The organism is Kribbella sp. NBC_00889 (assembly GCF_045207705.1).
Lineage (GTDB): Bacteria > Actinomycetota > Actinomycetes > Propionibacteriales > Kribbellaceae > Kribbella.
In genome coordinates this window covers 5,558,335-5,670,532 of the sequence record NZ_CP108783.1, presented here as the reverse complement: position 1 = coordinate 5,670,532, position 112,198 = coordinate 5,558,335, and the positions used below count along the sequence as shown (strand labels likewise).

The window sequence follows — 112,198 nt, the reverse complement described above, 5'->3', positions numbered from 1 at the left end:
AACCGGGGCAGAAGGCAACGATCAGCATCCCGGTCACCGGACTGGTGCCCTGGAAGGCATACGCCTACACCGTCGACCTCACCACGTCCGACGGCAACAAGGTCTCCGCCAAGGGCACTACCGCGTTCGATCCGATCGTGCCCTCGGCAACCACTCCGGTCAGCTCGATCAACCTGGCGACCGACGCCAGTTGGCTCGCGTTCACCCGCCCATGGGGTGGCGCCGCCGACCTGTCCGGCTCGGCCAACTTCCAGTACGACGCCACCGGGCTGACCGTCAACGCGGCCGTCACCGACGACGTGTTCGCGCAGACCGAGACCGCGCCGAACCTGTGGCGGGGTGACGGCCTGCAGTTCGCGATCAGCAACGGCCTGCCCGGCGAGAACGCGACCGCCACCGAGATCGGCGCCGCCCTCCTGCCGACCGGACCGGCCGTCTACAGCTTCGGCACCTCGGACGGCAGTCCGGCGGGGACCACACCGGGCGCCACCGCCGCGATCACGCGCGCCGACGGCGTCACGTCGTACCGGGTGAAGGTGCCGTGGGCGGCGCTCGGGTTCCAGGCCGCGCCGGCCGGCCCGATCGCGATGTCCCTTGCCCTGAACGAGAACGACGGCGCCGGGCGGGCCGGTGCGCTGCAGTGGGCGAGCGGCATCGTCACCGGCAAGACCACCACCTTGTTCCTCCCGGGAACGTTCACCAGCTAGCAGAAGGAGTAACTGTGCAGACCACACGACGGAGGACGGGAACGGTCGCCGCGCTGGTGATCACCACCTGCCTCGCGGCCACCGCCTGCTCGTCATCGGGATCCGGGAGCGCTGCAGACAGCGGCGACGGCACGGTCACGATCACGGTCGGGCAGAAGCCGACGCCCGACCAGGCTGCCGCACTGAAGACGTGGACAGACCGGGTCGCCGAGTTCGAGAAGGCGAACCCGGACATCAAGATCGAGGGCTCGGAGTACGGGTACGACGTTCAGACCTTCCAGGCCGACCTGGCCGCGGGGACGCTGCCGACCGTGGTCGCGATCCCGTACACCGACGTGCAGGGTCTGATCGAACGCAAGCAACTCGCCGAGATCACCGACGTGGTGAAGGCGTCGCCCATCGGCAGCAAGATCAACCCTGAGGTGCTGAAGACGGTCCAGGACTCCAGCGGCAAGATCTTCGGGTTGCCGGTGCAGGCGTACACGATGAGCCTCAACTACAACCGCGCGCTGTTCAAGCAGGCCGGGCTCGACCCGGACAAGCCGCCGGCCACCTGGGCCGAGGTGCGGACGGACGCGAAGGCGATCGCGGACAAGACCGGCAAGGCCGGCTACTCGATGATGACCACCGGCAACACCGGCGGCTGGGTCCTCACTGCGATGACCTACACGTACGGCGGGACGATCGAGAAGGTGGACGGCGGCAAGGCCTCGGCCGCCTTCAACGACGCACCGATGAAGAACGCGTTGACCGCCCTGCAGGAGATGCGCTGGACCGACAACTCGATGGGCAGCAACTTCCTGTTCAACCAGAAGCAGCTGCAGCAGGAGTTCGCCGGCGGCAAGGTCGGAATGTACATCGGTGCGCCGGGCGACTACCGCGACGAGGTCACCACGATGGGCGGCAAGGGTGAGGACATCGGCGTCGCGCCACTGCCGCTGGACTCGCCGGACGGCGGCACGCTGACCGGTGGCGCCGTACAGATGTTCAACCCGAAGGCGTCGAAGGCGCAGGTCGAGGCCGCGGTGAAGTGGGCGGAGTTCTTCTGGCTGGAGAAGTTCACCGACCAAGACCATGCCGTCACCGACGCGAAGACCGCGAACGCGGACAAGCAGTACTCCGTCGGGCTGCCGATGCTGTGGCTGTTCGACGACGCGTCGCAACAGCAGTACAACGCCTGGATCAAGCCGTACGTGAACACGGTCCAGGCGAACTTCACGCCGTACACGAGCAAGGCGGCGTCGCTGAAGCTGATGATCGAGCCGCCGGTGGCCGGACAGAAGGTGTACGCCAGCCTCGACTCCGTCGTACAGACCGTGCTGACCAAGAAGGACACCGACATCGGCAAGCTGCTCGGCGACTCGTCGAAGACAGTCGACGGGCTGCTGACCAACCCGTGAGAGGACGTACGACGAAGTGGGTCCGGCACGGCGGGATCAGTACCTTGGTGTTCCTGATCCCGACGTTGCTGGTCTTCGGGTTGTTCTCCTGGTGGCCGATCGCCCGGGGCCTGGTCCTCGCGTTCCAGCAGACGAACCTGATCACTCCGGCGGAGTGGGTCGGCTTCGACAACTTCCGTAAGGTGCTCGCCGACCCACTGCTGTTCACCGCTGTCCGCAACACGGCCTGGTTCGCACTGCTGGCGTTGGTGTTCGGCTATCCCGCGCCGCTCGCACTCGCGGTCTTCGTTCGCGAACTGCGTCGCGGCCGGGCGTTGTTCTCGGTGCTCGCCTACCTGCCGGTGGTGCTTCCGCCGGTGGTGGCGATCCTGCTCTGGCGGGTGTTCTACGACGCGAGCGACGAGGGCCTGTTCAACACGCTGGCCCGGGGCATCGGTCTCGGTCCGTTCCAGTGGTTGCAGGACGCCCACTGGGCCATGCCCAGCATCGTGCTGGAGGCCACCTGGGCCAACGCCGGGGCGACGATGATCATCTACCTGGCCGCCTTGTCCGGCGTACGCGCGGATCTCTACGAGGCGGCCGAGATCGACGGGGCCTCGATCTGGCGGCGGGTGGTGCACGTGACCTTGCCACAGTTGCGGACGATCCTGCTGATCACGTTGCTGCTGCAGATCATCGGGACCTTCCAGGTGTTCACCGAGCCGTTCCTGTTCACCGGCGGCGGGCCGGCGAACGCGACGACGACGATCCTGCTGCTGCTGTACAACTACGCCTTCATCAACGGCGACTACGGCGAGGCGACGGCGTTGTCGGTCCTGCTGGCGATCTTCCTCGGCCTGCTGTCGCTGCTGTACTTCCGGCTGACACGGCGCTGGAGCACGACATGAGCGCCCGGGGCGAGGACCGCGGTCTGATCTCCGCGGCGGACCGGCGCCGTCCGCTCGTGCGCTGGACGTTCGGCAGCGGTCAGGTGCTGATCCTGGTCCTGCTCGCACTGGCCGGCCTCGGGCCGATCCTGTGGCTGGCCAAAGCGGCCATCTCGCAGCCTCACGACCTCGCGTCGAACCCACTCGGTCTGTGGTCCGGGCACCCGCAGTGGCAGAACATCGAGACGGCCTGGTCCCGCCTCCGGGTCGGTCCCGCGCTGATCAACACGGTCTGGATCGCCCTCGGCAACTGGGCGGTGTCGGTGCTGGTGGCAACGACCGGCGGCTATGCGCTGGCGATCCTGCGGCCGAGGTACGCCAAGATCATCGACGGAGCCTTGCTGGCAACGCTGTTCATCCCCGGCGTCATCTCGCTGGTGCCGCTCTACCTGACGGTGATCGACGTGCCGATCGTCGGCGGGACGTTGATCAACACCTACTGGGCGATCTGGCTGCCGGCCGGTGCGAGTGCGTTCAACGTGATCATCACCGGACGGTTCTTCGCGCAACTGCCGGCCGAACTGTTCGAGGCGGCCAGGATCGATGGCGTCGGCAACTTCCGGATGTTCACCTCGCTGGTGCTGCCGCTGTCCGGGCCGATCATCGGCGTGGTGTCGCTGCTGTCGATCATCGCTGCCTGGCGCGAGTACCTCTGGCCGAAGCTGGTCCTGCCGGACCGGACCAAGCAGCCGTTGTCGGTGATGCTGCCGTCGATCCGCGACAACGTGCAGATCAACCTGTTCATGGCCGGACTGCTGATCTCGGTGGTGCTGCCGATCATCATCTTCCTGCTCTTCCAGCGCTACTTCCTCCGCGGGGCCGGTCTGGCCGGCGGGATCAAGGGCTGACCATCAACCTCGAAGGAGAACGCGTGACGGTGACCCGGGTGCTCGTGACGGGGGCGAGCGGCATGATCGGTCATGCCGTCGTCGGCGATCTGGTTGCCCAAGGCATCTTTGTGACCGCGCTGGACCGGATCGAGCCGGACGGACTGCCGGCCGATCGGATGGTGATCGGGGACGCCCGCGACCCGGCTGCGGTCGACGAGGCGATGGCCGATGCGGATGCGGTGATCCACCTGGCCGGACTGGCCTCGCCGGGTCACGGTACGCCGTTCGAGGTCTTCGGCGGCAACACCCGTGCGACCTTCGTCGTGCTCGAGGCGGCCGGCCGGCGAGGGATACGGCGGGTTGCGCTGAGCAGCAGCTACTCGATCACCGGGTTGCCGTTCGCGGCCGGGATCCGGCACCCGGCGTACCTGCCGGTGGACGAGAACCTGCCGGTGCAGATCGAGGACCCGTACGGGCTGTCCAAGCAGGTCGACGAGGCGACCGCGGTGATGATGACGCGGCGGCACGGTCTGACGGTGGTCGCGCTGCGCCTGCCGTTCGTCGCCGACGACCGACGTCGGCGCGATCGGCTCGCGGCGACCACGGCCGACCCGCTCTACGGATCAGCCGAGCTCTGGGCGTACCTCGATCTCCGCGACGCCGCCCGGGCCTTGCGGTTGGCCCTCACCGCGCCGGTGTCCGGGTTCCACGCCGTACTGGTTGCCGCCCCGCAGACGTTGGCGCCGTACCCGACCGACGAACTGCTGGCGCGGTACCACCCGACGGTTTCGGTCCGGCGGGCACTGCTCGGACGCGCGGTACCGATGGACCTGTCCCGGGCTCGCGACCTGCTCGGGTTCACCGCGGAGCATCAGGTCGAGCTCGACCTCCGGCCGCTCCCCGTCGACTTCACCCGGGCCGCCGGGTAGCGAAAGGACAGCCATGCCTTTGTTCGACAAGCCACTGCCGGAGTTGCGCGAGTATCGCCCGGAGCGCAGCGAGCCGGCCGACTTCGACCTGTTCTGGCGGGACACCTTGGCCAAGGCCGAGACCGATCCGCTCGAGCCGGCGTTCGTCCGGTACGACGCCGGGCTGTCGACCGTGGATGTGTGGGACATCCGGTTCACCGGGTTCGGTGGGCATCGGATCGCGGGGTGGTTCCTGGCGCCGCGTGACGTGGCCGGACCGCTGCCGACGGTGGTGCAGTACCTCGGGTACCAGGGTGGGCGGAACTGGCCGATCGACTGGCTCGTGTACCCGGCCGCCGGGTACGCCGTACTCGTGATGGACACGCGGGGCCAGGGGACCGACACCGCCGATCCCGATCCAGGGGCGAACCCGCAGGTGCCCGGATTCCTCACCCGCGGACTCGTCGACCGGGACTCCTACTATTACCGGCGCGTGTTCACCGACGCGGTCCGCGCGGTGGACGCGGCGCGGAGTCACCCGATCGCCGACCCGGCCCGGATGGTCGTCGCCGGCGGCAGTCAAGGGGGCGGGATCGCGCAGGCAGTGGCCGGGCTGCGGACGGACGTCGCCGCGGCGTTGATCGACGCACCGTTCCTGACGCACTTCCGGCGGGCGGCCGAGATGGTGGACAAGACGGGGTACGGCGAGATCGCCGACTACCTCGCCCGTCGGCGGGTGCCGCCCGAGGACGTGTTCGGCGTACTCGACTACTTCGACGGGCTGAACCTCGCGGCTCGGGCGACGGCTCCGGCGCGGTACTCGGTCGCGTTGATGGACGCGGTCTGCCCGCCGTCGACGGTGTTCGCGGCGTACAACCACTACCGCGGCCCGGCGGAGATCGACGTCTGGCCGTTCAACGGTCATGAAGGCGGCGCTCAGGTGCAGCGGATGCGGCAGCTGCGATGGCTGGGGGAGACGCTGTAGCTTGCGGGCGCCCGGGGGCGACCCTATTGTCGACGTATGAAGAGTTCTGCAGATGTGCAGGGCAGCACGGCGATCGACGCCTGCACCGTCCGGGTCGTCGACCCGGAGCGGGTGGCGAGCGTCAATGCCAGGATGCCGGGGGAGGACGACATCGTCGACACCGCCGATGTCTTCAGCCTGCTCGGCGATCCGCGCCGGCTGAAGCTGCTGGTCGCGCTGCTCGACGGCGAACTGTGCGTCTGCGACCTCGCCGCGGTGACCGGGCTGAGCGAGTCCGCGACCTCGCACGCGCTCCGGCTGCTGCGCGCCCACCGCGTGGTCGCCGTACGGCGGGACGGCCGGATGGCGTACTACCGCCTGGACGACGCACACGTGCGGATGCTGGTCGACCTGGCCGTCGCGCACACCGAGCACACCGACGCGATCCACCCGGAGAGGTCCGGCGCATGACGGCCGAGGCACACGGCCACGGCCACGGGCACGGTGTAAGCACAGAAGCGGACCGGAAGCTGCTCAGCGGCGCGCTCGCGCTGATCGTCGGCTTCATGGTGGCCGAGGTCCTGGTTGGGCTCGCGGCCGGATCGCTGGCCCTGATCACCGACGCGGCGCACATGCTCACCGACGCGATCGCGATCGTGCTCGCGCTGATCGCGATCCGGCTCGCCGCCCGTCCGCCGGCCGGTGGGTTCACGTACGGCTTCAAGCGGGTCGAGATCCTGTCCGCCCAGGCGAACGGGATCACGCTGCTCCTGCTGGCGGCGTACTTCGTTTATGAAGCGGTCAGCCGGATGATCGATCCGCCCGAGGTGAAGGGCGGGCTGGTCCTGATCACCGGCGTCGTCGGCATCGTGGTCAACCTGCTGGCCGCCTACCTGATCAGCAAGGCGAACCGCTCCAGCCTGAACGTCGAGGGTGCGTTCCAGCACATCCTCAACGACCTCTTCGCCTTCATCGCGACGGCCATCGCGGGTCTTGTCGTCCTGCTCACCGGCTTCGCCCGCGCCGACGCGATCGCCGCGCTGGTGGTGGCCGCGCTGATGCTGAAGGCGGGCATCTCGCTGGTCCGCGACTCGGGCCGGATCTTCCTCGAGGCCGCGCCGGCCCGGATCGACCCGCAGGCCCTCGGCGCGGAGCTGTGCGCGGTCGAAGGTGTGGTCGAGGTGCACGACCTGCACGTCTGGGAAATCACGTCCGGTGAGCCGGCCGCCTCCGCGCACATCCTGGTCGCCCAAGGGCTCGACTGCCACCAGATCCGGGTCAAGGTCGAGGCGCTACTGGCCGAGCGGCATCAGCTGACGCACTCGACCCTGCAGGTAGACCATGCCTCCGGCAACGACCGCGACGCCCACTGCAGCGATGCCCACGGCACCGTGCACCGCTCGGTCACAGCCGCTGGGACAGGACCTGACCCGGCCATTCCCAGTCATTGACCGGTACGGAGAACTCCACGTCCCGGACGAATCCCTGCTTCTCGTAGTACCGAACCAGTGCGCCGTCCCCGCCCGCGAAGCAGTCCACCCGGATCAGCCCGACACCGGCCTCCCGCGCCAGCATCCGCGCGTGGTCGAGCAGTTCAGCACCGATGCCACGGCCCGCGGAGGCCCGATCGGTCACCAAGAGCCGGACGTACAGCTCCGGCTCGTCCACAGTTGGCACATACGACATCGCCGGCCCGACCGCGAGCGCCCCGACCACCCGGCCGTCCGCCTCGGCCACCCACAGCCCGTCGTCGGCGAACCCGGTGATCTGCGCGACCCGGCGCGGATTGGTCGAATGCGCCTCCGTGCCCCACTGATCCGTCCGTCCCTGGGCGACCAGCCACTCGGTCGCCCCGTCGAGCAGCGCCAGCACCGCCGGTACTTCGTCCCGCCCCGCGCGGCGGATGGTGATCTGCACGAAACTCAGAATAGTTCGGGGCACGATGTCGAAACCGCTCCACCGGCCTCTACCTCAGGTTGTAGAGAGGAGCTCATCATGAGCGACAACAGCCAGAAGCTGGACAAGACCTTCACCGCACTGCTGCAGAAGAGCCCGGCCAAGGGCGGCTGGACCTACCTGCAGATGCCCGGCTCGGCGGAGTACTTCGGCACCCGCGGGCTGGTCAAGGTCCGCGGCACGATGGACGGCCACCCGTTCGAGAGCTCGTTCATGGCGCTCGGCGACGGCACCCACAAGCTGCCGGTCAAGGGCGACCTGCGGGACCGGCTGGGCAAGGAACCGGGCGACGAGATCACCGTTCACCTGCAGGAACGCCTCGGCTGAACCGGTTAGGCCCGGGCGCGTGACCGGGGCCACAGTCCGGTTGAGACCGTGGTCACGGGCGGTCATGTCCTGAGTAAGGACTCTGTGAAGAATCAGTCCTGACGGGCCGCACGGGTGTGGATCATCCGGCGCCGGACCGTAAGTTCGGTGCGGGTGGTCAGTCGAAGTCAGGAGTGAACGAAGTGCAACGGGGCTCACGGGGTACGCCGTCGGCGTGCCCGAAACCAACTGTGCCGGGGTCGTCGTGACGACACTGAACAAGATTCTCGCCATCGCCGGGACCGTGCTGGTCCTCGGCGGGCTGGCGCTCGGCTTCCGGTCGGTCTCGGCCGGTGGCACGGACTGCGGTTCGGCCTTCCAGCCGGCCGGTGGGGTCACTCCGATGGCGTGCGACGGTGCCCTGAACAGCGCGGGCACCCTGGTCACGATCGTGCTCAGCGCCGGCGTGCTGTGCCTGATCGCGGCGGTCACGGTCCGGGTTGTCCTCGCCAGGGTCGTCCGCGCCAAGGTGAACGCCTGAATTCAGGTGCAGGCAGCAGATGGTCGCGACAGACTGCGGCAGTGACTGTCGAAGCATTCCGGTTGGATGTGCCGGAGACCGAACTGGCGGAGCTGCGCGCTCGGCTGGACCTGGTCCGGTGGCCGGACCAGTTACCTGGCACCGGCTGGGAGTACGGCGTACCGCTGGCTCATCTGCAGGAACTGGTCGAGTACTGGCGGCATGAGTACGACTGGCGCCGGGCCGAGGCGCGGCTCAACGAGTGGCCGCAGTACACCACCACGATCGACGGCACGAACGTGCACTTCGCCCACCTCCGCTCCCCGGAGCCGGACGCGACACCGCTGATCATCACCCACGGCTGGCCAGGTTCGATCGTCGAGTTCACCGAGATCGCCGGGCCGTTGTCCGACCCGCGCGCGTACGGCGGTGACCCCGCGGACGCGTTCCACCTGGTCATCCCGAGCATCCCGGGCTTCGGGCTGTCGGGTCCGACCCGGGAGACCGGCTGGGAACTGCTCCGGGTCGCCAACGCGTGGTCGGTCCTGATGTCCCGGCTCGGCTACGACCGGTACGGCGTACAGGGTGGCGACTGGGGTGGCGGGATCTCGCGGGAGCTCGGGCGGATCCACGCCGACGAGGTGATCGGCGTACACCTCAATCTCATCCCTGGTGGCGGCGCGACCTCCGAGCCGACGCCGGCGGAACTGGAGCCGCTCGACGCCGCCGAGCGCGAACGCACCTGGGCGTCGTGGCGACGCTTCCAGCACTGGACGAAGGAACTGCAGGGCTACGCCGACCTGCAGATGACGCGACCGCAGACGGTCGCCTACGCGCTGACCGACTCACCGGTGGGGCAGCTGGCCTGGATCGTGGAGAAGTTCGAGGCGTGGTCCGACCCCGCGAGCACGATCGACCGCGACCTCCTACTGACCAACGTGATGCTCTACTGGCTCACCCGTACGGCGGGATCGTCCGGCCGGATCTACTACGAACGGGCCCACGCGCCGTACTGGGGTCAGCCGGCCGAGCCGTCCACCACCCCGACCGCCCTGCTCGACCTGGCGTACGACAACTTCATCCCGCTCCGGCACAAGGTCGCCCGCACCGACAACGTGGTCCGCTGGACCAGTCATCCGCACGGCGGCCACTTCGCCGCGCTCGAACAGCCGGACGTCCTGGTGGCCGACATCCGGGCCTTCTTCCGGTCGCTGGGTTGAGCCGAACTATGTTTACCGCATGAGTTTCACCGGTTTCCCGGCGGCGGCGCTGGACTTCTACGACGACCTCGAGATGGACAACAGCAAGACCTACTGGACGGCGCACAAGCAGGTCTACGAGGAGTCGGTGAAAGCACCGATGACCGCCTTGCTCGCGGAGCTCGAGCCGGAGTTCGGTCCGGCGAAGCTGTTCCGGCCGTACCGCGATGTCCGGTTCGCGCGGGACAAGTCGCCGTACAAGACGCACCAAGGTGCGTTCATCGACGTGGCTCCGTCGACCGGTTGGTACGTCCAGGTGGCGGCGCCGGGTGTGCGGGTCGCGGCCGGCTTCTACGAGGCAAGCTCGGAACGGCTGGCCAGGGTCCGGGCCGCGATCGACGACGACCGGCGCGGCAAGCAGCTCGAGAAGCTGCTGGCCAAACTGACCGCGACCGGTTGGACGGTCGGCGGCGACAAGCTGAAGACGAGCCCGCGCGGCTACGACCCGGAGCACCCCCGGATCGACCTGCTCCGGCACAAGTCCCTGACGGTCAGCAAGTCCTACGGGTTCGAGCCGGTCATCCACACGCCGGAGCTGGCGGCGCTGATCCGCGCGGACTGGAAGGCGACCAGATCGCTGCTCACCTGGCTGTCGGACAACTCCTGAGTGCACCGGTCGCCGGAGCGTCAGGCGTCGTACTCCTTGAGCGCCTTGGCCAGGATGTCGCGGGTCTGGTTCGGCGGCGGAGCCGCGACGCACAGGGCTTCCATCGTGCCCGTGTAGGTGTCGAGATCCTCGGGCTTGTCCAGGTACAGCGCACTGGTCAGGTGCTCGATGTAGACGATGTCCGGCAGGTCCTGCTCCGGGAACCGGAGGATGCTGTACGCGCCACCGGTCGCGGGGTGGCCGCCTGAGCCGAACTCCACCACCTGGAGCGTGACGTTCGGCATGTAGCTCGCCTCGAGCAGATACTCCAGCTGCGCCTGCATCGCCTTCTTCCCGCCGATCGGTCGGCGCAGCACGGACTCGTCGATCACGGCCCACAAACGCACCGGGTCGGGCCGGGTGAGGACCTGCTGACGGTTCACCCGCAGCGAGACGCGGCGCTCGATCTCCTCGGCCGGGATCAGGCCGCGGCCGAGCTGCACGACGGCACGCACGTACTCCGGCGTCTGCAGCAGGCCTGGCACGAACTGGAGCTCGTAACTACGGATCAGCTGGGCGACGGCTTCGAGATCGAGGTAGGAGTGGAACCAGCTGGGCAGCACATCGCCGAACCGGTGCCACCAGCCCGGGTTGTTCGCATCGCGGGCCAGTGCCAGCAGTCGCTCGCGCTCCTCGCTGTCGTCCAACCCGTAGAGACTGAGGAGGTCGCTGACGTCGCGTTCCTTGAAGCCGACGCGGCCCAGCTCCATCCGGCTGACCTTCGACTCCGACGACCGGATCTCCCACCCGGCGTCAGACCGGCTGATCCCCGCTGCGTCCCGCATCCGCCGCAGATGCGCTCCGAGGATGATTCGAAGCGCGGTCGGTCCGCTGTGTGCGCCCGACTTTGTCACACCCACCTCCACGCCCCAGCAGCTCTCACCAGCGACAACTCGCCCGCAGGTGCACATCATCGCACGCTGGCGACGCAATCTGCCGGAGTTCTTACATAAGGCCCGCCGATCCGGCGGAGTCCATCACGCAGAGTAGCGCCTGTCTGGTGACCAACTAGAATTTTGTCAGGACAAAGTTGGCGCCGAATCGTCGACGAACGCCGTTCGAAGCGTGCTGATCGAGGTGCCGACAGGCGGGCGAAGGGCCGATTTGGGTATCGAATCGGAAAACGTGCGGATGCACGTGCATCGGGCGCTTGCATTCGCAGCGTGCCGACGCCATGATTGATTCATGCACAGAAGGTGAGCTGGATCTCGCGAATCGTGACCTCGCGTGATGCAGCAGGCCGGTCCTACAGGCCGCCAACGGCCCCCCCGTTGGCATGACTGGTTGGGGAACCCGAGTCGATGAACGACGACGACAGTGAGGCAGCCGAGTACACCGCCGACATCGCCGGTGGCCGCGCGCCCGACGAGCTGACGGAGCGGGAGATCCAGGCACTGGTCGCGCGTTGCCCTGAGCAACAGCGCTGGGCCTTCGAGGGCTGGCTGCGCGGCGTGCGCCATCTCGACGGCGACCCGATCGTGAGCCTGGCCCCATGAACACCGAGCGAGCAGCAGGAGGACGGAAGATGGTGCGGATCTGGCTGGGCGACCACCTGATCGCCGAGTACACCGCGGAGCCGGACCGCGCCTCGCGGTACCAGCGCGTGATGACGCCGAAGTTCACCGGATTGCGAATCACCGTTGACAATGCGGCCGGCGGCGCGGCCTCCGAGCTGCCGCGCAGCGAGCAGCTCTGGCCGCTCACCGTTCAGTAGGCCCACCGCCCCGAACAGCACCGAAGGCCGGCTCCTCACCGAGGGGCCGGCTTTCGTCGTTCTCTGAGGTCGTACGCCGCTTGTGCGGATCGAGGGCTCTTTTGGATTACGTCGACGCGCGAAGGCGGCTCAGATCGCCGCACAGCGTCGTACGCGGACTCTCCGCAAACAGGAAGAGGCCCCTTCGTCACTCGCCTGGCGAAGGGGCCTCTGCTTCCGTGTGACGGTTAGACGAGGTCGTCGAACTCACCGTCGTGAACGCCGCCGAGGAATGCCTCGATCTCGGCCTTCGTGAACACGAGCGCCGGGCCATCGGTGTGGCGCGAGTTCCGCATCGCCACCCCACCACCCTGGAGCTTCGCCACCTCTACGCAGTTGCCGTTCGGGCCACTCCGCTGGCTCTTCCGCCAGATCAGCTCGCTGTTCGCGTCGCCGGGCATGCCGTTGTAGACAGCAGTCATCAGCTGCACCTTCCGTACGTCCTTGGCATATGCACGTGCATTTGGCCTTGCATTTGCATCGTACACCGTCCGTGCTCGGGTGTCCGCCCCCTTACGTCCTGTGATCGTGTCGCCGTCAAACACCCGTTGGGACCCTGTTTCGGTCGCGATCGGTGACCGAATGCCGCGCCGTGGCGGTGGCGTAGCGGAAGTGAGTGGTGGTGGCGCAGTAGTACTGAGTGGCAGTGGCTCAGCAGTAGGCGCAGTAGTAGTGGTGCGCGCCGACTGATGCGTGCGCCTCGGTGCGGCCCGGCCCCGAGGTGGACGTGGCGCCGGGCGGCTGGGTTTGTCCGGACGTAGCCGTGATCCGAAAAGCCTTCTCTTATTGACGAATCAAGGAGTCGGGGCGATTTCCGGATCAAGACGGGCGCAGCGCCGATCCGGCGTTCCGGCAGGTCCGCACCTGTCCTACGATGGCAAGCACAATTCCCCCGACACGAAGGCTGCGCCGATGGCGACTCCCGACGGTCCGGATTCGAATCCGGGCTTCGACACTTCCCAACCGACCATCGCTCGCGTCTACGACGCTCTGCTCGGTGGCAAGGACAACTTCGCTGCCGACCGCGAAGGCGCGGCTCTGTACCTGAAGTACGTTCCGGACGCCGGTCGTTGCGCGATCGAGAACCGCGAGGCCCTGGTCAAGGGCGTTCACTACCTCGTCCGCGAGGCGGGGATCGACCAGTTCCTCGACATCGGCAGCGGCCTACCGACGCAGAAGAACACCCACGAGGCGGCCCAGGAGATCAATCCGAACGCGCGGGTCGCGTACGTCGACAACGACCCGATCGTGCTGGCGCACGGCCGAGCGTTGCTGGCGACCAACAACAGCACGATCGTGGTCACCGCCGACCTGCGTGATCCGCAGAGCATCCTGGGCAACGAGGAAATCAAGACGCACCTGGACTTCAGCCGTCCGATGGCGCTGATGATCGTCGGGATCCACATGCACTTCCACGATGACGAGAAGCCCGACGAGTGGGTGCGCACCATCATGGACATGCTCGCCCCCGGCAGCTACCTGTTCATCACCGACTTCGTCGACACCGGTGAGCCGCTGCAGAAGGGGATGGAGCGGGCCGGCCTGGAGAGCCTCGGCAACGGGTGGATCCGGACCCCGGAGCGGATCGAGCAGCACTTCCTCGGGATGCCGCTCGTGCCGCCGGGCGTCGACTTCCTGGCCCGGTGGTTCCCGGAGGACCCCGACGGAGACGTGCCGGCCGTGGAGGACCTGGAGCCGTACCAGCGGATCCTGATGGCAGGCCTGGCCAAGAAGGCCTGACCGGTCACTGCGAGACGGAGGCGCGCATCCCACGGGATGCGCGCCTTTCGCATGTATGCATGCGATCGCGGTCGGTGGGGTACCGAGTTCTCGCAGGCATGACCGTGGTTCAGCGAAGTGCCACGCCGTGACGACAGTCGCGAGGTCATACCCATGACGAGCACCACTGCTGTTGACCGGGCCGCCCGGGAGGCGGCCACCCGGAACCTGATGGAACGCCGGGACGCCAGCACCGACGAAGTCGAGCGGCAGCGGCTGCTCGAAGAGGTCGTCGAACTCAACCTCGAAATGGCCCAGGGGATCGCGCGCCGGTTTCGCGGCCGCGGCGCCGAGGCCGACGACCTGGAACAGGTCGCGTATCTGGGGTTGGTGAAAGCCGCCCATCACTACCGGCTCGACGCGGACACACCGTTCATCGGGTTCGCGGTCCCGACCATCCGGGGCGAGGTGAAGCGGTACTTCCGCGACTGTGCCTGGACCGTACGGATCCCGCGCCGGCTACAAGAGATGCAAGGCACGATCGCTGCCAAGCTTCCGTTGCTCGAGCAGAAGCTCAACCGGGAGCCGACGCCGGCCGAGATCGCCGAACACCTCGCGGTCGAGGTCGACGAGGTCGAGCAGGCGCTGGCCGCAAAGGGCTGTTTCAATGTGATGTCGCTGGATCGGCCTGCCGACGCGGACGCGGAGCTGACTCTGGCCGACGTCGTCGCGGATGAAGAGGACGGCAGCATCGACCAACTGGAAGCGGTCGAGATGCTGCAGCCGGTTCTCTCGGATCTCGGCGAGCGCGAGCGGCGGATCCTGCAGTTGCGGTTCGTCGAGGGCTGGACCCAGTCCGAGATCGGCCGCGACATCGGCGTCAGCCAGATGCAGGTGTCCCGGGTCCTGCGCAAGATCCTCGACGACCTGCGCGGCAAACTCACCCCGCTCCCTGCCGCTGCCTAGCTCTTTGCCAGCGGCAACCTCAGATCGGCGTGCCCTGGTGGCAACACAGCCACCAGGTGCCGCCGGTCGGGCGCGCCAGCTGGAGCTCCGCCGACCCTTGCGGCTGGGGCCCGCAACAGACTCAACTCGGCAGCTGTCAGTCGTTCGTTCCACCGGCCTGGTTCGACTCGCCTGTCGTTGGTTGTTACCCAGGGTGCGGAGTGACTGCACAATGGGAGAGAGCAAGGGGATGGAGTCGTTGGTCTTGGCGTTCCGGATGATTCGAACGGTGCCCGCGGATGCGGTCGCCATCGTGCGTGCGTACCCGCCGATGGTGATCTGCTTCGCGGCCGCACTGACCGGGACGGCGTTGGTCTTCGACGTCTTCTATCTGGTCGCGAGCCCCGGACTGACTCTCGCGCTGGTCTATACGGTGCCGGTGCTGGCCGGGTTGATCGCCGGGCTGGTGGCCGCGGCCGACGACGTCGGGCTGGAACGACGTGTCCTGCTGCGGACCGTCGGCCTTGCTGTTGCCCTCGGCATCACCAACTCGATCCTGGTGGCGATGCTCGCGGCGATGCGCCGGACCGATCCGTCGAACTGGGGAGCCGGTGGGCAGTCGGTGCTGTTCGCCGGCGGCACGGTTCTCGCGGTGGCCTTGTCGATCGTTGCCACTCACAAGCTGATCGATGCGCTGGGCATCGAGATGCGGACCAAGTTGCGGCGCCGTCGCCCGGTCCGGATCCCGATCGCTGCGGTTGCGGTGGCGGCGCCCCGGGTGAGTAAGGAGTCGGCCGCTCGCGCCAAGCCTGTGCATGCACCGCCACCCCCTCCCCCTGACGACGAGGAGACCATTGAGGTCTTCGTCCCACCACCGCCGCGTGTGGTCGACCTCGACGAGGCCCGCCCGGTCTCCTCCGCACCGATCTCCAGCGGTCACGCCGACCGGCTCACCCCGCCTCCACGGCGCACGGTGTCCCGCCGTACGAACAAACCGGGCAGACGCCCGGGCACCTGACCGACGCGGCGGTCGGGGAGATCGCCCGGGCTGACACACTGGGAGGGCTTCTCGGGAGGTGCCTGTGTGGGATCTGGTGATCGTCGGAGCCGGACCGGCGGGAGCGTCGGCCGCGCTGGGGGCTCTCGCGGCTGATCCCAGTCTGTCGGTGCTGATGCTCGACCGGCATGACTTCCCGCGGGACAAGGCGTGCGGGGACGGCATCGCGCCGCACGTCCTCGATCTGTTGGCCGATGTCGGCGTGACCGGGCTTCTCGACGACTGGACCCCGGTCGGACGGTTTGTCCTGACCAAGGGAGACGTCGGGGTCGACCGGATCATGGCCCGGCCGAACTGGGTGGTGCCGCGGACCGTGTTCGACCAGCGTCTGGCGGAGGCGGCGCAGGCCGCCGGTGCGCAGCTTGTGCGCCGGCGGGTGCGGGGGCTGCAGCGCAACGGCGCGTCGATCACCGTCGACGGTGAGTTGCATGGCCGCTTCGTCGTCGGCGCGGATGGCGCCCACTCCGTCGTACGGCGGGAGCTCGGGGTGGCGCCGGGGCCGGTGGCGCTGGCGATCCGGGGGTACGCGCCGACACCGGCCGGGCGGGCAGCCAGTCAGGTGATCGCCTACGGTCCGGGGCGGCAGCCGTCGTACGCCTGGTCTTTCGATCGTGGCGACGGGTGGTCGAACGTCGGGTACGGCGAGCAGCTCACCCCCGCACGACCACGGCCGACTCGCGCGGATCTGACCGCCCAGCTGGAGAAACTGTTGCCGGGGGCAACCGAGGAGGGAACGTCATGGTGGGGTCATCACCTGCCCTTGGCGGGCCGGTCGTGGCGCCCGCAGCCCGGTCCGGTGATGCTCGCCGGTGACGCGGCCGGGCTGATCAACCCGATGACGGGCGAGGGCATCTACTACGCGGTCGCGACCGGGCTGCTCGCGGGTCGTGCGGTCGCCGAGGCCCTGAGGTCCGGCACTGCCGACGCGGGTACGACGTACCGCCGGGAAGCCGGTCGACTCCTCGGGCGTCACCTCCGGCACACCGCGCTGACGGCGCAGCTCAGTCGGTCGGGACACGTGCTCGACGCGGGGATCCGCGCGGCGGCGGCCGATCAGCGGATCTTCGACGATCTCGTTGAGCTGGGACTGGCCGACGGGTTGATCACGCGTCCGCTGCTGCTGGCCTTGCTGCGACCGCGGCGCGCTGGCTCGCGGTGAGGCGGCCGGGTGTGGGGATCGCCTGGTAGGTGCCGGGCGTGGGCTGGTCCAGGACGACCGGGTCGGTGTATTCGGCGTACTTGGTCGCATTGCCCAGCGCCTCGGTGAGGCGCTCCGGCGGCCAGTCGAGTGCCGCGGCGAGTTGGTCGGCGGTCAGTGGGCGACCGGCATGCAGCAGGGCGGCGAGTGCGGTCAGCGCGTCGTCGATGAGGTCGAACGTCGGGCCGCCGGACATGTCCTCGCCGAGCCGGCGGAAGAAGTCGGCCATGTGCGTCAGGCGTTCGCCGGCCGGGGAGTCGGGGCCGAGCAGCGCGGCGCCTTCGGTGGCGGTCTCGGCCCAGTTCAGGTTGGTGCGCGCACTCACCTTCCACGCCTGCAGCCAGACGTCGTCGGCGATGACGTAATGCTGCAGGCGGCGCTCGGGGTCTGGTTCGCGATGCACCATGCCGACCTGTTCGAGATAGCCGACCGCAGTGGAGATCGACGCCGGGCTGACGCGTAGTTCGCGGACGAGGTCGGCGGCGGTCAGGCTGCGGGAGTCGGCCGTGTAGAGCCGGGCCAGGACGCGCGATGCCATCCTCGGTAGGCCGCCTTCGACCATCATCGTGGCGAACCGTTCGACGAAGCCTCGCACCTGCTCGTCGCCATCCGGCTGGAGCTCGGCGTGATTGGTTCCGTTGTCCTGGCGGCGGCGGGCTCGGGACGCGGTGGAGTAGTGCGCGTGGTCGGCTCGGTAGCCGCGGGCGCCGCCGTTGCGGGCGACCTCGCGACTGACGGTCGACGTCGGCCTGTCCAGTTGCCGCGCGATCTCGGCGTACCCGAGTCCTGCCGCCAGTCCGGCGGCGATCTCGCGTCGGTCGTCGTGGGTCAGTCTGCCTCCGGGCATCGGTCCTCCGTGGTGCGTTCGACGTCAGCTCATTGCAACGCCGCTCTGATCGAGGTTGCGTTCTGCGGCAGCCTCATTGCACAGACTGCCATATTTCCTTGAGGTTTTCAGCCAGCCGACTAGGGATCGCGTTGTACGCCGGTGTGGGGTCGACGTAGCTTTCAGGAATTCCTGAAGGAGGTGGGCGATGGTTCTGGCGGTCGACGGGCTGCGGATGCGCTACGGCGACACCGAGGTTCTGCACGACGTTTCGTTCCGGGCCCAACACGGCGAGGTCGTCGCCCTGCTCGGCCCGAACGGTGCGGGCAAGAGCACCACGATCGAGATCCTGGAGGGCTTCCGGCTGCGCTCGGCCGGGACTGTCGAGGTGCTCGGTGTCGACCCGGCCGCCGGCGACGAGCGTTGGCGGTCGCGGCTCGGCATCGTGCTGCAGTCGTGGCGCGACCACGGGAATTGGCGGGTCCGTGAGCTTTTGCACCACCTCGGCGCGTTCTACGCGCCGTACGCCACCACCAGGATCGGCCGTCCGTGGGACACCGATGAGCTGCTCGCCGCAGTCGGCCTCGGTACGCAGGCGGAGCAGAAGATCAAGACCTTGTCCGGCGGTCAGCGGCGCCGGCTCGACGTCGCGATCGGGATCGTCGGACGGCCGGAGGTGCTGTTTCTGGATGAGCCGACGGCTGGCTTCGACCCGGAGGCGCGGTACGAGTTCCATGACCTGGTCCGGCGTCTCGCGGCCGAGCACGAGACCGCGATTCTGCTTACCACCCACGACCTCGACGAGGCGAGCAAACTGGCGCACCGGATCCTCATCCTGACCGGCGGCCGGATCGTCGCGGCCGGCACCACCGGCGAGCTGACCGCGCTGATCGCGGGCGAAGACGAGGTGCGTTGGAGCATCGACAGACAACACTTCCGCAAGACCACGCCCGACTCGACCGGCTTCGTCCGCGACCTCTTCACGCAGTACGGCGCCTCCGTCCGCGATCTCGAAGTACGACGGGCGTCGCTCGAGGACACGTATCTCGCGCTCGTCCGCGGACAGGAGGTGGCGTTGTGAGCCCTCGGACGGCCGCGGTCCGGGCCGGGTGGCGGCGTGGACGAATCGAGTTGCGGCAGTCGTTCACCAACGGGCCCGAGTTGTTCAGTCACTTCCTCTGGCCGGTGCTGATGCTCGTCGCCCTGTTCTTCCTGCGGCATCGGGACTTCGGCTCGACCGGATTGCTGCTCGGTACGTTCGCACTGCCGAGCATCCTCGGGACGAACGCGGCGATGGGGATGGTCAGCATGAGCCAGCAGCTCACTGCGGATCGCGAGGACGGCACGCTGCTGCGCGCCAAGGCGACGCCGAACGGCATGCTCGGCTATCTCGTCGGCAAGGTCGTCTCGGTGGCCGGCGGGCTGCTCGCCGACCTGGCGATCCTGCTCATCCCGGGGTTGCTGATTGTCGACGGTCTCGCGCTCGGATCCTTCGGCGGTTGGTTCACGCTGCTCTGGGTGCTGGTGCTCGGGATGGTCGCGACGCTGCCGATCGGCGCGGTCCTCGGATCCGTGTTCACCACCGCGCGGTCGCAGGGGCTGCTCCAGTTGCCGGTGCTCGGTCTGATCGCGATCTCCGGCATCTTCTATCCGATCACTGCCTTGCCCGGCTGGCTGGAGTCGATCGGGCAGGTGTTCCCGATCTACTGGATGGGACTCGGTATGCGGTCCGCGTTGCTCCCGGACAGCACAGTCGTGGTCGAGATCAGCGACTCCTGGCGTCACCTGGAGACAGTCGGCGTACTCGGGGTGTGGGCCGTCGCCGGGTTGCTGGTCGCACCCGTCGTACTGCGCCGGATGGCTCGGCGGGAGTCCGGCTCCAAGGTCGCCGAGCGGCGGGAACGGGCGCTGCGCCGGGTGGCTTGAAAGCGTTTTGAAAGGTCGGTGGCCCCGGCCCGCTCCTAGCGTCGATCCGACAGCAGGCGGGCTGACACGAGGGGTCACGCATGGACTGGGACATCAACGTCGACGCGGTCGCGAACGTGCTGCAGACCACCGGCGAGAAGGCATCCGGATACGAGGCGGTGGCGAAGGGCTACGCCGACTACGCGGAACGGTCGGTCCGGCAGGCTCAGGCGACACTCGTCGGTCAGGCGGTTGCCGACGTACTGGCGTTCTACCAGGACGCCTGGCAGGACATCGTCGATCAGACCAACGCCTCCCTCACCGGGGCCAAGGACGCCACCATCGCGTACGTGAACGGCCAGGAAGAGATGGCCCTGAACGCGCAGCGGAACGCCACCGACGCACCGGGCAAGCGCCGCGCCGCCGAGTCCCGGGCGAACGCGGAGAAGGCCTCCCGCCAGCGCCACAACATCGAGTGAGGCGGCCGTGTTCAATCCCGACGGAGTGCCGGACTTCTTCCCCGGTACCAGTCCCGACGTCCTGGCCTTCACCGGCGCCGAACTGAAGAAGGTCGGCGGCCAGATCAGGTCCACCGGGTACGACGTGAACAGCTCGTTCGAAGGGCTGTCCACCTGCTACCAGGCCCCCGAGGCGGAGACGCTGATCACCTCGCTGCGGCCGGCGTACATCCTCGCCTACGACTTCGGCAGCGATGTCGAGGCGATGGGCGGGATCATCGAGCAGTTCGGCTACGACATGAAGGAGCCGTACGACCGGCTGCAGGACCTGATCGAACGGGCCCGCGGCTTCATCGTGAAGTGCCAGCAGGCCGAGGCGAACGGCGACGACTGGCAGGGCTGGGAGAACTGGGTCCAGGAGGAGAACTCCTACCACGAGGGCACCGCCAAGCTGCTGCAGCAGATGATGGACATCCAGGTCGTCGCCGCGAACAAGATCGAGGCACTGATCGGCGGCCTCGGCTGGTGGCCGGAAACGCTCGATCGCAAAGTTCCCGGCCAGGGCCGCGTGTTCCGCGTCGAAACGGATCCGGAGCCGCCGCCGTGGGGTACGCCGGAGGTGTACGACGCGCCGTGGATCGTGGATGTCGCCGACGTCGCGCTTGGCGTCGTCGACGGCCTGACCACACTCCTCGGACTTCAGTGGGCGCTGCGCGAATCCGGCTGGGACTGGGGGAAGGACAACTTCGAGAAGCTGTTCGGGCACGCGCCGTCGGACATGCACCAGATGTTCGACGCCTGGGAGGGCGTCGCCGACGACATCATGATGCTGGCCAACAAGGTTCCCGGCGTCGGGCAGTTGCTGCCCGAGGGCATGAGCGAGGACCTCGACCAGCGCTGGGACGACACGATCGACACCATCGGCGACGACTGGTCGAACGGCAACCAGGCCGCGTCGATCATGGGCGCCGTCGGCCTGATCCCGATCGGCCCGGGCAAGCTGGCCGGCGTCGCCTCGAAACTCGGCAAGCTGGGCAAGCTGGCCGACAAGGTCCCGCCGGTCCGGGTCGCCGCGCACACGGCCGACAACTTCCTCAGCCTGCGGAACAAGCTCCGCAGTACGGTGATCGAGGGTGGCTTGAAGGTCCCGGCTGTCGGCGCCGTCCTGAAGGGCTACTCGCACATCCCTCTCCTCGGCGAATCAGTCCGCCTGGAACGCGGCGTACCCCTCACCCGCGGCCCGAAGGTCGACGTCCCGTCCGGCGTCGACCTCCCGCGCGAGTCCGTTCCCGTCGGTGCGGGGCACGGTCCGGCGGATTCGGTGCACGTGCCCGGCGACTCCGTACACATCCCCGGCGACTCGATCGACGTCCCTGGCAGCACCATCAACGCGCCCGGTCAGACGGTCAACACCCCCGGCTCCACGCCAGGCAGCACCACGCCGGGCAGTACGACCCCGGGCATTACGACGCCGGGCAGTACGACGCCCGGAAGCACCACGGGTCCGGGCAACACGGTGGACCCCGGCCACACCCGTCCCGGCGACCCGATCGACCCGATCGACCCCGGAACCATAGTCCCGCCGATCATCCCCAACACCCCAGGCAGCCTCGCCACCCCAGGAACTCCCGGTACGCCTGGCACTGCCGGCACGTCGGGTACTCCCGGTACGCCGGGCACCGTTGGCACGTCGGGTACTCCTGGTACGCCCGGCAGCACCGGGACACCTGGCAGCAGCGGCACTCCTGGCAGCTCGGGTCTTACGGGGACACCGGGGAGCACGCACACGCCTGGGAGCACTGGCCAGCCGGGTCACACGACGCGTCCGGGTGACGGCAGCACCGGTGAACCCGGTCGCCCCGAGCCAACGGACCGCCGTACCAAGCGGGACGACGACGACCCCACGCAGCACCAGCCAACCCGCGGCGACAAGCCGGACCACACCGAACTCCCCGACCCCAACAAGCACCTGGAAGGCCCCGAGCCTCATCCGACGCGCACCGGCCCGGAGCCGCACCCCACCCGGTCCGGCCCGGACTCCAACGAACCCACTCCGACTCGCCCCAACGAACCAACCCCGACCCCGACCCACCGCGACGCCGACCCCGTCGTCGCCCCGATCCAGCCGCTCATCCCACCCCACACGCCTGGCGCCCCAGGCGACCCGGGCCGCGGCCTCGACCACGCCGCCACCCGCGCAACCCGAGGCGATCGCCCGGCTCCGGGTGAGCGCCCGACCCCAACTCCGGGCGACCGCCGGACCCCGGGTGACCGCCCGACCCCAACCCTTGGCGACCGCCCGACTCCGGGTGAGCGCCCGACGCCAACCCCAGGGGAACGACAGGGGCCTGGCGAGCGTCCTGCTCGGCCTGGTGAGCGGTCTATTGCGGATGAGCTTGATCCCGCGCGCGTGAGTGGTGACCGGGTCGGTGGAGATCGCGTTGAAGGCCATCGCGTCGAAGGTGAGGGACTGGATCACCCGAATGCGCAGCACAGCAGTGACCACGAGCCCGTCCGGAAGAGCGGACCAGCGCTCCCCGAGAAGGTTGCTGAGGGCAAGCATGGGGATGGGGGCGGCGACGGGGACGACCTGATTTCGCGGCGGTTGCGGGGAGAGGATGGGCCGGCGCATGTGCCGGACGACGACGCTGGGCCGGTGCGGCATCCGGATGATCAGCGGCCGGTGGATCCTGAGTGGGATCGGCTGGATTCGGGTGGGCGGATGGCCCAGGCAACCGCTGAGATCTCGCGTGGTGCGCGGACCTTCGCGTCCGAGGCGGAGGCCACGGCGTGGGGACGGCGGCACTGGGGTGAATCCGTCCGCGACCTTGACCCGCGGAAGGCGGACGTGGTCGAGCGATTCACCCGCGGCGGCGACAACGTGCACGGGTCGTACAAGCAGGTCGGCGACCACTTGCGCGGCATCGAGCACCGTCCCGAGCTCGATCCGCTGATCGACGAGTTCGACGACGTACTCAACGGGCGCCGGGTCCCGGAGGATGTAGTGGTCCGCCGCGTCACCGACATCGACCACTTCGACGGACCGATCGACCAACTGGTCAACAAGACGTTCCGCGACCCGTCGTTCCTCTCGACGTCGCTGGGTGAGGCGATCCCGTCCAGCCGGCCCGGGATCATCCACCTGAAGGTCCCGAAGGGCACGCCGGCGCTGTACACCGGCCACCATTCGGCCCACGGCGAGGGCGAGCGCGAGCTGGTCCTGGGCCGCGGTCTGACGATCAAGTTCACCCGCGTCTTCCCGCACGACGGCAAGATCCACCTCTTCGCCGAGGTCGTCCCCGACGTTCGTCACGTCGACACCCCGGACGTACGTCGTACGCCGCAGGACTTCGGCGAGGGCGTCCCGGACACTGCTCACTTCGATGCTCCGGACGTACGGCGTACTCCGCAGGACTACGGCTTCGCGCCGGGCGATGCGCGGCGTACGGCGGATCCCGACGTACTCTCGCGGACCGCGCACGAGGCGGAGGAGTTCGGACGGACCGTTCCGGAGAGGTTCCACGAGTCGGTGAAGCTGATGACGCAGAGCACGTTCGGGGCGGTGAACCGGGCGTTGTATTCCGGGCACGACCTGAGCGATCTGCGCCGGGTGATGAACACCGACGGGAACAGCGGCCTGACCGAGGAAGCGATCCGGGTGGCGGAGGACGTCGACACGGTGGTGAAGAGCGCACCCGACGCCGTGGATCCACGGACGGTGTGGCGGGGCATGCGGCTGCCGCGGCACCTGCCGCACAGCGAGTTGATGAACTGGGTGCGGGAGACGTTCAAGGTCGGTGAGAACACCGACTTCGAGGGGTTCCAGTTCACGTCGACGGACCCGGCGGTCGCATCGGACTTCGCGCACGAGAACAACCGGACCGGGGTCGTCCTCGAGGTGCAGACGCGCAAGGGCGCTCCGAGCGGGAAGTTGAGCGGACTGCGGAACTCCGAGTCCGAGTACATCCAGCCGCGCAACGTTCGCTACCGGACTGTCGGGATCAGCGACAACGTCTCTTTCGACCAGCGGTTCCTGACCGCCGACGGTAAGCCGCGCGTACGTCGCGAGATCGTCATCCACATGGTCGACGTCGATGACTTCCCCGCCGTACCGCACCCGCACCTCGACCACCTCCCACCCCCCAACCCCACCCACCGAATCGAAGACCCCGACCCCACAGACCACCCCCACACACCCGACCCGGACGCGACCCAGCGCATCCCGCGCGAGCAGCTGCGGGAGCACGACGGTGCGCGGGGCTCGGATCGCGCTGCGGGTGAGCGCGGTGGTGCACCGGCCCCGGACCGGGGGTCGCAGGAGCTGGGTGAGCGTGGTGGTGGACCGGATCCGGCCCGCGGTGCACGTGAGCGGTTGCCGGAGCGCGGGGGTGCGCCAGATTCGGACGCGACTCAGCGGGTTCCGCGGGAGCGGGTGCGGGAGCAGGACGGGACTCCGGATCCAGAGGTGACGCAGCGGGTTCCGCGGGCTAGTAGTCCGAACCCGTGGGGGCGTCGTACGGATGCGCCCGACCAGCCCGGACGGGGCAGGGGTTCTGACGATTCCGATGCGCCGGGACAAGCGCCCGGGCACTCAAGGCATGGGCAGCAGCCCGGCCACGGGCAGCCCACGCACCGCGGCCACGGGCAGCACCCCACGCAAGGCCAGCCGGGGCAGCGGGCTGGGGCGGGCCGTGAGGATCAGGGTGGGGCGGACGCTTGGCGGCGGCGCGAGGCTGACCTTTACCGGAATCAGCCGGGCGAGGTCGATGGCACCGATCCGGTGCCGAACCAGCCTTCGAGTCGCACCAGCCAGGAGCCTGATCCGAGCAACATCGGCACCTACAGTCCGCAGTGGAAGGACATGGTCGACCCGCAGCGGATCTCGTACGACGTCCCGCAGGAGCGTGGGCGTCCGCCGCGGGCGCGGGTGCAGCCGGGCGATCCGATCTTCGACAAGTTCGGTCCGAAGGAACACCAGTGGGAGCAGAAACTCGACCTCCAGCCACCACCGGCGTACGGCGAACCCGGCGTACACCGAGGTGATCGCGACCGCGCCCGCTACAACCCGTACGACCCCGGTCAGGTCCACCAGCAGAACCTGACGAACGCGGCCGGTGCGGTCCCGTTGCACACCGTGCCGCGGTGGAAGAACCTGCTCAATCCGAACTACGACAAGCAGTGGGTCGAGTTCATGTTCAACTGCTCGGCCGTGATGCGGGCCACCGTCGACCTGCTCCAGGGCCGGGCGGTCCGGCTGGCCGACGGTGACTTCCGGAGGGCGCCCTCGCCTCATCAGGGCACGCCGGGTACGCCGATCCCCGGCGACTACGACGACAGCTACGAGTGGATGGGCGTCCGCGGTCCGGGGCACCGGATGGACTTCCAGCCGCTGCCCGGGCATCCGAACTCGGCCGCGGACCTGACCGATTTCACCCGCAGGGCGTATCAGTCGGTCGAGGACGGACTCCGCGGCCGCCCGCCCGGCACGGTCGCGGCGATCTGCATCGGGTGGGCCGACGGCGGCGGCCACTGGTTCGCGGCGTACGTCGACCGCAACGGAGACATCCGCGCGATCGACACGCAACCGGCGCCGGACGCGATCGACGAACCGTGGCCGCACGTGTACGAGACCGAGCTGAACCGGCTGGAGTTCACCATCCGCGAGCCGAACGGCGATTGGGAAGGCGGCTCGTCCGCGGACCCGGAGTCCACGTGGTAACCGGGACCGGCAGAACAGGAGACCTCTGATGTCGAACGCAGTCGCAGAAGCGAGGACAGTACTGGCGGCCTGGCTGGCGCAGCACTCGGTCGCGCCGGACACCTGGACACCGGAGGCCCTGCAGGGCTGGCACACGTCACACGCCGAGGAGTGGATCGTGTTCACGCCACCCGGCACCGCGAACCGCCTCTTCCTGGTTGCCAATGGCAATGTGTTCTCGTTCGCACCGAGCGAACTCTCGCTGGCCAACGCGGTTGTCGCGGCCCGCGGCGACCGACGGGAGGACGACCGATGAGCGGATTCCTCGACTACATCGCCGGCGCCGACCTGGTCACCGAGAAGGCTGTCGTGCTCATGCAGGACCGAGCAGTCGTCGGCCTGTCGACCTGGCTCCTCGACGCTGCGCTGGCAGCCGAGAAGGCCAACCGCGAACTGCAGTTCGTCACCCCTCCCACCTCGCGCGTGACCCACGCGGTCCGGACCCAACTCCTGGCCGGCGGCTCGCGATGGGTGGTCCAAGCGGACAGTCCGTACGACGGTCTGACCGGCGTACCGCTGACCTGGGACGGCGAACTGTTCGTGCCGGCCGGGGAGGTGGGCAAGCCCCGGCCGAGTCAGCACTGGCTGGCACCGCCGGACGATATCCATGCGAACCTGCAGATCGTCGCGCGAGTCCGGCACGCCGCGGTCGAGTCGGCGGTCGTTGGTGGTGCCACGGAGTTCTTGTTCCGCGAGTTGGCCGGCGGGCCACCTGCAGGTTGGGGGACCGAGGAACCTGTCAGTCAGCCCTGGGACACCCGGGAGGTCACCCGCTTCTGCCGCCGCTGGGCGCCGCGCAGCACTCTGCTGACGGTGGCAGGTGAAGGCCTGGCCAGCGGGGTGATCGACATCGACGTCCGTCCGGCCGGATTGGAGGAGACGGCAACGATCGCGATCGGCTACCAGGGCATGGAGACGCCGTTGCCCGAGGCCCTCTTCCCGGCGGTTCGCGAACTGGCGGAGCGGTTCGAGGTGGTCTCGATGTTCATGCTGGGGGTCGGCGGTTCCGCGGATGCTTGCCTGCTGCCACGATTCACCGGTGTCGCCGATCCGGTCGGGCTGGTGATCGGTCAGGACGGCCGGGCCGCGATGGGTCCGGAGGCGGCGAAGGCCGTCGAGGCCGGGGTGGCGACGTCGATCGGTCACGACACCGCGCTGTGGTTCCCGATCGGCACCGGTTACTGTGCGCCCGACTGGGAGACGTTCTCCACGATCATGCGCCGGATCACGATCGCGACCGCGCACCATTCCGGCAAGCCGTCCACGCAGAAGGTCGAGTTCACCATGCCCAACTGAAGGGCGTCTGAGATCGTCGGAGTATGGGCGATCTCATGGATGTGTGGGCAGTCGACCGGCCCGGGCCGATCGATCAGGGTCCGTTGCAGCGAGTACGTCGTACCGTCCCCGTACCTGGACCGGGGGAGGTGCTGATCCGGGTCGAGGTGTGCGGCATCTGCCGGACCGACCTGCATCTGTGTGAAGGCGACCTCGAGCCGCGCAGACCGGGAGTCGTGCCGGGCCACCAGGTCGTCGGCGCCGTGGTCGATCGCGGCACCGGTGCCGACCGATTCGCCGTCGGCGACCGTGCCGGGATCGCCTGGCTGCGGCGTACGTGCGGATCGTGCGAGTTCTGCCGGTCGGGTTCGGAGAACCTGTGCCCGCGGTCGTCGTACACGGGCTGGGACGCGGACGGCGGCTTCGCCGAGTACGCCGTCGTCCCGCAGGACTACGCCTACGCGCTACCGGCGGATCGCCCGGCGGTGGAGCTGGCGCCGTTCCTCTGCGCGGGGATCATCGGTTACCGCTCGTTGCTGCGGGCGAACCTGCCACCCGGTGGCCGCCTCGGGATCTACGGGTTCGGGTCCAGCGCCCACCTCACCGCGCAGCTCGCGATCGCGCATGGCGCCGAGCTGTACGTGATGACTCGTGGGTCGCAGAACAAGGAGCTCGCCCGCTCGCTGGGTGCCGTGTTCGCCGGCGACGCCACTGACCGACCGCCTGTCCCGCTGGACTCGGCCATCGTGTTCGCCCCGGCCGGTGACGTGGTGCCGTACGCCCTCGAAGCGCTCAAACCGGGAGGCACTGTCGCGGTCGCCGGGATCCATCTCAGCGACGTACCGGTGCTCAACTACGAGCGGTATCTCTTCCACGAGCGCGATCTACGCAGCGTCACGTCCAACACCCGTCGCGATGGTGAGGAGATGTTCCGTCTGGTCTCGCGGCTGCCGGTCCGTGCACATACCACCGAGGTCCCGTTCGGCGCGGTCGACCGGGCGCTGTCCGACGTCGCGCACGGCCGTGCCGTGGGGTCGCTGGTGACCGTCCTGCCCGGTTGAACCGGACCGGCCTGTTGAGCGTTAGAACTAAGTGAAGATTGATCCGGGGGCGGGGTCCGGACTTCAGGCTGGACGGCTAGCTGCGTTAGGTTTGATCAAATCTTACCGAACGCCCAGGGAGTGTGAGCGCCGTATGCGGGATCTGACCAGGCAGGCATGGTCGGACCGTACGGCTGTTCCCTGCACACCGCGAGACGGGCAGTGCTGAGCAAGGTACTCGGCGCGGTAGGTGTGATCCTGCTGATCGCCGGGGTCGTTTTCGCCGTCCGTCCGGTCCACGTGGACGGCTCCAACTGCGGTTCGGTCTTCCAGCCGGGCAGTGGAGTCACGCCGATGCAGTGCGACGCGCGGCTCAAGTCCCGCAGCGACCTGGTCATCGGCTTCGGCTCCGGCGGCATCGCCGTCCTGCTGGCCGGCTTCGCGGTCGCCGCCGTCCGCGACCGCCGCGCCCGCGTCATCTCCTGACCTCCTGCCGGCGTCAGCTGCGGACGATCGTGCCGAGGACGTCGTTGAAGGCCTCGGTCGAGGACGGGTGGGTGTAGATCGACTCGCGCAGTTCGGTCGCGGTGATCCGGTGCCGCATCGCCAGCGCGACGGTGTTGATCAACTCCTGCGCGTCGACGCTGAGCAGGGCTGCACCGAGAATCTCGTCCGACGCCGCGTCGATGACGAACTTCATCACCCCGCGCGTCTCCTCGACGATGTACGCGCGCGGCATCGCCACGATGTCGGCCACCCGCTGCATCCCGATCCTGACCCGATGACCGGCCGCACGAGCCGCCTTCTCGGTCAGCCCGACGGTCGCCAGCGGCGGGGACATGAACAACGTCTGCGGTACGGCGATCCGATCGGCAGTGGACCGTTGCCCGGAGCCGAGGAGTTGGTCGAGCACGATCCGGCTGTCGTCGAGTGAGATGTAGGTGAACTGCGGTCCACCGTTGACGTCGCCCAGTGCGAAGATGTGCGACTGGCTGGTCCGAAGGTGCTCGTCGACCTCGATCGCACCGCCGTCCGTCGTCTTCACACCGGCGTTCTCGAGCCGCAGTTCGGCGGTCGCCGGCGTACGGCCGGTCGCCGCCAGGATCGCGTCCACCGTGAGGCTGTGCTCACGGCCGTCCTTGCGGTAGACGACCGTGTCCTCACCGCGGATCTCCAGCACTTCGGCTCCGGTGACCACCTCCACGCCGTCGCCGGCCAGAATCTCGGCGGCGGCGGCCGCGATGTCGTCGTCTTCGCGGCCCAGGATGCGCGGAGATGCCTCGAGCACGGTCACCGCGGCCCCGAACCGCCGGTAGATCGACGCGAACTCGATGCCCAGGTAGCCACCGCCGATCACAGCCAGCCGGCCGGGCAGGTGGGTGGTGTGGATCAGGTCCACGTTCGTCACGGTCCGCGGGCTCTCGCGCAGACCGGGGATACCCGGGATGACCGGCTCCGAACCGGTGTTCACCAGGATCGTCTCGCCGACCACCCGGACCTCGCCGGATCCGTTGCTGACAGCAACGGTATGCGCGTCGACGAAGTGGGCCGTGCCGGTCAGTACGGTGATCCACTCGGCGCCGTTGAGCGCATCGTAGTTCCCGGCCCGGAACGTGGAGGTGAGCGCCTGCACCTCGCCGATCGCGTGCTCGAACCATTCCTGCGGCGAGTCGTCCGGCCGGCGTCGGCCGGAGTGGTGCACCAGCGCCTTGGTCGGAACGCAGCCGACGTTCGGGCACGTCCCGCCGTACATCTGGTTCGAGCGTTCGATCAGGATCACCCGGCGGCCGGCCCGACCGAGCGCGGCGGCGGCGACCTTGCCGCCCTTGCCGAATCCGATCACGACGACATCGGCCCACAGGGTGTTCTCCACAGCAGCAGTCATAGCTTGAGTCTCACGGGTAGTGTTGAGACAGAACAGCCGTTTCAGCTCACTTTTCTGCGCAGATGTCTCATGGATGCCATCAGTTATGTGATCGGGCTCGCCCGGCTCCGGGCGAGCGTGGACAAACGCTGCCTGCTGGCCGGTGCGACCGAGATGAAGGTCCCCGCGTACGGCGATGCCGAGGCGGCCTTCCACTTCGTCCTGGGCGGCGAGTGCGTCCTGGAGTTGCCGGACCGGCAGGTTCCGCTGCGCGCTGGTGACGCCGTGCTGCTGGCCGGCAGCCCGCCGCATCTGATCCGAACGGCCGGGCCAGGCCCGGTTCGCTCCTCGGTCGAGACTCCCGGGACCGCCTTCGACACGATCCACAGTCCGTCCGGGCGGGCGGTGACGGACATCTTCTGCGGTCACTACTCGGTCGGGTCGGGTTCCGGCGTACTGCTGCTCCGGAGCCTGCCGGACCCGTTGGTCGTCTCGTTCGACGCCGCCGACGAGTCCGTCCGGACCCTCGCCGCACTGCTGCGGGCGGAAGCGCTCGCCGACGGCGCGGGTACGGCGGCCGTCGTCGACGCAGTGTGTGCCGCGCTGCTCGCCATGATGCTGCGTCGCGGTGACCTGCCCGGCGTCGCGCCCTGGACCGCCGTCGCCGACCGGCGGATCGCCACCGCCATCGCTGCCGCCCTCGACGATCCCGGCGCCGACTGGACGCTCGACCGCCTGGCCGCGACCGCCTCGATGTCAAGGGCAACTTTCGTCCGGCACTTCGGCAAGCACACGCGGACGACGGTCGCTGCGTTCGTCACCAGCCTGCGGATGATGGTGGCCGCCGACCTGCTGACCGACCCCGAGCTGACGGTCGCCGCCGTCGCCGGCCGGGTCGGCTACCACTCCGAGTCGGCCTTCACCCGGGCCTTCCGGGAGGCCACCGGTGTCACGCCCGGGCGCTACCGGCGTACTCAGATCGCACGGCAGGGTTGACCTTCACACTGTGTCAAGCCGGAAGGTGGGGGCATGTTCACCATCGGAGACTTCGCGGCATTCGGGCAGGTATCGCCCCGGATGCTTCGGCACTACGACGCGATCGGGCTGCTCCGGCCGGCCGTGGTCGATGCGGTCAGCGGGTATCGCTACTACTCGGCCGACCAGTTCAGCCGGCTGAACCGGATCATCGCACTGAAGGATCTCGGGTTCAGCCTCCAGCAGGTCCAGGAGATCGTCGACGCCAAGCTGAGCGCCGAGGAACTCCGCGGCATGCTGCGGCTGCGCCAGGCGCAGCTGGAGGCCGACCTGGCGCGCGGTACGTCGCAACTCGTCAGTGTCGAGGCGAGGCTCCGCCTGATCGAGAAGGAAGGTCACATGCCTACCGACGACGTTGTCCTGAAACACATCCCAGCGACCCAGGTCGCCGAACTGTCCGCCATGTTGGCGAGCTACGACGGTGCGGACATCGGTCCCGTCCTCCAGCCCTTGTTCGGCCAGCTGTTCGAGCGCCTCTGTGCGGCCGGTGTCAACCCGTGCGGTTCGCCGGTCGCGTACTACGAGGACGCCGAGCACGAGAAGATCCTGGTCCATGCGGCCGTCCCCGTCGACGCCGGCGCCACCGGCGCCGACGTCCAGATCGTGGAACTCCCCGAGCTCGTACAGGCCGCGACCATCGTGCACCAGGGCGACATGATGGACGCTGAACGCAGCACCCAGACGCTGGCCCGCTGGATCGAGGACAACGGGTACCGCAGCCATGGCTACGCCCGCGAGGTCACGCTCCAGTTCGACCCGGAGAACCCGGCGAACTGGGTGCACGAGTTCCAGATCCCGGTCACAAAGCCGAGCTGATCGTCGCGAACGAGTGCGGCGGCAGGGTGACCCGCAGGCCGCGGGGCTCCGGTTCCACTCTGAGCGGAGCCGGAGCCACCGCCTGCGGGTCACTCGGCGTGTTGTGGTCCTGCGGTTTCGATGCCGTGAGCAACCGTCCTGCCGGGTTCCGGATCTCGCCACCCCGCAGATCCAGTACGACGTCCAGCGGCGCAACGGGATCCAGGTTGCTGACCGAGATCAGTGCCTGCCCGTCCTTGACACTCGCCGACACCGACAGCAGCTCCATCGTCTTCCCGTCCAGCTCGTACGGCGCCGGCCGCTCGACCACATGGACCGGGACCGACACCGCATCCTGATGACCCTTGTTCATCTCGAACACGTGGTACGTCGGGGTGCGGACCAGTCCACCGTCGTCGTCGGTGAGCAGCATCGCCTGCAACACGTTCACGGTCTGCGCGATGTTTGCCATCGTCAACCGATCGGCGTGCCGATGGAACACGTCGAAATGCAGGCTCGCGACCAGCGCATCGCGCATCGCGTTCTGCTGGTACAGGAATCCGGGATTCGTGCCCGGCTCGACGTCCCACCAGGTGCCCCACTCGTCCAGCACCAGGCCGATCGCCCGGTCGGGGTCGTAGGCGTCCATCACCGCCTTGTGGCCGCGGATGACCCGCTCGATGTCCTGCGCCTTGATGATCGTGCGGTAGTAGTCCTCGGCATCGAACTCGGTCGCGCTGCCCTTGCTGTCCCAGGTCCCGGCGACCGTGTAGTAGTGGATCGAGACGGCCTGGAAGATGTTTCGCGGCGTGCGACCACAGCCGAGGCAGCTCACGGCCTTCATCAACGCCTCGGTCCAAGCCAGGTCGTCGTTGGAGGCACCCGCCGCGATCCGGTAGAGCTTGTTGTCGCCATGGTCCCGGCAGAACGTGGCGTAGCGGCGGGCGAGATCGGCGTACGCCTCGGCGCGCTGGTTGCCGCCGCATCCCCAGGCCTCGTTGCCGATACCCCAGAACGGAACCTTCCACGGCTCGTCGCGGCCGTTGGCCTTGCGCTGCCTGACCATCGGGCTGTCACCGTCGCGGGTGAGGTACTCGACCCACTCACTCATCTCCTGGACGGTCCCGCTCCCGACGTTGCCGTTCACGTACGCATCGGCACCGAGCAGTTCGCACAGCGCCATGAACTCGTGGGTGCCGAAGTGGTTGCTCTCTTCAACATTTCCCCAATGGGTGTTGATCATCGACGGACGGTCGGCCTTAGGCCCGATGCCGTCCTTCCAGTGGTACTCGTCCGCGAAACAGCCGCCCGGCCAGCGCAGGTTGGGGATGTCCAGCGCTCGCAGCGCCTCGACGACGTCCAGCCGGATGCCGCCCTCGTTCGGCAGGTCCGAGTCCTCGCCGACGTAGAAGCCACCGTAGATGCAGCGGCCGAGATGCTCCGCGAAGTGCCCGTACAGATGCCGGCTGATGGCCGGACCGGGGACGTCGAGATCGATCACGACGCGCGCTGCTGATGCAGTCGACATGACTCAGCTCCTTGGTCTTTTACAGTTGTCGCCATGAAGAAGGCATCCACCGTGGTGACGATGGCCGACGTGGCGCGGTCCGCGGGGGTGTCCACGATGACGGTCTCGAACGTGATCAACGGCCGGCCGCGGGTCGGTGCCGCGACCCGGGAGAGGGTCCTGGCCTCGATCAACGAGCTCGGCTACCAGGTCAATCTGGCCGCCCGGCACCTGCGCGCCGGCCGCACCGGCGTGGTCGGCCTCGCGGTTCCGGAACTCGAGCGCCCGTACTTCGGTCAACTGGCGGGCCGGCTCGCGGATCGCTTCGAGGCGCAGGGCCTGCGGATCGTGATGGAACGGACCGGCGCCAGCCGCGAGGGCGAGATGGACGCGGTCGCGTTCTCCCGGCTCCGGATGTACGACGGCCTGATCCTCAGTGTGGTCGACATCGACCCGGCCGAACTGGCGCAGATCCGCACCGACGCGCCAGTGGTGATGATCGGTGAGCGGGCGCTGCCGTCGGGGTTCGACCACGTGATGATGGACAACATCGACGGGGCCCGGCAGGCGACCGCGCACCTGCTCGCCACCGGTGCCCGCCGCGTCGCGATGCTCGGTGGCGATCCGGCCGGTTCGGCGAACATGCCGTCCCTGCGTGCCGAGGGCTACGCGCTCGCGCACACCCAGGCCGGCGTACCGATGGATCCGGACCTGACCGTCCGGTGCCAGTTCCGCCTTCAGGACGGGTACGACGAGGTCCGGCGACTGCTCGAGCGGGGGATCGGCTTCGATGCCGTGTTCGCACTCACCGATCTCGTCGCGATCGGCGCCTTGCGCGCGCTGGCCGACGCCGGGCTGCGGGTGCCGGACGAGGTCCAGGTGGTCGGCTTCGACGACATCGACGAAGCGCCGTACCTGGTCCCGTCGTTGTCCACCGTCAACCCGGGGCACGAGGAGATGGCCGACGCGATCACCGCGCTGCTGCTCGCCCAGCTCAACGGCGGCCCGACCCGCGACCCGCAGGAACTGATCGTGCCGGCGCACCTGATCGGGCGCGGCACCACCAAACCCATCGCCTAGCAGCACGTGGACCTCCTGTCTCTACAGGAGGTATATCGATAAACGGCCCGCTGGGCAAGACGAGGGCACGTCCTGCCCAGCGGATCAGCTCACTCCGTCAGCAACTTCTCGATCTCCGCCAGTTGCTCCTCGCGGAGCGGACCGAACGACATCGCGGCCGCGTTCTCCTCGGCCTGTGCGACGGTGCGGAAACCAGGAATCGGGACGGTCCGCGCGCTCCGCGCCCACAGCCACGCGAGCGCACCCTGTGCCAGCGTCCGGCCGTCGCTTTCCAGTACGTCCCGGATCGCCGACACCTTGTCCCACCACTCCGGAGCCGGTACGCCGCCCTTGTCGAAGAAGCGCAGCCACGACGGCGGCAGCGTGCGGATGTCCGCGCCGGTGGCCGGCCGATCCGCGGCGCGGCGGCCGAGGATGCCCATGCCCAACGGCGTCCGGTTGATGCTGGCGAGATCGGCCCGTTCGCAGAGCGCGAAGAAGTCCGACGCATCGTGCAGGACACTCGCCTCGTGCTGCACCGCCGAGCAGTGCTCGCCCTCGGCGAAGAGCTCCGCGCTGTGCAGCGTGTCAGTGCTCCAGGCGTAGCTGCGGATCAGTCCTTCGCGGACCAGGTCCTCGCACGCCTCCCGCAACGGCAGCGCGATCTCGTCGCTGGTGTCGAAGTGCAACTGGTACAAGTCGATGTGGTCGGTGCCGAGCCGGTCGAGCGACGCCCGGACAGCCTTGTGCAGGTACTCGACCGAGCCGTCCTGATGGTGCATGACTCGCGTCGACTCGTCGAAGGTGTTGCCCCACTTGGTCGCGATCACGACCTCCCCCCGCCGCCCCTCGAGAGCCTTGCCGAGCACTCGCTCGCTGTGACCCGCGCCGTACACATCGGCGGTGTCGAAGAACGTCACGCCGAGGTCGATCGCCCGCCGGATCGCGCGCACCGACTCCTCGTCGTCCACTTCACCCCAGCCCAGCGGGTCGCCGGCCGGATTGCTGAACGGACCGCCGATCGCCCAGCACCCGAACCCGACCGGGCTGACCTCGATCCCTACTCGTCCCAACGTGCGCATCTCCATGACACCGACCCAACCAAGGATCGCTTCATCGGTCCAATGAATCTTTTCCACACTGTTGATGCGAATGGTGCATGGATCAGGAGCCGGTCGCGCGGGCGGCCAGCGCGTGGTTCATCGCGACGAACTGGGGCTCGATGGTGCCGGAGAGCATGGAGCGGGTGAAGGGGACGGCCGCGCCGCGGAACGTCTCCTGCTGGATCAGCCGGGTGTGGCCGTCGGGCAGCGCCTCGAGGCGGAACGAGTGCTCACCGTCGAAGATGCCGCCGAAGCCGACCTTGCCGATCCAGCGCAGTTCCTTGCCCGGCTCGACCACGAGCAGCTTGGGCGAGAAGGTGAGCTCCTTGCCGTCGGTGTCGCGCAGGACGTTGGTGATGGTCCCGCCGGCCGTCAGCTCACCGGTGGAGGACACGATGAACGGGTTCCACTCCGGGTACGCCTGCCGGTCCGCGAGCACCTTCCAGACCTGCTCCGGTGGCGCGGCGATGTCGAGCTCGGTGTGCAGCACGAACGGCCGGACGATCGTGTAGACGGTGTACCCGGCGAACAGGACGACAAGGGTGCCGAGGGCAACCAGGATCTTGCGGCGCTTCTTCATGACTTCTCCGGATCAGGTCCGAGGGTGCTGTGCACCAGCTCCCTCACGTAGGCGGAATCGATCGGCTCACCCGTGACGAGGAGCCGGTAGTACAGCGGCCCGACCAGCTGGTCGACCAATACGGCGGGAGAGGCGTGCCCAGGGACGAGACCGTCCGCCTGGGCCCGCCCGATGATCGCGGTGACAGCCGCGTGCCGCTCACCCCAAAGGGCACGGACACTCTCACCGACCCGCGGCTCCCGAGCCGCGGCCGCGGCCAGATCGGCGATCAGGGTCGTCGGTACGGCGCTCAGCGTCGTGGCGATGCCCGTCACCAGCTCGGTGAGGTCGCGGCGCGGGTCGCCGCTCGGCTCGAACGGCACGGCAGCGCGTAGGCCGGTGATCATCGCGATCACCAGTTCGGCCTTGGACGGCCAGCGGCGGTAGAGCGTCGTCTTCGCCACGCCGGCCCGGTCCGCGACCCGGTCGACCGACAGACCGTCGTACCCACCGGCTCGCATCTCGGCCATGGCGGCCTCGAGCACGCGTGCCTCGACGCCGGCGTCCCTCGGTCGTCCTCTCACCATTTCTCTATTTTCGCTACTGCGGTATCGAAAAACAAGGCTGACATCGATTGTCAGTGATTGATGGCAGCGTCGGGCGAGTGATCAGATCGCACAGACTGCTGCTGCCCGCAGCCTTCATCACGTCCCTGGGGAACAACATCCAACTGATCGGCGCCGCGCTGCTGCTCGTCCAGGCGCAGGGGTCGATGCTCGACGTCGGCTGGCTGTTCATCGCCGTCGCCGTGCCGCAGGCGGTGTTGTCGCCGTACTTCGGCCGGCTGGCGGATCGGCTCGACCGGCGGTTGCTGTGGATCGGCTGCGACGTCGTCAGCGCGGTCGCGGCGCTGGGTCTGCCGATCGGGCTGGCCGTCGGCGCGCCGCAGCAGGCCGTCGTCTACGCGAGCAACTTCGCGCTGGCCGTGGTGGCCGCGCTGTTCATGCCGGTGAGCGCCGCGTTGGTGCGGGAGCGAGTGCCGGCGCCGGAGTTGCGCCGCTTCAACGGGCACTACGAGATCGCGTTGCAGAGCGGGATGTTGCTGTCGGCATCGGTCGGCGGATTCGCCTTGCAGTACTTCGGTTCCACGCCGCTGTTCGTGTTCAACGGGATCACGTTCGTTGCCTCGGCGCTGCTTGTTGTTGCCGTCGGCGCCCGTCGCCGGCGGTCGGGGGCGTCGGTCGAGGCGCCGTCGGTGACCAAGCGAGTGGTGGCCAGGTTGCCGGTCGGAGCGCTGGCGTTGCTCTACGGTCAGGGGCTGGTGGTGGTGACGGTGTTCAACGCGCTGCTGCCCGTCCTGATTGTCGGTGAGTGGCATCGCGGTGCGGCTGTGGTCGGTGTCGTGGACGCCCTCGGGGGTGCCGGGTTCCTGCTCGCCGCGATGGCCTACCGGCGTTCCGTCGTACGGCTGGGTGATCTGCGGGTCGCGCTGATCGGGTTCGTCGGGTGCAACGCGTTGCTTGTGCTGCAGCCGCTGTTCGGTGTTGGTGCGCTGATGGGACTCGTGCTCCTCGGCGCGTTCGTGTTCGGCCAGGCCAGGATCGCGACGCGTCTGCTGCTGATGACGTCGGTGGACGAGTCCCAGGTCGGGCGCGCGTTCGGTGTCGCCAACGGCTACGGTCTGGCCACGACGGTCGTCGTCATGCTGGTCACGTCCGCGATCACGGACCGCACCGGCACGCACTACGGCTTCGCGGCGCTCGCGGGCATCAGCCTCGCCGCCGCGGTGCTCGCCGTCGTCTGGATCCGCAGGGCGAGCCGCCGGGCCGAATCTGACAGAACTTATATAAGTGCTGTTACGATCTAGGGCATGGACGATCCGACCGAACAGAGTCAGTGGCGTGGCCTGTACCAGTTGCAGGCCCGGATGGATGCCGAGATCGCGCGCATCTACACCGAGCGGCAGATCAAGGGCCTGAAGCCGACGTACGTGATGGAGCTGCTGCGGCTGCAGGCCAAGGGGCCGATGACGATCACCGAGCTGGCCGAGTCGGTCGGCCGTACGCATTCGGCCCTCAGCCAGAAGGTGTCCGCGATGCGCACCGCGGGTCTGGTGCGAACCGTGCCGGGGACCGATGCTCGCAGCAAGAAGGTCACGCTGACCGCCAAGTCCAAGGCCATCGTCGAGCTGCTCGCGGCCGAGTGGCGGGCGACGGAGGCGGCGATCACCGAGCTGGAGGCGGAGATCCCGTATCCGATGACGCAGGTGGTCCGTGACGTCGAGGAGGCGCTGGCGCGGAAGAGCTTCCGCGACCGGATCGCGGAGAAGCTGCAGGGATTCGAGGGCGATCCCTCGCCGAAGCAATGATGCGGGCGTTCATCGACCTGCGCCCGCTGCGGGTCTCGCCGGCGTTCCGGCGGCTCTGGGCCGGGCAGATGCTGTCCGCCTTCGGCGGGCAGTTGGCCTTCGTCGCGGTGATGTTCCAGGTGTGGGACGAGACCTCGAGTGCGGCGTGGACTGGTGCGGTCGGGTTGTCGAAGGCCCTGCCGTTGATCCTGCTCGGGCTGTTCGCAGGTGCGGCGGTCGACCGGTTCGAGCGGCGGCGGTTCTACCTGATCACCACGACTGGGCAGCTCGTCACGGCGGGCCTGATGGCGAGTCAGTTGATCATCGGTTCGGTGCCTGTCGGCGTACTGCTCGGGCTGGTGGCCGCGCAAGCGGCGTTCGGCGCCGCGAGCGGGCCGGTGGCGCGGACCGTGCTGCCACAGTTGCTGCCGCGCGAGTTGCTCTCCAGCGGCATCGCGCTGAACCGGATCGCCTTCCAGGGGCCGATGTTGATCGGGCCCGCAGTGGGCGGCCTCGTGGTGAGTGCCTGGGGGACCGGGGCCTGCTACCTGATCGACTGTCTCAGCTTCATCGCCGCCTTGTACGGCGTACTCGGTCTGCCGAGACTGCGGGTCGCGGCGGTGGCTCGGGCGGGGTTGCGGGGTGTGCGGGACGGGTTGGCGTTCCTGGTGTCGACGCCGGTGATCCGTGGAGCGTTGATCACTGATCTCGCGGCCACGGTTCTCGCGATGCCGGTCAGCCTGTTCCCGGTGATCAACGCGGAGCGGTTCGGCAACGATCCGCGGACGCTCGGGCTGTTCCTGACCGCGATCGCGGTCGGTGGCGTGGCGGCATCGGTACTGTCCGGTGTCTTCACCCGGCTGCCGCGGCACGGCGTGGTGATGCTGGTCGCCTCCGCCGCCTGGGGGATCGCCCTGCTGCTGTTCGCGTTCGCGCCGACGGCCTGGCTCGCGTTGGTCTTCCTCGCCCTGGCCGGTGCCGCCGACACGGTGTCTGTCGTCTCGCGCAGCACGATCATCCAGTTGCACACGCCGAACGAATTGCTCGGTCGCGTCACCGCTGCGGAACAAATAGTCGGTCAGGCGGGGCCGGACCTGGGCAACCTCCGCGGCGGTGTGGTCGCCCAGTTGACGTCACCGGTGGCCTCGCTCGCGTCCGGCGCCATCCTCTGTGTCGTCGCGGTCGCGGCGGTGGCCGCCAGTACTCCGGGCCTCCGGCAACCGGCGCCCGAGGAGCAACTGGCGCCCGAGGAGCACCTGGCCGACTAGGCCGGCGGGGTGAGCGCGACGGTGCGGAAGCCGGCGTTGCCCATCGACGACTCCGGGGTGTTCGACGAGCGGGCCGAGTTGCGGTAGCGGTTGCAGTACGAGTCGTGGCACAGGTACGAGCCGCCGCGCATCACCCGGGCGGCGCCGAGGGATGGGCCGCGCGGGTCCTCGCCGGGGGTGAACTTGTAGTACCGCGGGCCGAACCAGTCCGCGCACCACTCCCACACGTTCCCGACCGTCTGCCACAGGCCGTAGCCGTTCGGCGTGAAGGTGCGGACCGGCGCGGTCGTCAGGTAGCCGTCCTCGAGATCGTTGCGCTCCGGGAACACGCCCTGCCAGATGTTGCAGCGCCACTCCCCGTCAGGCCCGATCAGCTCGTCGCCCCACGGGTACCGGGCGCCCTCGAGTCCGCCGCGGGACGCGTACTCCCACTCGGCCTCCGACGGCAGCCGCCGCCCGGCCCACGAGCAGTACGCGACCGCGTCGTTCCAGCTCACGTGGACGACCGGGTGGTCGTCGAGCCCGTCCAGATCCGACAACGACCCGCCCGGATGACGCCAGTCGGCGCCGCGCACCCCAGCCCACCACGGCGTACCCGAGGCCGGACCCATGAACTCCGCCGGCTCGGTCTTCAAGGCCAGATGGAACACCGCTGAGAAGCCGAACGTCTCGGCTTCCGTCCGGTACCCGGTCGCCTCGACGAAGCGCTCGAAGTCCTGGTTGGTCACGCTCGTCGCATCGATGCTGAACGGCTGGAGCTGCACCTGGTGGACAGGCACCTCGCCATCACCGGTGTTGCCGTCGCCGGTCCCGTCACCCATCGCGAACTCGCCACCCGCCAGCGCCACCTGCTCGACCTCATGCCGCCCTGGCTCGGCGGCCGGTACGGGAGGCGGCGCCGAGATCCCCACCACCGGGCGGGACGGCGCACAACAGGACGGATGTTCCTCGCTCATACCAGCCAGGATAGGTTTAGCGCCCTTCTCGCAGTCAGCCCAGGCTGGGCGGACCCTGCTCGATGCGGCGCAGGACCGGGTCAAGGCGGTAGAAGTCGGTGCCGCCGAGGAGCTGGCGCTCGTCCCACCAGGTCGCACCGGCCTCGGCCAGCGGCTCGATCAGCGCGCGTGACCGCGCTGGGTCCGCCGGGCTGATCCCGCCGACGATGACGTCGTACGGCGTGGTCGCGCCGGCGCCCTGGTCGCGGAGAAACGCCATCAGCTCGCGCACCTCCTCGACCGGCGGAGCCTCGCCGTGGTTGGCGCTGCGGAACAGCGGTACGGCGCCGTCCCAGCGGGCGGCGCGGCGCATCGGAGCCTTGCGCGGCCAGTACCCGGCGAGCCAGACCGGCGGCCGCGGCGTCTGAACCGTTGCCGGGAGCAACGTGACCTCATCGACCCGGTAGTGCTCGCCTTGGTGGTTCACAGTCTCGCCGGACCAGTACCGGGCGAGTACGTCGAGGCCCTCGTCGAGTCGCGCGGCCAGCACCTTCGGATCGGTCTCGTCGCCGAAGCTGCCGAACTCGTCGTCGATCGGCCCGCCGAGGCCGGCGCCGAAGATGACTCGGCCGCCGCTCATCCCGTCGAGGGTCGCGACCTGCCGCGCCAGCTGTTCCGGCCGTCGCCGCGCGATCGGCGTCACCAGCGGACCGAGCTTGATCCGCGACGTCGCCAGCGCGGCCGCGGTCAGCAGCATCCACGGGTCCCCGAAGGGCTGACCTTTCCGCCGTTCCTTGCTGTGGACGACGTGGTCCCAGAGGAAGAGTCCGTCCCAGCCGGCCTCCTCGGCCGCGGCGGCCACCCGCGCGACCGTGTGGGCGTCGGCGAAGTCGCCGAAGTTCGGAATGTTGATCGAGAAGCGCACTATCGCATCCTCACTCATCGAGTCGTAGTTCGACGAACGGAATAGTGTCGCCGGGCAGCAGGTACGTCTCCACTTCGACGAATCCGTGCGCCTTGGCGAACCGCAGCCCGTCCTCGTTGCTGGCCAGGATGTGCGTCTCGATGCCGTCACTGACCAGCTCACGGGCGCGCTGCAGGCAGCGCTGATAGATCGCCTCGCCGAACCCACGCCGTCGGTACGCCGGGAGTACTCGGGCGATCACAGTCGCGGCAGCCGTCTCCTCCGACGGTGGTCGCACGGTCGAGTTGCCCACCAGCAGATCGCCGTCGTACGCGACCTCGAGCACGTGTCGCGTCACCCGGCCCCGCACGTCGTCGACCGACAGCGGCGCCGTCGGGATGATCTCGTTGTGCACCCGCTGCCAGTCCAGCAACGTGTCATCGTCACTCACCGACACGATCCGCAGCTCAGCCATCGCCCCAGCGTAGTAGCGTCCCTCTCGTGCGCATCTTGTTCGTGGGGAACAGCTTCACGTCGCGGAACAACCTGCCCGGACTGCTGAAGGGCCTGGCCGGGGCGCGAGGGATCGATATCCAGCACAAACTGATCTCCGCCGGTGGTGCGTCGTTGCGGCAGCATCTGAACGCCGGAAAGGCGCTCGAGGCGATCGCCGGTGGGTCGTTCGACACCGTCGTACTGCAGGAGCAGAGCACGTTGCCGGTCAAGAGTCCGGCGCGGATGCGGGACAGCGTGCGGGACTTCGACGCGGCGATCAAGAAAGCCGGTGCGCGGACCGCGCTCTACCTGACGTGGGCCCGGCGGAACGCTCCCGAAGCGCAGGAGGCGCTGACTTCGGCGTACGCCGGAAGTGCGGTGGAGCTCGGTGCGACCCTCGTCCCGGTCGGCATGGTGTGGGAACGCTTCCTCAGCACCCACGACGAACCCGCCCTGCACGACGCGGACAACAGTCACCCCGCGCTCGCCGGGAGCTACCTCGCGGCCTGCGTGTTTCTCATCGCCCTGCTGAACGAGGACCCGGTGGGCGTCGACGTACCGGTGAAGGGTCTCGACGCGGACACCGCCGCGCTTCTTCGCCAATCCGCCTGGGACATCTGCGAGTCCCTTGCCGGCTGACTACTGAGGAATGGAGTCCGGCATGCCCGTCCCCGCCGTCGTCCCCCGGTTCCGGGGTGACGCGAAGATCGAGTGGACCGACCACGAGTACCGCGAACCGGGTGCCGGTGAGTTGCGGCTGCGGATCGCCGCGAACGCCATCTGTGGCACCGACCGGCACGAGTACTACGACGGCAGCCCGATCGTCCCCGGCCACGAGGCCGCCGGCATCGTCGCCGACGCCGGTCCCGGGACGACGACCGCGCCGGGCACCCGGGGCGTCGTCTACCTGATGGACTTCTGCGGCGAGTGCCGCAGCTGCCGGGTCGGCGCGACCAACCAGTGCTTCGCCAAGCGCGGCGACGTCGGCCAGAACACCGACGGCGGCTACGGCCCGTACGCCGTCGTGCACGAGAGCAACTTCTTCCCGATCGGCGACGAGCTCGACCTGCCGACCGCGACCATGCTGCTCGACGTGATGGGTACCAGTTCGCACGCGCTCGGCCGGGCCCAGCTGATCCGCCCCGACATCGAGAGCATCTTCGTCGCGGGAGCCGGCCCGATCGGTCTCGGCCTGCTGGTGATGGCGAAGGTCCGGTTCGGCACCGACTTCCCGGTGTTCGTCTCCGACGTCAGCAACTGGCGGCGCACGTTCGCCGAGAGCCTCGGTGCGGTCAGCTTCGCGGCGGACGACCGGGACGGCATCATCGCCGCGGGCGCCGACATGAGCTTCGACTCTTCCGGTCGGCAGGCGGCGCGCGAGCTCGCACTCGCCGCGAGCAGCCGCCGAGGCGGACTGATCTGTGTCGGTCATGGCGAGGGGTTGTCGCTCGACGTGTCGCGCGATCTGATCGCGCCCGAGCGGGCGGTCATGGGGAGCGAATACTTTCGGTACGACGAACTTCCCGAGAACCTCGAACTCCTCCGAGCGCAGACGGACTACATCGGCAAGGTCATCACCCATCGTCTGCCCGTGAGCGAGTTGAGCAACGCGTTCGAGCTGTTCTTCTCCGGTCAGACCGGCAAGGTCGTCATCACCCAGGAGATCGGATGACGGTGCGCGTTGCGGTGGTCGGTGCCGGGGGCTGGGGCCGGCAGCACGCCCGGATCTTCTCCGGCCGGAGCGACTGTGAGCTGGTCGCGATCGCGGCGCGGACCCCGTCGAGTGCGGCCGAACGGGCGGCGGAGTACCGGACGGCGCCGTACACGGATCTCGGCGCGATGGTCAAGGAGACGCGGCCGGACCTGGTCACGGTCTGCCTGCCCAACGAGGGGCATTTCGAGCCGACGCTCGCGCTGATCGACGCGGGCGCGAACCTGCTGGTCGAGAAGCCGCTGGTGTTCGACCTGGCCGAGGCCGACGAGCTCCTGCGCCGGGCCGAGGATCGCGGGATCTTCTTCGGGATCAACTTCAACCACCGGTACGCCGAGCCCGTCGTCCGCGCGCAGCGGGCGATCCAGGACGGCGTACTCGGCGAACTGCTCTTTCTCACCTGGCGGTTCGGCGGCGAGGCGAACTACGGGGAGTCGCCGCACGCGAACCTGATCGAGACGCAGTGCCACGGGTTCGACATGCTCGAGCATCTCGGTGGGCCGATCCGGTCGATCGCCGCGCAGATGACTCGCAAGACGTACGGGGCGTACAGCACGGTGGCGTTGGCGCTCGGGTTCGAGAACGATGCCGTCGGCACCATTCTCGGCAGCTACGACTCGTCGTACGCCTATCCGGACAGCCAGCTGATCGAGATCAACGGCACCGCGGGCCGTCTCACGATCCACGACACGGTACGGCGTCTCACGCTGTCCCGGGCCGGGGACGAGACGAGCAGTGTGTGGGAAGCGGGCTACTTCAACGACGAGGCCCGCTCGTTCCACTCCACCTTCGACCGTCACGTCGACCACGTCATCACCGCCCTCCAGACCGGCGCCCCACCCCCCATCCCCGCCACCGTCGGCCGCCGAGCCCTCCAACTGGCCCAAACCGCCATAGCCTCCTACGAACGCAGAACCCGAGTAGACACAGAAGAATTCGCCCCGGCCTGAACCCGGGAGGGATGCCCAGACATCCCTCCCGTCGACCGGAACGCTCAGGCGAAGAGGTCGGCTAGTAGTTCTGGGCTGAGGGTTATGGGGGCGGGGCGGTAGGTGGCGGGTTGGGTGCCGGTCAGTTCGCGGACCAGGAAGTCCCAGGAGCGCTTGCGGACGTAGGCGAGGCAGTCGATCAGAGTGTGCTCGGCCCCGGGGACGATGAGCAGTTCGAAGTCCTTGTCTGCGGCAACGAGTCGGTCGGCCAGCCGGAGCGTGTGGTGCGGGTGGACCTGGTCGTCCATCTCGCCGTGGATGAGCAGGAGCTTGCCCGCCAACCGGTCCGCGATATCCACGTTCGAGGCAGCAGCCCAGGCCTCGGGGTTGTCCGCTCCGTCGTACGTCTCCGCGAAGCCCAGGTTGAAGTAGCGGAGGTCGTGCGAGCCGGACATGGCGACGCCGGCCTTGTACACCTCGGGGAAGTCCAGCATTGCCCGCGCAGCCGCGAACCCGCCCCCGGAGTGACCGAACACGCCCACCCGGTCCAGGTCCATCCACGGCCGGGTCTCGGCCAACTGCTGCAGCGCCGCGACATGGTCGGCCAGCGAGCCGGCGTCGGCCACGTGACCGTACGAGGCATCGTGGAAGGACTTGCTCCGCCCAGGAGTGCCGCGGCCGTCCAGCGCGATCACCACGAAGCCGAGCGCCGCGAGCGGTTCCGCGTCGAGGCCCATCCCACCGGGGTCGAAGCCCGGCGCGACCCGGTTGACCTGCGGGCCTGGATAGAGGGTGTCCACCACCGCATACCGCTGCGCGTGATCGAATCCCCGCGGCCGGTACAGCACGCCGTAGATGTCCGTCACCCCGTCGGCCGCCTTCACGCGGAACCGTTCGGGCGCCGTCCAGCCGGTGGCGGTGAGCTTGCCGATGTCGGCGCGCTCGAGCTCGACCACCACCCGCCCGGTCCAGTCGACGACGCGCGACACTGGCGCGACGTCAACGGTGGACGCGGAGTCGATGAAGTACGCCGGGTTGGCCGCCGGCGTGACGACGTGATCCAGCTCGTCGTCGGTGACCTTGGCGAAGCCGGTGCCGTCCAGACCGACGCGGCACACCGTACGCCGGTACGGATCGTCGTCAACCAGCCCGGACGCAACGAAGTACACCACGCGCTCGGCCTCGTCGACGCGCAGGATCTGCCGCACCGCCCAGTGCCCGGAGGTGACCTGCCCCAGCAGTTCGCCGGTGTGCAGGTCGTACCGGTCCAGGTGGCCCCAGCCGTCTCGCTGCGAGTACCACAGCACCTCGTCGGCCAGCACCTGCACGATCGGTGGCTCGAACAGCCACTGGTTGGGTTCGACCCTGGTGTCCCCGGTCTCGCTGACCACAGTGGTGACCTGGCCGGTGGTCGGGTCCAGCCGGTACAGAGTGAGCGTGCGCAGGTCGCGGGGCCGGTCGAGGTAGTACACCGCCGAGCCGTTCTGAGCCCACCACGCCCACTTGGCCATGATCGGCGACACCTGCGGCATCAGGAGCGGCGCGGTCTGTGCGCGGACCACGGTGCCCTCGGCAACGTCCAGTACGACCAGCTCGGCCTGCGGCATGTGCTCGTCGCCGGGGTACGCGTACCGCTGGGTGTGCAGGACCGGTGCGCTGCCGTCGGCGGGCCTGGCCTCCACGAGGTGGGTCTGCCGGACGTTGCGCTCATCGGTCCGGTGCGCCAACACCTTCGTCGAGTCCGGCGACCAGGCCACCGCGGGCGGCATGTACGGCAGACCGATCTTGCGCAGCAAGGTGCTGTTGCCGGTGCTGGCCGGGCCGGCGCCGTACTGGTAGTCGGGCTCGCCGTCGGTGGTCAGCGCCCACTCGCGCCCGTCGGACAGCGAGCGCGCCCACAGGTCGTGCCCCCTCCGGGAAACCGCGACCTTGTTGTCCGGCGATGGGACCTCCAGCGGGTTGCCCGGCGGCGTGAACTCCGCCCGCTCGCAGGTGTAGGTGTCCAGGCTGCAGCGCCAGTACTCGCCGAACGCGTCGAACTCGACGGCGTTTCCTGCGAGTGCGATGCCCATGAACGGAAGGGACTCAGGGTCGACCTCTTGCCCGGAGGCCGCGGTCAGCGCGGCGGCGATGCGAGCGTGGTCGAAGGCCGGTTCGCGAGTGCCCGCCGCCGGGTCGACCAAGACGAACCGCTTGCCGGCGCCGGTGCTCACGGCGTACCAGAACCGGGCGCCTCCGTCGATCCACTGCGGCCTGACCTTGTCGCCGACGACGAGCTCGCCGGGGCGGGCGGGTCGGCGGAGGAGCTGCTCGGCGGCTTGGTAGTCCTGCGTGGTGGTCATTCTCTGGGTTCCTTGTCGGTGATCGGTGCGCTTCAGAGGCTGTGGGCGGTGATGTCGCCCTGGGTGGTGGTGGCGTGGATGGTCAGGTCGGTCGCGTCGCCGGTGTTCTTGAGCGAGTTCTGGATCCGGCCGACGGTGGTGCCGGCGTCCAGCGAGGCGGACACTCCGGCCGCGGTACCGACCGACACGTTGCCGACCTGGGTGCGTAGTACGACGTCGCCGCGCACTGCCTCGGCGATCGTGATGTCGCCCTTCGCGGTGGTGATCTCGGCGGAGCCGTTGAGACGGCCGACCGAGACGTCACCGGCTTGGGTGGCCAGGCGGAGGCTCGCGGCCTCGTCGATCTTGATCGCGCCGTGCGAGCTGTCGTAGGTGACGTCGCCGAGGCGTCCGACGCCGCGGAACTCGGCGCTGGCCGCCTTGGCCTCGATGCCGGAGCCTGCGGGGAGCTGGACGGTCACCTCGATGGACCCGGAGCTGCCGAGGATCTGGGTGGTCGTCGGGGCCTCGATCCGCAGTACGCCGTCGGCGTACTCGACCGTGGTCTGCTCCGCGAGCTTCACGTCGCGGCTCTTCGAGGCGTTCGACGGCCGGACGTCGACAGTGGTGTCGGAACGGTCGGCGGCGATGAACTGAAGGCGTCCTGCCGGGATGTCGAGGACGGTGGAGATCGTGGTGGGGGTGTCGAACTTCTGCATTGTGCTGTCCTCCTGGACCAGTGGTTTCTGACACCGGAAACGCTACGTTGCGTTTGAGAACTTGGCAACACAATCGTTGCGCAGGATCGACATCTGCGTAGGTCAGAACACAACTATCGTTGCAACAGTTCTGGTTTTAATGCAACGCCTGGTGCCGAGATCGTTGCGTTGGAAGGAGAGTGAACGCTATTGTTTCGGCGTCAGCGAAACCGGAGGGAGATCACGATGCCGGGAGGCAGGCTCACCCAGCAACACCGCCAGCAGATCGCGCTGGGGCTGGCCGACGGGCTCGCCTACGCGGAGATCGCCAGGCGTCTCGACCGCCCGACCTCGACGATCACGCGTGAGGTGATGCGGAACGGCGGTCCGACCGCCTACCGTGCCGACCTGGCCCACCGCGCCACCGAACGCCGCGCCCACCAGCGCAGGCAGACCGCTCCACGCGGGCAGCAGGCGCCTCCGCAGGGCCACGGACGTGATGCCGAGGCGGTGCGTGAGTACGAGGAGGCGTTCACCACTCTCGTCATGCAATCCGGCCTGCCGAAGATGATGTCGCGGGTGCTGACGGCCCTCACCATCGCGGACGAGGGCAGCCTCACCGCGTCCGAGCTCGCCCGGCGTCTCCAGGTCAGCCCGGCATCGGTCTCCAAGGCGAGCGCGTTCCTCGAGAGTCAGGGTCTGATCCGCCGGGAACGCGACGAACGCCGCCGCGAGCGGTACGTCGTCGACGCCGACGTCTGGTACCAGTCGATGATCGCCAGCGCCCGCTCGCACGCCCGGCTCGCCGAGACCGCACGGCAGGGCGTCAGCGTCCTCGGCCCAGGCACCCCCGCCGCCGGCCGCCTCGAGAACATCGCCCGCTTCGTCGACTTCGTCGGCGAAAGCATCGCCCGAGCCGCGGAGCAAGCCCGCGAAATCCTCTACTCGGCCCCGGAAGCACCCACACGGGTGGGCTCAGGTCGCGTCGTGGAAGACGAGGCCGAGGGTGTGGCGGTGGCCGGTGTGGATGGGGGACACGCCGTGGCGGACGGGGGAGGCGGACCAGCCTCGAGTTGAGGCGACCGGGCGGTCTCGGGTGGTGAAAACGAGGCCGTGGCCTTGGGGGATGAGGGTCGCCGTACCGCGGGATTGGGCGCGCGGGCGTTGCTCGACCAGGAGGAACTCGCCGCCGGTGTGGTCGACGCCTGGGTCGTTGAGGTTGATCACGACCTGCAGCGGGAAGACCTTGTCGCCGTACAGGTCGCGGTGCAGCGCGTTCCAGTCGCCCGGGCCGTAGCGCAGCAGGATCGGCGTCGGCCGCGTCTGCCCGGCCTGGTGGCACATCTCGAGCCACTCGTCCAACGTGTCCGGCCACTCCGCGTCCCGCCTGAGCTTGCCGTACCAATCCCTTGCTATCGGCAACAACCGCGGATACAGCGCCTGCCGCAACGCCTCCACCGCCTCGGGGAACGGCCGGTCGAAGTACCGGTACTGCCCCTCGCCGAACCGATGCCGCGCCATGTCGATCGTGGCCCGGAACCGCTGTACGTCGTCGTACAGTCGCGCGATCCCGGTCGCCTCCGCGGGCGTCAGCAGCCGCGGCAGCAACGCACACCCGAGATCGTTCACCCCGGCGGTCACCGCGTCCCAGTCCGCCTTGGCCACTCGCTGTGCATATTTGTCGGTCATAGGGATGGAACGGATCAGACCGCCGGAGTGTGAGTCGCAGCAAGCAGGACGTCGAGCAGGTCCGCCATGCTCCGGGCACTCGTGACCTCGAGGTCCGGGACCGGGTTGGCGGCGGTGTCCTCGCTGTGGAACAGCACAGGACGGAAGCCGGCGGCGGAGGCGGCCGCGAGGTTGGTCGGCCGATCGTCGACCAGAACCGTACTCCCCGCTTCGACCCCCGGATGTGCGAGCACGGCGTCGTACGCCGCAGGCGAGGGTTTGCGGGCACCGATCTCGGAGCTGACGAACCAGTGGTCGACGTACGGCTCGAGCCCGAAACGCCTGCGCAAGTGGGCGGACCACGGCCCGGCGTCGTTGGTCAGCACCAGCACAGTCACGTCGGCTGTACGGAGCGACCGCAGCGTGTCGACCGTGCCGACGGTCAACTGATGGCGGCCGCAGTACTCGATATCGGAGGCCGTGTGTCCGACACCGAGCGCCGCCCAGAACTCCTCCGTCGGCAACTCTCCGAGTGTGCAGCGCCGGTACAGCCGGCGGATCTCGTCCTCGCTCGCCGTGCACCCGAGGTCGCGAAGGTAAGGGATCAGTACGCCGCTCACCACGTTCCCGTGCCGGTACAGCACGCCCATGGCGTCGAGGACGACGGCTCGTGCGGCCACTACTTGAGGACCTTGAAGCGGAAGTTCATGCGTTCCTCGGTGAGGACCTCGAGCTTGGTGGGCTCGACGCCGGGGCTGTCGTAGAAGCGCACGCCTTCGCCGAGGAGGACGGGGACGATGTGGAGGACGATCTCGTCGACGAGGCCGGCGTCCAGGCTCAGGCGTGGAACGGTTCCGCCGGTGACCACCAGGTTCTTGCCGTTCGCCGCCTTCAGGCCGTCGGCGACCACGTCGCGGATGTCGCCGGACACGTAGGTGAACTCCGGGATCGGATTGGTCGCCGGGTCCTTGCGCGTGTAGACCAGGACCGCTCCGCTCCACGCACCGCCGTACGGCCGGTTCTCGCCGACGCGGTCGATGCGGCGCCCGCCGCACAGGAACGCGCCGGTGGTGGCGATCACCTCGGCCGCCAGTTCGGACGGCTCGGTCCCGCCGAAACTCCAGTCGAGGTTGTCGTCGCGGTCTCCGATGAAACCGTCGAGGGACATGGTCATGTGCCACACAACTGTGCCGGTCATGGTGATCTCCTTTCGACTACGCACCACCCTGCCGGGACGGGAAGTATGCGTCCAATGCCAATGCGAGCCCGGAATCATAGATACGATCGATCTATGCTCGATCTCGTCCGGCTGCGCGTGCTGGCCGCGGTCGCCGCGCACGGTTCGGTCACCGCGGCGGCCGAGGCGCTGCACTACACCCAGCCCACCGTCAGTCATCACCTCTCCCGGCTGGAGGCCGCGACCGGCGCGAAGCTGGTCCAGAAGGCCGGCCGGGGCATCCGCCTCACGCCCGAAGGCGAGCTGCTCGCCCGTCGCGCCGCGGAGATCATCGGCCGGGTCGACGCCGCCGACGCCGAACTGGCCGAACGGATCGGACTGCAGACCGGCCGGGGCCGGGTGGGCTCGTTCAGTTCGGCGCTCAGCGTGCTCGTTCCACCGGCCGCGGCCGAGATCGGCCGCCGGTACCCGAACATCGAACTCGAGCTCGCCGACGCGCACCCCGTCGTCGCGCACCAGCAGCTGCGCGAGGGGGTGATCGACCTCGCGATCGTCTTCCGGTACGACGATGCCACGCCGGACGACGGCATCCGCTACACCTACCTCCTCGACGACCCGGTGTACCTGCTCAGTAGCCGGAGCGGGGAGACGCTCGCCGACCACCGGGACTCGGCCTGGATCGCGGGCTGCGTGAACTGCCGGCGGGAGCTTCTCGGCCACTGCGCCGACGCGGGGTTCACGCCACGGATCGCCTACACCAGCGACGACATCGTCGTGAAGCAGGCGTTCGTCGCCGCCGGGCTCGGGGTCACGACCATGCCGGGCATGGCGTTGCGGTCACATCTCGCCGAGGGCGTACACGCCACCGAGCTGCCCGTCGTACGCCGGATCTACCTCGCGACGTACGGCGATCCGCCGGACCCGCCGGCCACCGCGGCGTTCATCGAAGCACTGCGCAACGTCACGCCGCCGGGGCCGGTTGGAAGCACGGCGTGATGGGCACCAGGAGCACATGCTGGAGCGTGTCGGGCTGCGGTACAGCCAGATCTGGCGGACAGCCGCAGGCTGCTGGCCGCCATCGGCGTCATCGCGTCACTTGTCTTCGTGTCACCGGCGACCAATCTGGCCGCCTTACTGATCTCGACCATCACCGTCGGCGCGGTCTATGTCAGCTTCGGGCTGGCGCGCGAGTTGCCGGCCGCGGAGCTGATCCGCGCGGCGCCACGCTGGGCCGGGCCCGGTGGGCTGTCGGTCCTGGCCATCTGCGGGTACGCCGGGGCAGTGGGAGCCGAGACGCTGGTCCTGCTCGCACAGCTCTGCCTGGCATGGCGGCGGAGCTTCAAGCAACTGCAGAGTTCGACCGGGCGCGAGCTGCGACTCGGGGTGGCCGACGTCCGCCGGGCGTATCTTGACGAGCTCGAGCGACGGCAGCCCGAGGCGTTCGCCGCCTGGCTCGCCTCCGGTCCGCGCGCGGCCGGCGATCCGGCCAGGTTCTTCACGCATCGCGCCGAGCGCTGACCGCAGACCTGGGTGAGCGACAGACGGGAGAGCTGAGCGGCCAGCACCGACGAGGGCCGGAGTACACGCACGTTCTTCGGGCAACCGCCAGTACTCGCGAACCTCTTCGGGGTCGAACTGTGGGAGCGGTTCTCGTTCTACGGCATGCAGGGCATCCTGCTCATCTACCTGTACTACCCCGCCGACCAGGGCGGACTCGGCATCAGCGAGACGACCGCCACCAGCATCGTCGGCGCGTACGGCGGTCTCGTCTACCTGTCCACGATCCTCGGGGCCTGGCTCGCGGACCGGGTGTTCGGTTCGGAACGGACCCTGTTCTATGCCGCGGTCGTGGTGATGCTCGGCGCGGTGAAGCCGATCCGGCGGCTCATGAACGGCGTGCACTGAACGCCGTCCGCAGGTCGGCTCCGATGAGCTCCACCGCGTGCCGGCCGGCGGACAGTACGGCGGGGAAGTTCAGGAACGCGTGCATGGTGTCGGCATACTCGATCAACCGGTTGGGTACGCCGTCCTGGGCGAGACGACTCGCATAGTTACGGGCGTCGTCCCGGAGCGGATCACACCCTGCCCCGAGCAGGAGCGCGGGCGGTAAGCCTGCCAGCGTTTGAGCACGCAGCGGTACGGCGGTCGCCGGCAACTCGCCGTCCGGGAAGTACTGCTGCGCGGACCACCGGTCGGCGGCGATGCTGAGGAACGTGCCGTCGAAGAGGCGCACCGACTCGGTGTCCTGGTCGTGGTCGAGGCTGGGGTAGCACAGGATCTGCCGGTCGGGGAGTGGCTGGCCGTCGTCCCGTGCAAGCAGGCAAGCACCAGCGGCAAGCGCGGCGCCCGCGCTCTGACCGCCGACCGCGATCCGGCCGTCACCGTTGAGGTCGGCGGTGTGATCGCGCAACCAGCCCAAGGTGTCGCGGACGTCGTGGAGCCCTGCAGGGAAAGGATCTTCGGGTGCGAGGCGATAGTTGAGTGAAACCACGATGACGTTGCCTGCGGCAGCGATCCCGGAGGTCGCGTACTCGATGTCACGCAGGTCGCCGCCGATGAACCCGCCGCCGTGCAACCACAACAGCACGGGCCTCGGCCCGGCCGCGAAGCGATAGATCCGCGCTTGCAGTGTGCGCCCGGGAAGGTCGATGGTGACGTCCTCGGCACTGGTGCGTTGGTCTCGCTCGCCGGCCAGCTCTGGGTCGGGGAGCTCCTGCCGATCGAGCAGCAGCGCCTGGTACGGATCGAGCTCGGGACCGGCCGGTTCGGCAGCGAAGCGCTCGAGCAGTGCGTCGGTCTCGGCTTTGAATGCGGGCAGATCCACGATCTCGATGCCCTCGGCAATGGTACTCACGCCGGCACCGCCGCCGGGGTGAGGTGACGAGCCGCATGCGCGAAGAGGAAACCGTCCGGGGTGGTGCAGACATACTCGGCCAAAGCACCGATACCGCCGCCGAACCCACCGCCAGTCGAAGGATCCGCCCACGAGGCCTCGTCGTACTGCTCGATCTCGGCGAGGAGCGCCGCGCCGACGCTGTGGAAGCGGTGCAGGAGCAGGTCGGAGGGGATGTGCCGGCCAGCCGCGACGCCGCCGACGTTGAGGGCGCTGCCGATCTCCGCCGTCTCCCACCGCGGGTCGAGGCTCCAGTGCAGCCGCCCGGCCTTGGCGTCGCAGAGCACGGCGAGGTTGATCTCGTCCCACATCAGAACGTGTGCGGTCAGGTCGTGCAGCGAATCGCAGAAGTGTCCGAGCGGCCCGGCAGTCACCCGGTACGGCGCCCGCAGTTCGGCCTCGCTCAGTCCGTCGATCCGATCCAGCAACGACCGCTGGTCCGCACGAATCAATCGCGCGGCTTCGGCCGGCGATGTTGTCGGTGTACGCATGCGTTCAGCCAAGCAGGACGGACGACGTACCCCGCGTGGATTGAGCAAAGTCCTCAATCCACGCAAGGGTCAACTGCTCAGTCCTGGGCGAGGCGGGTGAGGAGTTGGTGGAGGGTGGCTTGTTCCTCGGGGGTGAGGCGGGCGACGAGGGTGACCATGGCGTCGCGGCGGGTGCGGCGGATGGTGGTGAGGACCTCGGTGCCGGCGGGGGTGAGGGTGACCAGGATGGCGCGGCGGTCGTCCGGGTCCGGGTGGCGGGCGACCAGGTGGGCGGCCTCCAGGTCGTCGACGACGGAGGTCGCGGAGCGCGGGACGATGCCGAGCCGGGTCGCCAGCTCGCTCAGGCGGAGGGCCTGATCGGATTGGTCGAGGGTGCGCAGCACCCGGAACTGGCCGTGGGTGACGCTCTCGCCCACGCCGTCCTTGGTCGCGCGGCGCTGACGGCGAACGATGCCCTCGAGCAGGGCCGCGATCTGTTCAGCGGTGTCTTCCGGTGCGTGCACGAACTGAGCCTAGTGGTGAGCCGGGATGTAGGGGACTTGTGAGTTTAGCTCATAGTGAGCTAACCTCAGTATATGTCGTCCCCGACCGAAAGGCTCAGATGTCACAGATCTCCGGACTTCCGGGCGCGGGAGCCGGCGGCGGTCGCGCCATGCGATCGCTGCTGAAGGACTCCTCCGTCCGCCACCACAAGCTCACTGCGGGCACCCTGCGCCGCATCATGACGTTCGCCCGTCCCTACCGCGGCTTTCTGGCCGTGTTCCTCGTCCTCGTCGCCTTCGACGCCGGTACCGGCGCCGTCACCCCCTTGCTCTTCCGCGCGATCATCGACCGCGGCATCGTCCCGGGCCACGCCCAGGTGGTGGTGTGGCTGTCCCTCGTGGTTGCGCTGCTCGCCATCGCCAACAGCGCGATCACGCTGGCGGAGCGCTGGTTCTCGTCCCGGATCGGCGAAGGACTCGTCTACGACCTGCGCACTGCCGTGTTCGATCACGTCCAGCAGATGCCGATCGCCTTCTTCAGTCGCACCCAGACCGGTGCGCTGATCCAGCGCCTGAACGGCGACGTCCTCGGCGCCCAGCAGGCGTTCACCTCAACTCTGTCGAACGTGGTCAGCAACGTGCTGAGCGTCGTTCTCGTGCTCGGCGCCATGTTCGTCATGTCGTGGCAGATCACCCTGCTCGCCCTCGTCCTGCTGCCGCTGTTCGTGCTGCCCGCACGGCTGATCGCCGGCCGGTTGCGCGAGGCGACCGCCGAGACCTACCGGCTGAACGCGACCATGGCCCAGACGATGACCGAGCGCTTCAACGTCGCGGGCGCCGTACTGGCCAAGGTGTTCGGCCGGACGCAGGACTCGTCCCGTGACTTCGCCGGCAAGGCCGCGCGGGTGCGCGACATCGGCGTCACCACCTCGATGTACGCCGGAGTCTTCCGCGTCTCGCTCACCCTGGTCGCGGCCCTTGCGGTCGCCCTGGTGTACGGCGTCGGCGGGGTCTTCGCGGTCGAAGGGGCGCTCGGGATCGGCACTGTCGTTGCGCTGACCGCCTACCTCACCCGGCTGTACGGCCCGCTGACCGCACTCTCCAATCTCCAGGTCGACGTGATGACCACGCTGGTCAGCTTCGAGCGCGTGCTCGAGGTGCTCGACCTCCCGCCGATGGTTGCCGACCGCAAGGATGCGAAGGAACTGCCGCCGACGGTCGAACCGTCGATCGAGTTCGACCACGTCTCGTTCCACTACCCGTCGGCCGCGGAGGTGTCGCTCGCCTCGCTGGAGTCGGTAGCGACGCTGTCCGCCGAGACCGGCGAAGAGGTCCTGAAGGACGTCAGCTTCACCGTCGAACCCGGCCAGATGGTCGCCGTCGTCGGTCCGTCCGGCGCCGGCAAGACCACGCTCTCGTCCCTGGTGTCCCGGATGTACGACGTGACCGACGGCGCCATCCTGGTCGGTGGGCGCGACGTCCGCGCGGTGACCCAGAGCTCACTGCGATCGGTCATCGGCGTGGTGACCCAGGACTCGCACATGTACCACGACACGATCCGCGCCAACCTGTTGCTCGCCCGCCCGGAGGCAACCGAGGCGGAGCTGCAGACGGCACTCGAGGCCGCGCAGATCGCGACCCTGGTGAACAGCCTGCCCGACGGCCTCGACACCGTGGTCGGCGACCGTGGCTACCGGTTGTCCGGTGGTGAACGCCAGCGTCTCGCGATCGCCCGGCTGCTGCTCAAGTCGCCGTCGATCGTCATCCTCGACGAGGCGACGGCCCACCTCGACTCCGAATCCGAGGCCGCGGTCCAGGCCGCGCTCGCCAACGCGCTGGTCGGGCGTACGTCGCTGGTGATCGCGCACCGGCTGTCGACGATCCGCAACGCCGACGTCATCCTCGTCCTGGACGAGGGCCGGATCCGCGAACGCGGTACCCACGACCAACTCCTGGCTGCGGGCGGCCTCTACTCCGAGCTCTACACCACCCAATTCGCCAAGGCTGCCTAGGTTGCCGAGTCGAGCCTGAGACGGCGCAGTCCCGGATCAGCTGGACCGGCCACTCCGGTCACGAGCAGCGTGAGCCCGGCCCAACCCGGCGGGATCCACAGCACGTCAGGATCTCCGCCGGCGAAGGCCGGGCGTTCGCCTGTCCACACCCGCCCGATGCACTCGCCGGACGACCACGCGGTCACCCGCACCTGCACACCTTCCGGGCGGAGCAGATAGCCGGTCTCGGAAGCCGGCAGATCCACCTCGAGCCACGCCTCCTCACCCGGCCGCACAGCCAGCGGCAGTACGACGTCCTGCCCCGGCCCACCGCGACCGGCAAAGGCAGTCAGCAACTCGTCGTCCTGCACAGCACACGTCCAGCCCGTCACCGGCTCCAGACTGAGCAGCTCGGCGCGGAGACGCCCACCACTCGGGTCATGCGGCACGGTGACCGAGATCTGCTTGGTCCCGGCCCGCAGCTGCATCCAAGGATTCTCGGCGTGGACCGTGATCGGCTCACCGTCGTCCACCGACACGTCGACCGGCACGTGGGCGCCGTGCAGGTGCAGAGCGGTCGTGGTCTCGGCGGAGATGCGTCGCGTGTAGGTGACCGGCGTACCCACACGAGTGCTGCTCCAGCCAGTGAGTACTCGCGTCGGCGCAGGGTCGCCCGCCCAGTGGCCCTCGACCGTCCACAACGCCGAGATGTCCTCGGTTCCGACGACCGTCCAGAGACTGCCCAGACCACGCAGCGCGCCGAGCCGGAGTGCAGGCAACCGGGCGTCGTCGAAGTTGGCGTGACCCCAGATCTCCACGGTGGCACGGATCTCGCCCGTGAGCCCGCGAACGTCGATCCGCCGGGTCGCGCCGAATCCTGCGAACGTGTGAAGCCGGCCGCCGATCGACAGGTCGACAATGTCGGCCGCACCCACGAGCAGCAGTTCGTTGGTCAGCGCGGCCGTGGCGGTGTAGATCCCCCGCCCGCGATAGACGCCGAGCGACTCCAGCGTCGGCGCCAGCTCGTGCTTGCCCGCTGGTGTCTCCGGTGCTGCCGTGGTCCGTCGTCGCACAGCGGAAACCTCTTGCGACAAAGGATTCTCAGGAGGCACCACCTCGGCTCGCGGCTGCACGGTGACGCTGACGCCGTCGACGAGTTCGGTCGACCCGACCGCGATCTCCACCGAGCTGTTGCCGAGAACAACAGTCACCGGCACCGCCGAGCAGAACACCAGGCCGTCGTCTGCCAGCTCCACCACATCCGCCGACGCCAAGGTCAACATCGTGTCTCCCAGCGGGACGTCGATCAGCATCAACGGACAAGAGTCCGCCGCGACCGCCACCGATACCCCGTTGACCAGCGCTCGCCCATCGCTGCGGCCGAGATTCGGTACGGCGACCACCTGTCCACCGCCATCCAGGTCCAACGTCGCCGGTGCCGAGCTGGTCGGGAAGTCGGTCGTCACCTCAACAGGCGCCCCGGGTGTCGCCAGCGCCAGCCGCGATCCCAGTGCATCGATCACACGCCCGAGCAACTGAGCCTCGGCGTACTCAGGCCGCTCCACTCCAGTCGACGACACGTACCCGCCGAAGTCGTAGCCATGGCTCATGAAGTTGCCCGGCTTACCCCAGTTCCCGCTCGACGGGGTGTATCCGAAGTCCCAGCCGGACGCCTGCAGGTATGGCGCGAGCAGCGACGCACCACTGGCCAGCAGCCGCCGCAGGGTCCGATGCCGCCGGTTCGTCTCGGTGATCAGCAACGGCAGCGCGCGATCCGAGAGCAGGTCCGCGTACCGGCGTACCTCGGCCTCGATGTCCGGCGAGTCGTCGTTCGGGTAGAAGTTGCACGCCGGTAGGACGTCCGCGACGTTGCCGGTGGCACCGAGCAGGTCACCCTGGCCGGCGCAGGCGATGAGCGGCACGGTGATGCCGTGGGCAACCGCCTGGTCCCGCAGGGCGGTGATGTACCCGGGCCGGTCGTCGCAGTCGAAGAAGTCCAACTCGTTCTCCAGCTGAACCATGATCACGGAGCCACCAGCGCCGTGCTGGCGAGCGGCCAGGATCGGCAGCACCTGGTCGAACCAGGCCGTCACGGCGGCCAGGAAGCCGGGCTGGTTGTCGCGGATCCGCAGCGACGGGTCGAGCCCGAGCCAGGCCGGGAGCGCGCCGCCGTCCCACTCCGAGCAGATGTACGGCCCGGGCCGGGCGATCACGTGCAGCCCGGCCTCCTGGGCGAGGTCCAGGAAGGCAGCGACATCACGCCGGCCCTCGAACGACCACCGGCCGGGCGCGAGCTCGTGGAAGTTCCACGGCAGGTACACGTCGATGCAGGTGTACCCCGAGGCCCGGACCTGGTCGAGTCGCGCCCGCCACTGCTCCCGGGGCAGCCGGAAGTAGAAGAGGGACGCACACAGCACGACCCGTGGTTCGCCGTCGATGCGGATGCCCCGGGCATCCAGTTCCACTGAACTCATGGAGCCAACAAGATCAGAGTCAGCCGGTGGTCGCCAGGTACCGTCTTGCACCGTGGCTCCGGCGCGACGGAGGGTGGAGGCGTGAACCTCGTTATCGGAGTCGACATCGGCACCGGCAGTACCAAGGCCGTCCTGACCACCATCGACGGGACGGTACGAGCCGTCGCGCGACGAGACCACGCCCCGAATCTGCCGCGGCCGGGCTGGGCCGAGATGGACGCCGAACGCGACTGGTGGGGTGACCTCGCGGAGGTGCTGAGCGAGCTGACCTCAACGCATCCGGACGACCGGATCGAGGCCGTCTGCATCTCCGGCCTCGGACCATGCGTCGTCCAGACCGATGAGCAACTCCACCCGCGAAGGCCGGCCGTCCTGTACGGCGTCGACACCCGCGCGACGGTGGAGATCGACGAGATCACCGCACAGCTCGGCGCGGACGCGATCCTGCGACGCTGTGGCAAGGACCTGTCCAGCCAGGCGATCGGTCCGAAGCTGGCGTGGTTGCGCCGGGAGGCCGGCGAGGCGTGGCGACCACAGGACCGGTGGTTCAGCGCGCACACGTACGTCGTGGCGCGGCTGACCGGTGAGTGGGTGCTCGACCACCACACCGCCAGCCAGTGCGACCCCTTCTACGACATCCACACGCAGGACTGGGCGACCGACTGGGTTGAGCAGGTCCTGCCAGGTCTGGCACTGCCTCGCTTGGTGTGGCCCTCGGAGCAGGTCGGAGTGGTGCATGAGGCCGCGGCTGCGGCGACTGGACTCGCTGAAGGGACCCCGGTCGTCGCAGGCACAGTCGACGCGTGGGCAGAGGCCTTCAGCGTCGGCGTACGACGTCCTGGCGACCTGATGCTGATGTACGGCTCCACCATGTTCTTCGTGCAGGTGTTGACTGCGCCGACGAGTGTGCGCGGGCTCTGGACGACCTCTGGGGTCGAGCAGTCAACCCACACACTGGCTGCGGGGATGGCGACGTCCGGCACGATCACCACCTGGCTGCAGGACCTGACCGGTGGCGTGCCGTTCGAGACGCTGGTCGCCGAGGCCGCCGCGGTTCCCGCGGGGAGCGAGGGCTTGGTGATGCTGCCGTACTTCAGCGGGGAGCGGACACCGATCTACGACCCGCTCGCGCGTGGCGTGATCGCCGGACTGACTCTGCGCCACCGGCGTGGCCATCTACTGCGGGCGGCGTACGAGGGAATCGCTTGTGGTGTGCGGCAGATCGTGGAGTCCTTCGAGGAGGCGGCCGGGCGGCCGACCCGCATCGTCGCGGTCGGCGGCGGCACGCAGGGCGGACTGTGGACGCAGATCGTGAGTGATGTGAGTGGTCTGGTCCAGCAGGTGCCCACAGAGACGATCGGAGCGTCGTACGGCGATGCACTGCTCGCGGCGATCGGGGTCGGTCTCGTGCCACCGGAGACGGACTGGGCCCGGCTGGATCACACGATCCACCCGGATCCGTCGACGACGTCCGTCTATGCCAGCCTCTTCCGGACGTACGGCGAGTTGTACCCGGCGACCCGTCCCCAGGTGCACCGGCTGGCCCGCTCGGTGCAGTCGTCAGGTGACGTCGCTGATGTGGAGCACGGTGCCGTTGGGTAGATCGCGGTCGAGCAGCGACCAGATGGACCGGGCGACGTCCTCCGGTTTGGCGAGTAGGCCTTGTGCATCCAGTTCGCGGAAGCGCCGGGCGTCCGGCACCTGCTCTTCGGTGGTGGCGCGCAGCTCGGCCTGCATGTCGGTGTCGACCGCGCCGGGTGACACCGAGATCACCCGGCAGCGCGGACTTCGGCGGTCCTGCTCCAGCCCGACCGTTCGCACCCATTGGTCGATCGCGGCCTTGCCGGCGCAGTAGCTCGACTCGCCTTCGTGCGGGTGCTTGGCCGCGCCCGAGGACACCATGATCAGGTGCTGGTTGTACGGCTTCTCGGCGACCGCCTGCAGGAACGCCTGACCGAGGACCTGCGCCGAGGCTGAGTTGAGCAGCACGTTGCGCGTGTACTCCTCGGTGTCGACCCGGCCGGCCGACCCCAGCGGGGCCAGCGTGCCGGCGTTGTGGATGAACACCACCGTGTCCCCGTCGAATCTGGACAGCCGCCGATCGAAATCGTCGGCCACCACCGGCCAGGACGCCGGATCGGCCAGATCCACCGCCACATGAAATGCACCCGGCGTCCCGCCGCGCCGGGAGATGTCGATCAGATCCGCCTCGAACGGAATCGTCGCCGCTAACGCCGCCCCGAGTCCGGCCGACGCGCCGGAGATCCACACCAGCATCCGCCCCAGCGGATTCATTGCTTCCCCACGCCCGAAGGCAGGCAAAACTCACTCATAGCAGTTCCCCCCTGCGGCGCCCGGATGGTGCGCTGCCACGCAGCCTACGACGCCAACCCGCCCGGATCGAAGTACTCCTGGACAGTTTTCTGTCGCGGCAACCCATCGTTCACCGGCCGCAGTCACCCAGTCGCTTTCGGCCCGCCATCCGGGCACGATGGGTCGACCGGAGACGTTGGTGAGGACATGTACGCACCGACCGCTGACGTGATTGCCGAAGCCTTCGCACTGGGGGAGCCAGTCGGCGAGCTGGTCCTGGTACGACGCGGCGACACCGACACGTGGCGGCTCGAGACTGTGACCGGCAGCTACTTCGTGAAGGGGTACTGGTCCTCGACCGCTCAGTTCACGCCCGGCGGTCTGACCGATCAGCTCGCAGTGGCGATGGCGTTCGAGAACCGGGCGCTGGCCGCGGGGATCGACCAGGCCGAGCCGATCGCCCCGGTCGATCCTGTGCTCGGCTGGATCACCCGCATCAACGAGCGTCTCTTCCGCGTCTACCGCTGGATCGAGAACCGCCCGCTGGCCCTCGACGACGACATCACCGAGTGGCTCGGCCGCACCATGGCCAAGGTCCACCAGTTGCAACCGCTGGGCGCGTCCGGCTTACCGGACTGGTGGCGTACGGCGCTCCGCCCGCGCGCCGACTGGGAGAAGTGGTTCACCGCGGCGCAGGAGCGCGGCAAGGAGTGGGCGGACCTGGCGTGGGACCGGCTGCCTCTGATCCTCGACCTGACCGACCGCATCCAGAACGTCTGCCAGCTCGCGCCGGACTGTGTCGTGACCCATGGCGACTTCAAGACCCACAACCTCTTGATCACCGAGGATGGTCCGGTCCTTGTCGACTGGGACAGTGTCCGCGTCGACAGCGCTGCCCTGGAGGCCGCCCGCGTCGCCTACATCTTCGCGGCCGGTCGGCAAGAGCCGATCACGAGCATCCTGACGGCGTACACAGCTGCAGGTGGCGACGTGAGTTGGCCCGGTCAAGACCTCTTCCTGAGCGAGTCCCGCCACGACCTCCACATCCTGTTCGAGTATGTCCTGGTCTGCCTCGGGGACATCCCGGCCGCCCGCTGGATGACCGACCCCGAGCAGGCCGTCACGAAGCTGCTCACCGAGTTCCCCGGCAAGCTCGCCGGCCTGCGGAGCCTGGTGGGCTAGAGGTCGTCGATCTCGTCCGGGCGGACCAGGCCGTCTTCGATGGCGCGGGCGAGCAAGGCCGCCTTGCCTGCGGCGTGCCGACCGACCTGCCCGTACTTGATCCGTGCTCGGTCGATGTACTGCTTCACCGTCGTCTCGCGGATTCCCATCCGCTCGGCCACCGCGGCCTTCGACCGGCTCTGGAACCAGAGCAGCAACGCCGTCCGTTCCTGCGGCGCAAGCCGGGGGCGCTGATCGGCGACCATCACACCGGCCATCGCCGGAGGTACGGCGGGCCGATCGTGCCCGGTTGCAACGATCGCGTCGACCAGGTGGCGCGGTCCCTCCTGCTTGGTGACGTAGGCAATGGCTCCGGCGTCGAGGGCGGCGCGCACCATCTCCTCGCCGGAGTGCTGGGAGAACACGATGACACGGCGTCCGCCGTCGGCGAGTCCGGCGATCGCGTCGATCATCAGCCGCCCCTCGAGCTCGAGATCGAGCAGGATCACGTCCGCGTGCCGACCGGCGCCGTTGACCGCCGCGTCGAGGTCCGGTCCGGCCGAGACGATCCGGACCCGAGCAGCCGCGTCCTGGCCGATCCAGGTCCGCACGCCTTCGATCACCACCGGGTGATCGTCGACCACGGCCACCGTCACTGATGCTGCCATCTGGCCTCCAGCCACACGGGATCCGGTCGTCCGGCCTGGTCGCCGACCGCCGACACGATCACTTCTTCCGGGCCGCCATACACCGTGACGCGGGCCCAGGTGCTCGACGCGACGAGTGCTTCGATCGCCGGCTCGGTGAGGATGCGGCGGGCCTCGAGTGGGAGCTCCGGCAACGGGCCGGCCGTCGCGAGCTCGACCAGTACGCCCCGGCGCTCGGCGACGTTCACGCAGGCGCGCACCTCGTGCAGCAACGGATCCGGTACGTCGTCGGACTCGGCGAACAGCCGCCGGAGCCGGGCTGCCTCGATCGCGCAGCGGCGCTGTACGTCGGGCGAATCCGGGTTGAGCGACCCGTCCGAGAGGCCGTCGAGCAGCGGCGCGACCTGGCCGCGGAGCGATTCGTAGCGGTCCCTGCGAGCTTCGTGGAGTGCGTCGGCGACCTCGCGGTCCGCGCTCGACTCGGCTCGCTGCGCCGTCGCGAATCCCGCCACCGCGGCCGCGTCGTCGAGCGCGCGCGCCGCGAGCAGCACCGCCGACGGGACCAGTATGCCGCCCGCGCAGGCGATCACCAGGAAGCGCGCGATGACGGTCAGGTCGATGTGATGGTCGGTGAGCAGCAGGACCGACAGGTTCAGCAGGATGTTCGCGAGGAAGACCACGCCGAACGCGATCAGCCGCTCGCGCAGCATCAGCAGCACACCGATCAGCACGACGTCACCGAAGGCCCAGTTCGGGGCGCCGGTGATCTGGTCGCCGGGAACCATCGCGACCGCGAGCGCGCCCGCGGCGATCACCGCCGCCGCCGACCGCCACCAGTGAGCGAAGGCCGGTCGGCCGGTCAGCAGCCTGATCGAGCCGTGCACCAACAGAGCCGCGAGCAGCGCCCAGGCGACGAGCTCCGCGCCGGCCGCGCGGTAGAGCCCGGCGCTGAGGACGAGTGACGGCAGGACGTAGACGACATGCCAGACGCCGACGATGACCACGACGCTGATGTCCAGTGCGCGGGCGAGGCCGGACCGGATCCTCGCCGCTTGATCACCCTCGCCGGTCACTGTCACCCCACCGCAGGACGACCCGGGTACCACCGGCCGGCATCGACAAGACCTCGGCCACTCCGCCGACGTCCGCCATCCGCCCCAGGATCGACTCCCGCACACCGCGGCTGTGGGCGCCGATCGCCCGTACGTCGAAGCCGCGGCCGCGATCGCGGATGTCGACGCGCAGCCGTCCCGCCCGGTCGACCGAGACTCCGACACTGGCGGCGTCGACTCCGGAATGCCGTACGACGTTCCGGAGCGCCTCGCCGACGCACGCCGAGATGGCGGCGGCGACGTCGGCGCGAACGGACACCACGGGCAGCGCGGCGGCAACGTCCAGGTCGGCGGCTTCGGTCTCGATGACGGAGCGCAGCCTGTCGTCGAGCCGCTCCTGCCGATCGGTCCGGGACGGCCCGGCGGACAGTGCGCGCAATGCCGCGGCGTCTGATGCGGCGCGGGCGTGCAGGATCGCGGAGCCCGATCGGACCGAGCCGGAGCCGACCATCGTCAACGTCGCGAGCGCGGTGTCGTGCAGCTGGCGGAAGTGTTCGCGCTCGTCGGCGCGCCGGGCCGCTGCCACTTGTGCCTCCCGATCCTGCAGGGCTTGGCGCTCACACTCGAGCTCGGCGGCGCGACCGGCTCGACGTACGAGCTGGACTGTGGCGGCCGCCAGTCCGGTCTGGATCACCAGGATTCCGGCGCCGATGAGCATCGACGGCTGGAAGTCGGTCGCAAGTGTCTGACCCAGGGTGTGGGCGGCGCTGATGAGTATGCCGATCGGCACGCCGACGGCCGGCCGGAGCCGTAGTTGAGCCAGCAGGACCGCGGCGGTGGCGATCGGCAGCAGCCAGGCAGAGCTGTTCGGAAGCTCGGCGGCTGAGACCAGATGGCCTTGTAGCAGGAGGATCGCGCAGACGATGAGGCTGTCGGCAACGACCAGGCGGTGCGTCAGCCCGTGCCGGACCACCACCGACAGGAAGAGCAGGCACCACACGGCGAGTCCACCGAGGACCGGCACGAGCCAGCGCGGTGCGACCGGTGGCGCGAGACTCAAGACAGCCGCGATGGCGCCGAGGCCGACGGTTCCGAGACGCAGCGCGAGGCCGTAGACGGCCGCGAAGCGGTCCAGTGCGCGATCAGGAGCGCCGCGTTCCAAGGCAAGATCCTCAGGCACTGGCGCGCGTGAAACCGAGGCCCTCGCATCAGCGAGAAGCCTGTTTGTGTCGATCAACATCCCCCCATGCGGTTCCCTGCCGCAGCAATACCTTGCCCGCCCGAATCGCGACCGTCAACAACACAGAGCGACCGAACCTCGAGCGGGAATGACCTCCGTTCGGAGGTCCCTCGCCGTACCCGCCGGCCCGTACCGTCGGTGCGGGGAACGGCAGCCGAGTCACAGCTGCGAGGGGGAGAGATGAATCGGCACAAGATCGGCAGTCGATGGATGGTGGGGACGGCGGCGGTGCTGTCGGTCCTGAGCGGATGTGCCGCGCAGGGCCCGGCGACCAAGGACGAGCTCTGCACAGATTTCGACGCCGTCAGCAACGAGTTGTACCGGGGTGTGTTCAGCGACAACGGGGTGTTCCGGGCGGCGGGTGAGTTGGCCGGCACGGCGGCGCGGTACGACGGATCGACCGCGGTGCAGGCGTCGGCGGCCGGGATCAAGAAGATCTCGAAGAGCAAGTCCACGACCCTGAACGAGCTCCGCAACGCGACCATCGCCATCGCGGACACCTGCGGCCATCCACTCGGCCTCAACTTCTGAGGCGGGTGGGTGAACTACTACTGATGAGGGGGGATGTATGACGTTTGATGTGCTCTGTGTCAGAGGCGTGGGGGAGGCGGGGGACGAGACGATGTTTCCTGGGCTGGATGGGGGTGGGAAGGTCAACCAGGAGTTGCTGGACGGGGATTCGGCGCAGCAGTTGGTGGCGCGGGCGATTGCGGTGCGGGACGTGGGTGGCGGAAAGGCCCGGACCATCGTCGAGGTACGGGAGATCCGGGCCGAGGTGGTCATCACCGACGCACGAGTGATCCTGCTGTGTTCGAAGTACGACAAGGGTGGCGGCTGGGTCGGCACTCCCGGTACGGCGCTGATGCTGAACGCGGTCAGCAAGCTCAGAGCGGCGCGACGCAGTCGCGGCACCGCGCTGGTCGGGCATATCCGCTACCCGTGGCTGATCTCGGTCGGCTTCAGCCCGAAGCAGGGCTGGCTCGACGAAGAGGTACTGCGGCTCGTCGTTCGCGACGGTACGGCGGATCCGTCCAGGCTGCTCGTGGTCGACCTGAATCTGCCCAAGGAGACCGACTCGGGCGCAGTCGCCCGCGCGATCATGCTGCGCGCTGTGCAGTACCGCACGACGCACGAGACGCTGACCGACGACGAACTCGCCGGCTTCCGGCAACTCGCCGAGTCACCCGAGCTCGCCCGGCCGCAACCGAAGAAGTTCGCGGTCTACGCGATGCCGACGTCCTGGCAGGCCAAGCCCGCGACCGCCTACCCGCGGACGGTGTGACGCCGATGCTGACCGCACTCATCGTAGTGTGCTACCTGATCACCATCGCCGCGGTGATCGATGCCGTACGACGTCCGTCGTACGCCTGGGTCGAAGCCGACCGGAACCGCGCCTACTGGGTCAGCGGTCTCGTCTTCGGTCTGTTGTTCCTGCCGGTGGGGATCTTGCTGGCGATCGCGTACGCGGTCGGCGTCCTGCCCAGGATGACCGAGTCCGCCGGATCCGACGCATTCCGGAGGCGGCCATGAAGCTGCGCATCCTGGCTACGGTGCTGCTCCTCGGCCTGGCCGCGACCGGCTGCGGCGACGACTCGCCGGGCACCGGTGCGGTCGCAGCCCAGACCACCGCACCGGCACCCACCGAAAGCCCGACCTCAACCGAGACCACACCAACCGAAACAATCCCGACGGACACACCGTCGGTTGATCCGCCGAGTGAGGAACCGAGCGAACCTGAAGACAGCGAGAAGCCGGCTGTGCTGCCGCCGGAGGCTGCCAACCGCCCGCTGACGCTGAGCAGCATCTTCAAGTCCCCGGACGGTTGGCGCGACGGCCGGTACGACGTCGCTGACCGCAAACAGGCGACGGGGATCGGCGGCGTCCTCAACGGTTGCGGAGACTCGTACGGCCAGGTTCTCGAGCTTCGGCTGGCGAACAACTTCAGCAAGATCAAGCTCGAGTTCGGCGAGAGCAACTCGTCCGAGAGCTCGGAGCAGATCCTGCAGGTTCGCGTCGATGGCAACAGTCAGTACATCGACCAGAAGACCGTGAAGCTGAACCAGATCGCGGCCTTCGACCTGCCGGTACAGAAGGTGAACGCGCTCAAGATCATCTTGTCCCTGAAGGACTCCGACGGCTGCGGGAGCGGTGAGGTGGAGGCCGTGCTGATGAACATGGTGCTGTCCTGAACACGCAGTCCACCTCCGGCGACGCGACGAAGCTCTGGCCCTTCGTCGCGTCGGCCGGCCTGCCGGTTGCGCTCGGGGTGCCGTCGGTGATCGACGGCACCAACGCGATCTGGGCACAGGTCACCGCCGTCGTGCTGATCGTGCTGGGAGCAGGTGCTGTGCTGCTGGCCTACAGGATGTGGTCGCGTCACAGGCGGATGCGTCTGATCCCGGCGATCGGTGCCGCCGGGTGCTACGCGTTGACGATTGTCGTGATGATCCTCGGCAACGTCCCGGTGTCGGAGCCGCCGCCGACTCCGGCCGCCCCGAGCATCGCTCCGTCGTCGGCCGGAGCAGGATCGACGGCCGGCACCGGACAGACGAGCAGTCCGGCGGCGACGACTCCTGCCGGGCCTCGGTGCTGGGCTGCTTCGCGGCAACCAGTCGACTGCCGGGAGAAGCATCGGTTCGAGGAGTTGCTGGGAGCAACGAACTGCGATCAGGCGACGGTCGTACGGTTCCTGGGTGGTTCGCCGGCGATCGACGTCGTCACGGCTCGAGGTGTCACGGCGCCGGGCGGAGGCTGCGCCGTGCAGACGGCTGACGATCAGATGGGATCGGCTCAGAACGTCCTGCAGCAGGGGACTGCGGCCGGCTGGCGGCGCTGCTTCGACCGCCGGACCCAGACCGCCGTGAACTGCTCACAACTGCATTCGCGAGAGTACGTCGCCACCGGAAGCACCCGCCGACCGACACCGGACGAATGCATGGCGGCCGCGGCAACCTACCTGAACCAGCTCCCGGCCAACCTCGTCGACGACCTCGTCGTCGGCGTCAAGGACGTGCCGTCCGGCAACCCGGACCCGGCGCGCTGCACCATCGATGCCCGAGGCAACCAGCTGCTCGACGACTCGGTCCGCTCGCTGGGCGTTCGCCCGGTGCCGATTCACACGACCTGAGCCCATCGCTCCAGCGAATCACAGTCGCGTGGTCACCACTCCTCGATTAGTCTCGAGCGGTGGACACCGGCGAGTGGAACTGGACCTGGGACGAGAGCCTGTACGCCGGTAGTGCCGAGCACTACGCGGTCGGCCGGATGGCTTACCCCGTTGGGCTTGCGGACGCGGTGCGCGACGAGCTCGGGCTCGACGGCAGTGGCCGGTTGCTCGATGTGGGGTGCGGCCCGGGACCGCTGACCCTGTTGTTCGCGCCACTGTTCGAGGAGGCGGTCGGTGTCGACGCGGACGGCGACATGGTCGCGGTGGCGGCCGGTCGCGCCGAGCGAGCCGGGATCACCAACATCCGGTGGCGGAAGCTCCTGGCCGAGGAGATCTCGCCGGAGCTGGGCAGCTTCCGGGTGGTGACGTTCGCGCAGTCGTTCCACTGGATGGAGCAGGCACTCGTCGCCGAGCGGATGCGCGACGTGCTGGAGCCAGGTGGAGCCTGGGTCCATGTCGGTGCCACCACGCATCGCGGCGTCGAAGGCGACGACGAACTCCCGCACCCGCGCCCGCCGTGGGACGGTATCGATGCGCTGGTCACCCGCTACCTGGGTCCTGTCCGCCGCGCCGGGCAGAGCCTGCTACCCACCGGCACCCGTGGCGGCGAGGAGGACATCATGCGCAGCGCCGGGTACGACGGCCCGACCCGAATCATCGTCGGTGGCGACGAGGTCGAGGAGCGCAGCGTCGATGACCTCGTCGCCGCCGTGTTCTCCCTCTCCGGCTCGACACCTGCTCTGTTCGGCGCCGAGCGGCCGGCTTTCGAGACCGATCTCCGCGCCCTGCTCCGCGAGGCCGCCGATCACGATCTCTTCTCCGAACGCCGGCGCGAGATCGAAGCCGTCATCTGGCACTGACAGCAGGCTGCGAAGCAACTGCAGCCGACCGCGAGCGGCCGCGGACGTCGGTCCGCGGCCGCTCGGCCTTTGCTCGAGTCGGAGTGCTCAGGACTCGTTGTCCGGCATGTCGTCGTTCTGACCGTCCAGCCCGTCCAGCCGATCCCTGGCGAAGTCGGTGCCCTGGTCGATCTTCTCGCCGTACTCGCCACCGGTCTTCTCGTTGGCGAACTCGCCGGCCTTGTCCAGGCCCTCGCTCACCTTGTCGCCGTGCTCGTCGACGGCCCCGGTCGCCTGGTCCTTCAGGTTGTCGAACATGCCCATCGTCTTTCCCCGTTCTGTCGATGGTTGCCGGCACTACCTAAATCCCGCCGTACCCGATCGCCCGGATTCCACACACCTGATCACGGAGTGTCGTCGGAAAACGGATTCCGGTCGGCGACGAGCGCGGTGAGCATCGAGTTGGACAGCTTGCTGTACAGGTGGCGCTGGAGCATGGGGCCGAAGCTGATGCGGGCGACACCGGCCGCGGTGTAGTCGGCCAGGGAGTTGGCGCCCTGGCCGTAGCCGACGTTCACCGGGCCGGCGATCTGCTTGGTCAGCGTGGCGATCAGGTCGAGGTCGCCGACCCCGATCGGGTAGACACAGTCGGCGCCGGCGGTGAGGTAGCGGGCGGCGCGGTCGAGGGCGGTCCGCAACTGCTCCTCGGGTGAACCGGCGCGGCGCACGAACGCGTCGATCCGGGCGTTGATCACCAGTTCGGTGCCGGCCTCGGCCCGGATCGCGGCCAGGAAGTCCGCCTGTTCGGCCGGATCGATCATCGCGCCGGTGGCGGGATCGGAATCCTCGAGGTTGAGGCCGACGGCACCGGTCGCGGTGAACCGTTCGACGAGTTCGGCCGGGGCGAGCCGGTAGCCACGCTCGAAGTCGACCGTCAGCGGCACCGCGATCGACCGCGCGATCCGGGTCGTCGCGGCCAGGACGTCCTCGACCGGGACGTGTTCGCCGTCGTCGTACCCGAGGATCGTCGCGGTGGCGAAACTGCTGGTCGCGACGGCCGGGAAGCCTGCCGCCTCGACCATCCGGGCCGAGGCCGCGTCCCAGGCGTTGGGCAGGACGACAGGTGTGCCGGGCACGTGCAGCGCCCGGAGAGTGGTTGCCAAAGTCATCGTTGTCTCCGTGTCAGCGGATGATGGACAGCCCGAACGCGCCGAACAGCGCGGGCTGGTGGAAGGCGAGAACGGCCGCGATACCGGCCTTGGTGAGGGTCAGGACCTTGATCGAATGCGCGTGATAGAGCCCGTCGCGACCCCGGATGTAGAGCGCGAACGCGGGCTGCCCGTTCGCCGACGTCTCGACCAGGATCCGGCGATCCGGACCGGCCCGCAGCTTCGAGTCCAGCAGCCGCAGTACGTCGTTCCGTCCGCTGAACCAGGTCGGGATCGGCGGCATCTCCCACCGGGCGTCCGCCGTGAACAGCGCTTCCAGCGCGACCAGATCCTTGTTCTCCATGGCCGCGGCGAACTGATCGAGCAGCGCGCGCCGGAGCGGCTCGTCCGGCTCGCTGAGGTCCTCCTCGATCGGCCGGAGCCGGGCCAGTTCGGCCCGGGCGCGCTGGAGCGAACTGTTGACGGCGGCCGTGGTGGTGTCGAGCAGTGTCGCGACCTCGGCCGCCGGCCAGGTCAGCACCTCGCGCAGGATCAGTACGGCGCGCTGCCGCGGCGGGAGGTGCTGCATCGCGGCGACCATCGCCAGCCGCAGGCTCTCCCGGTCGCCGACCACGGTGGCCGGGTCGGCCCCGAGCAGTAGGTCGGGGAACGGCTCGAGCCAGGTCACCTCGAGTGCGTACGGATGCAGCTCGTCGGGGTCGTTGCCGGGGGCACCGAGCGCGGACGGCACCACCCGGCGGCTGCTGTGCTGGAGGAGGTTGAGGCACACGTTGGTCGCGATCCGGTAGAGCCAGGTCCGGACCGTCGAACGGCCCTCGAAGTCCGCGTGTCCGCGCCAGGCCCGCAGGTACGTCTCCTGCACCGCGTCCTCGGCATCGTGCAGCGAGCCGAGCATCCGGTAGCAGTGTGCGACCAGTTCGGCCCGATGCTGCGCGAACTCCTCCTCGAGGTTCATCCCACCTCCTCCATGGCCCTGGGCACGACCGGTCCGGCGGTCCGCCGGCGGGCGGTGATGCCGAGGCCCGAGAGTGCCCCGAGCAACGACAGTACGCCGCAGCCCGCCAGGGCACGGGTGAAGCCGTGACCGGCGTACCCACCGGCGGATGCGAACACGGACCCGAGGACGGCGACACCGGCGGCGCCACCGAGCTGACGGGTCATGCTGTAGATGCCTGCCGCGATTCCCACCGATTCACGCGGCAGCGATCCGACACTGGCGTTCTGCGTGGCCGGCATCGCCAGCGAGACGCCGCAGCCCGTGATCACGAGCGGTACGACCAGTTCGTAGTACTGCACCGAACCCCTGCTGATCTGGCTGACCCAGAGCATTCCGAGGGCCTGCAGACCAAGGCCGATCACGACCAGAGGCCGCTCACCGACGCGGTCCACCAGGCGACCCGCGATCGGGCCGACGATGAAGAGCGTGGCAGTCCAGGGCAGCAGCTTCAGCCCGGCCATGAACGGCCCGGAGCCGAGCACGACCTGCATGTACTGCGAGAGGAAGAACACCGCGCTGAACAGGGCCGCGCTGAGGAAGAAGCCGGCCGAGTTCGCCGCGCTGAAGGTTCGATTGCGGAAGAACGTCAGCGGCACCATCGGGTGCTCCGTCCGGTTCTCCCGGACGGCGAAGGCGGCGAGCAGTACGATGCCGCCCGCGAACGACCCGAGCACCTCGGCACTCGACCAGCCCGAGCCCTGACCGTGGACCACACCCCAGACCAGACCGAGGACCGCGAGGCTGACCAGCACGGCGCCGGCCAGGTCGAGTCGCCGGATCGGGCCCTTGCTCTCCGGAATGTTCCGCAGTACCAGCGGGATCGCGATCAGGCCGACCGGGACGTTGATCCAGAAGATCCACTGCCAGGCCAGGCCCTCGGTCACCGCGCCGCCGATCATCGGGCCGCCGAGCACCGCGAGGCCGGTCACTCCGCTGAACACGCCGGTCGCCCAGCCGCGCCGTTCGGGCGGGAACGCCGCACCGAGCAGCCCCATCGCCAGCGGCATCACCACGGCCGCGCCGACGCCTTGGAGGGCGCGCGCCGCGATCAGCCACGGCAGCGAGGTGGCCAACGCACAGGCCACCGATGCCAGCGTGAACAACACCAGGCCGCCGGCATAGGTACGCCGACGGCCCCAGCGGTCACCGATCGCCGCGGCGGTCATCAGAAGCATCGCGAAACTCAGGCCGTACGCGTTCACTGTCCACTCGAGCTGCTCGGCCGTGGCGCCGAGATCCGCCCGGATGGTGGTCAGCGCGGCCGCCACCACCAGGACATCAAGGGCCACCATGACCGAGCCGATCGAGGCCAGCCCCAGCACCCATCGTTGTTGAGTCGTCGTCCGCACAAGTCCTCCAGGAGATTGCTGTCACCTGGGTAGACCGCGCGCGGCCGCCGGACTCATCGGTGCGATGAGAAGGAATTTCCGAGCGTCACTCAGCGTTTAGGGCGGGCCGCGACCTGGATGAGCGTCTGCTGGCCGCTGGCCACCAGCGTCCGCCGGCTGTCCTGGACCGAGAAGACCTCGAGTTGGCAGACGGTGAGACCCTGGACCTCAGCCGAAGCCTCGTCCATGCGGCGACAGTACCCGCCGTCAGGTCATCGGGATCGTCGCCGCGGCCGGCTGGGACGGCGTCGCGGAGCCGCCGGTGGGCTCGTTCGTGAGGCCGAAAGCGATCATTCCCGTGACCGAGCCGTCGAGCACTCGGGTGGTGTCGCCGGCGGCGAGGCCGACCGAGTGGGCCGTCTTCGACGGGTCGATCATCCACAGCTGCCAGGTCCGGCCCGCGCGTAGCCTGGGCAGGTCGTTCAGTACGACGACCGCCTCGTCCGCGCTGGGAGACATGACGATGGTGGCGTGACCGCCACCGGCGACCGGGCCTCGGACGGTTCGCGCATCGGGCTGGGAGAGTACGGCGGCGATCTGGTCGTTGGCCTGGACCGCGTCGGTCTTCTCGCGGTACTGGTCGACGGCGACTCCGCCGACACCGGCGACGGCGAGCGCGGCCGCGGCGAGTGTGAGGACGGAACGACGGGTGAACCGCTTACGCGCGGGTACGCCGCGGTGTCCGGCGACCACTGGAGGTACCTGGCGGACGTGGTCGATCGCGGCCAGGACGTTCGGCTTGAGCGAGGGCGGCGGCGGGGCCGCGACCTGGGTGGCGAGCTTGACCGCGGCCTCCCGGAGCTCGGCGACCTCGGTGGCGCAGAAGGTGCAGCCGGCCAGATGCGCCTCGAACAAGGTCCGCTCGTCCTCGGGCAGCGCGTCGAGGACGTAGGGGCCGGTCAGAGTGTGCACGTCGGATTCGGTCATGACGTACGCCCCTTTGTGGTTCCGAGGCAGTCGCGGAGACGGATCAGGCCGTCGCGCATTCTCGCCTTGATGGTCGGCAGCTTGGCATCGAGCCGCTGCGCGACTTCGGGATAGGTGTAGCCGTTGTAGTAGGCCAGGGTGATCGACTCGCGTTGCAGGTCGGTCAATGTGTCCAGGCAGCGCCGTACCTGCTCGGACTCGAGCCGGGTGGTGACGGTGTCGGCGACCTGGTCGAAGTCGACCTCGGCCGATCGCGCGCCGATCAGCTCGGTGCGGTCGGCGGCCGCCTGCTCGGACCGGACCCGGTCGACGGCCCGGCGGTGCGCGATGGTCAGGATCCACGCGTGCGCGGAGCCGCGGTGCGGGTCGAACCGGGTGGCCGTCCGCCAGACGTCGATCATCACTTCCTGGGTGACCTCCTCCGACTGGGCCGGGTTGCGAAGGATTCGCCGTACCAGGCCGAACACCCAGGGCGTGACCCGGTCGTACAGCGCGCTGAAGGCTGCCGTGTCGCCGCCGGCGGCACGGGCCAGGAGATCGCCGTCGCTGACCTCGCCGGGCCGCGTGTGCGGCCCGGCCGGCCAGGGCAGTGCAGTCGGTTCGGTCACGGTCAGTTCGCCGGTGGCATCAGGACAGAGTCGATCAGATACACCGTAGCGTTGGCCGTCTTCACCCCACCACAGATGACGGACGCGTTGTTGACCTTGAGGCTGTCGCCGGAGCCGGTGACCGTGACGTCCTGCTTCTCGACGGTGGCGTGCGTGCCCACCACCGCGGACGGGTCGAGCTGCCCGGGTACCACGTGGTAGGTGAGGATCTTGGTGAGCAGCGCGTCGTTCGTCTTGAGCGTGTTGACGGTCGCCGCCGGGATCTTCTTGAACGCGTCGTCGACCGGCGCGAACACCGTGAACTCGCCGCCGTTGAGGGTCGAGACCAGATCGACCTTCGCGTTGAGCTTCCCGGACACGGCCGAGACCAGGGTGGTCAGCAGCGGGTTTCCGGACGCGGCGGTCGCGACCGGGGCGGCGGCCATGCCGTCGATCGAGCCGGCACCGCTCGGGTTCGCCTTCGCGTAGTCGGCACAGCCGGGGCCGACCAGGCCGGCCGAGCTGCTGTCCATCGACTTGCCGGCCGACGGGGTGCTCGCTGAGGAGGCGGCGGAACTGTTGTTGTCGTCGCTGCTTCCACACGCTGCCGTCGCGAGGACGAGAGCCAGTGCGGATGCGGCGAGACCGGCGCGGACGAGGTACTTGGGCATGACGGGTTCGCTTTCTCGAAGGGGACACTGACAGCGGTACTTCGGTGCCGCTGCGGACCCGGATGGGTGGGAATTACTCGACCATCACGACCGTGTTGTGCAGGCCGCTGGAACCGTTCGGACGCGGTGCGGCCCGCTGCGCTGTCTGCAGGTTGCCGTCGCCGTCGGTGGCCCGGACGGTGAGCTTGTGGTTGCCGGGCGTCGCGTCCCAGCGGAAGGTCCACTGCCGCCAGGTGTCGATGGTGTCCTCGGCCGCGAGCGTCGCCTCCTGCCACGGGCCGCTGTCGACCTGCACCTCGACCTTGCGGATGCCGCGTTGCTGCGCCCACGCGACGCCGGCGGCGACCGCCGGTCCCGCCTTGATCGTGGCGAACCCTTTGGGTACGTCGATCCGCGAGGCGGTCTTGACTGGTGCCTCCACGGACCAGCCGCGGTCGGTCCAGTAGGCACTGAAGTCCTGGAACCGGGTGACCTCGAAGTCCACGATCCACTTGGTCGCCGACACGTAGCCGTACAGACCCGGCACCACCATCCGCACCGGGAACCCGTGCTCGAACGGGAGCGGTTCGCCGTTCATCGCGACCGCGAAGATCGCGTCCCGTCCGTCGGTGAGCGCGCTGAGCGGCGTACCGATGGTCAATCCGTCGATGCTGGTGGACTTCACCGCGTCGGCGCCGTTCCGGACACCGGCCTCGGCGAGGATGTCGGCGATCGGTACGCCGATCCAGCGCGCGGTGCTGACGTACGGGCCGCCGACCTCGTTGGACACGCAGGTCAGCGTGATGTCGCGCTCGATCAGCCGGCGCTCGACCAGGTCGCCGAGCGAGAGCCGGAGTTCTTGGTTCACCATGCCGTGGATCCGCAGTTCCCAGTCGTCGGGGTCGATCCGCGGGACCTGGAGCAGGGTGTCGACCCGGTAGAACTTCGCGTTCGGCGTCACGAACCGCGATACCCCAGGTACGTCGGCCTGGACGCCGACCGGGAGTGGACCCGCCGCATCGGCCGGTGTCGGCACGCGGAACTTGGCGCGCACCGCATCGCCGGGCCCGAACGACGCGACCCTCGTCGTGGACCACGCCGCCGCCCCGGCCACAGCCAACCCAGCCACGGTCACCAGGAACCGCCGCCGATCGAACCCCTCCGGCTGCTCCGCCTCGGTCTTCGGTCGTGGCGACCGAAGAACCAGCGCCATGGCCAGCACCGCCACCACCAACGTGACAATTGCCGGCAGCAACCGATCCACGACTCCGGCCGCAGCCGAACGCCCGAACGCCGCGAACACGACGCCAACGACCCCAAGTCCTGCGGCGATCCCAACCGCCACCGCCTGTCTCCGTCGGTCCCGACCCTCCGACCGGTCCGGAGGAGGTGGTCGCCGGGCGTCCCCACCCCATCCTCCAGCGCCGATGGCGCCGGCCGCGGCGGCCACCAACGCGAGGACTACGCAGATGCCGGCCCGGAGGAGGGGACGATCCGCGGTGCCGAGTTCTCGGACGGCGAAGTCTTTGACCGGGCCAGGGGACCAGTCGATGATCTGCACGCCGACGGCGTCGACCGGCCACGGACCGCCGGTGACGGCGGCCACCAGGTACCCGAACGACAAGGCGGCGCCGGCCGCGACGACTCCGCCAACCGCGCCTGCTGCCTGCCGACCTCGCGAGGTACCCATGCCCTTGGTTCGGCGACGACCACCGCTCGGATGGGCCGCTGTTGGCAACAACTGGCCACTCGGGATGCCCTGGACCGAACCACGGGTAACGTCAGCGACCGACATCGAGGAGGCGCGCCGGAGGTCGGGTCGGCGTGCTCGGGGAAAGGGTGTGGAGACGTGCTTCGCAGGGTGATCAGCGGCGTGATCGTGGCCGGGGTGGTTGGAGTGACGCAGGCCGGAGCGCCGGCCTTCGCGGCGCCGGCTGCCACGGTGCCGGTTCAGGGATCGACGCAGGCGGCCGGGCTTCACAAGACTCCGGTGCGGCTCGACGGCCTGACCGAGTTGGTCATCCGCCGGATCGAGGTGGGCGACGAGGTGGCCGCGTCGAAGTACTTCAGTGGGAAGCCGGTCGAGGACCCGGTCAGGGAGCAGCAGATCATCGATTCGGTCCGGGAGTCCGCCGTACAGCTGGGGATCGACCCGGACTCGACGGCCGACTTCTTCCAGGCGCAGATCGAGGCCAGCAAGGTCGTGCAGCGCGGACTGCTCGCCAAGTGGGCCGCCGATCCCTCGTCCGCTCCTACGTCCGGGCCGGATCTGGACGCCGTACGTCAGGAGCTCGACGAGCTGACCACGGGTCTGCTCACCGAGTTGGTCCGCGTCGACCACTTCCGGCACACCGGCCTGGCCTGCGACATCTCCTTGCTGGTAGCAACGACGACCGGCTCGATCGAGCATCACTTCGACCACCTCCACCGCCAGGCTCTGGCGGTCGGCACGGCAACGGTCTGCGGATGACCCTGGTGTCTGCTCTGGTGCTCTCGGGCCCGCCCGGGGTCGGGAAGACGACGGTCGGCTGGCGGGTCTTCGATCGGTGCACCGACCTCGGGCAGGATCCGGCGTTCGTGGATCTCGATCTGATGGGTGCGGCCTGGCCGGCTCCGGAGGACGACCCGCATCAAGCGCGGCTGAAGGCGACGAACCTGGCAGCGGTGTGGTCGAACTACCGCGCCGCGGGCAGCCGTCGGCTGATCATCGCGGGGGTCGTGGAGGACCAAGGCGAGCGGAAGCTGCTGGAGGTGGCCACGGGCGGAGCGGTGGTCATCTGCCGGCTGGAGGCGCCGGACGATGAGCTGGCGCAGCGGATTCTCGGCCGCGGTCGAGAGAGTGGCGCCGACGTCGCCAAGTTGGCTGCCCGTGCAGCCGAGCTATCCGCCCAGCTCGCCGCTCACGACGTCAGCGACTACCCCGTCGGAACAGCGGGGCGCACGATCGACGAGGTGGCCGACGAGGTGCTCGCGCGCTGGGACATGCCCTCTTAGGCCATCCGGGCGAGGGCAGCTTCGGTGAGCTCGTACCGCAACGGGGATCCGGCGACGTACCGCTCGATCTCGGACACCACGATCGTGCCCATCTCGAGGTAGCACTCGACCGTGCCCGCGGCCCGGTGCGGGGTGAGTACGACGTTCGGGAGCCCTCTGAGCGGGCTGTCCAGCGGCAACGGTTCCTCGTCGAACACGTCCAGGGCCGCGTCGATCCGGCCGGTCCGTAGCTCGGCGAGCAACGCATCCGAGTCGACCAGCCAGGAGCGTGCGGTGTTGACCAGCGCCGAGCCGTCGGGCATCAGCGCCAGCTCGCGTGTCCCGATCATCTGGCGCGTCTCGGCCAGCGTCGGCGCGTGCAGAGCAACCACCCGGCTGGTTCGCAGCAGGTCGTCCAGGTCCATCCGCCGTACGCCGAGCTCTGTCGCGCGCTCGTCGGTCAGATACGGGTCGTGGACAACGACATCGGCGCCGAGGGCAACGACCATCGCGATGTACTCGACGCCGGTCCGGGAGGCGCCGACGACCCCGATCCGGGAGCCGGTGATGCCGTGCTGCGGAGGCGTCTCGATCGCGCCCACCCACGCCGCGCCACTGTGCATCGCGCGGTCGAACCGATGGATCCGGTGCAGCATCGTGAGGGTGAACGCCAGCGAGACCTCGGCAACCGGCCGCGCCATCGCCTGCCCGGCCTGCGTGAGCCGGATGCCGCGCCGAAACACCTCGTCCGTGACGAAGTGCTTCACCGACGACGCGCTGTACGCGATCAACCGCAAGCGCGACGCGTGCGCGAGCACCTCAGCAGTCAGCGGCGTAGCACCCCACGAGGGAATCAGTACGTCGGTCCCGGGCAACGCGCCCACCAGCGCCTCGGCGTCACCGGGATCATCAAGCAGCACAAGCTCACCGAGCTTCTCCAGCCGCGCGACGCTCTCGTCCGAGAACACCATCGACCGGAACGACGGCGTAGCCACCAACAACATCCGAACCCCATCACGCATGGCCAGATAGTAGCCAGGACGTAGGATCCGGGAGTGGTGAATTCGCGGAGCAAACGTCCGCCACGTGCGGATGAACGTGTCACGGTGATCGCGTTCCTGCAGTGGCATCGGGAGACGCTCGAACTCAAATGCGCCGATCTGAAGCCGGAGCAGTTGGGGGAGCGCGCGGTACGGCGTTCGGGGTTGTCGCTGCTCGGGCTGGTGCGGCACGCGGCCGAGACTGAACGGTTCTGGTTCCGCCGAGTGATGGCAGGGGAGGAAGCCCCGCCGCTGTTCGACGTACCGAACGCCTTCGACGTCACGGGTGCGGACGCGGCGACGGTTGATCAGGCCTGGGATGCGTGGCGGGCCGAGGTCGCGTTCGCGAACAAGTTCGTCGAGGCGGCACCGGATCTCGACGTCGTCGGAGACGAGCCCGGTGAGGGTCCGGTCTCACTCCGCTGGGTGTTGATGCACCTGCTCGAGGAGTACGCGCGGCACAACGGTCACGCCGACCTCCTCCGCGAGCAGCTCGACGGCGCAGTCGGGCTCTGACGCTCAGGACTCGATCAGGCGCAGGGCTTCGGTGACGGAGTTGGTGACCGGGAGGCCGGTGGTCTCCAACGCGGTCCGGGTCATCGCACCGGTGGTGACGAGGACGCACTGGGTGCCGGCAGCCGCGGCGGCGTTGGCGTCGTCGACGACATCGCCGATCAGGACGACGTCGGCCGGGTCCAGGTGCTGAGCCTCCAGATGGCGGATCAGACTCTCGGCCTTCGAACCGCCACCGACGTCGCCGACCAGACCGTCGACCCGCCTGAAGTACTGCGTCAGCCCGAACTGGTCGATCGTCGGTGTCAGCCGCGGGTGGAACCACATCGACAGCAAGGACTGGGTCCGCCCACTCTCGCCCCACAGCCGTAGCTCGTCGGGGACTCCCGCTGCCAGGCCGCACGTGTGCAGCAGCGCGTCGTACCGCTCGTGGTAGAGCTTGTCGACGCGCGCCCACTCCTCGTCGTCGAGGGGGCGCTGGAGGATCTGCTCGTACGAGACCCGCATCGGCCGTGCGTAGACCGCCTGCCACTCGGGCCAGGTCAGATCCGCCCGGCCGAACTCGACGCAGACCGCATTGACCGCGGCCAGTACGGCGTTGTTGTCGTCGAGCAGAGTGCCGTTCCAGTCCCACACGACATGCGAAATCCTCACCCGCGCAACTGTACGTACTACGCCCGGTATCACCCGGAGGTGGGCCAGATGGAGGACAGGTGGTGCAGGGTGAGCGACGTCAGGTTCAGCGGAGCAGTGGTGGTCAACTGCAACCCGTTACCCGTCGAGGTCGTGTCGAAGTCGACGTTGTAGCAGGCGTAGTAGGCGCCGTCGGCGGCGAAGATCGCGAGTTGGCCGCGGTCGACCAGGAGACGGACGGTGAGGATGCCGTCGGCGGCCGGCGACAGCGGCACGCCGTCCAGCGCTCCGGCGCCGACGTCGTACGTGACCTCACGAGCGGACGACCCGTCGGCACCGGTCCGCAGCCGGAAGGCGAACGAACCATCCACGGCACCGGACACGTCGAAGGTTGCCTCGAGCTCGTAACTCGTGGCGTCCACATCGGTCAGGAGCGGGGCTCCCGGCGTGACGAGCTGAGCCTCGTACGACGTCGCCGACGTGCGCAGCGACGCGATCTCGTCGACCGGCTGGCTGAACACGCGGGGACCGTCCGGAGTCGCGACCAACCGCTGCTGCACCGGGAAGCTCGCGTTGCCGGTCCAGACCGAGCCGCGATTGAGGCCCTGCCAAGCCATCGTCACCACCCGGTCGTCCGGCATGTTGTCGAACGACTGGGCCGCGTAGTACTGACCACCCGCACCGCCGGGGTTCACGGTGATCGTGCACGGCTCCGTCCAGTCCGTCCGGAACTCGCGCCCGTCGAAGTCGCCGACGACGTACGATCCGCGGCCGTCGCGCAGTACCCAGGTCACGACGCCGTCCAGCATCATCGGCGTGAAGTCCGGGCACTCGAACAGCCAGTCGGCGACGTACCGGTCGCTCCGCTCCCAGGTACGCAGGTCGGGTGACACGAAGAAGTCCGCGCCGTTGCCGTTGTCGTCGGACCAGACCACCATCGCCCAGGTCTGACTCGGCTCGTGCCAGACGACCTTCGGGTCCCGGCTCTCGTGACCGCTCGGCTGCGCGATCACCCGGCCCTCGTCGTACGCCGTGAACGTCATGCCGCCGTCGAGGCTGTAGAACATCCGGACACCCTGCGTCCCGGTGAAGACCGCGATCGGATCGTGGTCCCCGTCCTTCAGCCCGGACGTGTTCCGTACGTCGACCAGGCCACCGCCCGACCACAGCTCGCCGGGGTGCACGGCAGGATCGAGCGCGATCGGCTGCTGCTCCCAGTGGACCATGTCGGGACTGGTCGCGTGGCCCCAGTGCATCGTGTCCCACACGAGGCTGTTCGGCGCGTGCTGGAAGTAGAAGTGATAGCTGCCGCGGTAGTGCAGCATCCCGTTCGGATCGTTCATCCACCCACGCCGAGGACTGAAGTGAAACCGACCGCGATTGTCTTCCTGGTAATCGGTCACGGGCGACCCTTCCTAGCGAGGACGACGATGCTCACGCGACGGTAGCCGGTCATCGGCCCGCCTGCGTCAGCAGGCCGGACCAGTACGGGTACACGCCTGGGGACAACTCGTCAGGGCGAGACGCTGACGCCGTCGACCAGGAAGCTCGTCGCCTTGGCGTCGTCCTCGGTGCTGGTCCACTGCAGCGTCACGGTCCGGCCGCGGTAGGGCGTGAGGTCCACGGACTTTCCGACGTACTTCGGACCGCTTTGCGCAGCCGTGTAAGTGCAGACCGGATGTCCATCGACGGTCAGGCGGAGCACGTCGTGGTTCGAGGTGTCGTCGCTGTCGACCCGCAGGGCGAACCGCAGACTGGGCCGGCCGATGATCGGCACGGTGATGCGCTGGCTCAGCGAGTCCGTGTGCGTCGTGCCGTAACCACCGAGCCATGCGTAGCCCAGACCGGCGTCGGCGTACTGACCGTCCGCGCGGATCACGTCCGCGGTCTGCGACCAGCCTCCGGTTCCGGCCGTGAAGTCGCCGTTCGCCACGCCGCGCGAACCGTCGCGGGTGCTGACCACCCAGTTGATCACGGTGTTGCCGCGGGCACCGGTCGAGTCGGTCGCGGTCACCGTCACCGAGTGGGTCTGCGGCTGCGTCGGTCGGCCGTAGATGATGCCGGTGGTGGCGTCGAGGCGGAGACCAGCCGGCAGATCGGTCGAGCTGAAGCGGACCAGCCGGTGGCCGGGGTCGGACGCCCGGACCGGGAGCAGAACGAGGTCGCCGACGGCGCTGAACTGCTGTGTCGGTGCGTTCACGGTGATCCGGTTCGACTTCGTCGGTGACGTGAGCGCCTGCGTGCCGATCGGCGTACCGAGGCCGGTCGGGCCGTCCCAGCCGGCCTGCGCGGTGCACAGCGGAGCCGGGGTGCACTCGCCGTTGTTGCCCTGGACAACGTCGTTGAGGCTGCCGGTCCGACCGTACGGGTAGCTGGCCGGGTACGACGACGGCGCGGGGTCGCCGGCCAGCGCGTACATCGCGGCGATGATCGGTGCCGCCGCACTCGTTCCGCCATACACGGCCCAGCCTTCACCGCCGGTGGTCTGGTAAACCGCGACGCCGGTCGCGGGGTCGGCGACGGCGGACACGTCCGCGACCGCGCGCTTCGGACACACCGCGGCCGGGATGACCGACTGCCAGCTGGGCTTCGCCACCTCGGCAGAGCAGCCCGAGCCGGTCCCGAATCCGGGGAAACTGTTCCACACCGTCTCGGTCCAGCCACGGGCCGAGTCGTCCTTGGTCAGCGTCGTACCGCCGACGGCGGTCGTCGCGGCCGAGCTGGCCGGGTACGACGTACCCGCGTCGTAGTCGTAGTCACCGGTCGAGGCCGCGTAGACGACGCCGCGCGGGAGGAAGTACTTCCGGTCGAGGTCGACGAGGTTGCCCATCTCGGATCCGCCCCAGCTCAGCGACACGAACTTCGCGCCCAGGTCGCCCGCAGCCTTGACCGCGGTCAGCATGTCCTCGGTCGGTGAGTTCGCCTCGATCAGCGTGATCCCGCACTGCGGGCAGACCGCGGACACCATGTCGAGGTCGAGCGAGATCTCACCGGCCCACGAGCGCGACGGCGCCGGCAGGGGGCTCGGCCGGCCGTCCTGGTTGAGCTTCTGGAAGCAGCCGTTCGCGGTCGTACACGGCGGCAGTCCGTACTGCCGCCGGTAGACGGCGAGGTCGGACTCCGCCGTCGGGCTGTCGTACGCGTCGACGATGTAGACCCGCTGTCCGCTGCCCGCACTGGACGGCAACCTGTACGCCGCTGCGAGGTCGGCGGGACTGTAGCCGGCCGGCGTCTCGGTCACCGAGCGCGAGCGGAAGCCCAGGTCCGTACGTCGTTGCGCGAAGCACCTGAACGTCCCCGGCGCCACCTTCTGGTCGCAGCTCGCCTCGACCTTCGGCATCTCCTGGACGTCCTTGCTCGTCGCCGGCTTGGTCGTCGTGGCACCCGGCGCCTCGGCCTGCTGCCAGGTCTGCCCGGCGTCGCGGGTCACCCAGAGCCGGGACTGCTGGCCGTAGATCGCCTGGGCCTCGATCATCCAGGCGGTGGTCGGGTTCTGGAAGACCAGGCTGTGCAGGACCTCACCGCCGTTCTCGAGCCAGGTGGTGTCGAGCCGCCACGACTTCGACAGGGCCGGGCGGTTGTACACCTGGCTGGCGGTGATGGTCGGCACCATCACGGCGCCGTCGGGCGCGACGGTGAGCTCGTCGGCCAGGCCACGGTCGCCGGGAAGTTCGTCATACCGGAAGGTCCTGCCGCCGTCACCGGAGGACATCAGCGTCTTCACCGAGTGGCCCTGGCCGTAGAACGCCATGCACAGCACGAAGACGCGGTCGGCTCCATTGGAGGTGAAGCCGGTGATCGTCGCCTCCTCCTGGTCCGCGCAGGCGACCGGGCCGGTCGCTCGGACCGTGCCCTGCCGCAGGGTGGTCAGCCGTCCGGCCACACCGGCGCCGGCAGAGGCCAGCAGGTAGACCGTCGAGCCGTTCGCCGCGAGCCAGGTGTGGTCGCCCGCCGCGACCGGTACGTCGATCCGCTGCCAGCCGCTCGACTTCCCGGCCGGCGCACGCCAGACCTTGAGCGGGCGGTCGTCGCAGACACCGCTACCGATCGGGCAGCCACTGGTGACGACGTACGTCCCGTCGGCCGAGGCGAGGAATTGAACCACTCTCGCGTCGTCGCCGGGTACAGCGACCTTGGTCCAGGTCCGGCCGCCGTCTGTGGTGTTCTCGAGGTACGGGTCGTAGGCCCACCCGTTCTTGCGGTCCAGGAACTGCAGGCCGGTGATGCCGGGCTCGCCGCTGCGGGCCAGCTCGTTGTGGGTATGTCCGACGGTGGTCCAGGTCTTGCCGCCGTCGTGGGTGGCCTTCACCTCGGCCGGGCAGGGCGTCGTACCGCAGTCGTCGCCGCCGAGCAGGTAGCCGTCGGTCGGGGTGGGCCAGACGATCGACTGGGGCGCGAAGGCTGGATCGGTCACGGCCGGTTGCTCGGTCCCGGCTGCTTGCGCGGTCGCTCCGGAGCCGACGAGAAGTGCGGTGACAAGTGCCCCGATCAGGGCGATCGCGGAACGACCGGCATGCAGACGCACTGTTCACTCCTCGGACGACGACAGTTTTCCTGGCACACGCTAAGCCCTGGCGCGATCCCTGCGGCGCCGGATTCGGCCATCCGCCCAAACCGGCCAATCAGGCCGCGCCTAGGCTCAGCCCGTGGCTGATTGGGAAGCGGTGGGGCTGTCCGCGGAGGACGCACAGGTGTACCGGCAGTTGCTGCGGGATCCCGGCGTACCGGTGCAGCAGCTCAGTGAGTCTGTGGAGATGCCGCTGGCAACGGTCGCGGAGGCCGTCGCCCGGCTGGCCGAGGCGGGGCTGGTCCGCAGCGGCTCGGAGGCTGCGCCGGCGCCGGTCGATCCACGGTCCGGGCTCGGCATGCTGGTGCGGGAACGCCGGGCGTCGCTGGACGGCGTGGCGGCGATGACCGACCAGCTGGCGCGCGAGTTCAGCGCCGGGCAGTTGCAGGCCGAGCCGAGCCGCCTGATCGAGATCGCCGTCGGGCGGGACGCGATCGAGGCGCGCATCGACGACATGTTGCGTGGGGCAACCGTGCAGGCGGTCGGCACCGACACCCCGCCGTACGTCGCGGACGGCAGCCATCAGGTGTCGAGTGCCGAGCTGGCGCTGCTCGAGCGCGGGGTCAGGTTCCGGGCGATCTATGCGGCCGAGGTGCTGGACCATCCCGGCTGGGTCGCGCGGTTGACGTCGATGGCCGAGCGGGGCGAGCAGGCCAGAGTGCTTCCGCAGGTGCCGGTGAAGCTGCTGATCGTGGACGGGACGACGGCGATCCTGCCGCTCGCGGGCGACGGGCCGTCACGGCCTGGGCAGGCGCGGGCCGTGGTGGTCACCGACTCGGCGCTGACGAGTGCACTCCAGGTCCTGTTCGACCAGCTGTGGGGGCAGGCCACACCGCTACGTCTGACCGAGTCGGCCAATGCCGATCCGGTCACCAACCTGATCAACTTGCTGGCCAGCGGGATGAAGGACGAAGCGATCGCACGTCAGCTACGCATCAGCGGCCGAACCCTGCGGCGGCGGATCGCCCAGGTCCAGGATCAGCTCGGCGCCACCAGCCGTTTCCAGGCCGGTCTGCAAGCCGGCCGTCAAGGCTGGGACTGAGTCAGCTGCGGACGTGGACCTTCTCCGCGGTGATGCGGATGACGAGGCGGACCCGCTCGGGCGGCAGATCGACGTACTCCTGACCGGCGCCTTCGCCTTCGTACGTCTCGGCAAGCTGCACCGCCAGCTTGCGGTCGACATCGTCCGACACAGTCGCGTTGCCACGGATCTCGACGTACCGCTGCGGCTCGTCCTTGTCGATGACGAGCACACTCGCCCGCGGATTCCGCTGCACGTTCCGGGTCTTCGCTCGCCCCGCCTCCGTCGAGATCAGTACGTCGTCACCGTCTCGGCCGACCCACACCACCGACGACTGCGGAGTCCCGTCCACCCCCACAGTGGCCAGCACGGCCGGATTGTCCCCATCGATCAACGCCCGCGCGACCTCACTCAGCTCCATGGCCTCACCCTATTGAGCTCTGCCAGGCGCTGCCGCGGCGACCAGGCCGGCGACCCGGCCACGACGACGTTCGCCAGCGACGAGAACGCGAAGCCGATGCCGATGCCGGGACGCCGGCGCCGGTGGCGATCGCCCACCGTGCGTCGTGCCCGACGGCGAGGAATCCGAAGCCGACTACGCCGATCGCACACGCGAGGACCAGTTGCCGGCGTTGCCGTCGTACTTCGCGGGGCACGTCTCGCGGATCAGTCATCGCACGCTGGTCGACGCGCTGGCCGACCAGGGCCGTCGTCTTCCGCACTGCGCCGTACTGGCGGGCCTGGGTCCGCTGTGGTGATGGTTCGCGTCACGAACTTCTGTGGGCGTGAATGCTATCTTGGCAGGGTGGCGAAGAATGAGGACGGCAAGATCGGAGTGGTGGCCGGACTCGTCCGGTCGGCGTTCCTGGTGAATGCGGTGTACGCCGAGGCGAGTCGTGAACGCGGCCTCACCCCGCAGCAGGGGCAACTGCTCTGCGTCCTGATGGCCCAGCCTTTCGGGATGGGCGAGTTGGGTCAGATGCTGGGGCTCGCCAAGTCCAGTATGACCGGCCTCGTCGACCGCACCGAGCGCAACGGACTGGTACGCCGCGAGCCGGATCCGCGTGACACCAGGGCCGTGCGCGTCGCGCTCACCCCGCGCGGACAGGATGTCGCGGAAGAGTTCTACGCCGAGACGTGCCGGCGGATCGACCGGTTGCCGGACGGCCTGAACGCGGCGGAGCGCGACACGCTCGCCGGTCTGCTCGGCCGCGTCGTCCTCGACAACGAGGTCCCGGTGGTCTTCATGGAGCAAGCCTGAATTTCTGGATTGAGGTTGCAGTTCGTAGTACGAACTAATACAGTTCGTACTACGAACAAGCTCGATGCGTCCAGGCATCGGCCGTCAGGTGAGGAAACCCTTCATGTCCGATCTCATCGCTGTCACCGGCGCGACCGGCGCCCTCGGCACCCTGGTCGTCGACCAACTGCTCGCCCGCGTCCGGGCCGAGCGCATCGTCGCCATCGCCAGGAACCCGGCCAAGGTGGCCGCACTGGAGGCGAAGAAAGTCCAGGTCCGGATCGCCGACCACGACGACCGTGCGGCGGTCGACGTCGCCCTCGACGGTGTCGACGTTGCGCTGCTGATCTCGGGGAACGAGTTCGGCAAGCGGATGGTCCAGCACGAGAACGTGATCCGTGCGGCCCAGCAGGCCGGCGTCTCCCGGCTCGTCTACACGAGCGCCGCGCATGCCGACACCAGCCCGACGTTCATCGTGACCGAGCACAAGGCCACCGAGCAGCTGATCCGCGAGTCCGGCCTGACCTACACGATGCTGCGGATGAACTCGTACCACGAGAACTACGTCCCGTTCCTGACCTCGGCGCCCGAGACCGGAGTGATGATCGGCAGCGTGCACGAGGGCCGGGTGGCCAGCGCCGATCACCTCGACTACGCCGAGGCGACCGCGGTCGTGCTGAGCACCGACGGCCACGACAACGTGGCCTACGAGCTGGCCGGCGACACGGCGTGGACCTATCCCGAGCTGGCGGCCGCTATCGCGGAAGTGAGCGGTAAGCCCGTTGTCTACCAGGACCTTTCGTCCGAGGAGCACGCCGAGGCGCTGCGAGCCAACGGTGTCGACGAGCAGACCGTCACTTTCCTGGTCCAGCTGGACGCGGACGTCTCCCATGGCGTGTCAGCGGACGCGACAGGTGAGCTGCACAAGCTGATCGGCCGCCCCACCATCCCGCTGGTCGAGGGCCTGCGGGCCATCGCCGCCCGGTCGTGAGCAACGGTTGCCGCAGGCAAAGGAACTTGTGCGAGTTGACCGCCGGTCTCACCTAGGGTCGTGGCCATGAAACGAGCGATTGTGTGGGTCCTGTCGGTTGCCGGCATCGCCGCCGTTGTGTGGCTGTTGCTGGGCGCACCTGCCTCGGGCAGCAAGAACAGCTGGCCCAGCAACGGCGGCGGACCGCTGACCGAATGCAAGTCGGTGTTGCGGACGGGTGGTGCCATTCCCGTTCGCGGTGTCCTCGATCCGATCGCGGTGGAAACCCTGCAAGGCCGGCCAGGTGAACCGGTTGGCGTGGGCCGTGCTGATTGCCGTGCCGACCAGTGTGCTGACCTCGATCGCAGTCCGCCGCTGGAATTCGTAGCCGGCGCGGCCAGTTCTGACCGTGGCCAGATCAGGCCACGGAGCATGCTGGACAGCCCCACGCAGCCCTGACAACACTGCTGGACGTTGTGCCGAGACGGTGAGGATCCCGGTGCACACCATCCTGGGGAGGGTTCCGCATGCACCCTGTGGTCTCTGGATCCGGACGACGCCGGACCGTGCTCGGCGTCGTGCTGGCCGTCCTGGCCGGGCTGCTGATGCTGCCGGCCGGGACGGCGGCGTCGGCCGCGCCACCGCCTCCGGTGCCCTGGCAGGACAAGGTATCGTCCAGCCTGCGGTCGGGGCTGGTCGCCGGAAAGACGAGCGACTTCATGGTCCGGTTCGCCGACCGTGCCGACCTGAGCAAGGCGGCCACGATCAAGGACTGGAAGGAGCGCGGCGAGTACGGATCGGCGACCGGCGGACGATCGAGCTGACGGTGAAGAATGTCGGCACCCAACTACGTCTACGACCTGAAGACCAAGACCTGGCAGGAGATCGCGCGGACCACCGATGCGCTGGAGCGACCTGCCGGTGGGTTCGTCGGCGACAAGCTGTACGTCGTGGGTGGCTGGCCGCGCGGAGGTGCGCCGGCCGCAGGGCTAACGGTTTACGACCCCGCCACCGACAAGTGGTCGTCCGGACCGGACGCCCCGATCGGCACGGCCGCGGCCGCATCCGCCGTCCTGGACGGCAAGCTCTACGTCATCGGTGGGCGCACGAACGCCGACGACGCGCACGGAAGCCGCGGTGTGATGGTCTACGACCCGGTTTCGAAGCGCTGGACGCGAGCGGCGGACTATCCGGAACCGGTGTCCTGGCAGCACTGTGGTGCCATCGGTGAGCGCATCTACTGCGCCGGAGGGGACAACGGGGGCGTCGATCATGCGCTCCGGACGGCGTACAGCTACAACCCGGTGACCAACCGCTGGCTGCGGCTGAGCGATCTGCCGACAACGGTCTGGGGTGCCGCGTACTCCGCGGCCAACGGTGAGCTCCTGCTCTCGGGTGGGATGGTGGCCGGCTATCGAAGCAACCTGGGCTTCGCCTACAGCCCGGCCTCGGACAGTTGGAGGTCGTTGCCGAACTCCCAGTTCGCGGTGACCCGGGTCGCCGGCGCCTGCGGATTCTTCAAGGTGGGCGGAGCGGAGGGGATCCTCGGCGCCAAGCCGTACGTCGAGCAGCTCACCGGCAACGACCGTGCGCGTCCGGTGGCCGGGATGTGCCGTGGCTGAGGGCCGACAAGCCGGCCGGCACCCTCACACCGGGGCAGTCGACACGGATCCGGGTCACTCTCGACGCCGGGACCCCCGCAACGAGTCAGCCGCGCGAAGTGAGCGCACGGCTGCTGCTGATGGAGGACACCCCGTTCCGGAACGCACCGCTGACCGTGACGATGGATGCGGTCGCGCCGCCAGACTGGGGCCGGATCACCGGGACCTTCACCGGCAAGGATCGGTGTACCGGTCAGACGGCCGCCCTGCCAGGAGCAGCCGTGACGATCGGCACGAGGCATGGCGCGGTGCATCTGGTCGCGGACGAGGGAGGACGGTACTCGTACTGGCTGAAGGCGGACGGGCACGTCCAGGTGAGTGCAGCCGCGCCCGGCTGGCCAAGGCAGGATCGTGCTCGGTCCTGCCGGGCGGGTAGGCGCCGGAACGTGCAATCACCATGGACGGATGCGGCGGCGAACCTGGCCATCCTCGGCGTCGGGGAGTTCGAGGAGCGGGCCTACCGGATCCTGCTGCGCTCACCGGGACTCACGGTGACCGGGCTGGCGGACCGGATCGGTTCGCCGGCCGGCCGGCCGGGTGCGCCGCGCGGTCACCGTGCTCGAGCAGTCGGGACTGGTCAGCCGGTCTCCGTTGCCCACGCCGCGATTGTTGCCGGTGGCATCGGATGCGGCGATCGAGGCACTGGTGCGCCGGCAGGAATCCGAGCTCGAGCGGATCCGGGCGCTGGCCACGTCCTGGGTCCCGGAGTTCCGTTCCGGCGGCAATGCCGCGCCGACCGAGCTGATCGAGGTGGTCACCGGGGCCGACACGGTCCTGAGCCGCTTCGATCAGCTGCAGCGCGGGGCGATGGAGGAGGTGCAGGTGCTCGACACTCCGCCGTACGCCGGTGACGCGGGGCCGGTCACGAACGACGCGGAGTTCGAGGTGCTGGCCAGAGGGGTGACCTGCCGGGCGATCTACGCCCGGGCCGCGCTGGAACAGTCGCCGAACGCGGTGACCGCGATGGCCAGTGGGCTGAAGGACGAGGCCATCGCGCACCACCTCGGCTGGAGCCATCGCACCACCAGGCGGCGGATCGCCACGCTGATGTCGACGCTGGGCGCTGACACGAGATTCCAGGCCGGGCTGTACGCCGCCCGCGCGGGGTGGTTGTGACGAGTCGGTCAGGCCGGCTGCTTCTGGGCGGCCAGGATCGCGTCGAGCAGGCCGGGGAAGGCCTGGTCCAGGTCGGCGCGGCGGAGCGAGTTCATCCGCAGGGTGCCGACGTAGTACTGGCGGATCAGGCCGGCCTCGCGCAGGACTCCGAAGTGGTGGGTGGCGGTCGCCTTGCCGACCGGTAGGTCGAAGCCGCCGCACTTGATGTCCGCGCCGAGCGCGTCGAGCTGAGTGACGATGCTGCGCCGGACCGGGTCGACCAAGGCTTCCAGCACCCGCTGGACGTCGAAATCGGAGACCTCCGGATGCTGCGGCGTACGTCCCATGAGGTCAATAGTATGATCATCGTCAAGTTTGACGGTGATCAAACTTATCCGAGCGGGAGGTAGTGGCATGGCGAGGACGGTGCGGTTCCACCAGGCCGGTGGGCCGGAGGTGCTGCGGCTGGACGACGTCGATCCGGGCGAGCCGGATCCCGGTGAGGTGCGGGTCCGGGTGGACGCGATCGGGATCAACCGGGCCGAGGTGCTGTTCCGCCGGGACCAGTACATCGAGCCGGTGAAGCAGTTCCCGTCCCGGCTCGGCGCCGAGGCCGCGGGCGTGGTCGAGGCGATCGGCCCGGACGTCACCGGATTCGCGCCCGGCCAGGCCATCAGCGTGATCCCGGCCTTCTCGCAGAACGACTACGGCGTGTACGCCGAGCAGGCGATCGTGCCCGCGAGTGCGTTGGTGAATCGACCTGACGGCATCGATGCCGTCGCCGGCGCGGCCGTGTGGATGCCGTACCTCACGGCGTACGGCGCGATGGTCGAGATCGCCGGATTGCGTGCGGGGGAGACCGTCGTCCTCAACGCGGCGTCCAGCAGCGTCGGTCTCGCGGCGATCCAGACCGCGAACCGCGTCGGCGCCACGCCGTTGGTCGTCACACGGACCCGCGCCAAGCGGCAGAGACTGCTCGACGAGGGCGCGGCCGAGGTGATCGTCTCGGACGAGGAGGACGTGGCCGCGCGCGTTCTCGACCTGACCGCGGGCCGCGGCGCGGAGTACGTGTTCGACGCGGTGGCCGGCCCGGAGGTCGTAAATCTCGCGCGCGTGGTCGCATCCGGCGGTACGTTGTTCCTCTGGGGCGCGCAGAGCGGGCAACCGACGCCGTACCCGGGCTTCGATCTGGGCATGCCGGCGCTGAATCTGCGCACCTACACGGTGCACGAGATCAGCCGCGATCCGCAGCGGTTGCTCCGGGCAACGGCTTTTGTTTCGTCGGGCCTGCTGGCGGGCACATTCCGCCCGGTGGTCGATCGAGTGTTCCCGCTCGAGCAGGTCGTTCGGGCCCACGAGCACATGGAATCCAACAGCCAGGTCGGCAAGATCGTGGTCAGCGTCGATCACGGATAGCGGATCCGGCTGCTGCAACGAAGGGACAGGACGATGGAGTACCGCAATCTGGGCCGGACCGGCCTGAAGGTCAGCGAGGTGTGCCTGGGCGCCATGCACTTCGGTGGCCCGGCGGACGAGCAGACCAGCGTGCGCATCCTGGACGAGTTCGTCGAGGCCGGTGGCACGTTCATCGACACCGCCGACGTGTACAACGCCGGTGAGTCGGAGGCCGTGCTCGGACGCTGGCTCAAGGGCCGCGACCGCGACTCACTGGTGATCGCCACCAAGGTCTACGGCAGCATGGGCGACGGCCCGAACGACGACGGCCTCAGCCGCAAGCACATCCTTGCCGGGGTGGACGCCAGCCTGCGCCGGCTGGGCACCGACTACATCGACCTGTACTACACCCACGTGTGGGACACGGCGACACCGATCGAGGAGACGCTGGCGACGCTCGACGTACTGGTGTCGTCGGGCAAGGTTCGGTACCTGGGCGCCAGCAACGTCACCGGCTGGCAGCTCCAGAAGGCTGTGGACGTGGCGAAGCAGGCCGGGATCAACGGGTACAGCGCACTGCAGCCGCTGTACAACCTGCTCGACCGCGAAGCCGAGTGGGAACTGCTCGCCATCTGCCGCAACGAGGGACTTGGTGTGATGCCGTGGAGTCCGCTGCGTGCGGGCTGGTTGGCCGGCCGGTTCCACCGGGGCATGGAGGCGCCGCCGGAGGGGACCCGGGTCGCGGAGGCCGCCAGGCAGGGGCTCTACGAGGCCTGGGACTACTACGACAACGACCGCACCTGGAACGTCCTGGACGCGTTGCATGCCATCGCGGCGGACACCGGTCGCAGCGTCGCGCAGGTCGCGCTGCGCTGGCTCATCCAGACCGAGCCTGTCACCGCACCGATCATCGGTCCGCGCACCCTCGAGCACTACACCGACAACATCGGTGCGGCCGGCTGGTCGCTCGACGCCGAGCAGCTCGCCCGCCTGACCGAGGTCAGCGAGAAGCCGTCGGTGTACCCGTACAACCTGCTCTCAGGCTTCAACCGCTGACGTCGGTGACGACCCGGACAGCCTGGACGACGGCGTTGGTGCTGGACGGGGAGGGCCCGCTGCACCGGCAGCTGGAGCGCGGCCTTCGCGGCGCGATCAGGTCGGGGCGTCTGATTCACGACTCGGTGTTGTCGCCGAGTCGTGAACTGGCCGAACAGCTCGGATGTTCCCGGTGGGCTGTCACGCAGGCGTACGGCCAGCTTGTCGCCGAAGGCTATCTGTCCACGCGGGTCGGCTCGGGGACCTGGGTCAGCTGGTCAGGTCGTACGACGGGAGCCGTGCGGAGGACAGGTGAGGTCGACCGGGGCAGCACCTACCGCTTCGACCTGACGCCGGGCATTCCCGATCTGCGTGCGCTCCCGCGCACCCGCTGGGGCGAGGCCGCGCGCGAGGCCGCGCGCGCGTTGCCGACCGCTGACCTCGGTCATCCGGATGCGGCCGGGTACCTGCCCCTGCGCGAGTTGCTGGCCGACTATCTGCAACGCAGCCGGGGAGCCGTCGCCGCAGCAGGCGATGTGGTGATCCGCAGTGGGGTGCGTGCCGCCGTCGCCCAGCTCTGTGTGGATCTGCGGGCCGCCGGTGTCGACCGCATCGGGATCGAGGATCCGGGCTGGACCCGGCTTCGCGACGTGATCGAAGCGACCGGCGTACGGGCCGTGCCGGTGCCCGTCGACTCCGAAGGTCTCCGCGTCGACGTATTCACGCAGCAGCAGGACCTGCGGGCCGTGGTGGTGACTTCCGCCCATCAGTTCCCGACCGGCGTCGTACTCTCGCCGGGCCGGCGGCTCGAGCTGATCGAGTGGGCCCGGCGTACGAACGGTCTGATCCTCGAGGACGACTACGACGCCGAGTTCCGGTACGACCGCAATCCGTTGACCACGCTGCAGGGCATGGCGCCCGAGCAGGTCGTCCTGCTCGGCTCCGTCAGCAAGACGTTGTCCCCGGCCATCGGCCTCGGCTGGTACGTCGTTCGCGGGCCGTGGCGGAAGGCGCTGACCCGATCGATCGGTCCGGGCCCGTCGACGTTCGACCAGGCCACCTTCGCGGAACTGCTGCGCGCGGGTGCCTACGACCGTCAGCTGCGGGCACTGCGCCGGCGCTATCAGAGCCGGCGTCAGCAAGTCGTCGCAGCGGTACGCCGGGACTTGCCGGGCTGGTCGATCGACGGAGCGGCGGCCGGGCTGCACCTGATCGCCCGGCTGCCGGACGAGCTCGCCGCAGGTCCGGTGGTGGCAGCGGCACGGCGTACCGGGATCCGGCTCGTCGCGCTGAGCCAGTACCAGGTCCGGGCCGGCGGCGATTCGAGCGGAATCGTGCTCGGCTACGGCAATCTGGCCGACGGCGATGTCGATGCGGCGATCGGATCGTTGGCCCGGACGTGCGCATTGGTCCGCGAATCCGCCCGCTGATTGGCCGCGGATTCCGGCCGATCCCGCCGTACGTTGGGCGCCGGTGGTGGGAAGGACCCGCCTCGTACAGGAGTTGTGATGCGCACACGGTGGCTGGGTGACCGCGACGGTCGGGTGGAGGTCAGCGAGTTCTGCCTCGGGACGATCCCGTTCGGGACCGAGACGGACGAGACGACGGCGTTCGCGCTGCTGGACCGGTTCTTCGAAGCCGGTGGGACGTTCATCGACACGGCCAACAGCTACGGCCAGTGGGCCGACGGCGGTCTCGGCGGCGAGAGCGAGGTCGTGATCGGCCGGTGGATCCGCAGCCGCGGGGTGCGAGACCAGGTCGTCGTCGCCACCAAGGCCGGCGCACACGCGACGAAGGCGCCCGGCGATCCGGCGATGGAGAACTGGGAGGGCCTGTCCGGCAAGGCGGTTCGTCGCGCGGTGCAGGGCAGCCTCGAACGGCTCGGCGTCGACCGCATCGACCTGTACTACGCCCACTGGGACGACCGCGAGCCGGATCTGGCCGACACGGTCGGTGAGTTCGGGGCCCTGGTCAAGGAGGGCGTGGTCGGTGCCATCGGGTGCAGCAACACCCCGGTGTGGCGGATCGAGCGTGCCCGCGAGCTCGCCCGGACCGCCGGCGTTCCGGCGTACAGTTGCGTTCAGCAACTTCACACGTACCTGTGGCCGCGGCCTGAGCGGACCGGGTTCGATGTGGTCACGCCCGAGCTGATCGACTATGCGAAGTCGGAGCCGGAGTTCACCCTGCTGGGCTACAAGCCCTTGCTGCGCGGCGCCTACACCCGCAGTGACCGGCCGTTCGAACGCGGCTACGACCATCCCACGAGCGCCGTCCGCCTCGAGGTCCTGAACCAGGTCGCAGCCGAGACCGGCGCCACCGCGAACCAGGTCGTCCTCGCCTGGATGATGCAGAGCGACCCGGCGGTGATCCCGGTCAGTGCGGCCGGAACGGTCGCCCAGCTGGACGAGCAGCTCGCGGCCGTGGACCTCCACCTCGACGAGCAGACGATGCATCGCCTGAACACCGCCGGCACCGACGAGTCCTGAGTGCCTAGGCCCGGGCCCTCGCGACGAGCAGGTGGAGGGTGAGCGTGATCGCCAGGATGACGGCTGCGATGCCGAGGAGTCCGTACGGCGAGGTGCCGGCGGCCAGCGAGACGCCGCCGAGGCCGCTGCCGAGAGCGGAACCGAGCGAGATGGCGCTGCCGTTCAAGGCCATCACGATGGCAGCCGAGTTCGGGGCGAGGGCCGCGAGCCGTGCCTGCTGAGGTACGGCGGCTCCACCGTTGCCAACGCCAGCGGCGAAGAACCACACCAGGCCAGTGGCCGCGGTCACCGCGAGCGGCACGGTCAGGAAGGTCAGCATCCCCAGCACCGAGTTCAGGAGCAGTCCGATCAGCACGACGGTGAGGACGCGCAGCGGCGTGAAGCGGTCGGTCAGTCGGCCGGTGACCGCGTTGCCGAGCATGCTGGCCACGCCGTACCCGAACATGACCACGATGATCACCCAGTCGAGCCGGAAGGTCGAAGCGAAGATCAGCGTGGCGTAGGTGAAGCAGGTGTAGCTGCTGCACAGGATGCCGGTCGTGACGAGCAGCCCTGCCAACAACCGCGGCTGGCCGAGCGGACGCAGACGCTCGGCCAGCGTCCCGGCCGGGAGGTGCAAGCGCGGGAGCTTGAGCATGATTCCGGCCAACGCGATCGTGCCGACCACCGCGACCAGGAGCATCGGCAATCGCCAGCTGGTCTGGCCGAGCGCCAGGCCGACCGGTACACCGAGCGCGGTCGCGGTCATCCAGCCACCGAGCACGAACGAGAGCGCCTTGCCGCGGTGCTGCGGTGGCGCGAGCGCGATCACGTACCCGGTCACGGCGGCGTTGAGCAGCGCCGCACCGAGCGCAGCCATCACACGGCCGCCGAGCGCGGTCGCGTAGTTGGGCGCGAGACCGACCACCAGGTTGCCGAGCACGAACACAGCCAGAGACAGCGCGATCGTCGTACGACGCTCCCATCGGCTGGTGACAGTCCCCAGCACCGGAGCCGCGAGCGCCGAGGTCAGTGCGAACACCGAGACCAACTGCCCTGCGGCTGCCGCGCTCACCTCCAGATCGCCGGCGATGGCGGGCAGCAAGCCGGCCAGCACGTAGCCGTCGATCCCCATCGAGAACGTCGCCACCGCAAGCCAGATCAGGGTCCGGTACGACAACCCGGCATCCTGCTGTACTCCCGAGACCGGGCCTTCCGTTGCCGTCACGCGCCTAGTCGACCATCGCGCCGACCGGTTAAGCAACCTCCTTACCGAATCGTGGCCACCGCGGTCGGCCCTTGACGCGGGCAGGCGGTGTACGCCAATCTTTGCAGCGCTGTATTACAGCGCTGTACAACCTGCCGCCGACCCGCCAGGAGAGACCAGGGAATGCGTCCCGACATCGTCATCGTGATGACCGACCAGCAACGCGCCGGATTCACCCGCCGGAGCGGCTACCCGGTCGACACCATGCCCTTCGTCGACCGGCTGGCGGCCGCCGGAACCGACTTCACCCAGGCCTACACCTCGGCGCCCGCCTGCGTCCCGGCCCGCACCAGCCTGCTGACCGGACGCTTTCCCAGCGCCCACCAGGTCCGGCAGAACAGCACACCGGCCCACGCCCGGTTCGCCGGCGACCTCGTCGATGTACTGCGGGCGGCGGAGTACCAGCTGCACTTCGCCGGCAAGCCCCACATGCCGCGAGGCGCCGGCGACTTCGACACCTACAACGGTCCCTACTTCCACACCCGCGGTCCGGAGCGCGACGAGCAGGAGAAGGCCTTCGACAGGTGGCTCGAGCGACTCGACCACGGTGTCTCCGAGGAGCCCACGCCGTACGAGCTGCGCTGCCAACTGCCCTACCGGATCACCAGTGACGCACTGGCCGCCGTGGACGAGGCCGATCCGGACAAGCCCGGGCTCTTCTGGGTGTCGTATCCCGAACCGCACAACCCGTACCAGGTGCCGGAGCCGTACTTCTCGATGGTCGCGCCCGACAATGTCCCGGACCGGATCACCGGCCCGGAAGGCGCCGAGGCCAAGGGCGGCAGCTACGCGTGGCTGCGCCGGCTGCAGGACGAGAAGCGGCCCGGGTACGACGGGGGATGGCGTCGGTACGCCGCCAACTACCTCGGGATGCTGCGACTGCTGGACGACCAGATCCAGCGGCTGCACGAGGGTCTCGCCAAGCGGACGCGTCCGCGGTTGACGATCGTGCTGGCCGACCACGGCGACTACGTCGGCGAGTACGGCCTGCAGCGCAAGGGCGCCGGGCTGTCCGAGTTCCTGATGCGGATCCCGTTGATCGTCGCGGGGGACGGTGTCGCGACCCAGCGGCGCGACGAGCCGGTGTCGATTGTCGACATTCTGCCGACCATCTGTGAGGCAGTCGGTCAGCCTCTGCCGGAGGGCGTCCAGGGCCGGAGCCTGCTGCCGCTCGCCCACGGCGAGGAGGCGCCGGAGGCCGAGTTCAGCAGCATCATCGCCGAGCAGGGATTCGGCGGACGCGCCCGCGACGTCACTGACCGCCCACCGCTGCACTTCTCGTACGACGGCCCGACGTTCGACGAACTCAACACGGTCACCCAGTCCGGGTCGGCGCGGATGCTGCGCAGCGGCCGATGGAAGCTCATCGTCCACGCGGATCTCGCCGGCGAGCTGTACGACGTCGACGCCGATCCGGCCGAGCTGGACAACCTCTTCGAGAACGAGCAGCACCTGGCCGTCCGCGCCCGGCTGCTGCACCAGCTGGCCCGCTGGCAGGCACGACTCACCGACGACCTGCCGACCGGCGCCTACGTCCCGCTTCGCCTCGAACACAACTGGCGCTGGGCCCACTCCACCACGCCGACGAGCAGGGAGAACTGACATGAATCCGTCCACCTTCAGCCGCCGTACCCTGCTGGGTCTCGGTGCCGCCACGGCCGCCGCCACCATGCTGCCCGGCTGCTCCGCGAAGCCGGGACCGATGCGGGTCGCGTGGTACGGGCCCGACCCCGTGACCAAGGCGATCAACAAGGCACTGAACGCCTGGAAGTCCAACGGTGGCGCCGACTTCGCCCCGGAGAGCGCGCCCTTCGACGACTACTGGGACAAGCTGGCCACGCAGACCTCCGGCAACAACGCGCCCGACGTACTGCGGATGTCGATGAGCTACTTCAGCGACTACGCCGGTCGCGGTGCCCTGAAGGACCTGGGATCGCTCGGAATCGACACCTCCGGACTGGACCCGGACGTGGCCGGGAGCGGCACCGCGGACGGCAAGAACTTCGGGATCGGCCAGAGCTCGATCAGCTATGCCATGTACGTCGACGAGGCCGCCGTGAAGAAGGCCGGCGGCAGCGTCCCCAAGCAGGGGTGGACGTGGGACGCGTTCGCCGAGTTCGCGAAGGACTATGCGGGATCGGTGCAGGGCGCGTTCGGGTCCAGCGACCAGGCCGGCAACTTCCAGTTGTTCGAGGTGTTCGCCCGTCAGCACGGGACCGGGACGTTCACCGAGGACGGTTCGAAGCTGGCGACCAGCAAGGACACGGTCCAGGAGTGGTTCCAGTACTGGGCGGACCTGCGGAAGGCGAAGGCAGCCCCGCCGCAGAACGTCAGCGGCGAGACGATCGCGATCGAGAAGTCCCTGGTGGCGACCGGCAAGGCCCCGCTGCAGTTCGGCTGGGTGCAGCAGGTCACGTTCTACCAGCCGCTGGTCAAGAGCCCGTTGACCGTCTTGCCGGTGCCCCAGGACAAGGCCGGCGACCTCAAGGGTCAGTTCATCAAGGCGCTCGACCTGTGGTGCATCTCGGCCGCGAGCAAGCACCCCGAGGACGCCGCCAAGCTGATCGGGTTCCTGCTCAACGACGAGACCGCGATCAAGACCATCGGCATCCTGCTCGGCGTACCGCCGTCGAAGAAGGCGCGCGACGTGGTCTCGGCCGACGCCGACTCCGCCGGCGCCCGGGCCATCGCGTATGTGGAGGACATCGCAGGCAAGGTCGGTCCGACGCCTCCGCCCTGGCCGAAGGGGTACGGCGAGCTGCTCACCGGCTTCGGTCGCATCGCCGAGAACATCGGTTTCGGCAAGGCCACGCCCGCCTCCGGCGCGGGTGAGTTCGTCGAGCTGGCGGGGAAGACGCTCGGCCAGTGAGCCGATCCGCTGCCGACTCGTTCGGAACGCGTCTGCGTCAAAGCATCCCGGGCTACCTGTTCCTCCTGCCCTGGCTGATCGGCGTACTCGGTCTGACCGTCGGCCCGATGGTGTTGTCGCTGTATTACTCGTTCACCGACTATGCGCTGTTCAACACCCCGGCTTGGACCGGACTGCACAACTACACGGCGCTGTTCCACGACGCCCGCTACCTGCACTCGCTTCGGGTGACGTTCCTGTACGTCGCGGTGTCGGTGCCGCTGGAGATGACCTTCGCCCTCGCGATCGCCGTACTGCTCAACCGCGGTTTGCGTGGTCTCGTGGTCTATCGCGCTCTGTACTACGTGCCGAGCCTGCTCGGCGGCAGTGTCGCGATCGCCCTGCTCTGGCAGCAGATCTTCGGCAGTGACGGTCTGCTCAACCACGTGCTCGGCCTGTTCGGCATCGAAGGACACGGCTGGATCTCCGAGCCGGGTACGGCGCTGTGGACGCTGATCGTGCTGCGGGTGTGGCAGTTCGGCGCTCCCATGATCATCTTCCTGGCCGGGCTGCGGCAGATCCCGGAGGACGTGATGGAAGCGGCCGAGATGGACGGCGCGAACAAGTGGCAGCGGTTCTGGCGGGTCACGCTGCCGCTGCTGTCGCCGGTCGTGTTCTTCAACCTGGTGCTGCAGATCATCGGTGCGTTCCAGGCGTTCACCCCGGCGTACATCATCAGCGGCGGCAAGGGCGGGCCGTCGGACTCGACGCTGTTCTACACGCTGTACCTGTACCAGCAGGCGTTCGGCAACTTCCGGATGGGGTACGCCGCCGCGATGGCCTGGGTCCTGCTGCTGATCATCGCGGTGTTCACCGGGCTGAACTTCGTCCTCGGCCGCACCTGGGTGTTCTACGGAGACGAAGGGGTCCGTCGATGAGAACTCGCCGCGTCTTCGCACACGCCGGTCTGACCGTCGGCGCGCTGATCATGCTGTATCCGCTGCTGTGGATGATCACCGCGTCGCTGCGGCCGAACACCGAGATCTTCAAGGACGCCGGTCTGGTGCCCGAGCACCCGACGCTGGGCAACTATGCGCTGGGCTGGCACTCGACCGGCGTCAACTTCGGGGTGTACCTCGCCAACTCGCTGATCATCTGCACCGCGGTCGTGATCGGGAACGTGCTGACCTGCTCGCTCACGGCGTACGCCTTCGCGCGACTCAAGTTCATCGGGCGCAAGACGCTGTTCGCGCTGATGCTGGCCACGATCATGCTGCCCGGTCACGTCACGCTGATCGCGCAGTACTCGATCTTTCGCAACCTCAACTGGATCGACACGTTCTGGCCGATGATCGTGCCGAGCTTCCTGGCCACCGACGCGTTCTTCGTGTTCCTGATGGTGCAGTTCATCCGGTCGATCCCGGTCGAGCTGGACGACGCCGCCCGGATCGACGGGTGCGGGGCGTGGGGCATCTACCGGCGGATCATCCTGCCGCTGCTGACCCCGGCGCTGGTGACGACCGCGATCTTCTCCTTCATCTGGACCTGGAACAACTTCTTCAGCCAGCTGATCTACCTGTCGACGCGGACCAAACTGACGGTTCCGGTGGCTTTGCGCGGGTTCCTCGACGCCACCGGCAGCTCGGAGTGGGGAGCGCTGTTCGCGATGAGTGTGGTCACTCTGGTCCCGGTCGTGGTGGTGTTCGTGGTGTTCCAGCGGCGGATCCTGGCCGGAATGGCACACACCGGCTTGAAGTGAGATCGTTACCACCCATGAGGCCTCGTTTGATCGACGTCGCCGAGGCGGCCGGCGTATCGATGAAGACGGTGTCGAACGTCGTCAACGGGTCGGAACACGTCCGGGAGGCGACCCGGCTGCGGGTCCTCGCCGCGATCGACAAGCTCGGCTACCGGCCGAACATCGCCGCCCGGAACCTGGCCCAGGGCCGCAGCGGGGTGATCGCGTTCGCGGTGCCCCAGCTCGATCGCCCGTACTTCGCCTCGCTCGCGGCGCGGATGCTGGACGAGGCGGAGACCTTCGGCTGGATCGTGCAGTTCCACCAGACCGGTGGCCGCCGCGAGGCCGAGCTCGGCCTGCTCACCGATCGGCATCCGGCTCGCCTCGACGGGATCATCATGAGCCCGCTGAGCCTGAGTCCGGAGGATGTGCAGCGGCGTGATCCCGCGCTGCCGCTGGTGCTGCTGGGCGAGAAGGCCGGTGAGGACCACCGCGCCGACCATGTCGGGATCGACAACCGTGAGGCTGGGCGGGTGGCGACCGAGCATCTGCTGGCGATGGGGCGGCGCCGGGTGATGGCGCTGGTGCCCGGGCCGGGGGTAGCGGACGGACGGACCAACGGCTATCGCGATGCCCTGGTGGCGGCGGGTGTCGGCGTCGACGAGGACATCGTGCTCCCGGCCGGAGGCGTCCGCGGTGAGGACGCCGAGCTGACCCTCGGTCGCTGGCTCGACGCCGGCAATCCCGCTCCGGACGCGATCTTCGCGGGCACCGACTGGTTGGCGATGGGCGCGATCCGGGCCCTGGTGCTGCGCGGGCTGAAGGTGCCACAGCAGGTCGCCGTCGTCGGCTTCGACGACATTCCGTACGACCTCGCCACCCTCCCGACACTGACCACCGTCGCACCGGACCGCGTCGCCATCGCCCGGCTGTCCCTGCAGGCCCTCCGCGACCAGAAGCCGGGTCAAGACCCGGTCCGACTCCGAGCACCTTTCACCCTGGTGGTCCGAGAAAGCACCGCCGGCATCGGCTCGGGACACTAAAGGTATGGATTGGGTCTTCCGCAAGGCACACGAGTCCGATCTGCCCGAGCTGGTGACGCTCCAGGAACGCGGCGCGGTGGAAGGACTGGGTCACATCTTCCCGCAGGAGACGCATCCGTTCCCACGCGCCGACATCCTGGACCGCTGGGCGGTCGAGCTCGCCGATCCGTCGATCGCGGTCTACGTCTCGTGTGATCAGGACGACCGGATCACCGGATTCGCGGCCCGCCGGGATGACGAGGTCTTCCACTTCGGCACCGCCGTCGATACCTGGGGCTCAGGGCTGGCGACGTACCTGCACGACGCTTTGCTCGCCACTTTTCCGTCCACGCTCAGGACTCTGCGGCTGCGGGTCTTCACCGAGAACACTCGGGCCCGCCGCTTCTACGAGAAGCTCGGCTGGCACCCCACCGGCCGGCAGACCCGAACGGCCTTCCCACCCCACCCAACCCTCATCGAATACACCCTCAACGTGCGCTAGCGGGTCGTCTGACGCGTTGAGGCGTGCAGCTGCACAGGAGGTGTCGGGTCGACAGGTAGTGCAGTTGAGCGTGCGGGGGTTCTGTGTACGGTGTCTCGCAGGTGCACTACCTGTCGACCCGTACATCACAGGCGGCGAGGGGTGTGCTCACGCGTCTCAGGCGATGATGAGCCAGGGGTTCTCCAGGAGTTTGGTGAGGTCGGCGAGGAAGCGGGCTCCGTCCGCGCCGTTGAGGATTCGGTGGTCGGCGGAGAGGGTGTACCGCATCCTGGTGCGAGCGGCGAGGGATCCGTCGTCGAGGACGACTGCCTCGCGGCGGGAGGCGCCGACGGCGAGGATCGCGGCCTGCGGGGGATTGATGATGGCGGTGAACTGCTCGACGCCGTACATCCCGAGGTTGCTGATGGTGAACGTTCCGCCGGCCATCTCGTCGCTCGTCAGTTGGCGTTCTCTCGCTCGTACGGCGAGGGACGCGGACTCCTCGGCGATCACGCCGACCGACTTGTGGTCGGCGTTGCGAATGACGGGGACCAGAAGCCCGTCGTAGATCGCGACTGCTACACCGATGTTGATGTCGTGATGGCGTAGGAGATTGTCGCCGGAGAGGGACGAGTTGACGTCCGGGTGCTGGCGCAGCGTCAGTGCACAGGCGCGGATGACGAGGTCGTTGATGCTGACCTTCTGCCGTCCGGCCTCCGTCAGTTGTGCGTTGAGCTCGAACCGCAGGTCGACGAGGTTCTCGAGGTCGGCGCTCGCGGTCAGGTAGAAGTGCGGTGCGGTCCGGACGCTGTCGGCCAGGCGCTTTCCGCTCCTCCTGCGCAGCAAGCTGAGCGGGACCTCCTCGCCAGGGCTCAGGTCCTGGGAGACGGCTGGTGCCGACTCGGCTGTCTCGGTCGGCTGGAGTGTCTCGGCGGCGGCGCGGACATCCGCGCGGATGATCCGCCCACCAGGCCCGGTCCCGGCAATCTGCGTCAGATCCACCCCGAGCTCCACGGCATCCCGCCGCGCCAAGGGAGAAGCGGGCATCCGCTCGATCGCCGGCCCCGCGACGGAGGGCTTTGCCGCATCCGTGACGGGGCCTGACTGCGCGGCCGGTGTAGGTGTCGGCGCAGACGATCGGGACGTCGCAGCCTCGTCCGGCGTGGCCGCGTCGTCTTCGGGGTCTTCGTCGCCCAGGACTGCGATCGGTTGGCCGATGGCGGCTTCTTCGCCCTCGGCGACCAGGATCCGGCCGAGGACGCCGGACTCGTAGGCCTCGTACTCCATCACGGCCTTGTCGGTCTCGATGTCGGCCAGGATCTCGCCGGCCTCGACCATTTCGCCGGTCTGCTTGTGCCAGGTGACGACGACGCCGGTCTCCATCGTGTCCGACAAACGTGGCATCAAAATCGTGCTCATGGTTTCTCCTCTCAGCGCAGCCGGCCGACCGCGGCCAGGGTCTGTCTGATCGCCGTCTCGACATCGCCCGCCGAGGGCAGGGCGGCGCTCTCCAGGCTCTTGGCGTACGGAAGCGGTACTTCGGCCATCGCAACCCGGCGTACCGGTGCGTCAAGCTGGTCGAACGCACCGTCCGAGATCGTCGCCGCGATCTCCGCGCCGATCCCGTACGTCAGCCAGTCGTCCTCCAGTACCACCGCCGCGTGTGTCTTACGGACCGACCGGACGATCGTCTCCCGATCCAGCGGACGCAGACTGCGCAGATCGATGACCTCGGCATCGATCCCCTCCCGAGCAGCCAGCTCCTCCGCCACGGCCAGACCGAGCGACGCCATCCGCGAGTAACCGATCACCGTGATGTCACTGCCGGGTCTGGTCACCGCCGCACGCCCGATCTCGACCGGTACGTCGTCGTCCGGTACGTCGCCCCTCGTGTTGTACAGCGAGAGATTCTCCAGAAACAGCACCGGATCGTCATCGCGGATCGCCGCGAGCAGCAGCGCCTTCGCATCAGCTGGGTTGCTCGGGGCAACGACTTTCAATCCCGGCACGAAGGCGTAGTACAGCTCGACGTTCTGCGAGTGCGTGGCGCCAAGTTGCTGGCCGCCACCACCGGGCGTCCGGATCACCATCGGAACACTGCGCTGACCACCGAACATGCCGTGGATCTTCGCCGCATGGTTGACGATCTGGTCGAGCGCGAGCAACGAGAAGTTGATCGTCATCAACTCGACCACGGGCCGGAGCCCGAGCATGGCCGCACCGATGGCGGCGCCGGTGAACCCCTCCTCCGAGATCGGCGTGTCCCGCACCCGTCGTTCGCCGAACTCCGCGAGCAACCCAGCGGTGATCTTGTACGACCCCTCGAAGACGCCGATCTCCTCGCCGATCAGGAAGACGCGGTCGTCGCGCTGCATCTCGGCGCGCAGGGTCTCGTTGATCGCCTGCCGGTAGGACATCACGGTCATGCGCCGGCCACCGCGAAGAGAGGCTGCCCCGGCAGTCGCTTGAGATCGTTCGGCACCGGAGTCGCGTAGTTGTAGTCGAACAACGTCTTCACATCCGGTGGTGCACTGGCATCCGCGAACGCGACCGCCGCACCGACCTCGTCGGCGACAGACTGCTCCAACTGCTCCTGCTCCTCGGCGCTCAACGTCCCGGCGTCACGCAGCTGATCACCCGACGCGAGCACGGGATCCGCGGCTCTGAGCGCCGCCACCTCGTCCTTCGAGCGGTACGCCGCCGGATCGACCACCGAATGCCCACGCAGCCGTCCGCTGACAGCCTCCAGCAGCACCGGCCGCCCTTCACGCGCCATCGCGACCGCACGGACGGCGGCATCCCGTACGGCGACGACATCGTTGCCGTCGACGCGTTCGCCGTACATCCGGTACGCCGCGGCACGCTTGTGCAGCTCGGGTTCGGCGGAGGACATCTCGACGGTGGTGCCCATGCCGAGCTGGTTGTTCACCACCGCGAACACGATGGGGAGTTTCCACAGCGCGGCCAGGTTCAGCGATTCGTGGAAGGCGCCGATGTTCGTCGTACCGTCGCCCAGGTGGCACATCACCACCTCCGGCCCGCCGCGGTAGGCGATCGCCAGCGCCGCCCCGGTTGCCAGCGGCAACTGGCCACCGACGATTCCGTACCCGCCGAGCAGCCGGGCCTGGGCGTCGAACAGGTGCATGGAGCCGCCCCAGCCCTTGGAGACGCCGTCGCTCCGGCCGTAGAGCTCGGCCATGACGCGGCCGGGGTCGATGCCGCGCGCGATGGCATAGCCATGCTCGCGGTAGTTCGTGAAGACGTAGTCGCTCGGGTCGAGTGCACTCATCAACCCGACGACCGTCGCCTCCTCGCCGAGGTTCAGGTGGCAGTAGCCGCCGATCTTGGCTTCGGTGTAGGCCCGGGCGGCCCGCTCCTCGAAGCGCCGGATCAGCAGCATCTGCCGGTAGTGGCCCAGCAGGTCGGGCGGTGCGGACATCGTGTCGGCTCTCCTCACGAGGATAATGATACTAGATCGTGTCATTCTGTCATGAAGGAGGATAGCGCCATGACCAGAGCTGCCGACGGTGGTCCGCGCAAACGTGGACGGCCGACCGAGTCCGAACGCGAGCAGCGGCGGGAGGAGATCCTGGACGCGGCCGTCCGGCTGTTCCTCCAGCACGGGTACGGCGGTGTCTCGCTGGACCGGCTGGCCACGGAGGCGAAGGTCACCAAGCGGACGATCTACGCGTACGTCGGCGACAAGACCGAGGTCTTCACCGCCGCGGTCGCCCGGTTGAACCGCGAAGTCCTGCCTGAGGCCGAGCCGGTCGACCGGCAGGTCCGGACGCCTGGTGCGAGCGCCCTCGAGGCGCTGGCCGTCCGCCTCGTCATCACCCTGCACTCGGACGTCGCCGTCGGCCTGCACCGGATGGTGATCGCCGAGGCGCATCAGTTCCCGGATCTGGCCACAGGGTTCTACGCGGCAGGCCCGCAGCGCTATATCGCCGCCCTGAGCGACCTCGTCCCGTGCCCCGAGGAGCTCTTCACCCTCCTCCTCGGCGAGCCCCACCGGCGTCGCCTCCTCGGCCTGGACGCTCCGCCCTCACGGACCCAGGCCGAGGCGCACGTCAACGGCGTACTGGAACTCCTGGACCTCTCGCGCTAGTCCATGGCGGTGGCCTCCAGGGCGACCAGGAGGTCCGGGCCGGCGAGGGACGCGACGCCAAGGACCGTGCTGGCGAAGCGGTCGGGGGTGTCGGCGAACCGCTCGGCCAGTACGCCGAACTGCTGGAGTAGTTCGCCGACGTCGGTCGTGTAGATGTTGAGCCGGACCACGTTGGCCACCGTCATTTCGGCACCCAGCAGTTGGTACGCCGCGATGCCCGCGACCTGGCCATCGACCTGGTCGCCGCCTACGAAGGCGCCGCTGTCCTGGCCTCCACCCTCGCCCAGCCCGACCTGATGGCCCGCCACTCCCGCCGCCTCCGCGCCTGGATCGACGCCCAGCCCGGCCGTCCGACGGCTTGACCGGTTTCCGTCATGTCCGGGACTTGTCACGGTGGTCCGTGGCCGGAGTGGTGAGAGATCGGATACGACAGGTGCATCAGGACGCACCAGATCGGTGCCTGGAGCAAGGATGGAGCCCTCGTGGCCTTGTCGAAACCACTTCCGACCCGGACGGCGCTGCTGCTCACCGGCGCGCTGCTGCTGTCCGCGGTGACCGTTCCGGGCCTCGCGTCCGCCGCCAAACCACCACCGCCCGGAGCCACACCAGCCGCCCCAGCGCTGTCCGGCCCGGCCACGGTCACGCTGCTGACCGGTGACCGCGTCACGCTGACCCCGGACAAGAGCGGGACGCCGCGCGTCAACGTCCGCTCTCGTGACGGAAAGAGCGGGACCAACGGGTTCTCCGTCCGCAACGACCACGGCCGGATCAGCGTCGTACCGCATGACGTCGCGACGCTTGTGCCCGACGTACTCGATCCTGCGCTGTTCGACGTGAGCGGTCTGGTCGAGATGAAGTACGACGACGCGCACCGCGCGGACCTGCCGGTGATTGTGCGCCAGGGTGCTGGTGAGCGCACGATGGCGAGCAACGGGTTCACCGCGACCCGCGAACTGGCCAGTGTGGATGCGACGGCCGGCCGGATCGAGAAGTCCCGTACGACGACGTTCGGTACATCGCTGATCACGGCGAGGGCGGCCGGGCCGGCCAAGATCTGGCTGGATGCGGCCGTGCACGGCGAGTCGACGACAGCGGTCGAGGCCGCGCCGCGGGACGGGTACCTGGACCAGATCAAGGCACCGGCCGCCTGGGACCGCGGACTCGACGGGCGTGGCGTCAAGGTCGCGATCGTGGACTCGGGCATCGATGCGGATCACCCGGCCCTGTCCGGGAAGGTGACGGCCACCGCCGACTTCACCGGCGAAGGCACCCAGGACGACCTCGGTCACGGGACGCATGTGGCTTCGCTCGTCGCCGGGAACGGCGCGGGATCGGACGGCGCCCGGCAGGGTGTCGCGCCCGGCGTCGAACTGATCTCCAGCAAGGTCCTCAACGCCGCGAACGAGGGCTCCGAGTCCGGCGTCATCGCCGGACTGGAGTGGGCGGCCGACCAGCACCCGGACCTGGTGAACGTCAGCCTCGGCGGTTGGGCGCCGCGCTTCGGCGACGACCTGATGGCCGACGCGGTCGACCGGCTGACCGACAAGACCGGCGCTCTGTTCGTAGTTGCTGCCGGCAACAGCGGGTCGTTCCTCCCCACCCCGTTCTCGATCGAGTCGCCGGGGACCGCCGCGTCCGCCCTCACCGTCGGTGCGGTCGACGCCACCGACCACAAGGCGCAGTTCTCGAGCGAGGGTCCGACCTGGTCGTACGTGCAGAAGCCAGAGGTGTCCGCACCGGGCGTGAACATCCTGGGCGCCCGGGCCGGTGCCCGCGACGGCGACCTGTATGTCGCGTATTCCGGGACGTCCCAAGCGACGCCGCAGGTGACCGGATCGGCGGCCCTGCTGCTCCAGCAGCACCCCGAACTGACCTGGCAGCAGCTCAAGGCACGCCTGAGCAGTGCCGTGGACGACACCGGTACGTACACCTCGTGGTCCGGCAGCGGGCGGCTGAACCTGGCCACCGCGACCTCGAACAGCCTGTCGGCTGACGTCGGCGTCGTCGACTTCGGCGCGATCCGCCACCCCGATGACGCCCCGCAGACCCGCAATGTCACGCTGACCAATCCGGGCAGCGAGCCGCTGGCAGTCACGGCCGCCGACCACGAGGTGCTGTCGGGCAACATCACAACGGCACCCGACGCAGCCGTCGTCGTGTCCCCGGCCACGCTGACGGTTCCGGCCGGCGGTACGGCGAGCTTGACCGTCACCCTGGACCCGGCGACCGTCGCCGACGCCATGTGGCAAGGCTCGATCGACCTGCTCGGGGCCGACGGCAAGGAACTCCTGCGCCTCGCCCTGAACGCCTACGACGAGCCGCCGGCGTACGACGTCTCCGTCCAGGTGCTCGACCGCGACGGCAAGGCCGTGTCCGGCGGGTGGGTGAACGGGTTCAACGGCAACAACGGGGACTTCGTCCAGTTCACGCTCGACGACCAGGGCCGCAGTACCCGCCGGATCTCGCCAGGCGAGTGGAGCATGTGGACCTTCGTGACCACCGGCGACACCGTCGCGATGACCGGCGGTACGGACTTCACGGTCGCGAAGGACACCGACTTCACGTTGGACGCCCGGAAGACGGTGCGCCTGAACGTGCCCGTGGTCGAGGGACAGCCGACCAAGGCGACCGAGGCCGGAGTCACCGCCCTGCGCGCGTCGGATCCGGGGAAGTGGCAGGCGGAGGAGATGTACCCGCCGGTCGCGGACATTGCCGCCGGCAAGGTGTACGTGCAACCGACCGGCGCAACCAAGAACGGGATCGTCGAAGCCGTCACCCTCTGGCGGCTGGACTCGACCAAGAAGGCCGGCCACGACGCTCCGGATCTGTACCAGGTCTACCAGAGCGCGAACCGGTTCACCGTGCCGTTGGCGAAGAACCTCGACCGCAAGGCCATCCGCGCGATGGCCCGGGTCGACACGACCTTCGGCGGCGTCTGGGGAAGCGGTACGTCGGGCCTCGGACGCGGAGTCCGAAGCTCGGTGACCACCTTCGGCGGAGAGCTCTGGCAGACCGTCAAGACGCCCTCCCACCGTGTGGAGATGCTGTCCGCGGGCCCGGGGATCCAGTGGTGGCAGTGTCTGGATTCACCGGCCACCGGTTCCGCCGGTGTCTGCGACAACCCGGAGCGGACCTACAAGCCCGGCGAGAAGGTGCGCTCGGTCTTCGGTACGGCGATGCATCCGCAGCTCAACATCGGCGAGATCTTCAACGGGGACTTCAACCTCCAGGTCGGCGTGGCTGATCCCGGCCACCTGGGTGTTCTCGACACCGCGCTGATCGACGACGTACGGCTCGCGCTCTATCGCAACGGCGTCAAGCTCGGAGAGCAGAAGAACACGTCGGGCTTCTTCCAGGTCCCCAGCGGTACGGCGCGTTATCGAGTGGAGCACAGCTGGAAGACGGATCAGCTCCCGAGCTCCACGGAGGCGAAGACGACCTGGGAGTTCACGGCCACCCCACCGGCGGAGTGGGCGAACCCGATCCGGCCGTCGATGCTGAGGCTCGACTACGACCCGTACGTTTCTCTGGACGGCAGCGCGCCCGCTGGGCGGCCGATGGTGTTCGATCTGCGAGTCGGAGCCCAGGACCGTGCGACGACCGCACCGGTCAAGTCGGCCCGGCTGTGGATCTCGTCGGACCGCGGTAAGCACTGGACGCCGGCGCCGCTGCTCCGCACCAAGGACGGCTACCGGACGATGATCGCTCCGTGGTCGTTGCTGCCCGGGCACACCCTGTCGGTCCGTGCCGCGATCACGGACACGGCGGGCAACTCGGTCGACCAGACCGTCCTCGACCTGGTCCCCGTGCGCTGACCGACGGACTCGAAGGCCCGGGTGCATGACCCGGGCCTTCGAGCGTCACGCCGTTCGGGTGTCGCGGCCGACGACGATGCCGATGACGATCTGTACGGCGGCCAGGGTCGCGAACAGGATGAGCGTTGCGTCCCAGTTGCCGGTGCGTTCGGCGAGGAGGCCGGCGATGACAGGGCCGGTGGCCGCGAGGAGATAGCCGACGGCCTGCGCCATACCGGACAACTGGGTCGCCTCGTGGTGGCTGCGGCCACGGATGCTGATGAGGGAGAGTGCGGCGACCAGGGCGGCGCCCTGGCCCAGCCCGGCGAGGACGACCCAGACGACGATCAGACCTGGCGCCAGCAGGATTCCGAGCAGGGCAACGAGGATCGGAACGCTGGCGGTGATCGTGCCGGCGCGTTGATCGGTCGGATGCTTCAGCAGCCGGGGAATCGCCAGGCCGCCGACGAGGCCGAAGCACTGGAAGAGAAACAGATGGACGCCGGCGGTCCGCTCCGAGACACCGGTAGAGATCTCGATGGTGGGCAGCCAGTTGACGAGGAGGTAGAAGCTCGTCGACTGCAGACCCATGAACGCGGTGATCAGCCAGGCCATCGGCTGCCGCCAGACGCTCACCGGGGGAGTGCCGTCGTCGGGGTCCGGCGGCGGCATTGGCACGGACGCGGACCGCCGCGGCAGCCAGATCACGGCGACGACGGCGGCAAGACCTCCCCAGACCGCCAGCGCGAGCCGCCAGTCGGCCGCGTCCGCGATCGGCACGGCCGAGACCGAAGCTATCGCGGCGCCGCCGGTGATGAAGGCCGTGTACACCCCGGTCGCGCGGGACACGTTGCCCGCATAGTCGCGCTTGAGGATAACGGGGACCAGGACGTTGCCGACTGCGATCGCGGCACCGACCACGATCGTGCCGAGCCACAGTCCGGGCAGCCCGGTGTAGGACCGGGCGACGCTGGCGACGGCGAGGACGAGCAGCGAGACGAACACGGCCCGCTCCATCCCGTGGCGCCGGGAAAGTCGATGAATAAGAGGCGAGGCCAGTCCGAAGGCGATGAGCGGCAGCGTGCCGAGCAGGCCGAGCGCTCCCTCCCCGAGCTGCTCGTCGGCACCGATCTG

Annotated in this window: 116 protein-coding genes and 1 pseudogene (2 of these 117 running past the window's edge); 71 read left to right on the top strand and 46 right to left on the bottom strand. The window is 68.8% G+C overall.

The features are described from left to right. The 8 genes in view from OG817_RS27625 to OG817_RS27590 are tightly spaced (at most 36 nt apart) and all read left to right on the top strand, a layout consistent with a single transcriptional unit that may run on beyond the window. Positions 1–707: the 3' end of a sugar-binding protein gene (locus tag OG817_RS27625; protein WP_406047524.1), read on the top strand. The gene continues 2,434 nt to the left of window position 1, outside the view; 707 of the gene's 3,141 nt are visible here — the last part of the coding sequence; its start codon lies off the left edge, out of view; it ends in the stop codon at positions 705–707. 14 nt (positions 708–721) lie between these two features. Beyond that, positions 722–2,107, top strand: coding sequence for an extracellular solute-binding protein (locus OG817_RS27620; RefSeq protein WP_406047523.1), 1,386 nt, complete (start codon positions 722–724; stop codon positions 2,105–2,107). After that, positions 2,104–2,994 carry a sugar ABC transporter permease gene (locus OG817_RS27615; protein WP_360456867.1) on the top strand — a complete coding sequence of 297 codons (891 nt, stop codon included), beginning with the start codon at positions 2,104–2,106 and terminating at the stop codon, positions 2,992–2,994. Before OG817_RS27620 ends, OG817_RS27615 begins: the two co-directional genes overlap by 4 nt. Further along, on the top strand, positions 2,991–3,881 hold the full coding sequence (locus OG817_RS27610) for a carbohydrate ABC transporter permease (protein ID WP_396395025.1): 891 nt from the start codon (positions 2,991–2,993) through the stop codon (positions 3,879–3,881). The genes OG817_RS27615 and OG817_RS27610 overlap by 4 nt, the downstream gene beginning before the upstream one ends. 23 nt (positions 3,882–3,904) lie before the next feature. Further along, positions 3,905–4,792, top strand: coding sequence for an NAD-dependent epimerase/dehydratase family protein (locus tag OG817_RS27605; RefSeq protein ID WP_406047522.1), 888 nt, complete (start codon positions 3,905–3,907; stop codon positions 4,790–4,792). A 13-nt stretch (positions 4,793–4,805) separates the two neighbouring features. After that, the gene (locus OG817_RS27600) at positions 4,806–5,756 is read left to right on the top strand and encodes an acetylxylan esterase (protein WP_406047521.1); all 951 of its coding nucleotides are present in this window, start codon (positions 4,806–4,808) and stop codon (positions 5,754–5,756) included. A 36-nt stretch (positions 5,757–5,792) separates the two neighbouring features. Continuing rightward, positions 5,793–6,206 carry an ArsR/SmtB family transcription factor gene (locus OG817_RS27595; protein WP_406047520.1) on the top strand — a complete coding sequence of 138 codons (414 nt, stop codon included), beginning with the start codon at positions 5,793–5,795 and terminating at the stop codon, positions 6,204–6,206. After that, complete coding sequence (locus OG817_RS27590) at positions 6,203–7,186, top strand: cation diffusion facilitator family transporter (RefSeq protein WP_406047519.1); 984 nt, start codon at positions 6,203–6,205, stop codon at positions 7,184–7,186. The genes OG817_RS27595 and OG817_RS27590 overlap by 4 nt, the downstream gene beginning before the upstream one ends. Here OG817_RS27590 and OG817_RS27585 read toward each other — a convergent pair. Next, complete coding sequence (locus OG817_RS27585; protein WP_406047518.1) at positions 7,140–7,652, bottom strand: GNAT family N-acetyltransferase; 513 nt, start codon at positions 7,650–7,652, stop codon at positions 7,140–7,142. The two genes, OG817_RS27590 and OG817_RS27585, sit on opposite strands and share 47 nt — an antisense overlap. Positions 7,653–7,730: 78 nt before the next feature. Between OG817_RS27585 and OG817_RS27580 the strand changes: the two genes are divergently transcribed. The 4 genes from OG817_RS27580 (at position 7,731) to OG817_RS27565 (ending at position 10,383) form a co-directional block, all read left to right on the top strand. After that, positions 7,731–8,018, top strand: coding sequence for a DUF1905 domain-containing protein (locus OG817_RS27580; protein WP_406047517.1), 288 nt, complete (start codon positions 7,731–7,733; stop codon positions 8,016–8,018). Positions 8,019–8,232: 214 nt separating this feature from the next. Beyond that, positions 8,233–8,538, top strand: a complete 306-nt coding sequence (locus OG817_RS27575; protein WP_393387748.1) for a hypothetical protein — start codon at positions 8,233–8,235, stop codon at positions 8,536–8,538. A gap of 41 nt (positions 8,539–8,579) precedes the next feature. Continuing rightward, complete coding sequence (locus tag OG817_RS27570; protein ID WP_406047516.1) at positions 8,580–9,737, top strand: epoxide hydrolase family protein; 1,158 nt, start codon at positions 8,580–8,582, stop codon at positions 9,735–9,737. 19 nt (positions 9,738–9,756) lie between these two features. Next, the gene (locus OG817_RS27565) at positions 9,757–10,383 is read left to right on the top strand and encodes a DUF2461 domain-containing protein (protein WP_406047515.1); all 627 of its coding nucleotides are present in this window, start codon (positions 9,757–9,759) and stop codon (positions 10,381–10,383) included. 20 nt (positions 10,384–10,403) lie between these two features. On the opposite strand, the gene OG817_RS27560 is transcribed toward OG817_RS27565, so the two are convergent. Continuing rightward, positions 10,404–11,276, bottom strand: a complete 873-nt coding sequence (locus OG817_RS27560; protein ID WP_396395033.1) for a helix-turn-helix domain-containing protein — start codon at positions 11,274–11,276, stop codon at positions 10,404–10,406. A gap of 447 nt (positions 11,277–11,723) precedes the next feature. Between OG817_RS27560 and OG817_RS27555 the strand changes: the two genes are divergently transcribed. Together OG817_RS27555 and OG817_RS27550 are read left to right on the top strand one after the other, a co-directional pair. Next, positions 11,724–11,918, top strand: coding sequence for a hypothetical protein (locus tag OG817_RS27555; RefSeq protein WP_396395034.1), 195 nt, complete (start codon positions 11,724–11,726; stop codon positions 11,916–11,918). Beyond that, complete coding sequence (locus OG817_RS27550; protein WP_238163377.1) at positions 11,915–12,136, top strand: hypothetical protein; 222 nt, start codon at positions 11,915–11,917, stop codon at positions 12,134–12,136. The genes OG817_RS27555 and OG817_RS27550 overlap by 4 nt, the downstream gene beginning before the upstream one ends. A 227-nt stretch (positions 12,137–12,363) precedes the next feature. Here the strand turns inward: OG817_RS27550 and OG817_RS27545 are convergent, their stop codons facing one another. Then, complete coding sequence (locus tag OG817_RS27545) at positions 12,364–12,597, bottom strand: DUF397 domain-containing protein (protein WP_360456902.1); 234 nt, start codon at positions 12,595–12,597, stop codon at positions 12,364–12,366. 490 nt (positions 12,598–13,087) lie between these two features. Here OG817_RS27545 and OG817_RS27540 point away from each other — a divergent pair, with 490 nt between their 5' ends. The 4 genes from OG817_RS27540 to OG817_RS27525 all read left to right on the top strand — a co-directional run bounded on the left by OG817_RS27540 (position 13,088) and on the right by OG817_RS27525 (position 17,055). Next, the gene (locus OG817_RS27540; RefSeq protein ID WP_406047514.1) at positions 13,088–13,915 is read left to right on the top strand and encodes an SAM-dependent methyltransferase; all 828 of its coding nucleotides are present in this window, start codon (positions 13,088–13,090) and stop codon (positions 13,913–13,915) included. A gap of 153 nt (positions 13,916–14,068) precedes the next feature. After that, the gene (locus OG817_RS27535) at positions 14,069–14,860 is read left to right on the top strand and encodes a SigB/SigF/SigG family RNA polymerase sigma factor (RefSeq protein ID WP_406047513.1); all 792 of its coding nucleotides are present in this window, start codon (positions 14,069–14,071) and stop codon (positions 14,858–14,860) included. A 229-nt stretch (positions 14,861–15,089) separates the two neighbouring features. Next, complete coding sequence (locus OG817_RS27530; protein WP_406047512.1) at positions 15,090–15,857, top strand: hypothetical protein; 768 nt, start codon at positions 15,090–15,092, stop codon at positions 15,855–15,857. Positions 15,858–15,921: 64 nt separating this feature from the next. Continuing rightward, complete coding sequence (locus OG817_RS27525) at positions 15,922–17,055, top strand: NAD(P)/FAD-dependent oxidoreductase (protein WP_406047511.1); 1,134 nt, start codon at positions 15,922–15,924, stop codon at positions 17,053–17,055. Here the strand turns inward: OG817_RS27525 and OG817_RS27520 are convergent. Further along, positions 17,000–17,941, bottom strand: a complete 942-nt coding sequence (locus OG817_RS27520; RefSeq protein WP_406047510.1) for a MarR family transcriptional regulator — start codon at positions 17,939–17,941, stop codon at positions 17,000–17,002. The two genes, OG817_RS27525 and OG817_RS27520, sit on opposite strands and share 56 nt — an antisense overlap. A 187-nt stretch (positions 17,942–18,128) precedes the next feature. On the opposite strand from OG817_RS27520, the gene OG817_RS27515 reads away from it, so the two are divergent. The 8 genes from OG817_RS27515 to OG817_RS27480 all read left to right on the top strand — a co-directional run bounded on the left by OG817_RS27515 (position 18,129) and on the right by OG817_RS27480 (position 28,842). Then, entirely contained in the window at positions 18,129–19,001 is an 873-nt protein-coding gene (locus OG817_RS27515; RefSeq protein WP_406047509.1) for an ABC transporter ATP-binding protein, read from the top strand. Further along, positions 18,998–19,846: an ABC transporter permease gene (locus OG817_RS27510; RefSeq protein ID WP_406047508.1), complete on the top strand. Its 849-nt coding sequence runs from the start codon at positions 18,998–19,000 to the stop codon at positions 19,844–19,846. Before OG817_RS27515 ends, OG817_RS27510 begins: the two co-directional genes overlap by 4 nt. Positions 19,847–19,926: 80 nt before the next feature. Next, positions 19,927–20,304, top strand: coding sequence for a DUF6507 family protein (locus OG817_RS27505; protein WP_360456925.1), 378 nt, complete (start codon positions 19,927–19,929; stop codon positions 20,302–20,304). 7 nt (positions 20,305–20,311) lie between these two features. Continuing rightward, a complete protein-coding gene (locus OG817_RS27500; RefSeq protein ID WP_406047506.1) occupies positions 20,312–26,002 on the top strand; it encodes an ADP-ribosyltransferase in 5,691 nt (1,896 codons plus the stop codon). 28 nt (positions 26,003–26,030) lie between these two features. Next, entirely contained in the window at positions 26,031–26,297 is a 267-nt protein-coding gene (locus OG817_RS27495; protein ID WP_406047505.1) for a hypothetical protein, read from the top strand. Next, positions 26,294–27,337 carry a DUF6177 family protein gene (locus tag OG817_RS27490; protein WP_406047504.1) on the top strand — a complete coding sequence of 348 codons (1,044 nt, stop codon included), beginning with the start codon at positions 26,294–26,296 and terminating at the stop codon, positions 27,335–27,337. The genes OG817_RS27495 and OG817_RS27490 overlap by 4 nt, the downstream gene beginning before the upstream one ends. Positions 27,338–27,360: 23 nt before the next feature. After that, positions 27,361–28,377, top strand: coding sequence for a zinc-dependent alcohol dehydrogenase family protein (locus tag OG817_RS27485; RefSeq protein ID WP_406047503.1), 1,017 nt, complete (start codon positions 27,361–27,363; stop codon positions 28,375–28,377). A gap of 201 nt (positions 28,378–28,578) precedes the next feature. After that, a complete protein-coding gene (locus OG817_RS27480; RefSeq protein ID WP_406047502.1) occupies positions 28,579–28,842 on the top strand; it encodes a hypothetical protein in 264 nt (87 codons plus the stop codon). 13 nt (positions 28,843–28,855) lie between these two features. Here the strand turns inward: OG817_RS27480 and OG817_RS27475 are convergent, their stop codons facing one another. Continuing rightward, positions 28,856–30,241, bottom strand: coding sequence for an FAD-dependent oxidoreductase (locus OG817_RS27475; RefSeq protein WP_406047501.1), 1,386 nt, complete (start codon positions 30,239–30,241; stop codon positions 28,856–28,858). A gap of 69 nt (positions 30,242–30,310) precedes the next feature. Between OG817_RS27475 and OG817_RS27470 the strand changes: the two genes are divergently transcribed. Together OG817_RS27470 and OG817_RS27465 are read left to right on the top strand one after the other, a co-directional pair. Beyond that, the gene (locus tag OG817_RS27470; protein WP_406047500.1) at positions 30,311–31,216 is read left to right on the top strand and encodes an AraC family transcriptional regulator; all 906 of its coding nucleotides are present in this window, start codon (positions 30,311–30,313) and stop codon (positions 31,214–31,216) included. Between the two features lie 33 nt (positions 31,217–31,249). Further along, a complete protein-coding gene (locus OG817_RS27465) occupies positions 31,250–32,071 on the top strand; it encodes a MerR family transcriptional regulator (RefSeq protein ID WP_406047499.1) in 822 nt (273 codons plus the stop codon). Here the strand turns inward: OG817_RS27465 and OG817_RS27460 are convergent. Beyond that, positions 32,055–33,578 carry an alpha-N-arabinofuranosidase gene (locus tag OG817_RS27460; RefSeq protein WP_406047498.1) on the bottom strand — a complete coding sequence of 508 codons (1,524 nt, stop codon included), beginning with the start codon at positions 33,576–33,578 and terminating at the stop codon, positions 32,055–32,057. The two genes, OG817_RS27465 and OG817_RS27460, sit on opposite strands and share 17 nt — an antisense overlap. 33 nt (positions 33,579–33,611) lie before the next feature. Here OG817_RS27460 and OG817_RS27455 point away from each other — a divergent pair, with 33 nt between their 5' ends. Further along, the gene (locus OG817_RS27455; RefSeq protein ID WP_406047497.1) at positions 33,612–34,637 is read left to right on the top strand and encodes a LacI family DNA-binding transcriptional regulator; all 1,026 of its coding nucleotides are present in this window, start codon (positions 33,612–33,614) and stop codon (positions 34,635–34,637) included. Between the two features lie 89 nt (positions 34,638–34,726). On the opposite strand, the gene OG817_RS27450 is transcribed toward OG817_RS27455, so the two are convergent. From OG817_RS27450 to OG817_RS27440, 3 genes are read right to left on the bottom strand one after another with little or no spacing between them, the layout of a single operon-like run. Continuing rightward, a complete protein-coding gene (locus OG817_RS27450; RefSeq protein WP_406047496.1) occupies positions 34,727–35,755 on the bottom strand; it encodes an aldo/keto reductase in 1,029 nt (342 codons plus the stop codon). A gap of 25 nt (positions 35,756–35,780) precedes the next feature. Beyond that, positions 35,781–36,299, bottom strand: a complete 519-nt coding sequence (locus OG817_RS27445; RefSeq protein WP_406047495.1) for an SRPBCC family protein — start codon at positions 36,297–36,299, stop codon at positions 35,781–35,783. Then, a complete protein-coding gene (locus tag OG817_RS27440; RefSeq protein WP_406047494.1) occupies positions 36,296–36,865 on the bottom strand; it encodes a TetR/AcrR family transcriptional regulator in 570 nt (189 codons plus the stop codon). The genes OG817_RS27445 and OG817_RS27440 overlap by 4 nt, the downstream gene beginning before the upstream one ends. Positions 36,866–36,942: 77 nt before the next feature. Here OG817_RS27440 and OG817_RS27435 point away from each other — a divergent pair, with 77 nt between their 5' ends. The 3 genes from OG817_RS27435 to OG817_RS27425 are packed head-to-tail and all read left to right on the top strand — an operon-like array spanning position 36,943 to position 39,893. Further along, positions 36,943–38,145: an MFS transporter gene (locus OG817_RS27435; RefSeq protein WP_406047493.1), complete on the top strand. Its 1,203-nt coding sequence runs from the start codon at positions 36,943–36,945 to the stop codon at positions 38,143–38,145. A gap of 3 nt (positions 38,146–38,148) precedes the next feature. After that, complete coding sequence (locus OG817_RS27430; protein WP_406047492.1) at positions 38,149–38,646, top strand: MarR family winged helix-turn-helix transcriptional regulator; 498 nt, start codon at positions 38,149–38,151, stop codon at positions 38,644–38,646. Then, a complete protein-coding gene (locus tag OG817_RS27425; RefSeq protein ID WP_406047491.1) occupies positions 38,646–39,893 on the top strand; it encodes an MFS transporter in 1,248 nt (415 codons plus the stop codon). The genes OG817_RS27430 and OG817_RS27425 overlap by 1 nt, the downstream gene beginning before the upstream one ends. Here the strand turns inward: OG817_RS27425 and OG817_RS27420 are convergent. Genes OG817_RS27420 through OG817_RS27410 form a run of 3 tightly spaced genes read right to left on the bottom strand, consistent with a single transcriptional unit; the run spans position 39,890 to position 42,207 of the window. After that, positions 39,890–40,849: a formylglycine-generating enzyme family protein gene (locus OG817_RS27420; RefSeq protein ID WP_406047490.1), complete on the bottom strand. Its 960-nt coding sequence runs from the start codon at positions 40,847–40,849 to the stop codon at positions 39,890–39,892. The genes OG817_RS27425 and OG817_RS27420 overlap by 4 nt on opposite strands. 34 nt (positions 40,850–40,883) lie before the next feature. Continuing rightward, entirely contained in the window at positions 40,884–41,771 is an 888-nt protein-coding gene (locus tag OG817_RS27415) for an LLM class flavin-dependent oxidoreductase (protein ID WP_406047489.1), read from the bottom strand. Beyond that, positions 41,764–42,207 (bottom strand): GNAT family N-acetyltransferase, encoded by a 444-nt coding sequence (locus OG817_RS27410; protein ID WP_406047487.1) that lies wholly within the window; start codon positions 42,205–42,207, stop codon positions 41,764–41,766. The genes OG817_RS27415 and OG817_RS27410 overlap by 8 nt, the downstream gene beginning before the upstream one ends. Before the next feature lie 26 nt (positions 42,208–42,233). Between OG817_RS27410 and OG817_RS27405 the strand changes: the two genes are divergently transcribed. Genes OG817_RS27405 through OG817_RS27395 form a run of 3 tightly spaced genes read left to right on the top strand, consistent with a single transcriptional unit; the run spans position 42,234 to position 44,888 of the window. Continuing rightward, positions 42,234–42,866, top strand: coding sequence for a hypothetical protein (locus tag OG817_RS27405; RefSeq protein ID WP_406047486.1), 633 nt, complete (start codon positions 42,234–42,236; stop codon positions 42,864–42,866). A gap of 22 nt (positions 42,867–42,888) precedes the next feature. Next, a complete protein-coding gene (locus OG817_RS27400; protein ID WP_406047485.1) occupies positions 42,889–43,899 on the top strand; it encodes an alcohol dehydrogenase catalytic domain-containing protein in 1,011 nt (336 codons plus the stop codon). Further along, positions 43,896–44,888, top strand: coding sequence for a Gfo/Idh/MocA family protein (locus OG817_RS27395; RefSeq protein WP_406047484.1), 993 nt, complete (start codon positions 43,896–43,898; stop codon positions 44,886–44,888). The genes OG817_RS27400 and OG817_RS27395 overlap by 4 nt, the downstream gene beginning before the upstream one ends. 44 nt (positions 44,889–44,932) lie before the next feature. Here OG817_RS27395 and OG817_RS27390 read toward each other — a convergent pair whose 3' ends face one another. Both OG817_RS27390 and OG817_RS27385 read right to left on the bottom strand, forming a co-directional pair. After that, positions 44,933–47,209 (bottom strand): DPP IV N-terminal domain-containing protein, encoded by a 2,277-nt coding sequence (locus tag OG817_RS27390; RefSeq protein WP_406047483.1) that lies wholly within the window; start codon positions 47,207–47,209, stop codon positions 44,933–44,935. Between the two features lie 32 nt (positions 47,210–47,241). Next, positions 47,242–47,907: a hypothetical protein gene (locus OG817_RS27385; protein WP_406047482.1), complete on the bottom strand. Its 666-nt coding sequence runs from the start codon at positions 47,905–47,907 to the stop codon at positions 47,242–47,244. Positions 47,908–48,132: 225 nt separating this feature from the next. On the opposite strand from OG817_RS27385, the gene OG817_RS27380 reads away from it, so the two are divergent. Then, positions 48,133–48,963, top strand: coding sequence for a helix-turn-helix domain-containing protein (locus tag OG817_RS27380; RefSeq protein WP_406047481.1), 831 nt, complete (start codon positions 48,133–48,135; stop codon positions 48,961–48,963). On the opposite strand, the gene OG817_RS27375 is transcribed toward OG817_RS27380, so the two are convergent. From OG817_RS27375 to OG817_RS27365, 3 genes are read right to left on the bottom strand one after another with little or no spacing between them, the layout of a single operon-like run. After that, positions 48,862–49,575 (bottom strand): 2OG-Fe(II) oxygenase, encoded by a 714-nt coding sequence (locus tag OG817_RS27375; protein ID WP_406047480.1) that lies wholly within the window; start codon positions 49,573–49,575, stop codon positions 48,862–48,864. The genes OG817_RS27380 and OG817_RS27375 overlap by 102 nt on opposite strands. Positions 49,576–49,589: 14 nt before the next feature. After that, entirely contained in the window at positions 49,590–50,234 is a 645-nt protein-coding gene (locus OG817_RS27370) for an HAD family hydrolase (RefSeq protein ID WP_406047479.1), read from the bottom strand. Continuing rightward, positions 50,234–50,752 (bottom strand): dihydrofolate reductase family protein, encoded by a 519-nt coding sequence (locus OG817_RS27365; RefSeq protein ID WP_406047478.1) that lies wholly within the window; start codon positions 50,750–50,752, stop codon positions 50,234–50,236. Before OG817_RS27365 ends, OG817_RS27370 begins: the two co-directional genes overlap by 1 nt. Positions 50,753–50,845: 93 nt before the next feature. Here OG817_RS27365 and OG817_RS27360 point away from each other — a divergent pair, with 93 nt between their 5' ends. The 3 genes and pseudogenes from OG817_RS27360 to OG817_RS27350 form a co-directional block, all read left to right on the top strand. Further along, positions 50,846–51,727 (top strand): LysR family transcriptional regulator, encoded by an 882-nt coding sequence (locus tag OG817_RS27360; protein WP_406047477.1) that lies wholly within the window; start codon positions 50,846–50,848, stop codon positions 51,725–51,727. Between the two features lie 108 nt (positions 51,728–51,835). Further along, positions 51,836–52,249: a hypothetical protein gene (locus OG817_RS27355; protein WP_406047476.1), complete on the top strand. Its 414-nt coding sequence runs from the start codon at positions 51,836–51,838 to the stop codon at positions 52,247–52,249. Positions 52,250–52,327: 78 nt separating this feature from the next. Next, positions 52,328–52,636: pseudogene (locus OG817_RS27350) on the top strand (hypothetical protein); the annotation flags it as partial. On the opposite strand, the gene OG817_RS27345 reads toward OG817_RS27350, so the two are convergent. The 3 genes from OG817_RS27345 to OG817_RS27335 form a co-directional block, all read right to left on the bottom strand. Then, positions 52,617–53,585: an alpha/beta hydrolase gene (locus OG817_RS27345; RefSeq protein WP_406047475.1), complete on the bottom strand. Its 969-nt coding sequence runs from the start codon at positions 53,583–53,585 to the stop codon at positions 52,617–52,619. The pseudogene OG817_RS27350 and the gene OG817_RS27345 overlap by 20 nt on opposite strands. After that, the gene (locus tag OG817_RS27340; protein WP_406047474.1) at positions 53,582–54,115 is read right to left on the bottom strand and encodes a hypothetical protein; all 534 of its coding nucleotides are present in this window, start codon (positions 54,113–54,115) and stop codon (positions 53,582–53,584) included. The genes OG817_RS27345 and OG817_RS27340 overlap by 4 nt, the downstream gene beginning before the upstream one ends. A 77-nt stretch (positions 54,116–54,192) precedes the next feature. Further along, positions 54,193–54,618: a MarR family winged helix-turn-helix transcriptional regulator gene (locus OG817_RS27335; protein WP_406047473.1), complete on the bottom strand. Its 426-nt coding sequence runs from the start codon at positions 54,616–54,618 to the stop codon at positions 54,193–54,195. Between the two features lie 149 nt (positions 54,619–54,767). Here OG817_RS27335 and OG817_RS27330 point away from each other — a divergent pair, with 149 nt between their 5' ends. Further along, positions 54,768–56,609, top strand: coding sequence for an ABC transporter ATP-binding protein (locus tag OG817_RS27330; protein WP_406047472.1), 1,842 nt, complete (start codon positions 54,768–54,770; stop codon positions 56,607–56,609). Here the strand turns inward: OG817_RS27330 and OG817_RS27325 are convergent. Beyond that, complete coding sequence (locus tag OG817_RS27325) at positions 56,606–59,062, bottom strand: beta-galactosidase (RefSeq protein ID WP_406047471.1); 2,457 nt, start codon at positions 59,060–59,062, stop codon at positions 56,606–56,608. The two genes, OG817_RS27330 and OG817_RS27325, sit on opposite strands and share 4 nt — an antisense overlap. Before the next feature lie 81 nt (positions 59,063–59,143). Between OG817_RS27325 and OG817_RS27320 the strand changes: the two genes are divergently transcribed. Further along, positions 59,144–60,664, top strand: coding sequence for an FGGY-family carbohydrate kinase (locus OG817_RS27320; protein WP_406047470.1), 1,521 nt, complete (start codon positions 59,144–59,146; stop codon positions 60,662–60,664). On the opposite strand, the gene OG817_RS27315 is transcribed toward OG817_RS27320, so the two are convergent. Then, entirely contained in the window at positions 60,623–61,357 is a 735-nt protein-coding gene (locus OG817_RS27315; RefSeq protein ID WP_406047469.1) for an SDR family NAD(P)-dependent oxidoreductase, read from the bottom strand. The two genes, OG817_RS27320 and OG817_RS27315, sit on opposite strands and share 42 nt — an antisense overlap. Before the next feature lie 225 nt (positions 61,358–61,582). On the opposite strand from OG817_RS27315, the gene OG817_RS27310 reads away from it, so the two are divergent. Next, complete coding sequence (locus tag OG817_RS27310) at positions 61,583–62,557, top strand: phosphotransferase enzyme family protein (RefSeq protein ID WP_406047468.1); 975 nt, start codon at positions 61,583–61,585, stop codon at positions 62,555–62,557. Here the strand turns inward: OG817_RS27310 and OG817_RS27305 are convergent. From OG817_RS27305 to OG817_RS27295, 3 genes are read right to left on the bottom strand one after another with little or no spacing between them, the layout of a single operon-like run. Further along, the gene (locus tag OG817_RS27305; protein WP_396395086.1) at positions 62,554–63,204 is read right to left on the bottom strand and encodes a response regulator; all 651 of its coding nucleotides are present in this window, start codon (positions 63,202–63,204) and stop codon (positions 62,554–62,556) included. The two genes, OG817_RS27310 and OG817_RS27305, sit on opposite strands and share 4 nt — an antisense overlap. After that, complete coding sequence (locus OG817_RS27300; protein WP_406047467.1) at positions 63,189–64,262, bottom strand: hypothetical protein; 1,074 nt, start codon at positions 64,260–64,262, stop codon at positions 63,189–63,191. Before OG817_RS27300 ends, OG817_RS27305 begins: the two co-directional genes overlap by 16 nt. Continuing rightward, positions 64,240–65,397 (bottom strand): sensor histidine kinase, encoded by a 1,158-nt coding sequence (locus OG817_RS27295; protein WP_406047465.1) that lies wholly within the window; start codon positions 65,395–65,397, stop codon positions 64,240–64,242. The genes OG817_RS27300 and OG817_RS27295 overlap by 23 nt, the downstream gene beginning before the upstream one ends. A 258-nt stretch (positions 65,398–65,655) precedes the next feature. Between OG817_RS27295 and OG817_RS27290 the strand changes: the two genes are divergently transcribed. From OG817_RS27290 to OG817_RS27265, 6 genes are all read left to right on the top strand, one after another. Beyond that, positions 65,656–66,006, top strand: coding sequence for a hypothetical protein (locus OG817_RS27290; protein WP_406047464.1), 351 nt, complete (start codon positions 65,656–65,658; stop codon positions 66,004–66,006). 91 nt (positions 66,007–66,097) lie between these two features. Further along, entirely contained in the window at positions 66,098–66,757 is a 660-nt protein-coding gene (locus OG817_RS27285) for a hypothetical protein (RefSeq protein WP_406047463.1), read from the top strand. Between the two features lie 5 nt (positions 66,758–66,762). Beyond that, the gene (locus OG817_RS27280) at positions 66,763–67,005 is read left to right on the top strand and encodes a hypothetical protein (protein WP_360452415.1); all 243 of its coding nucleotides are present in this window, start codon (positions 66,763–66,765) and stop codon (positions 67,003–67,005) included. Beyond that, the gene (locus OG817_RS27275; RefSeq protein WP_406047462.1) at positions 67,002–67,664 is read left to right on the top strand and encodes a hypothetical protein; all 663 of its coding nucleotides are present in this window, start codon (positions 67,002–67,004) and stop codon (positions 67,662–67,664) included. The genes OG817_RS27280 and OG817_RS27275 overlap by 4 nt, the downstream gene beginning before the upstream one ends. An 86-nt stretch (positions 67,665–67,750) precedes the next feature. Beyond that, positions 67,751–68,602, top strand: coding sequence for a hypothetical protein (locus OG817_RS27270; protein WP_406047461.1), 852 nt, complete (start codon positions 67,751–67,753; stop codon positions 68,600–68,602). A gap of 59 nt (positions 68,603–68,661) precedes the next feature. Then, positions 68,662–69,501, top strand: a complete 840-nt coding sequence (locus OG817_RS27265) for a class I SAM-dependent methyltransferase (protein WP_406047460.1) — start codon at positions 68,662–68,664, stop codon at positions 69,499–69,501. 87 nt (positions 69,502–69,588) lie between these two features. On the opposite strand, the gene OG817_RS27260 is transcribed toward OG817_RS27265, so the two are convergent. The 9 genes from OG817_RS27260 to OG817_RS27220 form a co-directional block, all read right to left on the bottom strand. Then, positions 69,589–69,804, bottom strand: coding sequence for an antitoxin (locus tag OG817_RS27260; RefSeq protein WP_406047459.1), 216 nt, complete (start codon positions 69,802–69,804; stop codon positions 69,589–69,591). A gap of 80 nt (positions 69,805–69,884) precedes the next feature. After that, on the bottom strand, positions 69,885–70,649 hold the full coding sequence (locus OG817_RS27255; protein WP_406047458.1) for an isocitrate lyase/phosphoenolpyruvate mutase family protein: 765 nt from the start codon (positions 70,647–70,649) through the stop codon (positions 69,885–69,887). 13 nt (positions 70,650–70,662) lie between these two features. Further along, positions 70,663–71,604 carry a sigma-70 family RNA polymerase sigma factor gene (locus OG817_RS27250; protein WP_406047457.1) on the bottom strand — a complete coding sequence of 314 codons (942 nt, stop codon included), beginning with the start codon at positions 71,602–71,604 and terminating at the stop codon, positions 70,663–70,665. Continuing rightward, on the bottom strand, positions 71,601–72,995 hold the full coding sequence (locus tag OG817_RS27245; RefSeq protein WP_406047456.1) for a DHA2 family efflux MFS transporter permease subunit: 1,395 nt from the start codon (positions 72,993–72,995) through the stop codon (positions 71,601–71,603). The genes OG817_RS27250 and OG817_RS27245 overlap by 4 nt, the downstream gene beginning before the upstream one ends. A gap of 89 nt (positions 72,996–73,084) precedes the next feature. Further along, positions 73,085–73,222, bottom strand: coding sequence for a hypothetical protein (locus OG817_RS27240; RefSeq protein WP_406047455.1), 138 nt, complete (start codon positions 73,220–73,222; stop codon positions 73,085–73,087). Positions 73,223–73,241: 19 nt separating this feature from the next. Further along, positions 73,242–73,961 (bottom strand): anti-sigma factor domain-containing protein, encoded by a 720-nt coding sequence (locus tag OG817_RS27235; RefSeq protein ID WP_406047454.1) that lies wholly within the window; start codon positions 73,959–73,961, stop codon positions 73,242–73,244. After that, complete coding sequence (locus tag OG817_RS27230) at positions 73,958–74,569, bottom strand: sigma-70 family RNA polymerase sigma factor (protein ID WP_360452395.1); 612 nt, start codon at positions 74,567–74,569, stop codon at positions 73,958–73,960. The genes OG817_RS27235 and OG817_RS27230 overlap by 4 nt, the downstream gene beginning before the upstream one ends. A gap of 2 nt (positions 74,570–74,571) precedes the next feature. Continuing rightward, positions 74,572–75,219, bottom strand: a complete 648-nt coding sequence (locus OG817_RS27225; RefSeq protein WP_406047453.1) for a fasciclin domain-containing protein — start codon at positions 75,217–75,219, stop codon at positions 74,572–74,574. Between the two features lie 73 nt (positions 75,220–75,292). Continuing rightward, positions 75,293–76,888 (bottom strand): molybdopterin-dependent oxidoreductase, encoded by a 1,596-nt coding sequence (locus OG817_RS27220; RefSeq protein WP_406047452.1) that lies wholly within the window; start codon positions 76,886–76,888, stop codon positions 75,293–75,295. Between the two features lie 159 nt (positions 76,889–77,047). Between OG817_RS27220 and aroQ the strand changes: the two genes are divergently transcribed. Beyond that, positions 77,048–77,668, top strand: a complete 621-nt coding sequence (gene aroQ / locus OG817_RS27215) for a gamma subclass chorismate mutase AroQ (protein WP_406047451.1) — start codon at positions 77,048–77,050, stop codon at positions 77,666–77,668. After that, complete coding sequence (locus tag OG817_RS27210) at positions 77,665–78,192, top strand: AAA family ATPase (RefSeq protein WP_406047450.1); 528 nt, start codon at positions 77,665–77,667, stop codon at positions 78,190–78,192. Before aroQ ends, OG817_RS27210 begins: the two co-directional genes overlap by 4 nt. Here OG817_RS27210 and OG817_RS27205 read toward each other — a convergent pair. After that, on the bottom strand, positions 78,189–79,193 hold the full coding sequence (locus OG817_RS27205) for a hydroxyacid dehydrogenase (RefSeq protein WP_406047449.1): 1,005 nt from the start codon (positions 79,191–79,193) through the stop codon (positions 78,189–78,191). The genes OG817_RS27210 and OG817_RS27205 overlap by 4 nt on opposite strands. A gap of 84 nt (positions 79,194–79,277) precedes the next feature. On the opposite strand from OG817_RS27205, the gene OG817_RS27200 reads away from it, so the two are divergent. Beyond that, entirely contained in the window at positions 79,278–79,727 is a 450-nt protein-coding gene (locus OG817_RS27200; RefSeq protein ID WP_406047448.1) for a DinB family protein, read from the top strand. A gap of 3 nt (positions 79,728–79,730) precedes the next feature. On the opposite strand, the gene OG817_RS27195 is transcribed toward OG817_RS27200, so the two are convergent. From OG817_RS27195 to OG817_RS27185, 3 genes are all read right to left on the bottom strand, one after another. After that, positions 79,731–80,378, bottom strand: coding sequence for an HAD family hydrolase (locus tag OG817_RS27195; protein ID WP_406047447.1), 648 nt, complete (start codon positions 80,376–80,378; stop codon positions 79,731–79,733). A gap of 29 nt (positions 80,379–80,407) precedes the next feature. Further along, entirely contained in the window at positions 80,408–81,760 is a 1,353-nt protein-coding gene (locus OG817_RS27190; RefSeq protein WP_406047446.1) for a glycoside hydrolase family 32 protein, read from the bottom strand. Between the two features lie 110 nt (positions 81,761–81,870). Further along, positions 81,871–84,882, bottom strand: a complete 3,012-nt coding sequence (locus tag OG817_RS27185) for a putative Ig domain-containing protein (RefSeq protein WP_406047445.1) — start codon at positions 84,880–84,882, stop codon at positions 81,871–81,873. A gap of 121 nt (positions 84,883–85,003) precedes the next feature. On the opposite strand from OG817_RS27185, the gene OG817_RS27180 reads away from it, so the two are divergent. Then, positions 85,004–85,966, top strand: a complete 963-nt coding sequence (locus OG817_RS27180; RefSeq protein ID WP_406047444.1) for a winged helix-turn-helix transcriptional regulator — start codon at positions 85,004–85,006, stop codon at positions 85,964–85,966. 1 nt (position 85,967) lies between these two features. On the opposite strand, the gene OG817_RS27175 is transcribed toward OG817_RS27180, so the two are convergent. After that, positions 85,968–86,366, bottom strand: a complete 399-nt coding sequence (locus OG817_RS27175) for a PPOX class F420-dependent oxidoreductase (protein WP_406047443.1) — start codon at positions 86,364–86,366, stop codon at positions 85,968–85,970. Positions 86,367–86,511: 145 nt separating this feature from the next. Between OG817_RS27175 and OG817_RS27170 the strand changes: the two genes are divergently transcribed. From OG817_RS27170 to OG817_RS27140, 7 genes are all read left to right on the top strand, one after another. Further along, positions 86,512–86,703, top strand: a complete 192-nt coding sequence (locus OG817_RS27170; protein WP_406047442.1) for a hypothetical protein — start codon at positions 86,512–86,514, stop codon at positions 86,701–86,703. A 47-nt stretch (positions 86,704–86,750) separates the two neighbouring features. Then, a complete protein-coding gene (locus OG817_RS27165; RefSeq protein WP_360452371.1) occupies positions 86,751–87,206 on the top strand; it encodes a MarR family transcriptional regulator in 456 nt (151 codons plus the stop codon). A 103-nt stretch (positions 87,207–87,309) separates the two neighbouring features. Continuing rightward, positions 87,310–88,176 (top strand): SDR family oxidoreductase, encoded by an 867-nt coding sequence (locus OG817_RS27160; RefSeq protein ID WP_406047441.1) that lies wholly within the window; start codon positions 87,310–87,312, stop codon positions 88,174–88,176. Between the two features lie 66 nt (positions 88,177–88,242). Beyond that, a complete protein-coding gene (locus tag OG817_RS27155; protein WP_406047440.1) occupies positions 88,243–88,614 on the top strand; it encodes a hypothetical protein in 372 nt (123 codons plus the stop codon). A 68-nt stretch (positions 88,615–88,682) separates the two neighbouring features. Continuing rightward, positions 88,683–88,979 (top strand): hypothetical protein, encoded by a 297-nt coding sequence (locus OG817_RS27150; protein WP_406047439.1) that lies wholly within the window; start codon positions 88,683–88,685, stop codon positions 88,977–88,979. A 9-nt stretch (positions 88,980–88,988) separates the two neighbouring features. Beyond that, entirely contained in the window at positions 88,989–89,777 is a 789-nt protein-coding gene (locus OG817_RS27145; RefSeq protein ID WP_406047438.1) for a Kelch repeat-containing protein, read from the top strand. Between the two features lie 654 nt (positions 89,778–90,431). Then, positions 90,432–90,932, top strand: a complete 501-nt coding sequence (locus tag OG817_RS27140; RefSeq protein ID WP_406047437.1) for a hypothetical protein — start codon at positions 90,432–90,434, stop codon at positions 90,930–90,932. Between the two features lie 8 nt (positions 90,933–90,940). On the opposite strand, the gene OG817_RS27135 is transcribed toward OG817_RS27140, so the two are convergent. Continuing rightward, positions 90,941–91,258 (bottom strand): helix-turn-helix transcriptional regulator, encoded by a 318-nt coding sequence (locus OG817_RS27135; RefSeq protein ID WP_131517352.1) that lies wholly within the window; start codon positions 91,256–91,258, stop codon positions 90,941–90,943. A 67-nt stretch (positions 91,259–91,325) separates the two neighbouring features. On the opposite strand from OG817_RS27135, the gene OG817_RS27130 reads away from it, so the two are divergent. The 4 genes from OG817_RS27130 to OG817_RS27115 all read left to right on the top strand — a co-directional run bounded on the left by OG817_RS27130 (position 91,326) and on the right by OG817_RS27115 (position 95,827). Further along, on the top strand, positions 91,326–92,327 hold the full coding sequence (locus OG817_RS27130) for a zinc-dependent alcohol dehydrogenase family protein (RefSeq protein ID WP_406047436.1): 1,002 nt from the start codon (positions 91,326–91,328) through the stop codon (positions 92,325–92,327). A gap of 33 nt (positions 92,328–92,360) precedes the next feature. Beyond that, the gene (locus OG817_RS27125) at positions 92,361–93,362 is read left to right on the top strand and encodes an aldo/keto reductase (RefSeq protein WP_406047435.1); all 1,002 of its coding nucleotides are present in this window, start codon (positions 92,361–92,363) and stop codon (positions 93,360–93,362) included. Between the two features lie 5 nt (positions 93,363–93,367). Beyond that, positions 93,368–94,771: a PLP-dependent aminotransferase family protein gene (locus OG817_RS27120; RefSeq protein ID WP_406047434.1), complete on the top strand. Its 1,404-nt coding sequence runs from the start codon at positions 93,368–93,370 to the stop codon at positions 94,769–94,771. Positions 94,772–94,849: 78 nt separating this feature from the next. Then, positions 94,850–95,827, top strand: a complete 978-nt coding sequence (locus OG817_RS27115; RefSeq protein ID WP_396395122.1) for an aldo/keto reductase — start codon at positions 94,850–94,852, stop codon at positions 95,825–95,827. A gap of 4 nt (positions 95,828–95,831) precedes the next feature. Here OG817_RS27115 and OG817_RS27110 read toward each other — a convergent pair whose 3' ends face one another. Beyond that, positions 95,832–97,034 (bottom strand): MFS transporter, encoded by a 1,203-nt coding sequence (locus OG817_RS27110; RefSeq protein WP_406047433.1) that lies wholly within the window; start codon positions 97,032–97,034, stop codon positions 95,832–95,834. 162 nt (positions 97,035–97,196) lie between these two features. Between OG817_RS27110 and OG817_RS27105 the strand changes: the two genes are divergently transcribed. Genes OG817_RS27105 through OG817_RS27080 form a run of 6 tightly spaced genes read left to right on the top strand, consistent with a single transcriptional unit; the run spans position 97,197 to position 103,183 of the window. After that, complete coding sequence (locus tag OG817_RS27105) at positions 97,197–98,675, top strand: sulfatase-like hydrolase/transferase (protein WP_406047432.1); 1,479 nt, start codon at positions 97,197–97,199, stop codon at positions 98,673–98,675. A gap of 1 nt (position 98,676) precedes the next feature. Further along, complete coding sequence (locus OG817_RS27100; protein WP_406047431.1) at positions 98,677–99,942, top strand: extracellular solute-binding protein; 1,266 nt, start codon at positions 98,677–98,679, stop codon at positions 99,940–99,942. Next, complete coding sequence (locus OG817_RS27095) at positions 99,939–100,859, top strand: carbohydrate ABC transporter permease (protein ID WP_406047430.1); 921 nt, start codon at positions 99,939–99,941, stop codon at positions 100,857–100,859. The genes OG817_RS27100 and OG817_RS27095 overlap by 4 nt, the downstream gene beginning before the upstream one ends. Then, positions 100,856–101,680, top strand: a complete 825-nt coding sequence (locus OG817_RS27090; RefSeq protein WP_360452345.1) for a carbohydrate ABC transporter permease — start codon at positions 100,856–100,858, stop codon at positions 101,678–101,680. Before OG817_RS27095 ends, OG817_RS27090 begins: the two co-directional genes overlap by 4 nt. Before the next feature lie 14 nt (positions 101,681–101,694). Continuing rightward, complete coding sequence (locus OG817_RS27085) at positions 101,695–102,702, top strand: LacI family DNA-binding transcriptional regulator (protein WP_406047429.1); 1,008 nt, start codon at positions 101,695–101,697, stop codon at positions 102,700–102,702. Between the two features lie 4 nt (positions 102,703–102,706). Further along, positions 102,707–103,183 (top strand): GNAT family N-acetyltransferase, encoded by a 477-nt coding sequence (locus OG817_RS27080; RefSeq protein ID WP_406047428.1) that lies wholly within the window; start codon positions 102,707–102,709, stop codon positions 103,181–103,183. A 156-nt stretch (positions 103,184–103,339) separates the two neighbouring features. Here OG817_RS27080 and OG817_RS27075 read toward each other — a convergent pair whose 3' ends face one another. From OG817_RS27075 to pdhA, 3 genes are read right to left on the bottom strand one after another with little or no spacing between them, the layout of a single operon-like run. Next, entirely contained in the window at positions 103,340–104,581 is a 1,242-nt protein-coding gene (locus tag OG817_RS27075) for a dihydrolipoamide acetyltransferase family protein (RefSeq protein WP_406047427.1), read from the bottom strand. A gap of 11 nt (positions 104,582–104,592) precedes the next feature. Further along, complete coding sequence (locus OG817_RS27070) at positions 104,593–105,588, bottom strand: alpha-ketoacid dehydrogenase subunit beta (protein ID WP_406047426.1); 996 nt, start codon at positions 105,586–105,588, stop codon at positions 104,593–104,595. Then, a complete protein-coding gene (gene pdhA / locus OG817_RS27065; protein ID WP_406047425.1) occupies positions 105,585–106,619 on the bottom strand; it encodes a pyruvate dehydrogenase (acetyl-transferring) E1 component subunit alpha in 1,035 nt (344 codons plus the stop codon). The genes OG817_RS27070 and pdhA overlap by 4 nt, the downstream gene beginning before the upstream one ends. A gap of 51 nt (positions 106,620–106,670) precedes the next feature. On the opposite strand from pdhA, the gene OG817_RS27060 reads away from it, so the two are divergent. After that, positions 106,671–107,270 carry a TetR/AcrR family transcriptional regulator gene (locus tag OG817_RS27060; RefSeq protein WP_406047424.1) on the top strand — a complete coding sequence of 200 codons (600 nt, stop codon included), beginning with the start codon at positions 106,671–106,673 and terminating at the stop codon, positions 107,268–107,270. On the opposite strand, the gene OG817_RS27055 is transcribed toward OG817_RS27060, so the two are convergent. Continuing rightward, entirely contained in the window at positions 107,267–107,578 is a 312-nt protein-coding gene (locus OG817_RS27055) for a hypothetical protein (RefSeq protein ID WP_406047423.1), read from the bottom strand. The genes OG817_RS27060 and OG817_RS27055 overlap by 4 nt on opposite strands. 174 nt (positions 107,579–107,752) lie before the next feature. Here OG817_RS27055 and OG817_RS27050 point away from each other — a divergent pair, with 174 nt between their 5' ends. Beyond that, entirely contained in the window at positions 107,753–111,085 is a 3,333-nt protein-coding gene (locus tag OG817_RS27050; protein ID WP_406047422.1) for a S8 family serine peptidase, read from the top strand. Positions 111,086–111,130: 45 nt separating this feature from the next. Here OG817_RS27050 and OG817_RS27045 read toward each other — a convergent pair whose 3' ends face one another. Then, on the bottom strand, positions 111,131–112,198 hold the 3' portion of the coding sequence (locus OG817_RS27045; RefSeq protein WP_406047421.1) for an MFS transporter. Its footprint extends 120 nt past the window's final position; the window shows 1,068 of its 1,188 coding nt (coding positions 121–1,188); its start codon lies off the right edge, out of view; it ends in the stop codon at positions 111,131–111,133.

Coding starts and splice junctions, on each gene's coding strand:
- OG817_RS27555 (WP_396395034.1), top strand. CDS start 11,724: ATGAACGACGACGACAGTGAGGCAGCCGAGTACACCGCCGACATCGCC.
- OG817_RS27220 (WP_406047452.1), bottom strand. CDS start 76,888: ATGGGTACCTCGCGAGGTCGGCAGGCAGCAGGCGCGGTTGGCGGAGTC.
- OG817_RS27375 (WP_406047480.1), bottom strand. CDS start 49,575: ATGACCGACAAATATGCACAGCGAGTGGCCAAGGCGGACTGGGACGCG.
- OG817_RS27485 (WP_406047503.1), top strand. CDS start 27,361: ATGGGCGATCTCATGGATGTGTGGGCAGTCGACCGGCCCGGGCCGATC.
- OG817_RS27130 (WP_406047436.1), top strand. CDS start 91,326: ATGGCGAGGACGGTGCGGTTCCACCAGGCCGGTGGGCCGGAGGTGCTG.
- OG817_RS27410 (WP_406047487.1), bottom strand. CDS start 42,207: ATGGCTGAGCTGCGGATCGTGTCGGTGAGTGACGATGACACGTTGCTG.
- OG817_RS27210 (WP_406047450.1), top strand. CDS start 77,665: ATGACCCTGGTGTCTGCTCTGGTGCTCTCGGGCCCGCCCGGGGTCGGG.
- OG817_RS27290 (WP_406047464.1), top strand. CDS start 65,656: ATGAATCGGCACAAGATCGGCAGTCGATGGATGGTGGGGACGGCGGCG.
- OG817_RS27135 (WP_131517352.1), bottom strand. CDS start 91,258: ATGGGACGTACGCCGCAGCATCCGGAGGTCTCCGATTTCGACGTCCAG.
- OG817_RS27395 (WP_406047484.1), top strand. CDS start 43,896: ATGACGGTGCGCGTTGCGGTGGTCGGTGCCGGGGGCTGGGGCCGGCAG.
- OG817_RS27205 (WP_406047449.1), bottom strand. CDS start 79,193: ATGCGTGATGGGGTTCGGATGTTGTTGGTGGCTACGCCGTCGTTCCGG.
- OG817_RS27475 (WP_406047501.1), bottom strand. CDS start 30,241: ATGACTGCTGCTGTGGAGAACACCCTGTGGGCCGATGTCGTCGTGATC.
- OG817_RS27610 (WP_396395025.1), top strand. CDS start 2,991: ATGAGCGCCCGGGGCGAGGACCGCGGTCTGATCTCCGCGGCGGACCGG.
- OG817_RS27240 (WP_406047455.1), bottom strand. CDS start 73,222: ATGGACGAGGCTTCGGCTGAGGTCCAGGGTCTCACCGTCTGCCAACTC.
- OG817_RS27520 (WP_406047510.1), bottom strand. CDS start 17,941: ATGCCCGGAGGCAGACTGACCCACGACGACCGACGCGAGATCGCCGCC.
- OG817_RS27425 (WP_406047491.1), top strand. CDS start 38,646: ATGCGGGCGTTCATCGACCTGCGCCCGCTGCGGGTCTCGCCGGCGTTC.
- OG817_RS27415 (WP_406047489.1), bottom strand. CDS start 41,771: ATGAGTGAGGATGCGATAGTGCGCTTCTCGATCAACATTCCGAACTTC.
- OG817_RS27490 (WP_406047504.1), top strand. CDS start 26,294: ATGAGCGGATTCCTCGACTACATCGCCGGCGCCGACCTGGTCACCGAG.
- OG817_RS27070 (WP_406047426.1), bottom strand. CDS start 105,588: ATGACCGTGATGTCCTACCGGCAGGCGATCAACGAGACCCTGCGCGCC.
- OG817_RS27175 (WP_406047443.1), bottom strand. CDS start 86,366: ATGGAGCTGAGTGAGGTCGCGCGGGCGTTGATCGATGGGGACAATCCG.
- OG817_RS27580 (WP_406047517.1), top strand. CDS start 7,731: ATGAGCGACAACAGCCAGAAGCTGGACAAGACCTTCACCGCACTGCTG.
- OG817_RS27400 (WP_406047485.1), top strand. CDS start 42,889: ATGCCCGTCCCCGCCGTCGTCCCCCGGTTCCGGGGTGACGCGAAGATC.
- OG817_RS27280 (WP_360452415.1), top strand. CDS start 66,763: ATGCTGACCGCACTCATCGTAGTGTGCTACCTGATCACCATCGCCGCG.
- OG817_RS27545 (WP_360456902.1), bottom strand. CDS start 12,597: ATGACTGCTGTCTACAACGGCATGCCCGGCGACGCGAACAGCGAGCTG.
- OG817_RS27275 (WP_406047462.1), top strand. CDS start 67,002: ATGAAGCTGCGCATCCTGGCTACGGTGCTGCTCCTCGGCCTGGCCGCG.
- OG817_RS27090 (WP_360452345.1), top strand. CDS start 100,856: ATGAGAACTCGCCGCGTCTTCGCACACGCCGGTCTGACCGTCGGCGCG.
- OG817_RS27340 (WP_406047474.1), bottom strand. CDS start 54,115: ATGCGTACACCGACAACATCGCCGGCCGAAGCCGCGCGATTGATTCGT.
- OG817_RS27330 (WP_406047472.1), top strand. CDS start 54,768: ATGCGATCGCTGCTGAAGGACTCCTCCGTCCGCCACCACAAGCTCACT.
- OG817_RS27225 (WP_406047453.1), bottom strand. CDS start 75,219: ATGCCCAAGTACCTCGTCCGCGCCGGTCTCGCCGCATCCGCACTGGCT.
- OG817_RS27100 (WP_406047431.1), top strand. CDS start 98,677: ATGAATCCGTCCACCTTCAGCCGCCGTACCCTGCTGGGTCTCGGTGCC.
- OG817_RS27250 (WP_406047457.1), bottom strand. CDS start 71,604: ATGAACCTCGAGGAGGAGTTCGCGCAGCATCGGGCCGAACTGGTCGCA.
- OG817_RS27445 (WP_406047495.1), bottom strand. CDS start 36,299: ATGAAGAAGCGCCGCAAGATCCTGGTTGCCCTCGGCACCCTTGTCGTC.
- OG817_RS27600 (WP_406047521.1), top strand. CDS start 4,806: ATGCCTTTGTTCGACAAGCCACTGCCGGAGTTGCGCGAGTATCGCCCG.
- OG817_RS27495 (WP_406047505.1), top strand. CDS start 26,031: ATGTCGAACGCAGTCGCAGAAGCGAGGACAGTACTGGCGGCCTGGCTG.
- OG817_RS27145 (WP_406047438.1), top strand. CDS start 88,989: ATGTCGGCACCCAACTACGTCTACGACCTGAAGACCAAGACCTGGCAG.
- OG817_RS27060 (WP_406047424.1), top strand. CDS start 106,671: ATGACCAGAGCTGCCGACGGTGGTCCGCGCAAACGTGGACGGCCGACC.
- OG817_RS27530 (WP_406047512.1), top strand. CDS start 15,090: ATGGAGTCGTTGGTCTTGGCGTTCCGGATGATTCGAACGGTGCCCGCG.
- OG817_RS27455 (WP_406047497.1), top strand. CDS start 33,612: ATGAAGAAGGCATCCACCGTGGTGACGATGGCCGACGTGGCGCGGTCC.
- OG817_RS27310 (WP_406047468.1), top strand. CDS start 61,583: ATGTACGCACCGACCGCTGACGTGATTGCCGAAGCCTTCGCACTGGGG.
- OG817_RS27305 (WP_396395086.1), bottom strand. CDS start 63,204: ATGGCAGCATCAGTGACGGTGGCCGTGGTCGACGATCACCCGGTGGTG.
- OG817_RS27595 (WP_406047520.1), top strand. CDS start 5,793: ATGAAGAGTTCTGCAGATGTGCAGGGCAGCACGGCGATCGACGCCTGC.
- OG817_RS27540 (WP_406047514.1), top strand. CDS start 13,088: ATGGCGACTCCCGACGGTCCGGATTCGAATCCGGGCTTCGACACTTCC.
- OG817_RS27315 (WP_406047469.1), bottom strand. CDS start 61,357: ATGAATCCGCTGGGGCGGATGCTGGTGTGGATCTCCGGCGCGTCGGCC.
- OG817_RS27420 (WP_406047490.1), bottom strand. CDS start 40,849: ATGAGCGAGGAACATCCGTCCTGTTGTGCGCCGTCCCGCCCGGTGGTG.
- OG817_RS27160 (WP_406047441.1), top strand. CDS start 87,310: ATGTCCGATCTCATCGCTGTCACCGGCGCGACCGGCGCCCTCGGCACC.
- OG817_RS27460 (WP_406047498.1), bottom strand. CDS start 33,578: ATGTCGACTGCATCAGCAGCGCGCGTCGTGATCGATCTCGACGTCCCC.
- OG817_RS27465 (WP_406047499.1), top strand. CDS start 31,250: ATGTTCACCATCGGAGACTTCGCGGCATTCGGGCAGGTATCGCCCCGG.
- OG817_RS27430 (WP_406047492.1), top strand. CDS start 38,149: ATGGACGATCCGACCGAACAGAGTCAGTGGCGTGGCCTGTACCAGTTG.
- OG817_RS27260 (WP_406047459.1), bottom strand. CDS start 69,804: ATGGGCATGTTCGACAACCTGAAGGACCAGGCGACCGGGGCCGTCGAC.
- OG817_RS27125 (WP_406047435.1), top strand. CDS start 92,361: ATGGAGTACCGCAATCTGGGCCGGACCGGCCTGAAGGTCAGCGAGGTG.
- OG817_RS27155 (WP_406047440.1), top strand. CDS start 88,243: ATGAAACGAGCGATTGTGTGGGTCCTGTCGGTTGCCGGCATCGCCGCC.
- OG817_RS27075 (WP_406047427.1), bottom strand. CDS start 104,581: ATGAGCACGATTTTGATGCCACGTTTGTCGGACACGATGGAGACCGGC.
- OG817_RS27115 (WP_396395122.1), top strand. CDS start 94,850: ATGCGCACACGGTGGCTGGGTGACCGCGACGGTCGGGTGGAGGTCAGC.
- OG817_RS27565 (WP_406047515.1), top strand. CDS start 9,757: ATGAGTTTCACCGGTTTCCCGGCGGCGGCGCTGGACTTCTACGACGAC.
- OG817_RS27550 (WP_238163377.1), top strand. CDS start 11,915: ATGAACACCGAGCGAGCAGCAGGAGGACGGAAGATGGTGCGGATCTGG.
- OG817_RS27590 (WP_406047519.1), top strand. CDS start 6,203: ATGACGGCCGAGGCACACGGCCACGGCCACGGGCACGGTGTAAGCACA.
- OG817_RS27085 (WP_406047429.1), top strand. CDS start 101,695: ATGAGGCCTCGTTTGATCGACGTCGCCGAGGCGGCCGGCGTATCGATG.
- OG817_RS27390 (WP_406047483.1), bottom strand. CDS start 47,209: ATGACCACCACGCAGGACTACCAAGCCGCCGAGCAGCTCCTCCGCCGA.
- OG817_RS27380 (WP_406047481.1), top strand. CDS start 48,133: ATGCCGGGAGGCAGGCTCACCCAGCAACACCGCCAGCAGATCGCGCTG.
- OG817_RS27325 (WP_406047471.1), bottom strand. CDS start 59,062: ATGAGTTCAGTGGAACTGGATGCCCGGGGCATCCGCATCGACGGCGAA.
- OG817_RS27505 (WP_360456925.1), top strand. CDS start 19,927: ATGGACTGGGACATCAACGTCGACGCGGTCGCGAACGTGCTGCAGACC.
- OG817_RS27440 (WP_406047494.1), bottom strand. CDS start 36,865: ATGGTGAGAGGACGACCGAGGGACGCCGGCGTCGAGGCACGCGTGCTC.
- OG817_RS27360 (WP_406047477.1), top strand. CDS start 50,846: ATGCTCGATCTCGTCCGGCTGCGCGTGCTGGCCGCGGTCGCCGCGCAC.
- OG817_RS27535 (WP_406047513.1), top strand. CDS start 14,069: ATGACGAGCACCACTGCTGTTGACCGGGCCGCCCGGGAGGCGGCCACC.
- OG817_RS27235 (WP_406047454.1), bottom strand. CDS start 73,961: ATGACCGAATCCGACGTGCACACTCTGACCGGCCCCTACGTCCTCGAC.
- OG817_RS27105 (WP_406047432.1), top strand. CDS start 97,197: ATGCGTCCCGACATCGTCATCGTGATGACCGACCAGCAACGCGCCGGA.
- OG817_RS27385 (WP_406047482.1), bottom strand. CDS start 47,907: ATGCAGAAGTTCGACACCCCCACCACGATCTCCACCGTCCTCGACATC.
- OG817_RS27255 (WP_406047458.1), bottom strand. CDS start 70,649: ATGACTTTGGCAACCACTCTCCGGGCGCTGCACGTGCCCGGCACACCT.
- OG817_RS27515 (WP_406047509.1), top strand. CDS start 18,129: ATGGTTCTGGCGGTCGACGGGCTGCGGATGCGCTACGGCGACACCGAG.
- OG817_RS27285 (WP_406047463.1), top strand. CDS start 66,098: ATGTTTCCTGGGCTGGATGGGGGTGGGAAGGTCAACCAGGAGTTGCTG.
- OG817_RS27470 (WP_406047500.1), top strand. CDS start 30,311: ATGGATGCCATCAGTTATGTGATCGGGCTCGCCCGGCTCCGGGCGAGC.
- OG817_RS27150 (WP_406047439.1), top strand. CDS start 88,683: ATGCACCCTGTGGTCTCTGGATCCGGACGACGCCGGACCGTGCTCGGC.
- OG817_RS27080 (WP_406047428.1), top strand. CDS start 102,707: ATGGATTGGGTCTTCCGCAAGGCACACGAGTCCGATCTGCCCGAGCTG.
- OG817_RS27365 (WP_406047478.1), bottom strand. CDS start 50,752: ATGACCGGCACAGTTGTGTGGCACATGACCATGTCCCTCGACGGTTTC.